The sequence below is a fragment of the Streptomyces aquilus genome, from assembly GCF_003955715.1.
In the GTDB taxonomy this organism is placed as follows: domain Bacteria; phylum Actinomycetota; class Actinomycetes; order Streptomycetales; family Streptomycetaceae; genus Streptomyces; species Streptomyces aquilus.
In genome coordinates this window covers 9,392,474-9,505,339 of record NZ_CP034463.1, presented here as the reverse complement: position 1 = coordinate 9,505,339, position 112,866 = coordinate 9,392,474, and the positions used below count along the sequence as shown (strand labels likewise).

The following is a 112,866-nucleotide window of genomic DNA, read 5'->3' as shown; positions in this document are numbered from 1 at the left end:
ACCTACGCGTATGCCGGCACCGACGGGACCTTGCAACTACGGGACGTGGCCACCGACGAGGTCCGGCACACCATCGACGCCGGCCCCGGCACGTCGAGCCGAGTGGCCTTCTCCCCCGACGGACGCACCCTCGCCGTCCCGGGCATCGGCGACACCGTGGGCCTGTGGGACACCGCCACCGGCACCCTGCGGTCCACCGTCACCGCAGGCCGTCATGGCCGCGGGCTCATGACCGTGGCCCTCGGCCCGGACAACCGGACCCTGATCACCAGCGGCAACCTCGACCCCACCGTCCGAGTCCACCGTCTGCCCGCCGACCGTCCGCGGACCACCCTCACCGGCCCGACCGGCACCGGCACTTCCCTCAGCGACCTGGCCTTCAGCCGGGACGGGCGCACGCTGGCGACCGTGCGCCCAGGCCCGCCGGGCCGCGGGGTCATCCAGCTCTGGAACGCCCGTACCGGCCACCCCCGATCCGTCCTGAGGCTCGACACCGACCCGGCACCGCACGGATGGCCCGAGCCGTTCGTGATGCCCCGCCCCGCCGCCGTGACGCTCGGCCCGACCGGCCAGGGCCTGGCCGCCCGGACGCTCCGCACCTCCGTCCGTGACCAGCGGATCGAAGTCCGGGACGTCGCGACCGGCCGCCTGCGCCACAGCCGGGTCCAAGGCGCCCTCGACGGGGCCGTCTTCGACCCTGACGGCACACGCCTCGCGCTCGTCGGCAGAGACGGTTCGGTGCGGATCTGGAGCCTTGCGACCGGCGCCCTCCGCGTCGCCCGTACCGGCCACGACGAGCCCGTCAGAGCGGTCGCCTTCACGTCCGACGGCCGCACCCTCGCCGTCGTACGCATCACAGCGGACGGCGATCAGATCACCCTGCACGACGCCGCGACCGGGCACCCCCGGCGCACCATCGACCCCGGCACCACAGCCGGACTGACCCTGACGTTCAGCCCCGACGGACACACGCTGGCCACCGCGAGCACCGGCAACGGGACCGTCAGGACCTGGGACACCCGCACCGGACGACTCCAGGACACCTTCCGTGTCAGTGCCGAGGTGTCCTCGCTCGCCTTCAGCCCCGACGGACACACCCTGGCCACCGGCAGCCCACGCGGAATCCAGTTGTGGGACCTCGCCACCCTCCAGCCCCGCACCACGCTGCCCGCCCGCAAGCCGACAACCCTGGAATTCAGCCCCGACGGACGCACGCTCGCCGTCGCCGACGGCGGCACCGCCGAGCTGTGGAACATCGACCTACCCGACCCCGACCAGGCGATCCGCACCATCTGCCAGGCCGACACCGACCCCCTCACCCCACGCGAACGATCGGCATACCTGCACGACCGGTCCACCGACACCGGCTGCCCCAGCACCGCGCAGTAGCCGGTCGGCATGAGCGGCGAGTGACGCACGCCACGCGCCCCCGTGCGTGCCGCTCCTGGAACACGCGCACCTCTCACGCTGTTGCACCGCACGGCAGGCAGGAGAGAGATCATGCACGGTGAGTACAAGGTTCCCGGCGGCAAGCTCGTCGTCGTGGACGTCGACGTCGAGGACGGCGTGCTGCGGCATCCCCAGGTCGCCGGCGACTTCTTCCTCGAACCCGACGAAGCCCTCGGCGCCGTGAACCGCGCCCTGGACGGCGCTCCGGCGGACACCGACGCCGCCGGGCTGGCGGCCCGCATCGACGACGCGCTCCCCGACGGGACGGTCATGTACGGGCTGACCTCGGAGGGTGTCGCCATCGCCGTACGACGAGCCCTCGCCCACGCCAGTGACTGGACCGACTACGACTGGCAACTCATCCACGACGGTCCTCAGAGCCCGGCGCTGCACATGGCGCTGGACGAGGTGATCACCTCCGAAGTCGCGGCCGGACGCCGCCCGCCGACGCTCAGGGTGTGGGAATGGGCAAGCCCCGCGGTGATCATCGGGAGCTTCCAGTCCCTGCGCAACGAGGTCGACCTGCAAGCCGCCGAGGAGCACGGCATGCAGGTGGTGCGCCGTATCTCCGGTGGCGGAGCGATGTTCGTCGAGCCGGGCAACACGATCACTTACTCGCTGTCGGTGCCCGAGGCACTGGTCCAAGGGCTGTCCTTCCAGGACAGCTACGCCTACCTCGACGACTGGGTCCTCGACGCCCTCGGCACCTTGGGCATCAAGGCGTGGTACCAGCCGCTCAACGACATCGCCACCGACCAGGGCAAGATCGCCGGCGCGGCGCAGAAGCGTCTCGTGGGGCCGGACGGCGGTCCGGGCGCCGTGCTGCACCACGTGACCATGGCCTACGACATCGACGCCGACAAGATGGTTCGCGTGCTGCGTACGGGGCGGGAGAAGCTGTCGGACAAGGGCACGAAGAGCGCGAACAAGCGGGTGGATCCGCTGCGACGACAGACTGGTCTGGCCCGGGCCGCCGTCATCGACGGGCTGGTCGACTCCTTCCGGGCACGGTACGGGCTCGGCGACGGCCGGGTGACGGACGCGGAGATGGCCAAGGCGCGCGAACTCATGCGTACCAAGTTCACCTCACCGGCTTGGACGGCACGCATCCCCTGACCGTCCCCAGGAGAAGCCTGCGTATTGCTTCTCCGGCGCTGTGCCCAACCTTTCCATCGTCATCGAATTCATTGCCGGTCGTCGACCGGTCACGCGAGTATCTGCTGGCGCTACCAGATGCGATAAGAGGGGGCCAGCAGTGGCGGCATTTCGGCGAACTCGCGGCACAGGTGGCCCCTTTGTCACGGTCGGTGTCGTGTGCGTTGCTTTGGCCGCCGTGGCGGGCGGTATTCACACGTTCACCGATTCCCCGCCGTCCTCCGCGACTGCTGCGGCCGGACACGAACCGCGTGAGCCGTCACCGCAGGAGTTGAGTCTTCTGCATGACGCCGGCCAGATCCTGCTGCGTGACTGCATGCAACGCAGGGGCTTCGAATACCGACCGGTCGAAGAGAACCCGGTTCCGGAGGCCCGGGAGTTTCCCTACGTGCTCAACGACGTGGCGTGGGCCCGGAAACACGGCTACGGCACGGACATACAGCACGAACTGTCCGAGCTGAGGAAAACGGATGTCAATCAGCGGTATTTCCGTGGACTGCCGGCCACGCGACGGGCAGCGGCTCTGACAGCGGCCAACGGTTCACGCCCCCTGACCGTGACGGCCAGGACCCCCGACGGCATGGTGTACCAACGCAGTCCCAAGGGCTGCCAGTCGGAGGCCGACGCGACGCTCTACGGAGACCTGGAGACATGGTTCCAGGCGAAAGTCACCGCGGACGCGCTCACGGAACTCCGCCGTGTCAGGGTCACCGAGGATCCGCGGTTCGCGAAGGCGGTCAAGCCCTGGTCCGCGTGCATGCGGGCCGCAGGTCACCCGGCCACGAGCCCGGCCGACCTGCGAGCGGCGACCGGTTCGCGCACGTCCCCTCTTCCCAGGAGCCAGGAGATCGCCCTGGCCGTCACCGAGGCGCGGTGCGCCCACACTTCAGGCTTGGCCAAGACCGCGAGGGACTTGGACCTGCAGTACGCCCACCGCCTTGACCGGCAATACCAGTCGGCCGTGCGTACCTACCGGGAACTGCAACTGAGCGCGCTCTCCCGTGCCCGCGATCTCACACGGAAGGCCGGCACGTCCTCATGAATCCGAAATCCGCAACGAGAGGAAAGACCATGGGAACAGTACGCACCACTCTGATCGGCGCGGCTCTCGCCGCCGTGACGGTGGCGGCCACACCGCTCACCGCCCAGGCATCCGAACCCGTTCCCGTGCCCTCGGCGCGCGCGGCCGCCGACGGTTATCTCCACGTCTACTACAACAGGGGCTACTCGGGGTGGTGCGACGACTGGTCGGGAGAGGCCCCGGACTGGGGCAGCTGCCGTAACCAGGTGAGCTCGCTCTGGAACAACGGCTATCCGGGCAACCTGGACGACATCTGGGTGTACTGGGGCCTGAATTACACCGGTGCGCGTCGGGGCGTCTACAACGGCGTAGGACTCAGCGACCTTCGCGAGTGGACCTTCGACGCGAACACGGGCCCGGGGTCAGGGGAATGGCTCAACGACAACATCTCCTCGCACCGGTGGACGAACCTGCCCTGAACCCGCCATTCTCCAGCCGGTATCGGCCACTCCCACAACCCTCGTGCCAGCATGAGGCTCCTACTTTTGCGGAACCATTTCCAGGCCCCTGACCAAGGCCTGCCTCGCATTTCGGGGGATGACATGCTGACGTTCCATTTCACGAGCGCGGACATCGCACGCGTACGGGTGGCGAGCAGACCGGATCCGATGTGGGAGCTGCTGCTCAGCCTGCATCTGGTCAGGGGCGACGACGGCGCGGTCGTCTTCGGCCCGTGGAAGAGACAGGTGCGGTCGCGGCTCTCCGCCGCCGTCCACATGCTCTTCGACCTCGCCCCGCCCCGGGGCTACTCGGCCGACTTCCTCACCCCGGCCCCCGGCGGGGACGGGCTGGAGGCGGGACTCGACGCCGTTCTGTCCACCCCGAGACGGGTGCTGCGCCGGGACGTCGGGTGGCTGGCCGCCGCTCAGCGTCCCGGCACCTGGACCCGTTCCCTGGCCGAGGGGGACCTGGCCACCCTGCGCCGCCTCGACCGGACCCTGCGCGACTACTTCGCCGTCGCGCTGCGGCCGCACTGGACCCGGGTGCGCACGGCCTTCGACCGAGACCGTGCGCTGCGGATGCGGGCCATGACGGACGGGGGCGTCGAGGGCATGCTGGCCACCCTGCACCCGGACCTGCGCTGGCTGCCCGGCCGGCTCACCATGACCAGCGCCTGCGACCGCGACATCCACCTCGACGGGCGGGGTCTGCTCCTGCTGCCGTCGTTCTTCTGCTGGCGCGCTCCGATCACCCTGCGCGATCCCGGTCTGCCCCCGGTCATAGTCCACCCGATAGCCCACGACCTGGGCTGGGCACAGCCGGACGCCGAACTGCTCCGCGACCCCCGGGAGGCCCTGCGCACCCTCCTGGGCCGGACCCGCGCCGATCTGCTCGCCGCCCTCACCACGGACGGTGGGTCGACGGGGGAGCTGGCCCAGCGGCTCGTCGTCTCCCCTGCCTCGGTGTCGCACCACACCGCCGCTCTGCGGGACTCCGGGCTGATCGTCACCCGGCGCCGCGGACCGGCCGTCCACCACAGCGCGACCCCGCTGGGGGAGGCGCTGGTGGACGGCCGCCGCGGCGTTCCACCGGTCCCGTCCGGATGAATGCGGCCCAGGTCAGGCGCCCAGGGTGAGCACTCCCGCGCCCTGCCCCGGAGCCCGGGTCCAACCCTGGATCCGCTGGGCGAGGCCGTGGAGCCGGGGATCACCGGGGCGTACGGCGATCTGGAAGTGCGCCGCATGCGGTCGGCGCAGGTGGCCGCCCCAGGCCAGCACTCCCCCGCACTCCTTGAGGATGTCGCGCACCACGGCCAGCTGGTGGGGGAACAGCACGCCGGTCGCGGCCAGGGGGTAGGCGGCCGGGCGTATCTCGACGGCCGTGCCGGAGGCGTAGTTGGTGGTGTGTCCTGTCAGCCCCGCCGCGGGGCGGTGCCCGGCGAGTTCGTGGCGGGCCACCTCCTCGACCTCGTAGTGGAAGCGGCGGATGACGTGCACGAGCACCGTGGAGACATCGCCCTCCAGCAGTGCGACAGAGGCCGGGGTGCCCGGGACCGGCAGGGTGTTGATGCCGGTGGTGGTGAGCGGCCATCCGTTGGTGCTGGTGGTTCGGGCCGCGGCCGAGGCGGGAGCGGCCGTCGGCAAGGAGATGCCGGCCGCCACCGCCCCCGCGAGTCCGGTGAGCAGCAGGGTCCGCCGGGGCAGGCCTCTGCCGCCCGGCGTGTCCGTGTCTCTGATCTGCATGCCGGTTCCCCCTTCAGCCGCGCAGGGCCGCGTTGTAGGTCTCGAAGATGCGGTAGAGGTCGCGAGCTCGACGCCCGTACTCGTCAGCGCCGTTGTACTGGGCCAGCACCGTGACGATGTCGGCGTCGGTGTAGCTCAGCCGGTCGGCGGTGATGCCGTTGATGGCAGCGGACCAGATGTGGATCAGCGGGACGGTGCTCACGTTGTAGTCGTCGTCGTTGCGCAGCTGGTCCCAGACCGCCCGGCGCGCCCGCCAGTCCTCCGTGTCCTGGATCGGGCCCGAGATCACGTCCGCGCGGATGCAGTGGTTACGGGCCCTGATCCCGGTCCTGCCGAAGATCTGGGCGACGCCCGTGCTGGAGTCGTCCCTGAACGTGGGCGGCTGCGGGGGCGGTGGCCCGATGGGGTTCTCCTCCCAGGCGGCCATCGCCTCCTTCCAGCTGTAGTAGTTGTCGACCAGGCCGTCCGCGAGCTCGTCCGAGTAGTCGGCCTGGTACTCCCAGAAGATCACGGCCTGCATGAGCGACTTGCGCATCCGGAAGGACCGGGCGAGACCCGTGATCAGTGCATCCATGTCGAGGACCTTGGTGGCGCACTCCTCGGCGCTGCGGAGCCGGTGCAGGTCGTCGTAGCCGTTGTCCACGATGTAGCGGACGAGATCCGTGGTCAGGGCACCCCGGCGGCTCATGTCGAAGGGCACGTCCAGCGCGGTGTCCGGCCCCCGGGGCGTGAACTGGGTCTGCCCGGTGTCGCGTCCGGAGGCGACATCCTTGTCGATCTCGATGAAGCCGGTACCCGAGCCCACGGTGATCGTCGCGATCTGGTCGAAGGCCCAGTCCTTCGGCAGCGGGAAACCCAGGTTGCCGCTGTAGCCGGTCGACATGTCCGACACGAAACTGGACACCGTCAGACCGGCCTTGGCGAGCCGGCTGCAGATGTTGCGGGGCGCGTAGACGCCGACGCGGTACTCGCTGCCGTAGGCGGCCATACGGCCCACCAGCCCGCGGAAGTGCGGGATGACCCGGCTGGTGATCTCCTCGTCGACGGCGTCGTAGTCGACGGAGAAGTAGATGGTGGTCCCGGCACGGAAGCCGTGCCCGCGCGCCGCCTCCAGGGCCGCCAGGGCGTCCGTGGCGCCCTGGCGCGCGTTGAAGTACTCCGGGTCGCCGCCGTTGGTCTGGTAGATCGGGAAGACCGAGAGGCCGCCCGCGACGATGGCGGCGAGTTCGCCGGGCTGGATCTTCTTGTTCTTCGGGTTCGTGACGTTCGCGTTGGTCAGGTACCGCCCGACCGTGGTGTATCCGGCGGCGCGCAGCGACTGGGCGCGAGCCGGGGTGATCTCGGTGATGCAGTCGGCCGCGGTGCCGGGCCGGCTCGGGTCGCCGGTGCTGACCAGCAGCGAGGCCCAGGTGCGGAAGTCCGCGGTGCCGGTGGTGGGCAGCAGTTGGGCGAAGCGCTGGAAGTCCACGACGGTACTGAGCAGCGACCCCGAGTAGAAGCCGTCGAACGCGACGTCCCAGCCGTTGAACCGCATCGCCGCCTGGAACAGGTGCACGAACTGCTTGGCGCTGTCGGCCGAACCGAGGCCGAGCATCGCCTGCGCTCTGATGCCGTCCTGAGTGCCGGGACCGAAACGCCCGTTGGCGACGTCGTCACTCATGCCGATCTCGTACTGGAGGGCGAAGACCAGCGCCTTCTGCACGTCCCGGGAGAAGTTCCCGTCGGCGGGGCAGATGAAGAACTCCCGCCGCTGGACGTACCGGCCGTTGAGCCACTGCTGGATCTGGCGCACCTGCTCGGTGCCGTTGCCGACCCGCACGTACGGGTCCATCGTGAGGAGCGCCTTGAAGACCTTCGGTTGCAGTCCGCTGCCCGGATAGGTCCCGCCCACGCCCATGTCGGCCTTGAGCCGGGCGACCGAGTCCGCGGTCCTGCCGTTGTAGGTGCCGTCGATGCCGCCGCCGTCGTAGCCCTTGCAGTACAGGCCCGCCTGGATGATCCGGTAGATGTTCTCGTGCCGGGTCCGGTCGTCGATCTGCGCCCCGTACCGGGACTGGAGCTGGCTCAGGGTCGTCGGGCCGAAGGAGTCCGACAGCGTGGTGATGCCCAGCTCGTACTGGAGCGCCCGGGTCAGGCCGTACATCACCGTCCAGCTGGTGCGCCCGTTCACCTCCACCTTCGGGATGCCCGGCACGTTGTAGGAGTTGATGAACTGCTGCGCGCGTTCCACCATCTCGTCGGCCATGTGCGCCTCTTCTCCGTGTGGTGGGGCGTCAGACCCAGTCCTGGTAGATGCCGCCGTTGCAGCGGGTGGTGCGGAATCCGCTGTCGTCGCTGTCGTCGATGCAGCGGTCGGTGTACTGGTTGCGGAAGGTGAGGCGCACCGAGTGGTGGCGGCTGACGTACCAGCTCACGTACTCGGAGCTGTCGCAGTACTGGGCGCTGAACCCGGCCGGGCCGTCGTAGACACAGCGTCCCGTGACCTTGTTCTGGAAGCGGCGCGTGCCGTCGTTGAAGACGTGGACGTCCCACTGCTGGTAGGGGCCGCTGTTGCAGGGGAACGTACGGAACCCGTATTCATAGCTGTCGTCCATGCAACGCTGCGTGCCGAGGCTCTGGAAGGTGTTCACGACCAGGACGGCGGTGCCGCCGTCCTGGGACTCCTGTACGGCCTCGGCGCTACCGGTCGTGGTGACCAGTGCGCCCGCGCAGAGCAGGGCCGCCGCCGCGGTTTTGAGTGACTTCATGTCATCCCCCGGATGCTGAGTGGTCGGACTCGCACGCCAAGACTGGAACCGGGGCCTCATGGTGACCAGACGTTTCAGCTATATCCGAAAGGAGGTTCGCGGTCGCCGGGTGCTCGGGGTTCCGTGAACCTTTCCGCCCTGGACGCCGACTCCCTGTGTGACGGACGGTGCGGGGTGAGGAGGTGCGGTGGGCGGCGACGCGTTGCTGGTGGTGCGCTGCCAGCTCGGGGAGCGGGAGGCGTTCCGCGAACTGGTGGCCAGGTGGCATCCGCCGCTGTGGCGCTATGTCCGGGGCATGGTCGGCTCCGCGCACCTCGCGGACGATCTCGCTCAGGAGGCGTGGGTCGCCGTGGTACGCGGCCTGCCACGGCTGCGGCAGCCGGAGCGGTTCGCCCCCTGGCTGTTCACCATCGCCCGGCGCACGGTCACCGACCATCTGCGGCACACGTACAGAACTCGGGAAACGGCCATGGAGGAAGCCGCCACCGTCGTCGCCGACGACGACCTCGACACCGTGCTCACCACGATGCAGATCGAGGCGGGTCTTGACGCTCTGCCGCCGCTGGAGCGCGAGGTACTGATCCTCCACCACCTGGAGGACCTGTCCCTGGCATCCTGCGCGCAGGTGCTCGGCGTGCCGACCGGCACGGTCAAGAGCAGGCTGCACCGCGCCCGGCGCCTGCTGCGCAACCACCTTGCCGAGAAGGGACACCAGCCATGACCGAGCACAACCGACCAGCGCGGCGGACGGTGCCCGAGCGACTCGAGCGTGCGCTGGCCGCGGAGGTGTCACTGCGGTCCCGGCTGCGCCATCTCGCCGTGGGCCTGGCCGGGGGATGCGGCGCGGCCGTCATCGCGGTGCTGTGGGCCACCGAGCCGCACGCACTGCCGACGCGGACCCGGGCGGCGTTCGCCGCGCTGATCGCCATCGGGCTGGCCTGGGCCGTCTTCGCCGCTTGGGTGCTGAGCAGACGCCGGCCGCTGTTCGCCCAGGACTGGGTGCTGTCCGCCCGGATCGCGCTGGCGGCGACCGTGATCACCACCCTGGGCGCGGTGGCGCTCGCCGCAGCCCGCGGCAGCACCGCCGACCTGGCGGCCACCGCCGCGGGCGGGGCCGCCCTGACCGCCACCGCCGTCCTGGTCCTGCTACGGGCACGACGCCGCCGACGTGAACTGGTGCGACTGCGGGACGCCTTCAGCGGGAGGTGACCGGGCCGAGCACATCCGAGACGTGCCACCGGCCGCAAGTCCCCCGTTGACCGCCTGAGTTAACGTCGATAACTTAACGGCCTCGACTCAGATGGGAGCAGCCCGTGCCCGCACTCGCAGCCGAAGACGTCTACGCGCTCGCGCCGTACGCCAAGACCCTCGGGGTCGTGTTCGACGAGATGACGCCGGCCGGCGTGCGGGCCACGCTGGCGCACGATCATTCGCTCTCCACGGTGGGCGGCGGCCTCCACGGAGGAGCGTTGATGGGACTCGCCGATGTGAGCGCCGCCGTGTGCGCCGCCCTCAACGGTCCGGTCGGCGCCGCGCCGGCCACCGTGGAGTCGACCACGCACTTTCTTCGGCCGGCGCACACCAGTGTGGTCGCGACAGCGCGCCCGCTGCGCGTGGGGCGCAACACCGTCATCGAGGTCGACGTGCATGACGCCGAAGGCGAACTGTGCGCCCGGGTGACCCAGGTGGTCACCGCCGTCAAACCGAGGACAGCCTGATGCCGCTCTCCTCTCGAAGCACCTTCCCATGACGGGCGCCCGTGTTCGCGCCGCCAAGGGCCAAGGAGGCCTGCTCCGGGAGCAGCTTCTCGACATCGCCGGTCAACTGCTCGACGACGGTGGTGGCGACGCGGTGACGATTCGCGCGGTGGCGACCAGCGCGGGAGTCACCCCGCCGGCCGTCTACCTCCACTTCGCCTCGAAGAGGGAACTCGTCCACGCCACGTGCCTGCGGGTGTGGAGTTCGCTGTTCATCGAACTGGAAGCCGTGTCCCAGGGGGTCCCGGATCCGGTGACCGCCCTCTACGAAACCTGCGTCGCCTACATCGCGTTCGGGCTTCGCCATCCCGCCCAGTACCGACTGGTGATGGACGGCGAGGCGACCGAGGCCAGCCGCCAGAACGAGGACGCGTGTTTCCGCTACTTCCGGGACAAGGTCGCGGCCTGCGCGGACGCCGGCGTGCCGGTGGAGAGCACCACCGAGACCGCCAGACTGCTGTGTTCCGGCGTACACGGCGCGGTCAGCCTCCTCATCCACCAGGACCGTGACGTGTGGCCACCGGACACCGCGCGCTATGCCGCCAGGGCGGCATCCGCGACCGTGCACGGCGCACTCCTCACCGCATCGCACGCGCCACACCCCTCGACGTCCACCGTGATCCGCTCGGGCTGAACCATCCAACGAGAAACGCTGCCCCTGGACCGCCCGCGGCACCCAACTCACCCAGGTGGCGAAGGAGTTCAGCGCCACGCACTCGGGAGGTGGGGCGTGGCGGGTGTCTGGGGTGGCATTGTGGCAGGATCCGCTGGCATGTTGTCTTTTCGTGCACCTGTTTGGTGGTCAACAGCCGTTCGGCGCCTGCTCGTTGTCCCCGTCACCCTGCTGGTGGCGGCGGGCGCCACCGGTGCCGCGCCGGCAGCGGCTCCCGACGCCGGCGCCGCGACGCCCGACCGGCTTCGCTACGACGTGTCCCTGCGCGGCGACGCCGACGGCTCCCACTGGGCGGGGCACCAGCGGGTGTCGTTCAGGAATGCCTCCGACCGGCCCCTGCGTGAGGTGTACATACGTCTGTGGGGCAACGGCGACGACAAGTGCGGCACACCGGGCAAGCCAAGCCCCGTCAAGGTGTCCGACATCCACGGTGGCACCGCGGGCCGCCTGAGCGTGAACTGCACGGCACTGCGCATCACCCTGCCCAAGCCCCTCGCGCACGGCGAACGGACGGCACTCTCCTTCGACGTGTCCGTCGCCGTGCCGCAGCGCAACGCCCGCTTCGGCCGCGAGGGCACGTTCCGGTTCCTCGGCAATGCGCTGCCGGTGCTCGCCGTGCACGATGCGAAGGGCTGGCACCTCGACCCCTACGTGTCGACGGGCGAGAGCTTCTACGCACTGGCGAGCGACTTCCGTGTGCGTATCGACCACCCGTCAGCCCTCAAGGTCCCGGCCACGGGTCGCACTTGGACGACCCGCGGCGAGCCCGGACGCACGGTCACGCACAGCATCGCGCACCAGGTGCGGGACTTCGCATGGGCAGCGGGCCCGTTCCGTACGGCGACGGACACCTCGCCCGGCGGCGTGCGCGTGAAGTCGTACTGGGCGCCGAACACACCCGCCGCGGGTGTGCGCATCAACCGCAAGGACGGCGTCGCCGCCGTCGACCGGTTCAGCAAGGAGTTCGGCCAGTATCCCTACGGCGAGATCGACTTCGTGATGACCAAGGACTTCGGCGGCGGCATGGAGTACCCCGGCCTGGTCATCCTCGGCACCACCGCGGAAGGCAGCGCCGTCACCCACGAGGTGGCCCACCAGTGGTGGTACGGCATCGTCGGCAACGACGAGTACGGCGCACCCTGGCTGGACGAGAGCTTCGCCCAGTACGCCAACTACCGCTTCTACGGCGTGAACACCCGCGACTGCTGGTCGGACGTCGGCTGGCCCAACCAGTCCAGCGCGCTCACCAACTCGATGGCGTACTGGAGCACGCATCCAGGCGAGTACCACCTCATCTACACGGCCGGCCCCTGCGCCCTGGCCGACCTGGAGCGCACCGTCGGAGCCGAACCGATGGCACGCCTCCTCAAGCGGTACGCCCACGACCACTGGTACGGCGTCTCCACCACCGCCGACTTCAAGAAGGCGGCGCAGTCCGTGACGGACAAGGACCTGACCGCCTTCTGGAAGCAGCACCGCATCCGGTGAATCAGAGGCTGAGCAGGGCCTCGGCGGAGAACGGGCGTAGTTCGCCCTCGCGGCCGTCACGGATCTTGGCCACCCACTCCGGGTCCGAGAGCAGCAGCCGGCCGACAGCCACGAGGTCGAACTCGTCCCGCTCCATGCGCTCCACCAGGCGGTCCAGGGAACCGTTCGCCGCGCCCTTGCCCTCGATGAGCGCGCTCAGGAACTCGCTGTCGTCGAGCCCGACCGAGCCGACGGCGACCGTCGGCAGGCCGGTCAGCTTCTTCACCCAGCCCGCCAGCGAGAGGTCCGAGCCCGGGAACTCCGGCAGCCAGAAGCGCCTGGTCGAGCAGTCGATGACGTCGACGCCCGCCTCGATCAGCGGGCCGAGCATCAGTTCCAGTTCGTCGGGGGTGGCCGCCAGCCGGGCGCCGAAGTCGCCGACGGTCCACTGGGAGATCCGCAGGAAGAGGGGGAAGTCATAGCCGACCGCGGCCCTGCACGCCGCCACCAGCTCGGCCGGGAAGCGGGTGCGGCCGCCGAGGTCACCGCCGTATCCGTCGGTGCGCGTGTTGGTCTCGGGACGGAGGAACTGGTCGATCAAGTAGCCGTGTCCGCCGTGCAGTTCGAGACCGTCGAAGCCCAGGCGCTGTGCGTCCGCGGCGGCCTGGGCGAACGCGGCGACCACCTCGGCGATGTCGGACTCGGAGAGCGTGCCGGGCCCGGCGGCGGGCACCTGCGGGTCGGGCACGTCGTCGCCCTTGCGTTCCAGGCCGGCGTGCCACAACTGCGGGATGATGCGGCCGCCTTCGGCGTGGACCGCTTCCACGACCCGGGCCCAGCCCGCGAGGGCGTCCTCGCCGTGGAAGCGCGGAACGGTGGCGGTGGGGGCGGCCGCGGGGTGGCCGACGACCGTGCCCTCGGTGACGATGAGGCCGACGCCGCCCCGGGCCCGGCGCGCGTAGTACTCGGCGACCTCGGGGCCGGGGACGCCGCCGGGCGAGAAGTTGCGCGTCATCGGCGCCATGACGACACGGTTGGGCAGGTGCAGCCCGCCCACCGAGAAGGGGCGGAACAGGGGGGCCACCGCAGGGACGGAAGCGGGCGTGGGGGCAGTCGTTCGGGGGGCGGAGGTGGTGGTACCGGGCATGAGGGCTCCCTCGGTTGCAGAGGTCGGACGTCAGCGGGGTGAGGTGGCGCGCACCGTCAGGGACTGGGGTCGTGAAAGGTGAGGTGGCGCGCTGGGCGGGCGGGCCAGGACGGCGGGCCAGGCCATGCCGTACGGACCCGCCGGGGATCCGCGCCGGAGGCACGGGCCGGTCGCTCCCCGGCGCGTTCTCACGCGGAGCGGCGCTCGGCGGTCCGCGCGGCCCGGGCGGTCTGGCGGTAGGCGTCGGCTGTCTCCCGGCGGGCCAGTTCCATCGCGCGTTCCAGGCTCGTTCGCGCGGGCAGGCCGAAGATGTCGACGATGGTGGCGAGGCGGTTCTCAAGGGTGCCGCCGACGACGTGGTACGGAATGCGCAGCTCGTCGAGCGTGTCGCGCAGCAGCTCGTCGGACATGCTCCGGAAGCGCTCGGAAACCGGGCGGTGCCCGTCGGCGACCAGGTCGAACTCCACCGGCAGATGGATGAAGACGTCGTAGGCCCGGCGAGCGTGGTCCTTCAGCACGGCGCCCAGGGCGTCGATCACCTCCTCGTAGAAGGCCGGCGCCGATCCGCCGGTCTCGTAGCCGTCGGTGGGATGGATCCCGGCGCGGACGCGCACCTTGCCGTAGACCCACTCGTGCAGGGAGGAGCCGTCGGAGACGAACCCGTCGGGGAGGTGGGACTCGTGCACGGTCCGCTCGGTGAACCGGTGGATGCCCAGCTGGATCAGTTCGGCGGCCGTGCACTCCTCCAGGCGTTTGCCCGGCAGCACGTCGGCCAGGATCTCGCGCATGGTCCGGGCGTGGGTGCGCGGTACCCCCGTGAGGTGGGCGAGGGCGATGGTCGTCGTGGTCTTGCCGGTGCTGTACGTACCGGAGACGGCCAGGCGCCGCATGGACGTACGGTTGCCTTCCGCGCGCTCCGGTGTGGGGGCTGTGGTCGTCATCGTGGTCCTCGGTCGGGTAGTCGGTGTGCCACGGAGTCGGGTAGTCGGTGTGCCACGGAGAACCCTCCGGTGATGCCGTGGAAGGCGTAGCCGAGGTCGCAGACCCGCCAGGTGTCGTCGGCGATGATCAGCAGGCGGGTGTCCTCGATGTGCGCGTGCACGGGGAAGGCGTGATCCACTGCCCGCAGCGGCATACGGGTGGACAGGGCTGCCTTGCGCAGCCAGAGGGTGCCGCTGTCACCGCGCTCGATGCCGTCGAGTTCGTACAGCAGGACCTGGGCGAGCTGGCCCGTCACGGTGATGGCGTCGAGCATGGACGCGCTGGGCAGGTAGGCGGACTCCAGTCCGGTGGGCCGCAGCCGGCTCTCGCCGGGCGCGGGTGTGATGCGGACGGTGGCGTCCACACGCCCCGCGTCCCGGTCGACGGTCAGACGGGTGACCCGCTGGTCGCGGTGGCGGAAGAGCTCGGCGAAGTACCGCCGGCACGGCTCGCCCAGGGCGTCCTCGGCGCTCGCGTGACGGGCTTCGGCACGGTCGGGCCGGTAACCGCCCGCCACTTCGTGCTGGATCTCGCACCGGACCTCCATCGAGCCGATCCGGACGTCCAGGCAGGAGGCCAGCAGGCCGTCGGCGACGCGCTCCGACTCTGCGGGGCGGAAGACGCCGTGCACGGGGATGTCGTCGAGGTCCTCTTGGGGATGGACGCCGGCGCGCAGGCGGACCGCGCGCAGCCACATGCGGGAGCGGGCACCCGCGTCGAGGCCGTAGGCGTGGCCGAGCAGGATCTCGGCGAGCTGCGCTCCCAGGGCGAGGCCGTCGACGCTGCTGAGGTGCGGGAGAAGCTCGCCGGTGCCCTTCGCGGACCAGTGGGCGGGGTACGTCACGGACGCGCGGGCGGTCGCCTCGGTGGAGTCGGGCCGGCGGGAGACCCGGATGGCCTCCAGCCGGTGCAGCACCCGACGGAAGCCGGCACCGAAGTAGCGGTGCTCGCCGGGCCCGAGATAGTCGTCGATGGCGGCGACGCTCAGCCGGGCCCCGGCCGGGCCCGTCACGGGCGCCTCGTGGGAACGGCATGGGCGGGCGGGCGGTTCGCCCAGGGGGCGGCCATCAGCCGGTGGAACATCTCGTGCGAGGAGAGCAGGTGCGTGGCCGCGGACGGGAGCACGGCTGTCGTGCGGTAGGGGTCGGCAGGCAGGAGCAGGGCCGTCGTGGGGTCGGGGTCCGCGGGCGGGAGGACGGCTGTCGTGCGGTAGGGGTCGGCAGGCAGGAGCAGGGCCGTCGAGCGGTCGGGGTCCACGGGCGGGAGCGCGGCTGTCGTGCGGTGCGGGCCCGCGGGTGGAGGCGGCGGGGTGGCGTGCCGGGCGGGGTGCGGGGTGGCGGGGTGCATCACGAGGCTCCTGTCGGGTCCGCGGGCGGGGTCACAGGCCGAGCAGACCGTCGAGGTGCCGGTCCCGGGAGAGCACCGCGCGGGCGATGCCGGCGTGGTCCGGCTGGTCCGGTGCGTCGAGCTGTGCCCACAGGTCGCGCAGCCGGAACCGGGCGGCCGTGCAGTGGACGTCGGTGAGCCGCTGGTGACCGTCCTGTTCGGCCGTGGCGAGGGCGGCCGCGGTGCCCAGCAGTTCGCGGGCGATGCGGCCGATCAGCAACAGCGGGTACTGCTGAGAACCTGATGGCCGCCCCTTCGCCGCGCGGGTGCCGATGTCATGGCAGGCGGCGGCGAAGCGGGCCAGGTCCTCGTGCAGGTCGTGCAGGTGACGGGCGTTGCGCGGGAAGAAGTTCTCGGTGGCCGGGAGCACGCCCGGTACGGCACCGTCACGGAAACCGCCGGCCGGCTCGGTGTCCGCGAGGTGCGCGAGCAGGGCCTGGGCCGCCTGGACGTCGATCAGGTCGTCCACGCCGCCCGCGGTGCGCAGCACCCTGATGTCCCGGTAGGCCCGCTCCAGCGGCACGGGCGGTGCCCCGCGCCGGCGTTTGGAGCGGTCGGTCTCCAGCCCTTCGCCACCCAGGAGGGAGACCGTACGGTCCACGACCCTGGTGGCCGCCTCGGTGCAGAAGTTGCGGGCGAGCATGCGCTCGAACCAGCGTTCGCCGGGGGCCGGGGCGCCGAGGCTCCAGCGGACCACGGCGTCCATGGCGCGTACGTCCGCCGCGTTGGCGGCGAGGGTGCGCTGGATGAGGTCGTACTCCCCCAGGCCGATGCCGTCGACGCGGCGGCGCGCGGTGAACTCCCTTGACCAGCGCAGGCAGTTGCGGGCGAGGGCGAGTGCGGGGGCCCCTTGGATGAGCAGCCGCGCGGTCAGGAGGGCCGAGGTCCGTTCCGGGGTGCGGCGGGGGTCGCCGTGGGCGACCGTGACCACATGGTCCCTGGGAATCGTGACTCCGTTCAGGCGCAGCCACCCGTTGGGCAGGCCCCGTACGCCCAGGCACTCCAGGCCGGCTCGGACCTCGAAGCCTGGGGTGCGGGTGTCCACGACGGCGAGGCCGACACAGGGGCCGTCCTCGTCGCGGACGGTCACGGTGACGCCCAGGAGGTCGGCGACGGGTCCGTTGCTGATGAACAGCTTGTCGCCGTTGAGGACGTACGCCGAGCCGTCGGGGGTGGGGGTGGCGGTCGTCCGCGGCCACTGGTTGCCCTGTCCGGCGGGCTCGGTGTCGGCGAAGCCGGAGATCATGCCCTCGCGGGTGCGGCGCCGGATCAGATCGCGCAGGGCGCCGTGCGGCAGCGTCGGCAGCAGCGAGGTGGCGACCCCGATGCCGTTGTGGACGGCGAGCAGGAAGCCGATCGCGACGGAGCGGGAGGCGACCGCCTCCACGGTCCGGAACAGCGCGTACGGCGTCAGCCCGAGCCCGCCGAGGTCCTCGCCCGCCGCGAGCCGGAAGGCGCCGAGGTCGCGCAGCCGCGCGATCACGAACGGCGGGATCTCACCCTCCCGGTCGACGGCGTCCGGGTCGACCTCGGTGTCGAGGAAGGCCAGGAGCCGTACCACCTCGGGCGGGTGTTCGACGTTCTCGGGTACGGACGGGTCGCGCCAGGCGTCCCAGGACGGGTCGCCGCCGGTGAGTGCGGTCAGGAAGCTCGCCGCGGGCTGCCGCGTGGGCTGCGCCGTCGGGCGCTGCGCGAAGACTTGGACGGTCATCTCATACCTCCCGGACCTGGCTCGCCGCGGCCTGGTCGGCGGAGCGGACGGTGTCGAGGAGCCGGTGCAGTCGCAGTCCGGTCTCGAAGTCGGGGACGGTGTGCGAGCCGCCGCGGATGTCGCGGGCCAGTGCGGCGTAGAGCTCCGCCACATTGCGTACGGCGGTGTCCGGCACGTCCACGGCGGTCCGGCAGTCCGGCGGCACCGCCACCTCCTGGCGGCCGTCGGTGGCGGCGCTCTTGTCCTCGTACAGGCGGATGTCGCTGATCTGGATGCCGTGTCCCGCGCCGGGCCCTTCGGAGACGAGGGTCAGGGTGCCACGGGTGCCGGAGAACTCCAGGCGGGTGCGGGCGTGCCCGGCCTTGCCGTCGTGGACGTGCACCGACACGGGCACGCCGGTGACCAGGAACCCGCCGATGACGAGGTGGTCGGCGCTGGTGACGCCGACGCTCTCGGCGGTGTCGGACACGGTCAGCCGGGGCTGCTGGACGGAGAGGGACGCCCAGAGCCTGCCGACGGATCCGCACAGGAACTCCAGCAGGTCCAGGGTGTGCCCGCCGGCGACCTCCAGGGTTCCGGCGCCGGCTCGCCGGTCGAGGGTGTAGACGGCGTCGGACGTGACGGTGCCGCCGGCTCCCTTGGCGCGGGTGGCGAAGACGTTGGCCGCGGTGACCCGGCCGATGGCGCCGGAGGTGAGCAGCCGGCGGGCGTGCCGGGCGGCGGGTGCGTGCCGCGCCTGGAGGCCGACGGCCGCGTGGACGCCTGCCCGCCGGGCGGCCTCGGCCATCACCTCGGCTTCCTTGGTGGTGCGGCCGAGCGGCCATTCGCAGTAGACGTGCTTGCCCGCTTCCAGGGCGGGCAGCACCAGGTCGGCGTGGTCCGGTGTCTTCACCGCGACGACCACCAGGTCCACCTCGGCGTGGCCGCTGAGGCGGGCCGGGTCGGTGAAGGCGTGGGCGGCTCCGTACTGTTCGGCGGCGCGGCGGGCGCTGCCGGCGCGGGTCGTGGCGACCGCCGTCAGCTCGTACTCCGGCAGCGCCGCGAGGGCCGGGAGATGGGCCGTCCTGGCCCAGCCCCGTTCGGTACCGGCGCCGATGACACCTACACGAATCGGTTCGGTCATGGTTCTTCCTCGTCTGGGGAGGGACGGGGGCGAGTGCGGGACGCACCGGGGCGGCCGTCGGCGGGGGAACCGGCCGGTTCCGCCCCGGTGCCGTGCGGGGGGGGCGTCAGGAGGACAGCGCGGCCAGTTCCTCGCCGAGGATGCGCACCGCGGTGGTGATCTGCTCCTCGGTGTGCTCGGAGGTGATGAAGAACCGCAGCCGGGCGAGGCGTTCCTCCACCGCCGGGTGCAGGATCGGGTTGGCGCTGACGCCGCGGGCGTAGAGGCGGTCGGCCAGGAGCAGGGCCTTCGCGGAGTCGCCGGTGATCGCGGGCACGACCGGGGTGCCCTCGCTGGTGCCCACGTCGACGCCGGCCTCGGCCGCGAGCCGCAGGAACAGGGCCGCGTTGTCGTGCAGCCGGGTGACGCGTTCGGGTTCCTCGCGGATCAGTCGGAGGGCGGTGAGAGCGGCGGCCGCGGACGCCGGCGGCAGGCCCGCGCTGAACACGAAGCCCGGCAGGGTGTACCGGAAGTGCTCGATGAGCTCGTGCCGTCCGGCGACGTAACCTCCGCAGCTGGCGAGCGACTTGGACAGGGTGCCCATCCACACGTCCACGTCGTCGGGGTTGACGCCGCTGAACTGGGCCATGCCGCCGCCGGTCTTGCCCATCACGCCGATGCTGTGGGCCTCGTCCACCATGAGCAGGGCGTCGTGCCGCTGCTTGACGGCGATGAGCGCGGGCAGGTCCGCGGTGTCGCCGTCCATGCTGTACACGCCCTCCACCACGATCAGCACCCTGCGGTAGCCGTCGCGCACATGGCTGAGGATGCGGTCGAGGGCCACCAGGTCGTTGTGCGGGAACGGCTGGCGGGCGGCGCCGGACTGACGGCACCCCTGGATGATGCTGTCGTGCGCGAGGGCGTCGTGCAGGATCAGGTCCTCGGGGCCCATCAGGTGTCCGATGACGGTGACGTTGGTGGCGTGCCCGCTGACCAGGCTCACCGCGTCCTGGGCGCCGACGAGTTCGGCGAGTCCCCGGTCGAGTTCCACGTGCAGCGGGCGGTTGCCGGACAGGATGCGGGCGGCGGACACCGAGGAGCCGTAGCGCTCGACGGCCTCCTGGACGGCCGTGGCGACCGCCGGGTGGCCGGACAGGCCGAGGTAGTTGTAGCTGGAGAAGGAGATCAGCTCGCGGTCGGCCACCCGCGTGGTGTCGCGGATGGTGCCCTCGTGCGGCAGGAAGTACGGGTTGACGACGCCGGAGGATTCGATGCTCCGCTTGCGCTCCAGCGAGGCGAGGACCTCGGGGAACACCCGGACGTCGGCGGCCGCGCTGCGGTCCTGCGCGCTGCGGGGCTGTTCGACGGGGGCCGGGGCGGTGGGTGCGGGGGCGGCGGATGCGGGGGCGGATGCGGGGGCGGCGAGCGCCGGCACCGTGACCGGCGGCGGGGCGGCGGTGGGGGGCGCCACCGCTGTCGCGCCGAGGCGGTCCCCGAGGGTGGTGACCAGGTCGCCGATCGTGGCGATGTCCATCATCTCGGCGGCCTTCACCTGCACCTGCGGCCACCTGCCGCGCAGCCGGGTGGCCAGCTCGGCCAGCATGATCGAGTCGAAGCCGAGGTCGGTGGCGAAGGCGTGCTCGGGCCGCAGGAAGTCCTCGGGGTAGGCGCTGACCTGGGATATCCCCGCGTACACGGCCGTCCGCACCTCGTCGGTCGCGACCTGGGCCGGTGCTGCCGCCGGTTCGAGGGCGGCGGCCTCGGGTAGCGCCTCCTGCGGATGCTCCTGGACGGAGGCGGTGATCGTCGGGGCGGCCGTGTACGGCAGTGTCTTGCCGGCCGGGTCGAAGGACTGCAACAGGGACACCTGGGCGTGCAGGAACTCGATGAGACCGCTCATCCTCGGCTCTCCGATCGGGGTGGTGGCGAGGGGGGAGGGAATGACCGTGCGCAGGCTCGGCTCGGGGGCGCGGGCGGCGGACGGCGTGGGGGTGGCCGTGGCGGCCGGGCGGGGGATCACGGTGCGGTGCTGGGGGCGGCCGGTGCCGGTGCGGACGGTGTACACCGCCGTGTGCAGCGGCGACGGCGGCAGGGACAGCAGGCGCCCCGTGTCGGCGGGGAACAGCGCCGCCGGGTCCAGCGGGGCCCCGGCCACGGCGAGCCGGCCGAGCGCGGTGAGGAAGGCGCGGCCGTCGTCGGACCGGTTCGTCGTCAGGGGTACGAGTTCCAGGTCCGCTCCTGCGGCGCTGCGCCGGGCCATCCGCAGGAGGGTGTCGCCGCCGTAGATCTGCACGAGGAAGCGGGCGCCGGTCGCGGCGACCGACCGGACCGCGTCGGTGAACCGTACGGGGGCGGTGTTGTGACGGGCCCACAGCTCCTTGATGTCCTGGGTTTCCCGGCATTCCTGACCGCTGACGCCGGAGATGAAGGTGCAGGCGGGCTCGGTCAGCGGCAGGCCCGCGATCGTCTCCGCCATCACCTCGTCGGCGGCCGCGACCAGGGGTGAGTGGAAGGCGTGCGACACCCGCAGCAGGACGGCGGCGACGCCCTGCTCGGCGCAGTGGGTGCGCAGCGCCTCCACGTTCTCGAGGCCGCCGCTGAAGACGAGTTGGCCCTCGTGGTTGTAGCAGGCGGGCCAGACGCCCTCGACGGCCAGGGCGAGGCGCTCGGCCTCGGCGGCGGGGGCCTGTACCGCGAGCATGGCACCGGTGCCGGACGGTACGGCGGCGGCCAGCGCCGCACCCCTGCGTGTCATGAACCTGACAGCATCGGGGGCGGTGAACGCCCCGGCCGCGACCGCGGCGGGGAACTCGCCGACGCTGTGGCCGACCGCGACATCGGGGCGAATACCGCAGGCGGCGAGCAGTTCGACGGTGGCGGCACCCGTGATGCCCAGGCCCGGCTGGCACATGTCGGTCACCATCAGGGCCGCCTGCGCGTCGCTGTCGTCGGCGTCGTGCGCCTCCCACAGCAGTCCGGGCAGCACGGCGGGCACCGTGTCCGACTCCTCGGCGGTCAGGGTGGCCAGTTCGGCGGCGCGACGGGCGGACGAGGGGAACCGCCGGACCAGGTCCGCCAGCATGCCGGGCCGCTGCGAGCCCTGCCCCGGGAAGGCGAAGGCGATCCGGCGCTCATCCGCCGGCAGTGGCTTCGCCGCCGCGTGGATGCCGGGGGCCAGTTCCCCGACGGCGCCGTCCGCCAGTCGCCGCGCGGCGAGCTGGAGCCGGTCGAGGAGTTCCTCACGGCTCGCGGCGACGAACGCGAGGCGAGCGGTGAGCAGTTCGCGCCGGGCCAGGGTGTGGGCCACCTCGGCGGGCGTGGCGTCCGGATCAGCGGCGACCGACCCGCGGATGTCCTCCGCGTGCCGGGCGAGGTCCGCCAGCGACCCGGCGGACAGCAGGAACAGCCAGGGCTCGTCGGGGAGTCGGCCGTCGCCCGGGTCCGGCTCGGCGGCCGGCGCGCCTTCCAGGACCGCGTGCACGTTGGTGCCGCCGAAGCCGAAGGAGCTGACACCCGCCCGACGCACGCCCTCGTGCGGCCACCGTTGCGCGGCGGTGGCCACCCGCAGCCCCGTGGACTCCAGGTCCAGGGCACCGTTGACCTGCATCTCCGCGGGCTGCGGCGGTACGACACCGTGGTGCACGGCGAGCGCGGCCTTCACCAGCCCCGCCGCGCCGGCCGCGGACAGCGTGTGCCCGATCAGCGCCTTGGAGGAGGAGACGTAGCACGGCTGCGTCGAGCCGGACTCCGCGCGCAGCAGCCCGATGGCCTCGATCTCGGTCCGGTCGCCGACCGGCGTGCCCGTGCCGTGCGCCTCCAGCAGGTCGATCTGCCCGGGGTCCGTCCCGGCGTCACGGTAGGCGGCGCGCAGCGCGGCGAGCTGGCCCTGCGCCTGCGGTGTCATCGGGCCGCCGCCCCGGCCGTCGTTGGCGGAGCCGACCCCGGTGACGACGGCGTAGATGCGGTCCCCGGCCGCCACGGCGTCCTCCACCGGGCGCAGCACCAGGAGGGCGCCTCCCTCGCCGAGCACGAAGCCGTCGGCGCGTTCGTCGAACGGCCGGCACACCCCGTGCCGGGACAGTGCGCCGGACCGGGCGAAGCCGACGAGGGGCGTCGGGGAGAGGCCGATGTACACCCCGCCCACGAGCGCGATGGAGCAGGCTCCCGAACGCAGGCTGCGCACCGCGGCGTCCAGGGCCACGAGCGCCGAGGAGCAGGCCGCGTCCAGCGAGATGGAGGGGCCGCCGAGGTCGAGGACCTCGCTGACCGTGCACGGGACCATGTTCGCCAGAGCCCCGGGGATGGTGAAGGAGTTCATGGGCATCAGCGAGGAATCGGTCGCCTCGTGCAGCCGCTCCAGCAGCTCCGGGTCGCTCTGCCCGTCGTGGAAGGAGCCGTCCGCGAGCAGGTTCGCGGTGATGCGGGAGACGCTGATGTCCCGGTGGTCGAGCGAGGTCACCCCGGCGAAGACGCCGGTACGGGACCGGTCGAAGCCGGTGCGCTCCCAGCCGGCGTCCTGAAGCGCCTCGCGCGCCAGGTCCACGAAGAGCTTGGCCTGCGGGTCCATCGTGCGGGCCCGGCGGGGCGGGATGCCGTAGTGGGCGGGGGCGAACCGTTCGACCTCGGGCAGGAACGCGACCTGGTCGGTGTAGACGCCGTGCGGCTCCCTGAAATCACCCGGCCGGTGGTAGGCGGAGTGGTCCCAGCGGCTCGCGGGGACCGCCGAGAACTGCGACTCGGCATTTACCAGCATTCTCCAGAACTCGCCGATATCGGCGGCCCCGGGAAATCGGCACGACATGCCGACGATAGCCATATCAGCCACGAACGCTACCTCGATCCGACCTCGATTGCGAAAATGGCTCGACGTCAGAAGAAGGAGGCGGCGGTAAAAGTAGGTGCGTCCGCCACTGACGTCGACAACGGAGAGCTTGGCGGCGGTTGCGGAGAGTGCGCAAGCGGCCTTCTCAACCAGTGGAAGAAAACCTGTGAGCGACTCGTGAACGGAATGAACAAAACCAGAAAGTCAGTTTGACTTGCTGTTTTCCGTTCAGTGAGAAAGCGGCCCCGAAACCATGAACAGATGGAGAAATTCACCTCCCTTCATACAGCCGCCCGGTTCCCTCGCGAGGACACGTGAGGGAACCGGGCGGTGTCTGGCGTCAGGCCTGTGCGCTGTCCCCCATGGGGCGCAGGCCCACCTGATGGGCGAGCGCGACGACCGCCTTCCCGAAGAGGGTGTCGCGGTCGTCGATGACCCGGTTGAACTGCCCGAAGACCTCGAAGCTGATCAGACCGAAGAGCTGCGCCCAGGCGGCGGCCAGGCGGGGCGCGACCGGGCCCGGCAGGGTGCGGTCCGGCTGGTCCAGCAGCTCGCGGATCTCGTCGGCGACGACCGAGTCGCAGTCCGCCGCCGGGAGGTCCGGCTCGGTGAGGACGCCGGCGTCGTGAGCGGCCTCCGCCACCCCGAGCAGGACCAGCGCGACCCGGGAGGCCGGGGCCACGGTGTCCTGCGGGGCGGCGTAGCCGGGCACGGGTGAGCCGTAGATCAGCGCGTACTCGTGCGGATGCTCGAGCGCCCAGGCGCGCACGGAGCGGCAGACGTCGACCCAGGCCCGCAGCGGGTCGGTGACGCCCGCGGCCGCGCAGGCTCTCTCGGCCGCCTGCCCGATGGCGTCATAGGCATCGACGATGAGGGCCGTGAGCAGATCGTCCCGGCTGGGGAAGTAGCGGTAGAGCGCCGACGAGACCATGCCCAGCTCACGGGCGACCGCGCGCAGCGAGAGCCGCGCCGCGCCCTCGGCGGCGAGCTGCTTGCGGGCCTCGCCCTTGATGGCGGCGGCCACCTCGGCGCGGACCCTCTCCTTGGCTCCTTGGATGACATCCATGACGACAGTCTGCCACCTGCGAGAGCACCGCCCAAGTATCGGAGCACTGCTCTCTTGATGAGAGCAGTGCTCTTGCACTGAAGCGGTGCTCGCTGTAAAACTACCCTCGACAAAGAGCAGTGCTCTCTGACCAGAGCACTTGTCACGCCAGTGTTTCCCCAGGTCAGTGGCGAGTCGAACGCAATCCGTCCGCAGATCCGCGGCAGTCGCTCCCCCGTCCCACTGCTCCGCCCCGCACCACCGCTCTCCCCGTTCCCCCCATCCAGCCCCGGCCGACTACTGGCAGGCCCGCGGGCACAGCTGAAGAAAGGACCTCAGCGTGATGGTCACTTCGGTGCCGTCCGGGAGCGACCGAAAGAAACGTCGCGGCCCCTGGTTCACCCTTCTCGCCGGACTCCTCCTCCTACTGGTCGCCGGCGCCGCGAGCGCCGGGGTGCTGGACCGTCTCAAGTCGGGTGGCTTCGACGACCCCGGCTCCGACTCCGTGGCCGCCGCCGAGGCGCTGGAACGCTCGTTCCCCGACAGCCAGCCCAACCTCGTCATCCTGGTCAAGGACCCCAAGGGCGGACCCGGCAGCACCGCGGCCCGCACCGAGGCCGAAACCATCGACAAGACGGTCTCCGGCACCGCCGGCACCAGGGTCGTCGCCTCCTACTTCGACAGCGGCGACAAGAGCCTGCGCTCGGGTGACGCGGCCCTGATCCTCGTCCGGGTCGACGGCGACGAGAACGAGAGCATGCGCACCGCCGACACGCTGCACGAGAAGCTGTCGGACCCGGACGGCGCCGTCTCGGTCTCCTTCGGCGGCATCACCGCCATCAACAACGACATGAACAAACAGGTCGAGAAGGACATCGTCGCCGCGGAAAGCATCGCCATCCCGATCACCCTGCTGCTGCTCGTGATCGTCTTCCGGGGTCTGATCGCCGCCCTGCTGCCCATGCTCCTGGCCGTGCTCACCATCGTCGGAGCGCTGGCGGCCGTCAACGTCGCCGCGCAGTTCACCGACGTCTCCGTGTTCGCCGTCAACCTGATCACAGCGCTGGGACTCGGCCTCTCCGTCGACTACAGCCTGCTGATCGTCACGCGCTACCGGGAGGAACGCGAGGCCGGCCGCGACAACGCCGACGCCCTGCGCGTCACCCGCGCGACCGCCGGCCGAACCGTGGCCGTCAGTGGTGCCGTGGTCGGAGCCGCCCTCGCCACGCTCCTCGTCTTCGACCAGTACTTCCTGCGCTCCTTCGCGCTGGCGGGCATCGCCGTGGTGCTGTGGGCCGTCCTCGGCTCGCTGTACCTGCTGCCGGCGTCCCTGGTCCTGCTCGGCGACCGGATCGACGCCCTCGGCCGCCGCCGGCGCACGCGGCGCGCCCCGGCCGCCGACACCTTCTGGGGCCGGATGGCCGGCCTCGCCTTCCGCCGTCCCATCCTGCTCGCCACCCCCGTGATCGCTCTGCTGCTGCTCATGGCGGTGCCCTTCGCCGGCGCCCAGTTCGGCGTACCGGACGAGCGGGTGCTGCCCACGGCCGCCGAGAGCCGCATGGTGACGGAAGCCGTGCGGGACGACTTCGGCGTCGGTGACGACCGCGCGCTGAACGTGGTCTCCGAGGCTTGGCAGGGGACCGACGCCGATCTCGCGCGCTACTCCGCGGACCTGTCCGAGACCGCCGCGGTCACCCGGGTCGTCAGCGCCGCCGGGGTGTTCCGCGACGGCTCCCGTCTGAGCCCGCTCGACCCGCGCACGGCCGCTTCCTTCCGGGACGGTGACGCGGTCCGCCTCCAGGTGCAGACGGACGTGGTCCCGTACTCCGAGCAGGGCGGCGACCTGGCCCGTGCCGTCCGAGCGGTCGATCCGCCCGGCGGCAGCAAGGTCCTGGTCGGCGGTCAGGCGGCCCAGCTGGTCGACATCACCCACTCCATCGCCGGCAAGCTGCCCCTGGCGATGGCCCTGATCAGCATCCTGAGCCTGCTGTTCCTGTTCCTGCTGACGGGCAGTGTGCTGATGCCCCTCAAGGCGCTGCTGTTCAACGGTCTGAGCCTCGTCGGCATCCTCGGCGTCGCGGTCTGGGTCTTCGTCGACGGCCATCTCTCCGGCCTGCTCGGCTTCACCCCGTCGCCGCTCGCCGTGTCGATGCCGGTCCTGGTGTTCTGCATCGCCTTCGGCCTGTCCATGGACTACGAGGTCTTCCTCGTCGCCCGCATCAAGGAACGCTACGACCGCACCGGCCGGCTGGAGAGTTCCGTACGGGAGGGACTCGGCGCCAGCGGCCCCGTCATCACGGCCGCCGCGGCCATCCTCGCGGTGTCCTTCTTCGCCATGCTCACCTCGGGCGTCTCCCTGATCAAGATGTACGGCATGGCCACCGGCCTCGCCATCGTGCTGGACGCGGTCCTGGTGCGCGGGGTGCTGGTGCCGGCCTTCATGCGGGCCGTCGGCCCCTACAACTGGTGGGCCCCGGCCCCCCTCAAGGCACTCCACCGCCGGTTCGGCATCAAGGAATCCGCCGAGGTGGAGCCCGCCCCGGCAGCGCCCCCGCACCTCACTTCCGCCACCGAGCCCCAGACGACGGGATCACGGCCGTGACCGAGACCGACAGCACCCCCACCTACCCCCTCGACCGCCTGCGCAGGGTCGCCGAGACGGCGGCCCGGGCAGCCAACGCCCACAACACCCAGCCCTGGGACCTGCGCTACCGCACCGATCATGTCGAGCTGGGCTGGCGCGCGGAGTACGCGCTGGGCCCCAGCGACCCCTCGCACCGCGACCTCCGGCTGTCGCTGGGCACCTACCTCGAGACCCTGCTGATCTGCGCCGCCGAGGCCGGGATGGCTTTACGCTTCGAGCCCGACTACGACGCCCGGACCGCCCGCGTGGGGCGGATCGTGCCCGGCGAATGGCTCGAGCCGAGCACCCGGTCGGTGGCCGACGTCGAGGCCCGCCGCGTGTGGCGGGGCGCCTGGACCTCGCAGCAGGTACCCGGGGCGGTGATCGACCGCTGCCTCAAGACCGCCGAGGAGGCCGGATTCCGGGTGGCCGTCGTCCCCACGGACGCCGCCCGGCCGCTCCTGGTCCGCGCCTACCACTGGTTCTTCGGCCACGCCGGGATCGCCCGGGAACTGCTGGCCTGGGCCAGGCTCTCCCCCCGCCACCCCGACTACCGGCGGGACGGCCTCAACGACGTGATGCTGGTCCTGAACAAGGCCGAGGCCGCCGCCATGCGGACGTTCTTCACCCCCGCGGTGTACCGGGCGCTGCGGCCGCTGGGGCTGGTCCGGCTGCTCACCACCCTGTCCTCCAGCGCGACCAGCGGCGACGGCATCGTCATGGTCGTCCTCGGCCAGGGCGACGATCCGGCCGGCGAGGTCGAGGCCGGGCGGCTGGTGACCCGGCTGTGGCTGGACCTGTTCCGGGACGGGATCTACGTCCATCCGCAGAGCCACGTCATCGACTGCCCCGGCACGGTCGGCGAACTGGCCCGGCTGTGCGGGGCCCGGGGCGGCGAGCGTCCCCTGGTCTTCTTCCGGGTCGGCTATCCCACCGTCGATCCCTCGGCACGCCCCCGCCACCCGCGCCGCGGGGAGGCGGCGACCACGGCCTCCTGAATTCCTTCCGTCCGCCCGGTCCGGCCGGCACCGGGCGGACGGAACGGGAATGCCCGTTGAATTCCCGTGGAATTCCCTTCGCGATGACCGAGAAAAGGGATCTGTCGAATGACCACACCACACGCCCCGCCGGACCGTTCCGTCGTCGAACGCACACTGGGTGTCCTCGGCGCCTTCGACACCGCCCACGCGAGTCTGACCGTCAGCCAGATCAGCAGCAGGTCGCACATACCCGTGGCCACGACCTACCGCATTGTCTCGAAACTCGTTTCCTGGGGGGCGCTGGAACGCGCGGAGGACAACAAGTACACGATCGGCCTTCGGCTGTGGGAGGTCTCCCAGCTGGCCCCCCGGCACGCCGGCCTCCGCGCGGCGGCCGTCCCCGCCATGTTCGACCTGCGCTCCACCACCCGCCGCGCCGTCCTGCTCTCCACACGGGACGGCACCGAGGGAATCTGCCTGGAGAGCGTCTCCGGCAACGCCCGGCCCCTGCACCGCTCGTGGTCCCGCGGGCACCGCTTCCCCCTGCACGCCACGGCCTGCGGCCGGGTCCTCCTCGCCGCCGCCGACACCACCGTCCAGGACGAGCTCTACGGCGGCGACCTGCGGAGGTACACGGAGCGCACCGTCCACGCCCCCGCCGTCCTGCGGGACCTCGTCGCGCACACCCGGCGCCAGGGATACGCCGTGTCCGACGGCGAGTTGCTGAACGGCGTGGTGGAGATCGCCGCACCGATCCACGGCGGCGACGGAGCCGTCCTGGGCGCCATCGGCCTGATCACCGTCGGTACGGCGTCCACCGCTGTCCCGGATGCCGTCGGTCCCCTGCTGGCGGCCGCCCGGCGTGTCTCCCGCTCCCTCTCCGACCTCCCCGCAGCCCCTGGCGACGCGGTGCCGTCCCCCCGCACGGCCCGGTCCCGCACCCCTCGCCCCCAGGGCGCCTGCGCCTAGCACCCGGCGGCCGGACTCCCGCACAGGCGGCCGCCGTTCGTCCCACCCACACCCCCGTCCCCACTCTCCCCCGGACACCGGCTTGCCGACAGCAACGCCGTCACGCTCACAAGGAGACGCACATGAACGCCGTACAGGAAGACATCCGCAGCGGTCTGGCCGACATCGTCAACGAGATCGCCGGGGTCCCGCCCGAGGAGGTGCTCCCCCACATGACCTTCGCCGACGATCTCGACGTCGACTCCCTGTCCATGGTCGAGGTCGTGGTCGCGGCGGAGGAGCGGTTCGGGGTGACCATCCCGGACGAGGCGGCCGGCCGCATGAAGACCGTGAGCGACGCCATCGACTACATCCTCGCCCACCACTGACGACCAGGGAGTCATCCTCATGCAACCGACTGATCGCAAGGTGGTCGTGACCGGCGTCGGAGCGACCACACCGCTGGGCGGTGACAGCCCCACCACCTGGCAGGGGCTCATGGCGGGCCGTTCCGCCGTACGGCTGCTGACACACGCCTGGGCCGCCGACACCCCGGTGAAGATAGGCGCGGAGATCGCGGTGGAACCCGCCGAGTGCCTGTCCAGGACCGAGGCCCGCAAGCTCGACCGCTCCGCCCAGTTCGCGCTGATCGCGGCGCGCGAGGCGTGGGCCGACGCGGGCTTCACCGCACCGGCGGGCATCGACACCTCGGTCAACCCCGACCGGCTCGGCGTGGTCGTCGCCTCCGCCATCGGCGGCGTGACCTCCCTGCTCCAGCAGTACGACATCCTCCGGGACCAGGGGGTGCGCAAGGTGTCTCCCCACACCATCCCGATGATGCTGCCCAACACGCAGGGCGCCAACGTCGGGCTCGCCCTCAACGCCCGGGCCGGGGTGCACTCGCCCGTCAGCGCGTGCGCCTCGGGCGCCGAGTCGGTCGGATACGCCATCGACATGATCCGCGCCGGCCGGGCCGACATCGTCGTGGCCGGCGGCACGGAGGCCGCGATCCACCCGCTGAACATGGCCGGCTTCGGCAACATGATGGCCATGTCCAAGCGCAACGACGATCCGGCCGCGGCCTCCCGGCCGTACGACTCGGCCCGCGACGGCTTCGTCATCGGCGAGGGCGCCGGTGTGGTCGTGCTGGAGTCGGCGGACCATGCCAGGCGGCGCGGCGCCCGCGTCTACGCCGAGGCAGTCGGCCAGGGGCTCTCCGCCGACAGCCACCACATCACCCAGCCCGAACCGACGGGCCGCGGCATCTCCGCCGCGCTCACCGCGCTGCTGGACTCCAGTGACCTCGCAGCGGGCGAGGTCGTGCATGTCAACGCGCACGCGACATCGACGCCCCGGGGCGATGTGGCCGAGGTGAAGGCCCTGCGCAAGGTTCTCGGCGACGCCATGGACCACGTGGCGGTGTCGGCCACGAAGTCCATGACCGGGCATCTCCTCGGCGGCGCCGGCGGTGTGGAGACCGTGGCAACCATCCTGGCCCTGCATCACCGGCTCGCTCCGCCGACCATCAACCTCGACGACCTCGACCCGGAGGTCGAGGCCGACATCGTGCGCGGCGTACCAAGGGCGCTGCCCGACGGGCCGATCGCCGCCCTCAACAATTCGTTCGGCTTCGGTGGTCACAACGTGGTGCTCGCCTTCCGCACGGTGTGATCCGCGGAAGCCGCCCGACACGTCTGTGTCGGGAGTGGCCGCCCGACGCACGCGAACGCCAGTGTCCCCAGAAGAGCGGACCTAGATCAACCACCCTTCCAGAGAGTGGAAAGCATCGGAATTCACGGGCGGCGCGACTCCGCCGCGAATTGAATACCGGTCACTTCACAACTCGTCGGTAACGACTCCCCAGGGCCATCGGTGATGTTTGCCGGTGGCCCGATGAGCGTGCCGGTGCTCCGCCGAAAAGCCCCCGGTGTCATTTTCACCCGGCGTATGAAGAACTTGGTGAAGTTCGTAACCTCGGTGAACCCCAGCTGACGGGCCACGGCGCCGATGGGCAGATCCGTGTGCGTCAGCAGGCGGCGCGCTTCCAGCGCCACCCGGGCATCGATGACGTTCTTGGTGGAGGTGCCGGCGACGGCATGGCACGCCCGGGACAGGGCACGGGTCGTGCAATTCAGCGCGGCGGCGTAGTCCTCCACCTGGCGGGTGGTGCGGTAGGAACCCTCCAGTTCCTTCCGGAACCGGACGAACAGCTCCCCCCAGGCGCTGTCGCCGACCGGGGCGAGCGGGGTTCCGTCCTCATGGGTCGTCCTGCATATCTGATAGACGTTCAGCAGCAAGACCGCCAGCAGGTGTTTGAGGACTTCCTCGCCCAACGCCCGTTCGGGTCGCCGGAATTCCTCCTGCATGAGGGACAGGATCCGTCCGAGCTCGGCCAGTTCAGGCTCGCCCAGCCGCCAGTGCGAGGGCCGCAGCACATCGTCGAGCAGCCCCAGGCGCGCAGTCATGCGCGGCGGAAACGCCTCGGTGAACATGATGAGTTCGCCCGCCAGATCATGCTGCGGAATGGCCTGGACCACCTGGTTCGGCCGGATCCACAGCAGGCTTCCGGGACGGCACTCGAAGCGCGTGGAGTCCAGCGAGAAAGTACCGGTCCCCTGGGTGACCAGCAGGAGCTGATGGAATTCCAACCGGTGCGGGGAGGCGAGGAACTCCCGGGGAACCCACCTCAGCAGTTCCTGGAAAGAGGTCACCGCGATACCGGATCCCGGTCGGCATACTGGCGAGTAGGGGACAACAGGGATCGGCAAGGAGTCGAAATCGACCATAGGACTTCCGGAATCAACCTTTCTCGCATCTCTTGAAGGTTTAATCATAGGGGTGGCCGCCCGTCGCCAGATCCCATCTGGCGTTCGCATGAGTCGAGTTCACTCGCCTTGTGCGCACACGAAAGGAACAAGACGGGATGACCATGCCTCATTCCGGCACGCCGGAGCGCTCGGTTGTCGACCGCGCCCTGAGCGTTCTCGGAGCGTTCGACCGGCAGAACCGCACTCTGACGTTGAGTGACCTCAGTCGGCGGTCGGGCCTCCCCCTTGCCACGGCACATCGCATCGTGAACAAGCTGCACAGCTGGGGAGCGCTGGAGAGAAACGCGGACGGCAGCTACAGCATCGGCTTAAGGCTCTGGGAGACCGGAACGCTGGCGCCCCGCTGCTCACCACTCGCCGAGGCGGCGCAGCCGTACCTGATGGAGCTGCACACCCGCACCTCGGCCGGGGCGTTCATCGTGATCCGCGACCGCGTCGAAGGGGTCTGCCTCTCGTTCGTGGTCAACGGGAGCGACACCCTGATGAGTTGGATCGAGTCCGGGGACCGCGTGCCCCTGCACGCCTGCGCCGCGGGACTGGTGCTGCTCGCCCATGCCGAGGAATCCGTACAGAACGAGGTCTGCGCCGGACCGCTGCGCGCGTACACCTCGGCGACGCCGAGCCAGGGCGGCGCGCTGCGGCAGACCCTCGCAAAGGTCAGACGCGAGGGCTACGCGGTCTCCCAGCGCACGCTCCAACCGGACATCAGCAGCCTGGCGTTCCCCGTGCGCTCCGCCGACGGGGCCGTGCTGGCAGCGGTTGCCGTGGTGGCCCCGGCGGCCGCGTTTCACCTGGCGAAGCTGCTCCCCCCGGTGTCCGCCACGGCCGACGCCGTGTCCCAGCACCTCCGTTCCTCCGGGTGACGGGCCGGGCACCAGGGCACGCGAGACCGGCCGGGCATCCGCGCTGCCCGGTCAGGGGCTGACGGACGCCGAGATCGACGACACGTCTTTCCCGGGCGCACGGGCCAGGTGCACGAAGGCCGGTGGCAGGTTGGGCCACACCACCGGGCCGCGTTCCACCGTGCCGAAGCGCTCGCGGAGTCCGGCCGCCCGGTGTCGGCCGGGCGGGGTCCACGCGGCGTGCAGACAGGCGAAGGTGGTAAACCGGCCGCTCGGCGCCGGCGCCGCCGCGACGGCGTCCAGCGTCCGGTTCCGCTCCGCCGCGGGCATCACCGTCCACGGCAGCCCGGACACCACCGCGTCCACCGGCCCACCCGCCATGTCCGCCGGCTCGGGGCCCTGTGGGCCGGGGCGAGCGGGTTTCTGGTGAAGGACGCGCTCGGCGAGGAGATCCTGGTGACCGTGCGCGCGGTGCTGCACGGGGACGTGATGATGGGGCCGTCGGTGATCCGGCGTCTGGTGGAGCGGTTCGTGCTGCCCGCCGCGTCCACCGTGCCCGACGAGCGCCTCGACCTGCTCACCGCCCGCGAGCGCGAGGTGCTCACGCTGGTCACCCGGGGACTGGGCAACCAGGAGATCGCCACCCGGCTGTTCCTGGGCGAGACGACCGTCAAGACCCATCTGGGCCGGATCCTGGGCAAGTTGGAGCTGCCGGATCGGGTGCACGCCGTCATCTTCGCGTACGAGAGCGGCCTGGTCCGGGTCGGCGGCTGACGTCGCTCACCGCCCGCCCGGGCGCACCAGACCGTGGTCGAAGGCGAACACCACCGCGTGGACGCGGTCGCGCAGCCCGAGTTTGTCCAGGACCCGGCCGACGTGTGTCTTCACGGTCGCCTCACCCACCTGGAGCCCTTCGGCGATCTCCGCGTTGGCGAGCCCGCACCCCAGCAAGGGCGCGGATGCCGTCGATCAGCCTTGGAAGGACCGGGGCGAGGGCGACATCTGGGACCGGCTCACGCCCGAGCGGCAACGCCGTGTCGACGAGCTGGAGGCGAACCCGCGCCTGTTGGCCTGGTCCCTTCCGGCGTACGCCGACCCGCGGGCCGCCCACGCACTGGTCCCGGACAGCGAACTCGACCCGCTCTGCGCCAGGTTGCTCGACATCGCCGCCTCGGCAGCCACCTGCCACCCCGACCGCCCCGTGACCGGCCTCCCCGCCTCCGTCCCCGGCCTCTACGCCAACCAACTCACCACCGCCGACCAGCTGCACGTCCCCGACCCACGCCCCGCCCCGCGACGTGTCCACGTCCCGGTCCTGGTGCTGCGCGGCGGCTGCGACCACAAGAACCCCGGGATCGCCCGGGAGTACGCCGACGTCCGGCGCGAGGCCGACCTGGCCCCCGTGCCCGGCGCCGGGCACCTCATCGACGCGGAAACAGCCGACGCTCTACCGGCAGGCCGTCACCCGTTTCCTCGACTGATCCCGGGCCGGTACCCGCCCTGCTCCGGGGACGTCTCGTCAGCCGGCCCGAAGACCGACCGCCAGCGTCAGCTCAAGGACCTGCTGGGGCGAGGCGAGATCCGGAAACAGCTCCCGCAGCTGCGACATGCGGTAGCGGACGGTCTGCGGGTGGACGAACAGCGCCGCCGCCACCTCCTCGCGCCTGCCCTGGTGCAGCAGCCATGCGCGCAGCGTCTCCTCCAGCCGTTCCGCGGTCGCGGCGGGCAAGGTCCGCAACGGTGCGAGGGCTCGGGCCCGCAGGTCCGCGAGCGCGTCCGCGTCGGCGCTCAGCACCAGCTCGGGCAGGTGGTCCTCGGTGTCGCGGATGTCGGCGGAGAGGGAGCGTGCGCGGGCGGCTCGTGCGTACGAGGCCGACGCGCGCGTCCAGGGCCGGGCCGGGCCGGCCACGGCGGCGCGGTCCGTCAGCTTCCGCAGGAGATGTGGTCGGTCGGCATCGGGGACGAGCAGCACACCGGTGGCGTCCGGCAGATCGTCCAGGACGAGAGTGCTCGGGTCGAGCGTGCGATGGGCAGGCCGGGCCTGGGCGGCGGGCAGCAGGACCGCGGTCAGCGACACGGGAGGCGGCCACCCGGCCCGCTGAGCGGAGGCCAGCAGCACGTCCGGGCTCGCGCCGGCGACAAGGTCGCGGGCCAACTGCTCCAGATGGCGTTCGTGGGCCCGGCCCCGGGCGGCCAGTTCGTCGGCGTGGCCCGCGGCGCTGGCGGCGGAGAGCTCGTCGATGTAGGCGAAGGTCAGCTCGGCGAACTTGGCGACCTCGGCAGCGGGCAGGCCCGCGGGTACGGCACCCGCCGCCAGGCCTCGCCAGGCCACGCGGGCGCCGACGCGATAGGCGCTGAGCAGGGCGTCCATGGAACGGCCGTCGCGCACTTCGCCCCGGCCCAGCTCGTAGGCCGCGTCACTGGCGTCGCCGCTGGTGGCGTTGCCGCTCGCGAGGTCCAGGTAGTGCCCCAGGGCGGTGCGGACGGCACGACGGATGGTGGCGCCCATGTGACCCGAAAGGGCGTTCGTGTACGGAGGAACCTCGTCGATGATCGCCTGAACGACCTCGTCGGCCGTGGTCTTCAACGCGGCCCGAAGGGCCGTGACCGTCGTCTCATCCAGAGCCAGCTCGCTGACCCGCTGGACCGCATGGCTCATGTTTTTATTCCCTACGAACAATCCCAACCACCAAATTCACGTCCTACGGTCAGGACTTTACGCCCTGAGACACAGCAAGCTGGGGTCATGACGAGTACAGCCCTGCGCAGCAGGGCGTGGAAACTGCTGGAAATGGTCACGACGCCACTGCTGCCGTCGGACTACCTCGACCTGGTCAGCCCGCTGCGCGCGGGCGCCGACCTGCGAGGGCGCATCGAGGCCGTGCACCCGGAGACGGGTGACGCCGCGACCATCGTGATCAGGCCGGGACGCGGCTGGCGCGGCCACACGGCCGGTCAGTACGTGCGGATCGGGATCGACGTCGACGGGGTCCGCCTGTGGCGTGCCTACTCCCTCACCTCGCCGACCAACCGCCCCGACGGCCGCGTCACCATCACCGTGAAGGCGATCCCGGACGGCAAGGTCAGCAACCACCTGGTCCGCAGAGCGAAGCCGGGCACACTGATCCAGCTCGACCAGGCGACCGGCGACTTCGTGCTGCCGCAGGCCAAGCCCGCCAAGGTGCTCTACCTGACGGCCGGCAGCGGCATCACGCCCGTGATGGGCATGCTGCGCGACACCGAGTTCGACGACGCCGTCATGATCCACTCCGCGCCGCAGCCGCAGGACGTGATCTTCCGCAGCGAACTGCACGACCTGGTCGCGGCCGAGAAGCTGCGCCTCACCGAGGTGCACACCGACATCCACGGCATGCTCGACATCGCCCGTCTCGACGAACTCGTCCCCGACTGGACCGAACGCGAGACCTGGGCCTGCGGGCCCGCGGGCCTGCTCGACGCCGCCGAGAAGCACTGGAGCGAGCACGGCGTACCGGAGCGTCTGCACACCGAACGCTTCCGCCCCAGCATCGTCGCCACCGGCGACGGCGGCGAGGTCACGTTCAGCACCACCGGCAGGACCGTCGACGCGGACGGCGCCACGCCGCTGCTGGACGTCGGCGAGGAGGCCGGCGTGCTCATGCCCTCCGGATGCCGCATGGGCATCTGCTTCGGCTGCGTCACACCGCTCAAGGCGGGCGCCGTCCGCGACCTGCGCACCGGCGAGATCACCGAAGCCGAGCCGGGCGTCCTCATCCAGACCTGTGTGTCCGCCGCCGCGGGCCCCTGCGACATCGAACGGTAGGAGCACTTTGACCGCCATCGACCCCACCGCCCACCTGACCGCGGAGCAGATCGAGGAGCTCGGCCGCGAGCTGGACGCGATCCGTGACGAGGTGATCGCCAGCCGCGGGGAGAAGGACGCCGCGTACATCCGCAAGGTCATCGGCGCGCAGCGCAAGCTGGAACTGGCCAGCAGGGCCGTGCTGCTGTTCTCGCTCTTCCCGCCCGCGTGGGTGATCGGCACCGCCGGCCTGTCCGTGGCGAAGATCATGGACAACATGGAGATCGGCCACAACATCCTGCACGGCCAGTGGGACTGGATGCGCGACCCGAAGATCCACTCCACCACCTGGGAGTGGGACCACGTCTCCCCCGCCGACCAGTGGAAGCACTCCCACAACGAGCTGCACCACACGTACACCAACGTGATCGGCAAGGACAACGACCTCGGCTACGGCATCATGCGCGTCGACGAGGACCAGAAGTGGCACCCCTTCCACCTCGGCCAGCCGCTGTGGAACTTCATCAACGCCTGCTTCTTCGAGTACGGCATCGCGGCGTACGACCTGGAGCTCGGCAAGAACCTGCACAAGCGCCGCCGCAACAACCCGGAGTTCCGCGCGCGGGCCAAGGCCGTGGGCCGCAAGATCCGCAAGCAGGTGCTCAAGGACTACGTGGTCCACCCGCTGCTGTCGGGCCCGTCGTTCCTCCCCACGCTCGCCGCCACGTTCACCGCGAACCTGGTCCGCAACATCTGGTCCCACTCGGTGATCATGTGCGGGCACTTCCCCGAGGGCGTCCAGGTCTTCGAGCGCCGGTCGATCAAGGGCGAGACGCGCGGCCAGTGGTACCTGCGCCAGATGATGGGCTCGGCGAACATCAGCGGCAGCAAGGCCATGCACTTCATGACCGGCAACCTCTCGCACCAGATCGAGCACCACCTGTTCCCGGACCTGCCGAGCAACCGGTACGCCGAGGTCGCGGTGAAGGTCCGCGCGCTGTTCGAGAAGTACGAGCTGGAGTACGTCACCGGCCCGCTGCCCAAGCAGGTGTTCTCCGCCTGGCGCAAGGTCGTCCGCCTCTCCCTGCCGAACAAGAAGCCCAAGGCCCCGGTCATCGTGCCGGAACGCGAGAAGGAACTCGTCGCGGCCTGATCGACCTCACGTCAGCAGAGAAGCAAGCCTGCTCCAGGCCTCCCGGGGGAGGGACTCCTCCCCCGGGAGGCTGCCTTCCACGATGTGGAGGGCCACATGATCCGCGCCCGCGGCGAGGTACTCGTCGATGCGGGCGCGGATCCGCGTCTCGTCGCCCCAGGCGTAGACCGCGTCGATGAGGCGGTCGCTGCCGCCGTTCGCCAGGTCGTCCTCCGTGAAGCCGTTGCGCAGGAAGTTGCCTGTGTAGTTGGGCAGGGTCAGGTAGACGGCGAGGTAGTCACGGGCCACGGCGCGGGCTCGGCCGGGGTCGGACTCCAGGACGACCTTCAACTCCGGTGCCAGCAGCGGGGCTTCGCCCAGGCGCTCCCGGGACATGGCCGTGTGGTCGGCGGTGACCAGGTACGGGACGGAGCCGGCGGCACGGTCCCGGGCGAGGTCGATGGTCTTCGGACCGAGGGCCGCGAGGAGGCGGCGGTCGGCGGGATGGCCCGCCTCGTCCAGCGCGTCCAAGTAGGACACCAGGGCCGAGTAGGGGCGCCGGTACCGCTCCGCGAACCTGGCGTGACTGACGCCGAGGCCCAGGGCGAAGCGGCCCGGGTGGGCCGAGTCCAGTGCGGCGAAGCTCGCGGCGGAGGCGGCGGGCTCGTGCTCCCAGATGCTCTGGATGCTGGTGCCGACCACGATCCGGGACGACGCCTCGATCAGCGGAGCGGCATCGCGGGCGGAACTGCTGCCGCCGAGCCAGAGCGCGCCATACCCCAGCTCCTCCAACTCCGCCGCGGCCTCTGCCAGTTCACCGCTGCGGGACGGGCCCGAGTCACGCAGGCCGCTGCTCCAGATGCCGTATCGTCCGACGGTTTCCTTCAGGCTGTCGGTCATGAGTGGCCTTTCCCTCCGGTCGGGGTGCGCTACGGCCGTACACCGACGACAACCGGAGGGTGCCGCCGGATCTTCCCCTCAGCCCCTGAGCCGTCCCGGATGGTTCACCAGGCGTCCCAGTGCAGTACCTCCTCCCTCGGGATGCGGCGGGCCGGGCGGAAGTCGGTGCCGAGGGTGAACGCCACGGGGATGAACGCCGCCTGCATGACGTCGTCGTAAGGAATCCCGAGGACACGGGCCGACTCCTTCTCGTGGACGAGGTTGCCGGTGGTCCAGCAACTGCCGAGCCCGCGGGCCCGGGCGGCGAGCATGAAGCTCCACACCGCCGGGAGGATGGACCCCCATGTCCCGGCCTGCCTCAGGACGGACGCGTTGTCGGTACGGCCCTCCACGCAGGGCACGACGATCGCCGGGACCTCGTGGATGTGCTGGTAGAGATGGGCGGCGCCGGAGTAGACCCGCTCCATGTGCGCCACGTCGGCTCGGCGCACGTCCCGTTCGGGGACGGGCTCGGAGACGCCCGGCGTGCGCACGCCGTCCCGCCACACGTCGGCCAGCGCGGCCCGCCGCTCCGGGTCGGTCACGATCACGAAGTGCCAGCGCTGGCGGTTGCGGCCGGTCGGGGCCTGGACCGCCAAGTCCACGCACTCCTCCAGCAGTTGGCGCGGCACGGGCCGGGTGAGGTCGAGGCGGTGCCGGACCGCCCGGGTGGTGGAGAGGAGTTCGTCGGAAGACAGGTCGAGAGTCATGTGTTGACCTTCGCGGGGTGCGTGGTGCGGCGACAACGCCGGACTTTCACTGAATGAAAACGCGGGGTGCGAAGTGGCCGAGAGCGTTGCCGGACGGGTCTTCTCGGTGCTGGACGCGTTCGTGGGGGCGCCGGACACCCTGCGTCTGACGGAGATCGCCCGCCGGACCGGGCTACCGGTGCCGACGGCACTGCGGATGGTGCGGGAGCTGGTCGCGTGGGGCGGGCTGGAGCGGGCGACCGACGGCTCCTATCGCCTGGGCACCCGCATCCGCGCCATCGGCGCCGCGGCCCCTTGTCCGCGCGGCCTGCTCGACATCTCACTCCCCGCCCTCCGCACGCTCACCTCCCGCACCGGCGGCCACGCGGACATCGCCGTCCCCTCCGACGGCACGGCCCTGTGCCTGGTCAGCGGCGACCGCCTGCCCCTGCACGCCACGTCGCCCGGCAAGATCCTCCTCGCCCACGGCCACGGCCCGCTGACGGCGCTGCGGCGCCACACCCGTCACACCGTGACCACCCCGGGCACCCTCGCCTCCCAACTGATCCGCATCAGAGAGACCGGCCTGGCCACGGCCCACGAAGAGTACGCACTGGGCGAACTCTCCTTCGCCGCACCGGTGTTGCGGAACGGCCTGGCCGTGGCAGCGGTCTTCGTCACCCTGCCCACCAGCGCCCCGTACGCCCGCGTCGACGGTGCCCTCCGCGAGGCGGCGCGCACCATTGGCCGGGGACTCGACGCCCCGGCGCGATAGCCGCCCCGGCCGCGCTCAGGTACTGGCCCGTTCGCTGCTGGGCTGGGAGCCCAGGGACATCGCCGACACGATCGTGGCCACGGCCGACACCCAACTCCGACAGGGCCTGCCCCTGCCCGCCGAATCACCTGCCCTCGGAGGCGTTCGGCCATGGGATTCCGGTTGAGCGGTGGTCAGCCCTGGTGGGACTGGAGCCACTGGTCGAGGGCGGCGAAGTCGTGGTCGGTGAGGCCGTAGCGCGGATCGACGTGGTGCAGGAGAGCTTGTCCCGGGTGGTGGGCGGTGATCCAGGCCCGGTCGCGGTCGGTCATCTCGTCGTCGATCCAGACGAAGGCTCGGCCGGCGGCCCAGTCCAGGAGTGGACGGGTCTTCCAGTGCAGTCCGTCCCTCGGGCCATCGTCGCTGGCGTCCGGCCAGTTCACGACGGGCAGACTCGGCAGGCCGAGCCAGGGTGCGATGCAGTCGTTCGCATCGTCCATCCAGGTCGTCGCCCACACCAGCTCGCAGGGAAGGGCGCGCAGCCGGGGCCCGTACTCCGGGTTGATCCTGGTGATGAGCGGGTGGGCTTCCACCTCAGAGGGTGCGCGGCCGCTGTCATGGCTCGGGTAGCCGTCGGGGAGTTCTTCCCGCGTCGCACCGAAGGGAACGAGAGGACCATCCACACCTTCCCGCGACTCGACGGTAGCGTGATCAGCATGGCTGCAGAGGGTGAAGTCCTGGTCGGTGGAATGGTGAACGTAGGCGCGGTCGTGCGTCACGGTTCCCTGGTGGAACGTCCGGCGCCGCGCACCGCGCGCGCCCTCCACGCCCACCTCCTCGCACTCGCGGAGCAGGGATTCGACGCTGCTCCTCGGCCCGTCCGGCTCACCGACGACGGCCGCGAGCAGCTGACCTTCATCCCCGGCGACGTCCCTCTCCCGCCGTTTCCGGACTGGGCGATGACCGAGGCCGCGTTGAGATCGGTGGGCAGCCTGCTGCGGCGTCTGCACGACGCGAGCGCGGCCCTCGCGGTGGACGTGTCCGCCGAGTGGCCGCGGTCTCTGGCCGACCCGGAGGGAGGGACGGTGCTGTGCCACAACGACGTGTGCCCGGAGAACGTCGTCTTCCGCGAGGGCCAGGCCACAGCCCTGATCGATTTCGATCTGGCGGCCCCCGGCCGGCCCGTGTGGGACGTCGCCATGACCGCCCGCTACTGGGTTCCGATGCTCGATCCCACCTCCGCGGCCGGCTTCTATCCGGCGGGACTGGATGCCCCGGCACGGCTGCGCATCCTCGCCGACGGCTACCGCCTCTCCCCGCAGGAGCGCGCTGAACTGCCCGGTGTCATCGAACAGGCGACCGCGTCCTGCCGGGCGTTCGTCGCCGGCCGGGTGGCCGACGGTGACCCCGGCTACGTCCAGGCGCTGTCCGAGCGTGGTGGCTGGCGGCGTTGGGACCGCGTTCAGGAGTGGCTGGTGGCTCAACGCGGGGTGTTCGCGGCCGCTCTGGTGCGGTGAGGGGCCTGGTAGGGGGCGTATACGGAGATCCCGGGTTCGTTGCGAGCGTCCGTCAGCCGTGCTTGGCTCGCCCGATGAACCTTCTGTTGACGGCGAGCGGCCTCAGTAACGAGACACTGCGCGATGCACTGCGGGACATGCTGGGCAAGCCGTTCGGATCGGCGAACGTCGTGTACGTCCCCACCGCATCGCTCGCCGAGCCGGGCGACCACAGCTGGTTCGTCGCGGACATGAACCGGCTGCACGGCCTGGGCTGGCGCGAGTTCGACGTCCTGGAACTCAACGGCCTGCCCCGGCAGTTGGTGCTCGACCGGCTGCTCAAGGCCGACGTCGTCTACGTCAGCGGCGGCAACCACTACCACCTCGCGCGCAGCATCACCGGCAACGGCCTGTCCGACGGCTTCCTCAAGGCGCTGGAGAGCCGGGTCTACGTGGGATTCAGCGCCGGATCAATGATCTTCAGCCGCCATCTCACCGGCCACTCCGCCGACGTCATCGGGGACACGGCGGACCTCCACGTGCTCGGCACCACGACCGTGGAGCCGCCGTTCGGGCTCTTCGACTGGTATCTCAAGCCGCACCTGTACTCACCGGACTTCCCCGAGCGGGACGACGCCTGGGCCGACCGCATCGCCGCACGCGCCGACTTCCCGATCTACTTCATCGACGACGCCACGGCCGTACGCATCAGGGACGGCGAGCTGGACGTCATCTCTGAAGGCCGGTGGCGGTTCCTTCCCTCAAAGAACAAAACCGCCACATCACTCCCGGCTGTCAACGGCGACAGCAAACGGGCGTCCGACAGGAGGACCCAGTGACATACGCGCAGCCGCTCACCCCCGAGGAGAAACTCGCCGAGGCGAAGCAGCAGTTGAGCCTTCCTCGTATCGTCGTGATCTGCGGCTCCACGCGTTTCATGACCGAGATGGCCGAGGCCGATCTGCGGGAGACCCAGGCCGGAAGGATCGTCGTCAAGCCGGGTTGTGACCTGAAGTCACCGCACGAGCTGTGGTCCGATCCTGTCGAGGCCGAGGCCCTGAAGGTGCGACTCGACGATCTGCACCGGGCGAAGATCCGGCTCGCCGACGAGGTGCTCGTGGTCGGCGACTACATCGGAGACAGCACCCGGGCCGAGATCGCCTACGCCCGGTCGCTGGGCAAGCCCGTGCGGTTCACGCACCCCGAAGTCGACCCCGCCACCTGACGTTCCTGGAGGATTCAGGGGCGCCGGTAGGGCGGGCTGCACAGCAGGTCCTGGAGATTGCCGTCATCGAGGCAGACGCGCACGGACGCGGCCCCGCCGGGGACGTCAGCCAGAACGTCGAAGCTGCTGAAGTCCTTGGTCGTGCCACAAGCCGTGTCGGAAGCATAGGAACCGGCAGAGCCCAATTTCGCACCGGCGGAGTCGTACGTGTACGCCCAGGTGCGTCGGCAGTACGCCGGGCCGGCCGCACTCACGGACTTGTGCGTCCCCACCACCGCGACCGAGCGGTTGTACCAGGTGATCGTGCCCTGCGTCCAGGTGTTCCCGACCGCGACACGCGCGTAAGCGGTGGTGGGGTAGGCGGAGGTCTGAGCCCCGGCGGCTGGAACGCCCAGCAGGGTGCCCGCGGTCAGCACGACGGTACCGAGCGCGGCGGCGAGACGAGTCTGCATGTGTTCTCCAGGATGGTGTGAGCTGGTTGCGGCTCCACATCCTGGAGGGGCCCGCCACCTGCGGCCCACCCCTTAAGTCACGGCTTAAAGGGGCACGGCGCGAAGGCGACACCTGCGGGGCTCACTCCTGCATCAGGGTGCCGGTCCGCAACAGGGCCAGGCCGAGCGGGGTGATGAAGTGCAGCACGGACCCGCCGCGGCGGCTGGTGGTGATGAGGTCCGTGTTGCGCAGCACGGTCGCGTGCTGACTGGCCGCCGCGGCCGTGACGTTGAGGCGGCGGGCCAGCTCGGTCGTCGTACAGCCTTCCGCCGCCACTTGCAGGGCGGCGGCGCGCGTGCGGCCGAGCAGGGACTCCAGGTTCCGGACGGTGGAGTCCTCGACTTCGCCCGGCCCGGTACCCGTCAGTGGCCGGCGCAGGGCCGGCACCGTCAGCCGGGGTGGCTGGGTGGTGTCGAGCGGGTCCCACAGCAAGCTCACCGGGAGTTTCGAGAAGACCGTGGGCGTGATGATCAGCCCTCTGCCCCGCAAGCGCACTTCGACCCGTCGCGGGTAGGGGGCTTCGAGCACTGGCGGACGCCAGCGGACCAGTGGTGCGCAAACGGAGCGCAGCAGCAGATCGACGCCTCCCTCCAACACGAGGTTCGCGCACCGGGTGGCCAGCCCGACCAGCTCGGACCGCCCTCGGTGCCAGTAGGGCTCCACGGTCAGGCGATGGCAGGCCCGCACGGCCTCGGCGAGCTCCCGCAGTGCGTCGCGGTCCCCCTCCGACACCCGCCTGGCCCAGGGCAGGTGTCGGGGATGGAAGTCGAGGCCTTCGACCTCGCGCCGCAGCCGGGACACCGGGGCGTGCAGCAGGTTGTCCACGGCGTGGTCCAGCGACGCCACATCACCCATCAGCGCCAGCAGATCAAGCCCGGGACCGCGCACCGGGACCAACGACGTCAGGGGACGCGTGTCCGCTCCCATCCGCCCCGCGACCGCCGCCCGCCACGACCGCAGGTGAGGAAGGTCCCGCTTGTCCCTCAGCAGCTCCAGGCTGTAGTAGATCTCCGCCGCGACACCGATCGTTGCGGCCACCCGCGTCCGTGCGAGGTCTTCCGCCGTGAAGTGAATACGTAACACCAACTGGCCCCCTGCCCCTGCCGTAGAGCACGTGATCGCCCCCTCAGCATGCCCCGACCGGGCACCCCCCAAGAGGCATGGTTGGGCCAGGACCACCTCAGACCGCGGAGCCGCTCATCCCGCAGATGGCCGACGCCGGCGTCACTCCTAGCGCACCAGCAGGTCGATCACGCCGGTCAGGTCCTCCTCCCCGCTGCCTTCGGCGAGACGCCGGCGCATCAACGCGAAGTAGGGGCTGAGCAGTTCCGGACTGACGCCCTGCTGTTCGGCGGTGCTCAGGAAGGTCGGCGTGCCGGCCACCTGCATGGCCAGGTTGGACACGACGCCCTGGGTGTAGTCGCCGCTGCGCAACCGGTCGGCGGTCTGATGAACCGCCGGGGCCATCGCGACCAGCCAGTCCGCGAGCAGGGGGGCGAGCGAGGCGGGGTCGATGTCCTCCTTGCGGATCAGCGCGAAGGCGTGCGCGGCCCCGGCGAACATGCCGTACATCGCGCTGAGCAGGGCCACGTCGTGCAGGGCGGCGAAGCCCGCGTCCTGGCCGACGTAGGTGGTGCCGGCCGGGACGCCCAAGGTCTTCTGGTGGCGCTCGAACACCTCCCGCGAACCGCTGTAGAAGACGTAGCCGCCGGCTTCCGGGGCGCCGATCATCGGGGGGACCGCCATGATTCCGCCGTCCAGGTAGCGGGCGCCCCGCGCGCGGGCCCACTCGGCGCGGGCGCGGGCCTGGGCCGGGGTGCTGGTGGTCAGGTTGACCAGGTCCCTGCCGGTCAGGTCGATGCCGGTCAGCGCCTCGCCGACCGAGTCGTCGTCCAGCAGACATACGACGATGAGGGGGTTCGCCGCGACCGCCTCAGCCGCACTGGCTGTGACGTGCGCGCCCTCGGCGGCGAGCACCGCGGCGCGGGCCGGGGTCCGGTTCCAGACGGTGAGCGGGTGGCCGGCGGCCAGCCAGGCGCGGGCGAGGGCGGTGCCCATCGCGCCGAGGCCCAGCAGGGTGACGGGGGTCTTCTCAGCGGTGTTCTGTGTCATGCGGATTAGGCTGGTCGCAGGCCCGGAGGTGATCAAGTACGCACTTCGCAGTGGGTGGTTACCCCGGGGTGAGTGAGCACCTCAGGAGGGTGGGGGCATGACGACGCTGAACCGGCCGTGCACATCACAGGGGCACGTCTGCGGGATCGACACCGCGATGGAGGTGATCGGCGGCAAGTGGAAGGTCCTGATCCTCTGGGCGCTGCACGAGCACCCCCGCCGACGCTTCGGTGAACTGCGCCGACTGGTCCCCGGGATCACCGAGAAGGTGCTGGCCTCTCACCTGCGCGAGATGGAGGCGGACGGTGTCGTACGCCGCGTCGCCTACGACGAGGTGCCGCCGCGGGTCGAGTACTCGCTGACCGAGGAGGGCACCCGCCTCAACGACGCGCTCCAGCCGCTGGCCGCATGGGGACGTGAGCGGTCGACGGCGCCGGGGAATGAACGCCGACCTTGATTGTTGAAAGTGGTATGAAAAAGATCGGGTTCCTGTCCTTCGGGCACTGGACACCATCGCCGCACTCTCAGACGCGCTCCGCCTCCGACGCCCTGCTCCAGGCGATCGACCTCGCGGTGGCCGCGGAGGAGCTGGGCGCCGACGGCGCGTACTTCCGTGTCCATCACTTCGCGCGGCAGTACGCCTCGCCGTTCCCGCTGCTCGCCGCCATCGGCGCGCGTACCAGCCGCATCGAGATCGGCACCGGCGTGATCGACATGCGCTACGAGAACCCGCTGTACATGGCCGAGGACGCGGGCGCCGCCGACCTGATCTCCGGCGGCCGGTTGCAGCTCGGCATCAGCCGGGGATCCCCGGAGCAGGTGATCGACGGCTGGCGGCACTTCGGGCACCTGCCGTCCGAGGGCGCCACCGACGCCGACATGGCACGCGCTCACACCGAGCGGCTCCTCGACGTGCTGCGGGGCGAGGGATTCGCGGAGCCCGACCCCAACCCGATGTTCTCCAACCCGCCGGGGCTGCTGCGCATCGAACCGCACTCCGAGGGCCTCCGGGACCGGATCTGGTGGGGGTCCGGCTCGAACGCCACCGCGGCATGGGCGGCCGGCCTCGGGATGAACCTGCAGAGCTCGACCCTCAAGTACGACGAGAGCGGCGAACCGCTGCACGTCCAGCAGCGCAAGCAGATCGAGGTCTATCGCGAGGCCTGGCGGGAGGCGGGGCACACCCGCGAGCCGCGGGTGTCGGTCAGCCGCAGCATCTTCGCGCTGGTCGACGACCGCGACCGCGCCTACTTCGGCCGTGAGGGCAACTCCAAGGACCAGATCGGCTACCTCGACGCCGACACCCGCGCGATCTTCGGCCGTTCCTACGCCGCCGAACCCGACGTCCTGGTCAAGCAGCTCGCCCAGGACGAGGCGGTCGCCGCCGCCGACACGCTGCTCCTCACCGTGCCGAACCAGCTGGGCGTCGCCTACAACGCCCATGTGATCGAGAGCATCCTGACCGAGGTCGCTCCGGCGCTGGGCTGGCGCTGAGCACGACCCACCGCCCACGACGCGTCCGGGCGGCCCCTGCGCGTGCAGGGGCCGCCCGGACGTCTCAGTGCTCGCAGAGGGAGAACTCCCGTTCGTAGAGCTGCTCGTTGTGCTCGTCGACGAAGAACTTGCGTTCCTGCATGAGCTGCTCGCGGTACTCCTTGGCCTGCTCCAGCGTCATGGTCGAGGAGTCGGACCACGGCTGCTGCGGGGGCACGTCGGAGGTCGAGACGATCTTGTGCGACGGGTCCACCAGGAAGAACGCGAGGATCTTGCGATGTCCGGGGCGGGTCGGGTCCGTGAGCCGGAAGGAACCGACGCGGTGCTGCAGGACGTTCGGGAAGGCCAGGCAGCGCCCCGCGGGCGTCGACGCCGAGCCCAGCAGCTGGTTCAGGGCGTCTTCGTCCTCCAGCCCGTAGACCTCTCGCATACCGTCGTCGTCGCTCTGCTCGTAGTGGGGGTCGTCGAGTGCCGCCCGGAAGCTCAGATGGCTGTCGGTGATGTTCTCGCTGTCCCAGTAGTAGATGCCGGTCGAGACGATCCGCTCGTTCAGCATCCCCTCGACATGCCAGGAGCCGCCGGGGTACTCGGGCTGGTCCGGGGTGAGGTGAATGGCGGCGACCTTGACGATGACCTGGAGGGAGCGGCCGCGCAGGTCGACGCGGCCCGACGCGTCGGGCATGGGGGGCGGGGTGAAGGCGGGGGCGTCCGGGACGACCGGACGGCGGTTCTCCCACCAGGTGTCGTGGGCTTCCGCCCATGCCTCGCGGGCTTCGGCGTACGCCTCGGCGTCACTGTAGGAGGACCTGTCCGGGTACTCCGGCTTCGAGTCGTACCAGCCGTACGGATCGGCCTCGATCCGCAGCGGTCGCGGATGGCGCAGGTCGGTCAGCACGTTCTCCCAGAGCGGGCGGAAGCGCGCGAACAAGTCCGGCAGCACGGCGAGCAGTTCGCGATGCGTCTCGGGGTGGACGTTGTTGACGTAGGACCGGAAGGCGACGGCGCCGTCCTCGCTGACGTCCACGTCCGTCGGAAGCCACTGGAACTTCTCCGAGAACTCGTACTTCGAGTAGCGGTCCGTCGGATTGTGCCAGGCCCGCTCGGGTTCACCGCTCACGCCTCTCACCAGGCAGAACAGCGAGGGGTGGACGATGTCCAGGACGAGGCCGTCGGATCCGGGATGCCAGTCCAGCTCCGCTTCGGGGACCTCTTCCAGGGGCCGCACCGCCTCACGCAGCCGCGCTCCGAGCTCGTCGTCGACGAGGGTGTCCGACTGCCACACCCCGTCGACGGCGGACACCTCTATGCCGGTGCGCGCGTCGCGCAGCGCGGCGTAGTGCCGCAGCTCGGCCAGCACGTAGGCGACCTGTGCTGCGGTGAGGCCCTGGGCGATCGCCTCCCGCGTCCACCTGGCGACGATGCCGGCGTCGTTCATCTTGTCGAACCACCGCGGCTTCGCCCGGATCTGCGCGCTGCACTCCATCATCGCCAGCTCCCGCAGTGTGCGAGGGGTCGCGAACCCTGTGGAACGGGAGGCTTGGAAGGGCAGCGGAAAAGCGGACAGCTCAGTCAACTCTCTGAATCTTCCCGGTAGATGAGTGGTGCCCGGAACGATACGGGAGGGGACTGACACCACTGGATGCGTACAGCGGGGTGACAGACAGGAATGTGATCGTGCTTTGCGGACAGGTGAACCGGGTTAACCGGAAACAGTCGGCAGGTGAGAAGCGATCTCGTTCATGGCCAGTACACCGGACTCGACAGCCGAAGCAGCGACCGAGAGAAGTGCGGCGGTCACGGGTCGGAGACACACGGCCCCGGCGGCACCAGGTGCACGCCGGGGGTTCCCTTCCGCGACCCTGCACGACAGCCGGGTCGACGCGCTGGACGGCCTGCGCACCCTCGCGGTCGCCCTGGTCCTCGTCTACCACGTCGACCGCACACTGGTCCCGGGCGGCTCGATCGCCGTCGACGTCTTCTTCACCATCAGCGGCTTCGTCATCACCCGCCAGCTGCTCGCCGAGTACTCCCGCACCGGCACCCTCGCCCTGCTCCCCTTCTACCGGCGCCGCTGGCTGCGCCTGGTCCCGGCGCTGCTGGCGGTCTGCGCGGCCTGTCTGGTGCTGGCGACGACGACCTCGCTGTGGGGCTTCGACGGCTCCTGGCAGGCGGTGGGCCTCGCGGTGACCTTCCTGACGAACGTCTTCAGGGCCGCGGACCCGGAGGCGTACATGGGCGGCCCTCTCGCCCACACCTGGTCGCTGGGCGTGGAGGAGCAGTTCTATCTGCTGTGGCCGCTCCTGCTGCTGGGTCTGCTGCGCCGCCTGCGGGCGCGCACGGTCCTGCTGTGCACCGCCGCCCTGTGCGTGCTGCCCTTCCTGTGGCGCTGCGTCCTGTGGCATCCGGACGCCGTCCACCGCATCTACAACGGCACCGACACCCGCGCCGACGAGCTGCTGGCCGGCGCCCTGGTCGCCGTGGTCCTGGCACGGTTGCGCCAGGACGACCCGCGGCTGGGCCCGCTGCGCGTCTGGGCCGGGCGGCTCGCCCTCCCCGCTCTCGCGGTGCTCGCGCTCGTGGCCTGGAAGGTGCCGGTGACCGGGAGCGCCGGCCTCTGGACCGTCCTTTGGTACACGGGCGGGATCCTCGCCGTGGCCGCGCTGTCGGCCACCCTGGTGGCGGGGCTGGAACTGCGGCCCGACGGGCTGCTGTCCCGTCTGCTGGGGTGCGCGCCGCTCGCCTGGACCGGCCGGAACCTCAGTTACGGCATCTATCTGTGGCACTACCCCGTCGTGCGGCTGCTGGCCTCCCTCGACGTCGAGGTCGGCCTGCTGACGGGCACGGTGGTGCTGACCATGGCGATGGCCCTGCTGTCGTACTACCTCGTCGAGCGCCCCTTCCTGCGCCGCGCGCGGCGGCACCGGACCTGACGGCCATGGGGACTTCGCGCATCCGGTGGCTGGGCCAAGTGCCTTGTCTCTAGGATGGATCGCCTCACGCACCGGTCGGCTCGGTGCGGTACGTGACGGGGGAGACGATGGAGTCCGGGAAGCGGTTGTCCACCAAGATCGACGCCACGGTTCCGACGGCCGCGCGCATGTACGACCACTATCTGGGCGGCAAGGACAACTACGCGGTCGACCGTGCCGCCTGCGAGGAACTGGACAAGGTGGTGCCCAGCACCCGGGCGCTGGCGCTGAACAACCGGAGTTTCCTGCAACGGGTGGTCGCGGTGCTGGCTCAGGAGTACGGCATCCGGCAGTTCCTGGACCACGGGTCCGGTCTGCCCACGCAGAACAACGTGCACCAGGTGGCGCAGCGCATCGACCCGACCTCGCGCGTGGTCTACGTGGACAACGACCCGATGGTGCTGGTGCACGGCCGCGCCCTGCTGGACCAGAACGACCGTACGGCCGTGATCCAGGCCGACATGCGCGACACCGACGTGATCTTCTCGCACCCCGACACTCAGCGGCTCATCGACTTCTCGCAGCCGGTGGGCGTGCTGTTCAACTCGGTGTTCCACTGCATCCCGGACAGCGACACGGACGGCCCTCTCGCCGTGGTGAAGCGGGTGACCGAGCGGCTCGCGCCCGGCAGTTGCCTGGTGATGTGCCAACTGGTCAGCGACGACCCGAAGGTGCGGGAGTTCGTCACCGACTTCATGGACAAGGCCACGCAGGGGCACTGGGGCCGGGTGCGTGAGGAGAAGGACGTCGCGCGGTGGTTCGAGGGGCTGGAGATCCTCGAACCCGGCCTGGTCGAGGTGTCCACCTGGCGACCTGACAACGAAGTGGCGCCGCGTCAACTCACCCAGGAGTGGATCGAGTTCGGTGGAGCCGGCCGCATCCGGTGAGGGTGCGGCACCGGCTCAGCCGCCCCCGTACCGCTGCTTGACGGTGTCGCGCAGCAGGCCGAGGGAGTCGCGCGGGCTGAGCGCGTCGTCGGCCAGTTGGTCCAGCGCCACGCGGTACTGCTCGGTCTCGTCGCGGTCCTCCAGGAACGTGGCGCTCTTGAGGTGCTCCAGGTAGACGATGTCGGGAAGGTCGAGACCGCCGAAGCGCAGGTAGGTGACCGGGATGGCCGGTGCGGAGGCGTTGGTCACGTCCAGGGGGACGACCTGGATGACGACGTGCGACTGCTCGGCCATCGTGACGAGATGTTCGAGTTGTTCGCGCATGATGTCGCGGCTGCCCATGACCCGCAGCAGCACCGACTCGTCGACGACGGCCCACAACTGCGGTGCGTCCGGCCGCCCGAGCAGCTCCGCACGCTTCGTGCGCAGCTCGACCCGGCGGTTCACCTCGCGGTCCGGGGCCGAGGGCAGGCCGCGCTGCACGACAGCGCGTGTGTACGCGGGTGTCTGGAGCAGTCCGGGGACGTACTGGATCTCGAACGTACGGATGGAATCGGCCGCTTCCTGCAAGCCGACGAGCCGGTCGAACCACTCCGGCATCAACCGTTTGTCGAAGCGCTGCCACCATCCGGGCTCACCGGCTCGCCGCAGCAGTTGCAGCAGGACGGACGCCTCGTACTCGTCGGTCTTGTACAGGTCCAGCAGCGCGCCGACGTCGGCCTCCGTGGGCGGCCGGCGGCCCTTGCCCGCCTCGATGCGGGACAGCTTCGTCGGGCTGAACCCCACGGCCCGCGCCGCCTGTTCCTGCGCCATGCCCGCGTCCTCGCGCAGGCCCGCCAGCTGCACGCCGACCAGCATCTTCAGCAGGGTCGGCGCGGGCTCGGCGCGATGCAGGTACGGCTCGAGCCGGGAGACGCGCGGTGAATCCGAGGGCATCCTGACTCCCCGTGGGCGGAGGGCAACAGCCCGCATTATCGCACTGGTTGGGCCCCGTGCGCATGTTCCGGGCCTGAGCCCGGTGCGGGCCGCGCCGATCGCCCTTCACACCAGGTCGTCGAACTCGCCGTCCTTCACACCGGCCAGGAAGGCCGCGACCTCGGCGGACGTGTACACCAGCGCGGGACCGTGCGGGTCCCGGGAGTTGCGTATCGCCACGCCTCCCTCGGCCAACGGCGCCACCTCGACGCAGTTGCCCTCGGCGTTGCTGTGCCGGCTCTTGGTCCAGCGGACGCCCAGTGAACTCGCTTGCACCCCGTTAGGCACTGACGGCACGGCAGTCTCCTCGCGCACGACTGGCTCGATCCAGACGCGCAATTTCTCGTGAAATTGCACGGACTGGCTTTCGAGGTGGATAATAACCCCGTCGCCAACACCCGTACTGGCGCCTGGTCCTGACGCCCTGACGCCACCTCAGGAGATGCCGTGTCGCAGCCCGCGCGCCCAGCACTCTGGTCTGGCCCGATCGGGGCCCCGGCACACCAGGCCGCACCCCCCTCCCCCGCATCGCGCCCCACGCGCCACACCGCCACCCTGCGCCTTCCCGGCAGCAACGAGGGATGCGCGCTGGCCCGCGAGTTCACCGATCGCGTGCTGGGCGAATGGGAGTTGGACGAGTGCCGGGACGACGCGCTGACCGTCGTCTCCGAACTCGCCGCCAACGCCGTGCTGCACGGCCGCAAGAGCGACACGCCCGGCGACGCCGACTGCGACGTATGGCTGCGGCTCACGCGTCGCGCGGCCCACCTGGTGTGTGCCGTGACCGACCAGGGCGCCGGACTGCCGCGGGCGGGGCACGCGCCGGACGCGTTCAGTGAACACGGCCGTGGCCTGTTGATCGTGGAAGCCCTGTCCCAGCACTGGGGCTGGACCCGCCACACCCCGTCACGCAAGACCGTCTGGGCCATGCTGGCCACAGGGGGCGCCTGACATGCCACCACTCACCGAGCACGTCAGCGGTGAGGAAGCAGTGCGGTTCCCGCAACAGACCACCACACTCCGCGACGTCGGTCTCGTGGCCTGGAGCGACATCGAGGACTCGACGGGGTCCGCCGCCGCGATCCCCTACCTGCTCGCCGCCATCGCCTCGGGCGAAGAGGCCGCCGCGCAGGACGCACTGGAGCGACTGCGGCATCGCATCTGCCGGTACGGCTTCGTCGTGGGACAGGCCACCGCCGTCACGGTCCCGTTCCTGTGGGACCTGGTACGCCGTCCGCAGACGACGTGCCGCGCACAGATCCTGCGCCTGCTGCGGAACATCGCCGACGCCCGGCAATGGGAGACCACGGCCGCCGCCTACCCGAAGCTGCGCCGCCACGGCCATCACGTCGAGTGGGAATCGGCCGCCCGCCGTGCCGTACGCGGCGGGCGCGGCGCCATCCCTGGCCTCCTGGCCGAGCGGGACGTCGAACTCGTGGACGCGACCAAGGCCCTGGCCTCCACGCTGGCCGACTGAAGCCCAGGGCGGCACAGGCGATGCGGGGCCGCCCGATGTCGAGAACTCCCCGACGGCTCCGTCCCTGGGGGGAAGACGACAACACCCCGGGAGGACAGTCATGCGAGCGAACGAGATCGCCGAGATTGTGCAGCTGCCGATCAGCCGAGAGCTGTTGGCGCGCGACGTGGTCCGGCTGGCGTACGTGGCCAAGGACGGCACGCCCAGGAACATCCCGATCGCCTTCACGTGGAACGGTTCCGAGATCGTCATGTGCACCACGAAGAACGCCCCGAAGCTGCCCGCCCTGCGCGAGAACCCGATGGTCGCCCTGACGATCGACACCGAGGTGCACCCACCCAAGATCCTTCTCATCCGCGGTCGCGCCGAACTGGACGTCGTCGACGGCATCCCGGACGAGTACCTCCAGATCAACGGCTCGTACGCGATGACACCCGAGCAGCGCGTCGCATGGGAGGCCGAGGTCCGCTCGCTCTACGACGGCATGGTCCGCATCGTGGTGACCCCGACCTGGGCGAAGCTGATCGACTTCGAGACGACGCTGCCGAGCGCGGTCGAGGAGCTGGTCCGGCGACGCGCCGAGCGTGAGCACGCCTGAACGCGGGGCTCGGATCCCCGCATGGGGTACCCCCTGGGGGGATACTCGCCGATGGCGGCAACTCCTCCGAGAGCGGTGGGTCCATGGATGCGATCTGGCACGCCCTGTCCATCGCCGGGTCGATGACCTGGGAAGTCACCTGGGCGTTGATCCTCGGCTTCACCCTGTCCGCCGTCGTGCAGGCGGTGGTCCGCCGCGCCACGGTCGTACGGTTGCTCGGCGACGACCGGCCCCGGACGCTCGCCCTGTCCGCGGGACTCGGGGCGGCCTCGTCCTCCTGCTCCTACGCGGCCGTGGCCCTGGCCCGCTCCCTGTTCCGCAAGGGCGCGGACTTCACCGCCGCCATGGCCTTCGAGATCGCCTCGACCAATCTGGTCATCGAACTGGGCATCATCATGGCGCTGTTGATGGGCTGGCAATTCACGGCGGCCGAGTTCGCCGGCGGCCCCATCATGATCGTCGTGCTCGCCGTCCTGTTCCGGCTCTTCCTGCGCGAGCGGCTGCTGCGCCAGGCCCGTGAGCAGGCCGAGCGCGGCGTGGCCGGCTCCATGGAGGGCCACGCGGCGATGGACATGTCCGTGCGGGGCGAGGGCGGTTTCACGCGCCGGCTGTTCTCGCGGGACGGCTTCACGTCCGTGTCTCACATCTTCGTCATGGAGTGGTCGGCGATCCTGCGGGACCTGGCGGCCGGGCTGCTGATCGCGGGGGCGATCGCGGCGTGGGTGCCGGACAGCTTCTGGCACACCTTCTTCCTGGCGGACCATCCCCTCGCCGCCAAGCTGGTCGGCCCGCTCGTGGGGCCGCTGGTGGCGATCGCGACGTTCGTCTGCTCGATCGGCAACGTGCCGCTGGCCGTGGTGCTGTGGAAGGGCGGCATCAGTTTCGGCGGGGTGATCGCCTTCATCTTCGCCGACCTGCTGATCCTGCCCATCCTGAACATCTACCGGAAGTACTACGGCGCCCGGACGGCCGCCTTCCTGCTGGTCACGTTCTTCGCCGCGATCGCCGTCGCCGGGTACGCAGTCGAGTTCGCCTTCGGCGGCCTGGGGCTGATCCCCGACCAGGCCGACGCCACGATCCCCGAGGAAGGGATCACCTGGAACTACACGACCTGGCTCAACATCGTGTTCCTGCTGCTGGCCGCCACCCTGCTCGTACGGTTCTGGCGCACGGGCGGTCCTGCGATGCTGCGGATGATGGGCGGGGCGCCGGAACAGCACGGATCGTCCGACGGACACATGACCGCGCACGAACACTGATCCCGCGGACCGCGGACCGCGGACGGCACGGTCGAGGCAGGGGCGGGCACGCACCGCGTCCGCCCCTGCCTCCCTTCCCGGACCGTGGGTCAGGCCACGGCAGGCCGGAGTCGAGGAGCCGGGGCGGCCAGACGTCCGGTGCGGTGCAGTCCGTACAGGGCGGCCGCGCAGGCGAGGCCGAGCGCCGTCAGCGAGAGCCACGGCAGCGCGGGCATGCCCGCCTCGCGGGCGGCATCGAGCGCGGCGCCGGTGAGTAGGTTGCCCAGGGTGATGCCGATGCCGCAGATCGTGTTGTACAGGCCGTAGTGCGTGGCCACGAGGCGGTCACCGGAGAGCCGGACGATGGTGTCCATCTCGAAGGGGTACGCGATCATCGTGCCGGCGGCCAGCAGCAGCGCGGTGAGGGTCGGCGGCAGGGCTGCCAGCAGCCACAGCCCGATGCCGGACGCCGGCACGGGAACGGCGGTGGCCGCCAGCAGCGGTACGAACGCGACGCCCATCACGGCCAGCCCCCGGGTGAGGGCCTGCCCCGGTTCGTACCGGGTCTTGCACCAGGCGGTCACCCGTGTCTGCCCGAGGATCGTGCCGAGTCCGGAGGCCGCGAAGAGCAGCGCCACCGCCGCCGTCCCGAACTCCCCCTCGCCACCGAGTCGGCGCACCTCCAGCGGCAGCGCGAGATAGACCTGGAAGGACAGCACGTAGGAGCCGATCATGGCGACCGAGAAGAGCAGGAACGGCCGGTTGGCCAGGATGCCGCGCCACTGGGTCAGCACGCCGTCGCCGCTCCCGCCCTGCCGGCCCGTGGTGTCCTCGGCGCGGCGGGCGGGCAGCGCACGGAGCTGTACGACGCTCAGCAGCGCGAAGATCCCGGCGGCGACCAGGCAGGTGACCCGGAAGTCCACTCCGGTCAGGACCATCCCGGCCAGCGGGCCCAACAGGATTCCGGCCTGGTAGAAGACGTTGAACAGGGCGAACGCCTCGACCCTGCGCTCCCCCGCGTCGGCGGCCAGGTACGCCCGGACCGCCGGGTTGAACAGGGCCCCGGCGAGCCCGGTGGCCGCGGAGGCGACGATCAGCGCGGTCAGTGAGTCGACCAGGCCGAGCATCGCGAAGCCGACGGTGCGCAGCACGCAGCCCGCCACGATCATCGGCTTGTACCCGAGGCGGTCCGCGAGGGTGCCGCCGACGAGGAACATGCCCTGCTGGCTGAAGTTGCGCACGCCCAGAACGAGTCCGACGACCCAGCCTGCCAGGCCGAGGGTGCCGGACAGGTGGGCGGCGAGATAGGGCATCAGCATGTAGAAGCCGAGGTTGATGGTGAACTGGTTGACCATCAGCAGCTGGACGCTGCGTTCGTACGTCCGGACCTGTGCGAGGGTGCCCTTCACCGGCTCTCCTCCCCCGCCTGGTCGCTCGGGTCCGCCGTGAGCGGGTCGGCCACGGTGGTGCAGCGGGTCCAGCGGGTGACCTCCTTCTCGTCCGCGCGGCCGATCACCTCGGGTTCGGGCGCGGGCGGCGAGTCGAGCAGCCCGTGGGCGGCGCAGTAGTCGTCGTCGAACACCGTGCCGAGGTAGCGCTGCGGTCCGTCGGGGAAGATCGCCGCGATCCGGGTCTGCGCGGGCAGGGTGCGGGCCAGCCATCCGGAGACCAGGGCGACCGCCCCCACGCTCCAGCCACCGGTCGCGTAGTGGGAGGTGGCCAGTTGGCGGCAGGTCCACACGGCCTCGGCAGGTGCCACCCAGTGGACCTCGTGGAAGACGTCGTAGGCGACGTTGCGGGGGTAGATGCTGGAGCCGAGGCCGCGCATCAGCCGCGGCCGGGCGGGCTGTCCGAAGATCGTGGAACCGATGGTGTCGACCCCGATCACCCTCACCTCGGGGTAGAGCTGCTTCAGCACGCGGGAGACTCCGGCGGAGTGTCCGCCGGTGCCCACGCTGCACACCAGGACGTCGATGTGGCCGAGTTCGGCGGCCAGTTCCAGGGCGAGCGGGGTGTAGGCGCTGGTGTTGTCGGGGTTGTTGTACTGGTCCGGGCACCATGCGCCGGGGTGCCGGTCCAGCAGGGACCGGACCCGTTCGCGGCGGGCCTGCTGCCAGCCGCCGGTGGGGTGCGGTTCCGCGACCACGTTGACCTCGGCGCCGTACGCGGTCAGCAGCCGGGTCATGGACAGCTCCAGACCGGGGTCGGTGACCAGGGTGACCGGGTGGCCGTAGACGAGGCCGGCCAGGGCGAGGCCCAGGCCGAGGGTGCCGCTGGTGGACTCGATGACCCGGGCGCCGGGCCGCAACTCGCCGCGGGCGCGGGCCCGTTCCACCATGTGCAGACCGGGCCGGTCCTTGATACCGCCGGGATTGAAGCCCTCCAGCTTGGCCCAGAAGCCGCGGTCCGCGGGAGTCAGCGGCTCGGAGACCCGCAGCAGCGGCGTGTCGCCCACGAGCGCCGACAGGGCGGACCGGTCGGGCGTGACGGTGGTGTGCGTCTGTGACTGCATCTCGTTCGCTCTCGCTCGATGAATACGCGTGCGTGCTCATCTCGCGCCGCGGGCCGGACGCCGGACGGGTGACCCGTCCGTGCGCGCGAAGCCGTGGCGCGGCAGCCGACACAGAACGGTCGGCCGCGGCCGAGAGGTCTAGATGCGCCACCGCGAGGTGCGAACGAGCGCTGTCCTGCCGGTACGTCTTCCGCGGCGGCGATAAGGCGTCGGGCCCGCGACCGGCCCCATGTGGGCGACGGACACGCCGACGAGTACGGCGGTCCCCACCTCGGCGGGTGCCTGCTGGGCCGCTTGAGCGGTCGCCAGGACGGCCGCGTCCAGGGCGCATTCCTCGTCGCCGTGGTGCCGATGAGGCCCGTGGGGCACCGCGCCGCCCGCGACCGACGCCGGGTACGACGTGGCGGTGACGCCGGGAGCCTCCCGCTCCTCCCCGCCGGACACACCGTGGACGAGGGCGCACAGGCCGATCACCGCCAGCAGCGCGGCACGCAGCAGGACGAGGAGTGGGTGCGGCCGACGCGGGTCGGTCGCGGCCGGGAGGGCAGGCGTGGGCGTAGGCGTACGGAAAGGTGACGGCACAGGTCCTCCATGCGGACGCCGCCTCTTCGGTCACGGCTGATGCAGCCGGCGACCGAAGGGAGCGTGACAGGCGTGGTGGTGGGGGCGGGGCGGAGCCGACGGCGGCGAAGCCGCGTCCACGGTCGTCGCGGACGGACGCGGACGCACGGGTCTGTCGACCGCCGCTCGAAACTCCGGCCTCTAGACCTGCTGCACCACGGTCGATCCCCGAGCGGCAGACGGCACGACGGCGAGCACTGGCCCCCCGAAGGCCCGCTGCGCCAAGTGCGTCCCGGAAACGGTGGATTCACCAACCGACACTGCAAAGAACGGGGGTGTCAGTACCGGTCCCTGCTGTGGCTGGCCGGATACGCAGTGCTCGTTCGGATGTGAGGAGCCGTGACCTTCACGCGGCTCACCTATCGCGGCGGACCGGGAAACGGACTGCTCGTCGGCCACGCCGACATTCGCGGCGACCGTGGCGGCCGCGGACTCTGTCACGCCGGTGACCAGGTGTCCTTCGGCGCTCTCGGCGTGGAGGCCATGGGTGAACACGATGCCGAACAGCAGCACGGCCAGGGCCGACACCCGCAGCAGCGGGCCCGCGGCGACGCGGACACGCGGCACACACAGGAGTGACCAGGCCGTAATCATGCCGTGATACTAGCGGCTCATGAGCCCGGGACCGCCAACTCCCGCGCCACAGCGCATCAACGCGCCACGACATGACCGATTTGCATCGGCGAGGCCTATGGCCGGCGGAGTTGACGACACCACGCACGTCCTGTGCTTGTGCTGCCGCCGTTGTCCTGGCGTGCCAGGATGCCGGAATCCGACCGCCGACCCGTCGATGGGCAGGAGCAGGCCATGATCAGCGGTGCGCATGTCATCGTCTACAGCCAGGACGCCGAGAAGGACCGTGCCTTCATCCGCGACGTCCTCGGGTTTCCCGGCGTCGACGCGGGCGGCGGGTGGCTCGTCTTCAAGCTGCCCCCGGCCGAGGTCGCCGTACACCCGACCGACGGCCCGCCCCGGCACGAGTTCTACCTGATGTGCGACGACCTCGACGCGCAGCTCGACGAGTTCCGCGCCCAGGGCGTCGAGGTCACCCGTCCGGTCAGCGAACAGCGCTGGGGCAGACTGACGGCGGTCCGGCTCCCGAGCGGCGCCGAACTTCCGCTGTACCAACCGCTGCACCCCGTCGCCCACAGCTTGTGACCGGGCTGCCGCCGAGCGCCATGGCCGAAATGGCACAGCCGGGTGCGTGTTCGATGCGTACCGTACGTACAATTTGGACCCGAACGGTAATCGTGAGGACCCGTGACCCGCAGGTCCGAAGGGAGCGTGCCCGTGCCCGGCCACCGATCCATCACCGAGGCCGAGAAGCTGGCGGAGGCCAAGCTCGGCGGTATCCCCATCCGGCATGACCAGATGGCCGTGGTCGCCAACATCTACCGCGCCGCCTCGGCGGTACGGCAGCACCTGGAGAACTCGGTGCTGCGCGGCGTCGACCTGACCTGGACCGCGTTCGTGGTGCTCTGGGTCGTCTGGATCTGGGGGGAGTCGGAGACCCGGCACGTGGCCGAGGAGGCCGGGATCTCCAAGGGGACGCTCACGGGAGTCGCCCGAACCCTGGAAGGGCGGGGCCTGATCCGGCGCGCGGACCATCCGAGCGACGGACGGCTGGTGCTGCTCAGTCTCACCGAGGAGGGGCAGCAACTCATGCAGCGCGTCTTCCCGGCGTTCAACGAGGAAGAGGCCTTCGTCACGGATCAACTCAGCGACGAGGAGTGCCGCACCGTCGCCGACGGGCTGCGCCGGGTGGTGCTCCAGGTGGAGAGCAGTGGAGAGGAGCGCCGGCAGGCCCTCCTCGGTGGCGCCGCCCCCGCGCCCCGCCGCAGCGGCCGCCGTCGCAAGGCCTGAGACATCCCGGTCACGTCACGTCTGCGCGCGATACGCCGCGAGCAGGCGCCGCAGCATCACGACGCCTTCCTCGGTGCGGGCCGGGGTGCCCGCCGTGACCTGGTGGAAGACCAGGCCGTCCAGGGCCGCGAAGACCGTCTCCGCCATCTCCTGCGGCACTTCGAAGCAGGCCAGGGCCGCGCGGACGGCGTCGCGGTAGGCGTCGTAGAGCGTCTCGACATGGTGCCGCAGTTCCGGTCTGCGGTTCGCTTCGAGTTTGAGCTCGTACTGGAACGCCTGTAGGTCGGGGTCGGCCGCGATGAAGTCGGCGAGGGTCGCGACGAAGTCCTCCAGCCTGCCGCTTGCCGGGACGAGCGAGGACGTCTCGATGCTCCGCTCGACGCACCACTGGAGTGCCTGCTCCAGCAGCGTGTCGAGGGAGCCGAAGTGGTGGGCGACGAGCCCGTGCGTGACGCCGGCCTCCGCGGCGACGGAACGGTATGTCAGTTTCCGCAGGCCGCCGTGGGCCACCACCCGGACCGCGGCGGCGAGCAGCGCCTCGCGTCCCTCGCCGTAGCCCGGCCGGGCGTCCTCCCCCGTCACGGCGGTCATCGGCCTCCTCCTCGTCTGCGGCCCATGCCCTCCAAACTATCCTATTGACAAGTTATCCAGATGGATAGATTCTCGCTGCATCGCGCTTCCCCTCTCCCCTGGAGCCCTCATGGCCGTCCCCGAAGGACTGAGCGCCACCCCGTTCTCACCCCGCTACGACGACCGCGTCGAGGAGTGGATCGACGTCTACGGCCATGCCGTGCCCCTGTTCCTCACGGACCCGGCCGAGGAGTACGAGGCGATCCGTACCTCCGCCGGCGCGCTGGACTACTCGATGCTCTACAAGTGGCACGTCGAGGGCGAGGGCGCGCTCGCCGCCGTCGACGCCGTCTTCTCGCGGAGCGTCCGCGGGCTCGGCGAGGGCCGTATCGCCTACGGCGTGGTCGTCGACACCGACGGCTTCATGATCGACGACGTGACCGTGGCCGTCCTCGCGCCCGGACATGTGGTCGTCACCGGCGGCAACCCGGCCACCTCGACATGCCTGACCGCACACGCCCCCGACGGCACCACGGTCACCGAGCGCCGCGACGAGTTCGCCGTACTGACCCTGCAAGGGCCGCGCAGCCGCGAGGTGCTCCAGCGGCTCACGCACGTCGACGTCTCCAACTCCGCCTTCCCCTACTACACGTTCGTCCGGGACGTCCTGGTCGCGGGCATCGGTGCGCAGGTCAGCCGGATCGGGTTCACCGCCGAACTCGGCTACGAGATCCAGGTGCCGCGCGAGCGGGCGCTGGACCTGTGGGACGCGGTCCTCGACGCGGGAGCCGACCTCGGAGTGCGGGCCGCCGGCGCGCTCGCCCTCCTGACCTGCCGCACCGAGGCCGGGATGATCATGGGTGAGCTGGAGTACGACCGCACCGTCACCCCGTTCGAATGCCGGATGGGCTGGGCGGTCGACTTCGACAAGGGCCCCTTCCAGGGCCGGGACGCGCTGCTGGCCACGAAGGGCACCGCGCCGGGGCGGGTGGTCAGCGTCGTCGTGGACACCGCACCCGAGGCGGCCGAGGGCGCACGGCTGGAGCTGGACGGACGGGACGTGGGCTACGTGACGATGGCCGTGGCCTCGCCCGTGCTCGACGGCGCCACTCTGGGGCTCGCCCGTGTGCACCGCGACGCGGTGAAGCCGGGGACCGCGCTGATCGCGGTCGCCGCCGACGGCTGCCAGGCCGACGCCACGGTGCGGCCCACCCCCGTGTACGACCCCGAGCGCACCCGCGTACGGGCCTGAGCCGGAAGGCACCGCAGCCATGCAGCGCTACATCCTGACCGTCACCTGCCCCGACCAGCCCGGCATCGTCCACGCCCTGTCCGGTGGCATCACCGGGGCCAAGGGCAACATCCTGGAGAGCGCCCAGTTCTCCGACCCCGGCACCGGCGTCTTCACCCTCCGCGTCTGCCTGGAGACCCCCGAGGCCGGCACCGAGCGGCTGCGGGACGAACTCGCCCTGCGGTTGGCCCGGTTCGACCCGGTGCTGACCCTACGGCCCGAGGAGCAGCGTCGCCGGGTGCTGCTGATGGTCTCCAAGTTCGATCACTGCCTCGTCGACCTGCTCTACCGCTGGGGACTCGGCGAACTGCCCGTCGACATCCCGCTGATCGTCTCCAACCACCCCGATCTGGCGCCCATAGCGGAGCGGTACGGCATCCCCTTCGTCCACCTCCCGGTCACCCGCGACACCAAGCCGCAGGCGGAGGCAGAGCTGCTGCGGCTCGTCGGCGAGCACCAGGTCGACTTCGTGGTGCTCGCCCGCTACATGCAGGTGCTCTCCGACGACCTCTGCCGCAGGCTGTCCGGCCGGGTCATCAACATCCACCACTCCTTCCTGCCGGGCTTCAAGGGCGCCAAGCCCTACCACCAGGCCCATGAGCGAGGCGTCAAACTCATCGGCGCCACCGCCCACTTCGTGACCGCCGACCTCGACGAGGGCCCGATCATCGAGCAGGACGTGGTCCGCGTGGGACATCGCCACACCGCGCCGGAACTGGTCGCCATCGGCCGGGACGTCGAGCGGCTCGTCCTGGCCCGCGCGGTCCGGCTGCACGCGGAGGACCGGGTCGTCCTCACCGGTTCCCGCACCGTCGTCTTCGCCTGACGCCCGTACCGAGAGGCCCTTACGACATGACCACCGCGACGCTGCTCGACGGCAAGGCCGCAGCGGCCGACATCAAACGTGAACTCGCCCGGCGGGTGGAGGTGTTGAAGAGGCACGGCGTCTCCCCCGGGCTGGGCACCATCCTGGTCGGGGACGACCCGGCCAGCCGCTCCTACATCGGCGGCAAGCACCGCGACTGCGCCCAGGTCGGCATCGCGTCGATCCGGGTGGAACTGCCCGCCACCGCCACGCAGGCCGACGTCGAGGCGGCCGTGCTCCGGCTCAACGCCGACCCGGCCTGCACCGGCTTCATCGTCCAACTGCCGCTGCCGGCCCACATCGACACCCACGCGGTGCTGGAGCTCGTCGACCCCGACAAGGACGCCGACGGGCTGCACCCGGCGAATCTGGGCCGGCTGGTGCTGGGCATCCCGGGGGCGCTGCCCTGCACCCCGCGCGGCATCATCGATCTGCTGCGGCGCCATCAAGTGCCCATCACCGGGCGGCAGTTCTGTGTCATCGGCTGCGGGATCACCGTGGGCCGCCCGCTCGGCCTGATGCTGACCCGCGCCACCGAGCACGCCACCGTGACCCTCTGCCACGAGGCCACCCAGGACACCGCGGCCCACGCCCGTGTCGCCGACGTGGTCGTGGCGGCGGCCGGGGTGGCGCATCTGGTCCGAGCCGACTGGATCAAGCCCGGCGCCACCGTGCTGTCCGTCGGCATCACCCGGACCGTGGAGGGTGTTCTCGGCGATGTCCATCCGGACGTGGACCAGGTCGCCGGCTCACTCGCCCCGCCCGTCGGCGGTGTCGGCCCCATGACGAGGGCGATGCTGCTGACCAACGTCGTCGAGGCGGCCGAGCGCGGCTGAGACGCCCGAGAACCTACGGACGGGTCCAGTGTGTAGAGCGCTCCACCGTCCCCGTCGTGCCCTCACGGCCAAGGCGTCACCTGCCCGTCGATCGCCGAGAAGACGGGGTGGGCCTCCGCCGCGCGCCCCGCGCGCACGAAGGCGTAGGCGAGCAGCCCCAGGTCGGCGACGGCGGCGGCGTGGCGGATACGGCCGGCAACCGGCCAGTGGGACGCGGGTCGTCGACGGCAGGCATGCCGCCGGGGCGTCCGGGCGGTATGACCGCGCTGGTCTCTCGTCGAGGAAGTCCCGAAGAGCGCTGTGGCTTCTCTGCTCCTCGGGCGAGAGACAGCCCAGAGCGTAGAGACAGCCCAGAGCGTGGAGATGCGCATCCCGGTGCCCCGGGTCGCGCGCGCGGATCTCGGCCCACACCGGCCGGACTTCGGCGATCGGTCGCCCCAGCAGCCGCACCGCCGCCGACGCGCCCACCCAAGGTGCCGGCTCCGCCGGGCGGGTCCGGGCCGCGGCCCGGACCGCGGCATGGGCCAGGGCCAGGGCTTCCCATGGATCGGCGGCCGGTTCGGCCCATGCGTCCAGGACGAACGTGTCCGGATCGCGGTCTACGCTCCCGCCGGTGCCGGGCCGGCGAGGGCGCGACGTGCGCGAGAGCGCCGACCCGATGGGCGGCGGCGGTCCCAGTCGTCCGTCTCCGGTCGCGCGCAGGAGCCGCTCCACCTGGGCGATGGCGAGGTCGCGCGGTCCGATGCCCCGGCCGTGGCCACGCTCTTCAGCACCCGGCCCAGCGGAGCGTCGTCCAGTTCCGGTGCGAGGCAGGGGGCTTGACGCCCGCGGCCGAAGAGAGCCTTGTCCTCGTCTCAGCTTCTGTCGTGGGCGGCCTGGACGAGCGCGTCGAACAGGGCCTGGTGGGCGGGGTCTTCGTGGGCGGTGTCCTCCGGGTGCCACTGGACGGCCGTGAACCAGCCCTGGGCACCTGGCAGTTCGAGTCCCTCCACCGTGCCGTCGGCCGCCCGCGCGGTGACCGCGAGGCCCACTCCGACGCGGTCGACGCGCTGGTGGTGGTAGCAGGACGCCTCGATCTTCTCCTGCCCGGTGGCCTGTTCCAGGAGTGTGCCCCGCTGGATGGCCACGGGGTGGATGACGTGCCGGTGGGCGCGCTCGGGGCCGCCCATGTCCTGTTCCAGGGTGCCGCCGAGGGCGACGTTGACGACCTGGAGTCCGCGGCAGATCGCGAGCAGGGGCAGGCCCGAGTCGAGGGCTGCGCGGGCGACTTCGAGGTCGAAGTCGTCCTGGACGTCGTCGACGTCGTAGACGGTGTCGTGGGTGTCGGTGGCGCCGTAGCGGTGCGGGGCGAGGTCGCCGCCACCGGGGAGCAGGACGCCGTCGAAGCGGGCGAGGCGTTCGGCCACGTCCCTGGAGGCGGGGTGGATGCTCGCCGGTTCTCCGCCGGCGCGCCAGACGGCCTCGATCAGGGCACGGGCGTTGACTTCGGCGGCGTACCGCAGCGCTGAGGTGGACGTCGCGAAACGGGCGGGGATCGCGATCAGGGGGCGGGTCACAGCTGGATCCAGGTGGTCTTCAGTTCGGTGTACTTCTCGAGGGCGTGGGCGGACTTGTCGCGGCCGTTGCCGGACTGCTTCATGCCGCCGAAGGGGACGGTGAGGTCGCCCTCCTCGTAGCAGTTGACCCAGACGGTGCCGGCCTTGAGGGCACGGGAGACCTGGTGGGCGGTGGACAGGTCGGAGGTCCACAGACCGGCGGCGAGGCCGTACTCGGTGGCGTTGGCGAGCCGTACCGCCTCGTCCAGATCGTCGAAGGTGAGGACGGACAGGACCGGGCCGAAGATCTCCTCCCGGGCCAGCCGCATGCCGGGGTCCACCTGGTCGAAGACGGTGGGGCGCAGGAAGCTGCCGCCCGTCTCGGCGAGGGTGCGGCCGCCGCCGGCGCGCAGCCGGGCTCCTTCGTCGAGGCCGGTGCCGATATGGCCGAGGACGCGTTCGAGGTGGTTCGCGCCGACCATCGCGCCCATCTCGGTGGCCGGGTCGAGCGGGTCGCCGACCCGCAGTGCGCGGGCCCGCCCGACGATCGCCTCGGTGACCCGGTCGGCGATCGAGGAGTGCACCAGCAGCCGGGAGGGCGCGGTGCACATCTCGCCCTGGTTGAAGAAGATGCCCCAGGCGGCGGTGGCGGCTGCCTGCTCCAGGTCCGGGGCGTCGGGGAGGATGATGTTGGGTGACTTGCCGCCGAGTTCGAGCCAGACCCGCTTGAGGTTGGAGTCGGCGGAGTAGCGCAGGAAGTGCCGGCCGACGGCGGTCGAGCCGGTGAAGGCGAGGACGTCCACGTCGGGATGGAGTCCCAACGCCCGCCCGGCGACGGGGCCTTCGCCGTTGACGACGTTGAGGACGCCGGGCGGCAGTCCGGCCTCGGTGGCGATCCGGGCGAGCAGCAGCGCGGACAGCGGGGAGTTCTCCGAGGGCTTCAGTACGACGGTGCAGCCCGCGGCGAGCGCCGGCGCGAGCTTCCAACTCGCCAGCGTCAGCGGGAAGTTCCACGGGACGACGGCGCCGACGACACCTGCCGGTTCCCGGGTGACCAGGGCGAGGGCGTCGGGGGCGGTGTGGGGTGACTCGTCGGTGAGTTTGTCGGCGAGCTGGCCGTAGAAGCGGAACGTGTTGATCGCGGCGCGCAGTTCGATGCCGTAGGCGTCCGTGATGGGCTTGCCCATCTCCAGGGTGACGGTCAGGGCCAGTTCCTCGCGGTGCCGCTCCAGGAGGTCGGCGATCCGCAGCAGGGCACGGCCGCGGTCGGCGGGCGCCAGGCGCGGCCAGGGGCCGGTGTCGAAGGCGCGGCGCGCGGCGGCGACCGCGAGATCGACCTCCGCCTCGCCCGCGTCGGCGACCTGGGCCAGGGTCTGGCCGTCGCGCGGGGACACGACGGCGAACGCGGCTCCGCCGCCGGCTTCGTCCGCGCCGTCGATGTGGTGGCGCGTGGGGAGGTCGACTTCCTTGGCGCGGCGCAGGAGTTCTTCGTGGGTGGCGTTGAGCACGATGCCCCGTCTCCGATTCGTTGGTCTCGTGCCGTACGGCACGGAGGCCGATGCGGCCGGGAGCCGTCCCGGCCGCATCGGTGGACAGTCAGCCGGCGGTCCGGGTGCGCGTCAGCCGGGCGGCGGCGACGCCGAGGAGCAGGACCGCCGGGACGGTGAGCTCCAGCCAGAGAGCCGTGGTGCGGTCGCCGCCGATGAGGGTGGTGAAGTTGGCGACGATGAGCCAGATGGCGCCGGCTATGCCGAGCGCGCCCAGGGTGGGGGCGACGAGGGTGTTCCAGGGCCGGGTGTCGGCGCGCGAGCGGCGGAAGAAGGCGACGACCGACACCGACGTCAGGAAGTACAGCAGCATGACGCCGAGGACCGCGACCCCGCTGAACCAGGAGAAGAGGGTCAGCACGGGGTCCTTGCCCAGGATCGCGAAGGGCAGCACCAGCACCGCGGCGATGAGGGTCTGCACGATCCCGGCCGCCCAGGGCGAGTGCCGCCGGTTGAGGGCGGTCAGTCCGTGCGGCAGCAGCCGCTCGCGGCCGAGGGAGAACAGGTAGCGGTTGGCGGAGTTGTGGAAGGCGAGGATGCCGGCGAAGAGGGAGGTGGCCAGCAGGATCGGCAGGACGTCGTCCGCCCAGCCGCCGAACAGGTCGGCGATCGGCGCGAAGACGAAGGAGGTGGCGTCCCCGCTTCCCAGTGCCTTGCCCGCCTCGCCCGTGACCCGGGACGCACCGTGCGCGGAGACCAGCATCCAGGAGGTGAAGGCGAAGAAGCCGGTGACCACGGCGACCGCCAGGTAGGTGGCCCGGGGGACGGTCTTGCGGGGCTCGCGGGCTTCCTCGCCGTAGATGGCGGTGGCCTCGAAGCCGAACATCGACGCCACGGCGAACATCAGCGCCACGCCCGGAGCGCCGCTCAGCGCGGCGGACGGCGAGAAGCTGTCCGTGAAGCCGAGGCCTTCGGGTCCGCCGCCCTTGACCAGGGTCACGAGGGCGAAGGCGATCAGGATGCTGAACTCGGCCAGCACGAAGACGGCGAGGATCCTGGCGCCCATCTCGATGCCCGACGCGCCGAGCACCTGGATGACCACCATGGTGCCAAGGGTCCAGATCCACCACGCCACATGGACGTCGGTGTAGTGCTCGACCAGGCCGCTGACCGTGGCGCCGTACAGCCCGTACATGGCGGCCTGGACGGCACAGTAGGCGAACAGGGCGATCCCGGCGCTGCCGGAGCCGGTCGTGCGGCCGAGCCCCTTGCCGATGTAGGTGTAGAAGGCCCCGGCGTCCACGACATGGCGGCCCATGGCGACGAACCCGACGGAGAACAGCAGCACGATGATGCCCGCCGCGAGGTAGGCGGCCGGGACGCCGGCGCCGTTGCCGATGGCCACCGCGATCGGTACGGCCCCGGCGATGCCGGTGAGCGGCGCCTGGGCGGAGAGGACGAAGAAGAGGATGCCGAGGACGCCGAGCGAGTCGGGCTTGAGCCTGCCTGTCATGGAGGGGTCGTGAGCGGTCTGGGTGGCGACCGCTGTCTGACTGTCCACTCGAATCACCTGCCGGGGACGGGGAGGGGCGGGAAATTGTTTTAGGCCAAACGAGTTGCCTCATGGTGGGCCGGAACTATCCGTTTGGCAAGGGGGTGAGGGGAGATCCTTTTCCGACCCCGCCGCTACTCGTGGACGGTGATGGCCTGGAGCGGGCAGACGTCGGCGGCCTCGTGGAGTTCCTCGGCGTTCGCGTCGTCCACGTCGGCGGTGTAGACGCCGGTCGTCCGCTGCCGCAGGGTGAGCCGTCCGGCGTCGTCGAGCGCGAAGAGATCGGGGGCGGCGTAGACGCACTGTCCGTGGTCCTGGCACTTGCCGAGGTCGACTTCGATCTTCATGGTGGTTCCTGTCTCCCGAAGGGGTCGGGGTCAGCGAAAACGGACGGGGAGGTGGGTGACGGTGCGCAGGAACTCGGTGTGGGCGTAGGCGGGTTCACCGGCCGACTCGACGCCGGAGAAGCGGTTCACGAGAGAGCTGAAGACGACGTCGGCTTCGGCGCGGGCCAGGACCTGGCCGGCGCAGCCGTGCATGCCGGAGCCGAAGGCGAGGTGCTGACCGGCGGCGGCCGGGCGGGTGTGGTCGAAGGTGTCGGGTTCTGCGAACACCGCGGGGTCCCGGTTGGCGGAGGCGATGAGCAGGGCCAGGACCTCGCCGGCGGGGACGGTCGTGTCCCCGATGACGATGTCCTGCGTGGTCAGGCGAACCACCATCGACTCGGGTGTGTCGATGCGCAGGATCTCGTTGATGATGCCGGGGCGCGCCTCCGGCTCGTCCCGGTAGGCGGCGAACAGGTCGGGCCGCTGGGTCATCAGCCAGATGCCGTGGTTGATGAGGTGCTTGACGTCGAGGTGACCGACGGCGAAGAAGAGGAAGATCGTGTAGATGACCTCGTCCTCGGTCATCCTGCCCTCGTCCTGCGCGGCGATGAAGGCGTCGATCATGCCCTCGCCCGGGTGCGCGCGCTTGTCGGCGAGCAGTCCGCGGATGTGGCCGGCGAACCACTCCAGGGCCTCGGCGCTGCCCCTGGCCTCCTGGTCGTCGCCTCCGGGGCCGAGGCTCAGGCCGATCTCGTACGTCTTGCGCTGGACGGCGAGCATGTCGGACGGCTCGATGCCGAAGATGTGGCAGATGCTGTCGAAGGTGCACTTCAGGGCGAGGCCGTCCGCGACGTCCAGGGTGCCGTCGCCTTGCTCGACCTCGTCGAGGACGGCCTCGACGGAGGCCCGCATGACCTTGGACCACTCCTCGACCGCCTTGGGCGTGAACCAGCGGTTGGTGATCCGGCGCAGCCGCGTGTGGTCGGGGGCGTCCTTGCCCAGCATGGTGTGGTGGAGGGGGTCGGCGACCCCGAAGTCGAGCCGCTGCACGCTCAGGGTGGGGTTGCGGATCAGCCGGGCGACGTCCTCGTAGCGGGAGACGACGTACAGCCCGAGGGGGTGCCGGTAGACCGGATGCTCCTCGCGCAGTCGCGCGTAGTACGGGTACGGGTCCGCACGGAAGCCCGGGTCGCGGAAGGGCAGCAGATCCTCGGTGACGGTCATGGCGGGGCACTCCTCGGATCGGGCGCGAGGCAGAAGAAGAGAGGGGCGGGCGAGACGTCGCCCTGCACCGCGAGAATTATCCAGCCGGATAGTTTCGTCAAGAGGTCGCACCCGATTCGCGGCCGCGTCATCAACTCTTTACTCGTTCGGAAACAAACGAGCCCCCGCCGCGAAGCGACGGGGACCCTGTCCGACCTGGCGCTTTGGCCTGGTCAGGGCGGCTACTCCGCGTCGCCGCGTGGCCGGGTCAGCAGCGCTCGGAGTTCCTTCAGCGCGGCTTCGGTGACCTCCGGCTCGCCCAGGACCAGCTGGTGCAGGACGAGGCCCTCCAGCGCCGCGAACACGAGCCGGGTCATGGCGGGTGAGGCGTCCTCGGGCAGGATGCGGGACAGTTCGCGCTCGGTGGCGTCGAAGTACTGGCCGTACAACGCGCGGATCTGAGGCAGCAGTTCCGGGCGGCGGCGCGACTCCAGCAGCAGCTCGTACTGGAACGCCTGGACGTCCGGGTCCGCCGTGACCATCTCCGAGAGCCCCGCCGAGAAGTCCGCGACCTTGCCGGTGCCCGGTTCGAGCGCGCTGGTGCTCAGCGAGGTGCGGATGGTGTGGGCGAGGGTCTCCTCGATCAGGGCGTCCCGCGAGCCGAAGTGGTGCACCACGAGCCCGTGGGTGACCCCGGCCTCCTCCGCGACGGCGCGATAGGTGAGCTTGCGCAGCCCACCCTGGGCGACCACCCGCACCGCCGCTTTGAGCAGAGCCTCGCGGCCGGTCCCGTAGTCCACACGCTTACGCGGCTTGGCCTGTGCTTTCTCGGAGGAATCGCTCATGGGCGCGACCCTACCCGCATGCGGAGTGCGGCAAGGAGGCGTGGACGGCCACCGTACGGCGCGTTTTCGCGCGCCGCGCCGGGGGACCGTCCCGGCGACGCCCGCCGCTTCAGCGCCTGGGCGGGCGGATGCCGCGGAACTCCCAGTCGCCGCCGAGCGCGGTGGACAGCACCTCCTCCGACTCGGTGGGCTGGGCGCCGACGTCGGTACGGATCGCGGTCGGGCCGGTGACGATGTGGTTGGTGAGGCGGCCCAGGCCCTCGACCTCGACCTCGACGACGTCACCGGGCCGCACGGGGCGGGAGTTGGCGGGCGTGCCGGAGAGCAGGACGTCGCCAGGGTGGAGGGTGATGGTGCGGGCGATGTCGGCGACGAGGTAGTGCATGTCCCACTGCATCTCGTCGGTCGAACCGTCCTGCGCCACCTGTCCGTTGACGTATGTGCGCAGGCTCTTGCCGCGGAAGTCCCAGTCGGTGACCAGTCCGGGGCCGAGCGGGCACAGCGTGTCCGAGCCCTTGACGCGGAGCATCGAACCGGCGTCCGTGTCGCGGAAGTCGTGCAGTCCGTAGTCGTTGGCGATGGTGTAGCCGACGATGTACTCCGCCGCCTCGGCCGGGGAGATGTTCCGCGCGGTCCTCCCGATGACGATGGCGACCTCGCCCTCGTAGTTGAGCCACTTGCAGCCCTCGGGCCGGACGATCGCGCCCTTGTGGGAGTTGAGGGCGGACGTCGGCTTGTGGAAGTACGTGGGCGTGTCGGGCAGTTCGATGCCGAACTCCTCCACACGGCTGCGGTGGTTGAGGTGCACGGCGACGACCTTGGACGGGACCACGGGAGGCAGGTGCTGTGCGTCCTCGACCTTGACGCGACGGCCGTCACCGGCGACGAGTTCGTCCCCGTCGACGGTGACCTGGACGGCGGCGCCGTCGAGGAGGATACGGCGGTACTCGGGCATGACAGGGGCTCCTGAAGAGGACTAGATACGGCTGTGAGGGGTGCGCGGGGTGGGCAGGCCGGTGCCGGTCCAGCCGTCGGCCGGGCGGTCGAACCAGAGGTGCACCTGGCCGGTGCCGATCGAGTTCTCGTACTCCCCGTACTGGCGGGCCCTGGCGACGCAGGCCTGTTCGCCGAGGGCGCCGGCCATCATCAGGTAGTGGAAGAACTTCGCCTCGGGCTTGAACTTCCAGAACTCGTCCATGGTGTCGAGGACCTTGTCGTGGCGGCCCTCCTTGAACCAAGAGATCCGCTCGCGGTCGGCCTCGCGGGCCTCGGGCGTGAAGATGTGCACCGGGTCGCTGGCTTCGTGGTCGCGCAGTTCGCGCAACGGCCAGAAGGAGTGCGAGAGGGCACCGGAGGCGATCAGCAGGACCCGGCGGCCGGGGGTGGCGGCGATGCCGTCGGCGAGCGCGCGGCCCAGGCGCAGATGGTCCTCCATGTCACCGGTCTGACAGACGCCGATGGTCACCCACCGCTTGTCGGGCAGACCCTCGCCGAGGAACTTCCAGAGGTTGATGGTGGCGTAGTAGATCGGCAGGTGGTCGTCGTCGATCGCGGTGATCCAGGTGCCGTGCCGGTCCGCGAACTTCTCGATGTTGTGGGCGAGTTCGGGGTCGCCCGGGAAGTCGTACGGCATCCTGCACATGCCGCGCGGCAGCTCCTCGGAAGTGAACAGGCCCGCCCGGCGCTGCTGTGCGGTGACGACGAACTCGACGGTGGTCGCCCAGTGGGAGTCGAGGACGACGACGGTGTCGTAGTCGTCCCGCTCGAACACCTCCCGGCGCAGCCGGCGGAGGCCGGTGACGAGGGTGATCTCCTTGCCCTCGTTCAGTTCCCGGCGCTCTTCCTCGGGGAGCACGATGGTGGGGACGTGGGCGAGCAGGCCCGCCCCGACGATCTCACCCATGGTCCTTCCATCCCTTCGGGGCGGTGACGGTGTTCTTCAGGTCGCAGTAGAAGTCGAAGCTCCAGGTGCCGCCCTCGCGTCCGACGCCGGAGTGGCGGGAGCCGCCGAAGGGGGCCTGGAGGTCGCGTACGAAGAAGCAGTTGACCCAGACGGTGCCCGCGACGAGTCGTGCGGTGACGCGTGCGGCGCGCTCGTGGTCGCCGGTGGCGAGGGTGGCGGCGAGGCCGAAGCGGGTGTCGTTGGCGAGGCGGACGGCCTCGTCCTCGGTGGTGAAGGTCTGGAGCGTCAGGACGGGACCGAACACCTCCTCCTGGACGATCTCGGAGTCCTGGGCGACCTCCGTCAGCAGGGTCGGCGCGTAGTACTGGCCGTCCTTGCGCCGGCCGCCGATGACCGCCCGCGCCCCGGCCGCCACGGCCCGCCGCACGAAGCCGTCGATCTTCTCCAGCTGGCGGGGGTGGACGGTGGGGCCGATGTCGGTGGCCTCGTCTCGCGGGTCGCCCTGCTTCAATGTGCTCGCCTTGTCGACGAAGCGCCTGGTGAACTCCTCCGCGACCGACTCCTCCACGAGGAGGCGGGTGGCGGCGAGGCAGACCTGTCCGGCGTTGTCGTACTGCTCCACCGCGAGGTCGACCGCGAGGTCCAGATCCGCGTCGGCGAACACCAACAGGGGGGACTTGCCGCCGAGTTCGAGGCTCAGCGGGGTGAGGTTCGCGGCGGCGGAGGCGGCGATCCGCCGGGCGGTCGGCACCGAGCCCGTGAAGCTGATGCGGCGCACGTCCGGGTGCGAGGTGAGGGCGTCGCCGATCTCGGAGCCATAGCCCTGGACGACGTTGAGCACACCGGCGGGCAGTCCGGCCTCGGCGGCGATGTCGGCGAGGAGCGAGGCGGTCAGCGGGGACCACTCGGCGGGCTTGAGGACCACCGTGTTCCCGGCGGCCAGCGCCGGGGCCACCTTCCAGGTCGCCAGCATCAGCGGCGCGTTCCACGGGGTGATGAGGACCGACGGCCCCGCCGGGTCCCAGCTGACGTGGTTGGTGTGGCCGCGGGTCTCGAAGTCCTCGTGGTCCAGCTTCAGCAGCCAGTCCGCGAAGAAGCGGAAGTTGTGCGCGACGCGCGGCATGACACCGCGCCGGTGCGAGCGCAGCAGGGCGCCGTTGTCGGTGGTCTCGACGACGGCGAGTTCTTCGAGCCGCTTCTCGACGCCGTCGGCGACGGCGTGCAGGATGCGGGCGCGCTCGGCGCGCGGGGTGGCGGCCCAGGCGGGGAAGGCGGCCTTGGCGGCGGCGACGGCGGCCGCGGCCTCCGTGGCCGTACCGCGGGAGATCTCGCCGATGACGCTGCCGTCGATCGGTGAGACGTCGGTGAACGTCTCGCCGGAGGCGACGCGTTCGCCGCCGATCCAGTGCCGGGTGTCGACGGAGACCCCGGCGACGGTGAGGGTGTGGTCGGTCATGTCCGGTCTCCAGGTCTTCTCGGGGTGGGGGTCACTCGGCGCCGGACATGCCGGACTCCAGCAGACGTCCGCCGTCCCAGACGACGCCGACCTGCCGGTAGTAGGCGGCGATCGGCTCGCGGATCTCCAGCCGGGCCAGTTCCTCGGTGGGGGCCTCGAACAGCTCCAGCTCGGCGTCACCGCGCCACGCCTGTCCGGCCTCGAAGGACGCCGCGCCGGACTCGATCAGCTCGTCGAGCGCGAGTCCCTTGCCCTTCTCGATCGAGGGCAGCCAGCGGTGGTGGGCCATCGGGTGGCCGTTGACGAACCCGTTGGTCTCCGACGGCTCGCGCAGGGTCACGACCGTCTGGGCCAGGCGCCGGTCGGCCGCGGCGAGCGTCGCTCCGAAGCGGGCCCCGGCCTCGATGCGCGGGGCGGGCCCGTAGGGGTGCGGGCGCGTCTGGTGGATCGAGCCGAGCTTCTTCGGATAACCCTGGTGCAGGCCCCGCGCGATGGCGAAGTCCTTGTCGACCCAGATGTAGACGCACCGCGAGTAGGTCTGCCCCCGGTACTGGCAGCGGACGACCGCGAAGGCCTCCTTGTACTGGGAGAGCACCGGGTCGAGCAGCTCGCCGCCGTCGGCCGAGCAGGACTGCCAGTCGGCCCAGATCAACGCCACGGCGCCCGGGTCCTCGTCGGCCAACTCCAGAGGTTCGGGCAGGAGTTCGCGGACGCGTGCGGGGTCGGTGCGGTACTCGACGGTGAGCAGGTCACCGGAGTAGCGCCAGGGCGGGGAGGGGATCAGGGAGGCGGCGCCGGTCGCCGTCTTGGGGTGGAGGAATCCGCGAACGGTCATGATCAGGGGGCTCCTTGAGCAGTGAGGGCGGGCTGCTTGAGCAGTTCGGCGCGATAGCGGGCGGCACTGGACGCGGCGGCGGGTCCGCCCAGGGCGACGACGCCCACCAGGCGGCCGGCGCTGTGGTAACCGGCGACGACATCGCCGCCGAGGTCACCGTCGAGCACCCGGACGTCGTCCCTGCCGAGCGCGGGTGCGCCGAAGGACTGGAGGCGGAACTCGTGCTGGTCGCTCCAGAAGGTGGGCAGCGGGGCGAACGGCGCGAAGTCGCTCTCGCCGCCGGTGAGATGGGCGACGAGTGCCTTCGCCGCGTGTTTCGCGGTGTCGGTGGGGATGCACCAGTGCTCGACGCGGCGGGGGACGCCGTCGTAGCGGGCGTTGGGGAAGCGGGCGACGTCGCCGACCGCGACGACCTCCGGACGGCCACCGACGCGCAGCAGTTCGTCGGTGAGGACGCCGTCGGTGAGGTCGAGGCCGTTGCCGTCCAGCCACTCGACGTTGGACAGGGAGCCGACCGACTCCACGACGACGTCGGCCGGCAGTACCGTCCCGTCGGACAGCACGACCCCGGTGACCTGGTCCTCGCCCTCGAAGCCGGTCACGCCGGTGCCGAGCACGAAGCGCACTCCGCGCTCTTCGTGCCGCTTGAGCAGCGCGCGGCCCAGCTGCTCGCCGAGCGGGCCGACCATGGGCAGCGGCAGCGGGTCGACGACGGTGACCTCGGTGACGCCGAGTCCCACGGCGGTGGCGGCGACCTCGCAGCCGATGAAGCCCGCGCCGACCACGACGACGCGGGCGCCGGGCCGGGTCAGGGCCGCGCGCAGTCCTTGGGCGTCGTCGAGGGTGCGCACGGTGTGGCGGCCGGTGCGCGGGCCGGGGCAGTTCAGGCGCCGGGGGCGCATGCCGGTGGCGACGACGAGTCCGTCGTACGAGAGCGCCTCGCCGTCGTCGAGTTCGACGACGCGCTCGCAGAGGCGGGAGGCGACGGCCTTGGTGCCGAGGCGCCATTCGACGTCGGAGACGCTGGCGCGGGGGCGGAAGGCCAGTGACTCGAAGGGGGCTTTGCCGGCCAGGACCTCCTTGGAGAGGGGAGGCCGGTTGTAGGGCATGTGCGGCTCGTCGCCGATCAGTGTGATCGCGCCGGTCCAGCCGGCCGCGCGCAGTTGCTCGGCGGCGCGGAGGCCGGCCATCGAGGCGCCGGCGACCACGATGCGTGCGCTCATGGTCAGGCCTCGATCCGGATGGCCTGGAGCGGGCAGACGTCGGCGGCTTCCTCGACCTCGTCGAGCAGCGCGTCGTCGGGGTCGCTGACGTAGGCCAGGCGGCCGTTGTCGTCGAGGTGGAAGACGTCGGGGGCGGCGAAGACGCACTGTCCGTGGTCCTGGCACTTGTTCATGTCGACGACGACCTTCATGGCCGGTCCTCCAGGGAGTGGGGGCGTCGGGCGGGGAGGGGGAAGAAGAGGGCCCGGCCGTGGACGACCGGGCCCCCGGCCCAGGGTTCGGAGTTCCGGGACCCTGACTCATTTGGCTTCAAACAAAGTAGGCACGCTCCTCCCCCTGGTCAATACCTATCCATGCGGATAATTTTTTGGGGACACCCTCTTGCGGGGCCATGAAGCCGGCCATACCGTTTGGCACCAAACAACACCCCCAGCGCCCGAGGAGCCATCGGTGAGCGCATCCACCACACCGGACATCCGTCAGCACATGGAGCGGCTCGCCGCCGAGGGGATCGACGTGGTCCGGGTGACCTATCCCGACCTGATCGGCACCGAACGGGCCCGGGACGTCCTCCTGGACCACCTGCCCGCCGCCTGCGAGCACGGGCTCGCCTTCTGTCGCGCCGTCTACCACACCAGCCCGCAGGGCGACGTGGTCCCGGTCGCGGGCGGGCTCGACGCCGGGCTGCCCGACATCGCCGTACGACCGGATCTCGGCACGCTCGTCGCACTGCCGTGGGAGCCGGGCGTGGCCGCCTGCCTCGGCGAGGTCATCGACCCCGCGACCGGCGCACCCGCCCCGGAATCACCCCGTGACCTGCTGCGTGCGGTCCTCGCCCGCTGCCAGGACCAGGGACTGCGGCCGGTCGTCGGACCCGAGCTGGAGTACTTCCTGTGCGAGACGGACCCCGCGAGCGGCGGCTGGCGCCGGTACGCGCGTGATGCCGGTGTCGTCTACACCGCCGGGCTGCGCGCCGACCCCGACAACCACCTCCTGCGCACTCTGCGCCTGCTGCGGGACCTGCGCATCGGCACCCTCAGCGGCAACCACGAGTTCGACGGCGGACAGTTCGAGATCAACCTGACGCACAGCGAAGCCCTTTCGGCGGCCGACCGCGCGTTCCGCTTCAAGGCGGCGGTCAAGGAACTCGCCCGCAGGGAAGGACGGCTGGCCACCTTCATGGCCAAGCCGTTCAACGACGCCGGCGGCTCCGGCTTCCACCTCCATCTGTCCTGCGAGGACGAGGACGGCCGCAACGCCTTCGACGACCCCGCGGGGACGTACGGCCTCTCGGCCACCGCCCGGCACGCCATCGCGGGCATCCTCGCCCACGCCCCGGCCCTCGCCGCGCTCGCCAACCCGACCGTCAACTCCTACCGGCGCTTCGGCCCCGACACCCTGGCCCCGTGGCTGATCGACTGGGGCCTGGACAACCGCAGCGCCATGGTCCGCATCCCGCCCGAGCGCGGCTCGGGAGCCCGACTCGAACTGCGGCTCGGCGACGCCAGCGCCAACCCCTACCTGCTCATCGCCGCCACCCTCGCCGCCGCCCTGCTCGGCATCCAGGCCGGCGCGGAGCCTCCCGCGCCACTGGAGGGATACGGCTACGACACCGCCAAGGCGGCCCTGCTGCCGATGAACCTGTCCGCCGCGCTGGACGCCCTGGAGGCGGACAGCGACCTGACCGAACTCCTCGGCAAGGACTTCACCGCCTCCTACCTCTCCTACAAGCGCAACGAGGTCGAACGCTTCGGACGGCACGTCACCGACTGGGAGTTCACCGAGTACGCCCACCACCTCTGAGCCACCCAGGACTTCCCGCCGTACGCCCGATGGAGACCACCACCATGAACAGCCCCGCCCTTCCCGTCACCCCCACCGACGCCGACGAACTCCGCGCCCGCCTCCAGGAACCCCTGCCGCTGGCGCACGTCAACCTGGCCGACCTCGACAACTTCGCCGACGGGGTCACCCCGTGGCGGATGTTCCACACCCTGCGCCACGAGGACCCGGTGCACTGGCAGCCGGAGGAGGTGCCCAACTCCGGCTTCTGGTCGGTGACCCGGCACGCCGACATCGCCCGCGTCGACCGGGACGCCGAGACCTTCACCTCCACCCGGTTCGTGAACCTGGAGGAGGTCGACGACGACCAGATCAAGAAGCGGGCCTCCATCCTGGAGCTGGACGGCGTCCGCCACCGCGCCCTGCGCAGCGTCATCCAGCGCCAGTTCGGCGCGAACGTCATCAACAGCTACACGGACTTCCTGCGCGGCCTGACCGCGAAGACCCTCGACGCGGCGCTCGCCAAGGGGACCTTCGACTTCGTCGCCGACGTCTCCGCGGACTTCCCCATCAACGTCCTCGCCCGCCTCCTCGACGTCCCGCCGGAGGACAACCAGCAGCTCATCGACTGGGGCAACCGGATCATCGGCAACACCGACCCCGACTACGCGGACGTGCTGCTGCACAGCGCGGAGAGCGAGCAGTACCGCGACCTGCCCTTCCGCTCCCCCGCCTCCCTCGAAGTCTTCGAGTACGGCCGGGAGTTGGCGCGGCAGCGGCGCGGCGGCGCCGGCACGGACCTGGTGTCGAAGCTGGTCAACACCACCCCGCGCGACGGCGTCCCGCTCTCGCCGCAGGACTTCGACAACTACTTCCTGCTCCTGGTCGTCGCCGGCAACGAGACCACGCGGCACACCATCACCCACTCGATGCTGGCACTGCTGCAACACCCCGAGCAGCTCGCGAGGTTGCAGGAGGACCCGTCCCTCATCCCGACCGCGGTCGAGGAGTTCCTGCGCTGGGCCTCCCCCGTCTACCACTTCCGCCGCACCGCCACCCGTGACGTCGAACTCGGCGGCAAGAAGGTCAAGGAGGGCGACAAGGTCGTCATGTGGTACGCCTCCGGCAACCGCGACGAGGAGGTCTTCGGCAACCCCTACGACTTCGACGTGGCCCGGCAGAACAACGACCACGTCACCTTCGGCAAGGGCAGCCCCCACCTGTGCCTGGGCAACCTGCTGGCCCGCACCGAGATCCGCATCATGTTCGAGGAGCTCATCCCCCGGCTCGCCGACATCCGGCTCGTCGGAGACGTACCGCGGGTGCGCTCCAACTTCGTCAACGGCATCAAGAAGCTGCCGGTGGAGGTCACGCTCGCCTGACGGGTGCGGCGGTCCTGGTGGTGGCTCGGAACCCTGCGTACAGGTCCGCGCCGGCCACCCTTCGCGCTCGGTGCGCCGTCACGCGTCGACCGCCTCGCGCCGGCCGGCCGGCTGGGCCGACGCGGCGACGCGGGCCGCGCGGTCCGGCATGGTGAAGGCGAAGAGCGCGGCGACCGCGGAGACGGCCGCGAGCACCAGGTAGGCGTGCTGGAAGGCGGAGACGGGCGGATGGGCGTCGGCGCCCGTGCCGACCGCGGTGGCCGAGGCCAGTACGACGGTCACCACGGCGGGCGCGGCGGCGTTGGCGGCCTGCCGTACGACGGTGTTGAGGGTCGAGGCGTGCGAGACGTCGGCCTTCGCTATGGCGGTGAACGAGGCGACCGTGGTCGGCATGAACACCCCGCCCATCGCCGCGCCGAGCAGGAACATCAACCCCCGGAACGCCCACAGCGAGGACTCCGCGTCCAGCCGGGAGAAGGCGACCAGCACCATCGCCACCCCGAGCAGCCCGCAGCCCGCGATACGGCGCGGACCGACCCGCGCGTAGAGCGGGCCGACGAGCTGGACGGTGAGCAGGACGCCGAGAGCCTCGGCGAAGGTGGCGGAACCGGACTCCCAGGCGCTCAGCCCCAGGCCCTCCTGGAGGAAGAGCGGGCCGAGGAACATCGCCCCCATGAAGCCGATGAAGCCGATGAACGCGGTGATGTTGGTGTCGCGGAAGAGCCGGTCGGCGAAGAGACGGACCCGCAGGGCCGGTTCGGGCACCCGCAGTTCGGCCACCACGGCCGCCGTCAGCAGGACCCCGCCGCCGATCAGCCCGGCCAGCACCGGCGGGCTCCCCCAGCCCATCTCGGCACCTTCGCTCACTCCGAACATCAGCCCCGCGGTGCCGAACGCGGTGAGCACCAGGCCCGGCACGTCGAGACGGCCGGGGACGTGGTCCCGGTGCCGGTCCAGGAAGAGCAGTCCGAAGGCCAGGACCGCGACGCCGATCGGGAGGTTGGCGTAGAACACCCAGCGCCACGACATGTGGTCGACGAGCCAGCCCGCCCCCATCGGAGCCAGGGCGGGCGCCACCTGCTGCGGGATGATCATGTAGCGGGAGACCTTGACCTGCTCGGACAGGCTGAAGGTGCGGTAGAGCAAGGCGGCGGTGACCGGCAGCAGAATGCCGGCCGCCAGTCCCTGGAGGGCGCGCCAGGCGACGAGTTCGCCGAGCGACCCGGCCGCGCCGCAGAGTCCCGAGGCGAGGGTGAAGACGGCGAACGAGACGAGCACCGTGCTCCGGCCGCCGAAGCGGTCCCCGAGCCACGCCGAGACGGGGACGGCCAGGCCGACACAGACGGGGTAGACCACGACGACGGCATCGAGGCCCGCGGTGGCGAGCCCGAAGTCCCGTCCGATGGAGGGCAGGGCGACCGTGGTCCCGGCTCCGTCCACGATGGACATGAACGCGGTGACGACACAGACGACGGGGACGACGATGCGCTGGTTGAGGCGTACGGACACATACTGAGCATACTCAGTTTGAGTAACCTCAGTGTTTCTTGGAGCCCTTCCACCGCACCGGGACGGCCGGTCGGCCGACGGCCCGCCGCCCGCATGCGATAGGAACGGACACGCGGCGCACAGCAGTTGTGGCCCGAGAAGACAAGCCGACGACGACAGGAGCGCCACGGTGAGGGACGTACCGGGCAGCAGCGATCCATTGATCGACGAGATGTTCGCCACCACCCACCGGCTGCGGACCTACGTCGACGGACGGCTGGCCGAGAAGGGCACCTCCGTGGCGCGGCTGCGTGCCCTGCGCTTCCTCGCGCACACCGCCGAACCCATGCGGATGCGCGACCTCAGCGACCTGATGGGCATCGCCGCCCGCACCGCGACCAGCCTGGTGGACGCCCTGGAACGGGACGGCCTCGTGGCCCGGCTGCCCCACCCCACCGACCGTCGCGCCCACCTGCTCGCTCTCACCGACGCGGGCCGCTCCCGCCACCAGGAGGCGGAGGACCTGGACCGAGAGGCCCTGAGCACGGCCACCGGCGCCCTCACCGCCGAGGACCGCGCCACCCTGCGCACGCTCCTCGGCCGCATCCGCGACACGGTCGACGCCGCCCCGAAACACCCCCAGGCCGCACAGCGGTCGGAGTAAGAGTCAGCCGCCCGGGACCTCCGCCGTGGTGTGTGATGCCGGTCGGTTCAGGAGCGTACGTCCACGTAGTCGCCGGCCGCCTTGGCGGGCCCCGTGGTCGTCGAGCCGGCGAAGTTCCAGCGCCAGTAGCCGTCCTTGACCGCCTTGACGGTGGTGCGCAGGGTGCCCGTGCTGCTGGTGTTGACCGTGGCCACCGTGGTGTAGGTGCTGCTGCCCTTGGGGCGGAACTGCAGTTTCACCGCTCGGCCCGCGTAGCCCGCATACCTGTAGGTGTCCCAGTTGGCCCGCACCAGTTTGCCGGTGACGGTGATCCGCGCGCCCTTCGCCACCGGTTCCGGGGCGGCGTCGACGGTCAGCCGCGCGGCGCGCTTGAGGGCGAACGACCCCGCGCCGGGGGCGAAGACGGAGTCGCCGTCGACCGCGTCGACCAAGGCGTCCACCGACCAGGTGCCCGCGTTGGCGTTGGCCAGGTCCACCGGGTCGTCGCTGCCGGGGGCCGGGTGGGCGTTGACCGTGAACGTCGTCGTGCACGACGTGGCGCTCTCGCAGAACGCGTCGGTGGTGTAGAAGCCTCCGTGAGGTCCCTTCAGGTCCACGTCGGCGAAGGACAGCCCGGAGTCGTCCGATCCGCTGACCGTGACCGGGAACAGCACGTCGCGGGTGATCCCCACGATGACGTCATGCCCGGAGTTGACCACGGCGCCGCTGACCACGGGGGTGGTGACCGGGGTGTCAGGCACGGCGTCAGCCGCAGTCCCCGCCCCCACCAGCACGACGGCGACGGCACCCACCACCGCACCGCGCCTCGCCCTACGGGCCGGTGAGGAGGCCTCACGCCGGTCGGTCTGTCTGTGGCCCATCATCGCGACGTATCGGCTCATCGAATCCTCCAGCGGAAGGCAGGGCTGTATCGCCTCGTACGACCACCGAACCGGCCCGATCGTTGCCCTTTCTCGCCCTACCAGAGGGTGCTCGGTCCAGCGATCACCCAGCCGGCGTCGACAGGCTTGACCCAGAAGCCCAACGCCACCTCGATCACCTGAGCGCGGTGGGTGATCTCGACGTAGACATGGCTGCCGGTGTCGCTCCAGTGGAAGTCCGCGAGACCGAGTTCGCCGAGCCAGGACCGATCCTGCTCCCACTCGTCGGCAGCAGCGCTTCCGCTCTCCTCGTCGCCGTCGGCCGTCACGTCGACGGCCGCGGCCCACAGCGACTTGATCACATGACGGACCGGGCTGTGATCGATGAGCTGCTCGGCCTCGTGGATCCTCCCGGTTCGGAGCAGGCTGAAGTAGCGGCGAACGACGGCTTCGACGTCCGTCTCGGCAGGGCGCTCCGTCCAGATCCTCACCGCGCGATCATACGAACACGCAGGTGAGCAGGGGTGGTTCGAGTCGTCGAACCCGGCGCTCCTCCCCTCCCCGCGGCCAAGCGCGGTGCAAGAGGCATCATTTGTCGTACAGGACAGCAGGAGGAGCGGCAGCGTGACCGACACCAGCGACACCCGACCCGCAGACGGTGCGGCGCCAGAGGCTCGGCCGAGCCCGGTGCTCCGTCTGGTGCGCTACCTCCCCCTGATCGCCCCCGTCCTGCTGTGGGCCGTGCCCTGCGGGGTGCTGCTGTACTCCGGCCAGCACTGGCCGCTGCCCGTCACGCTGGTCGGCACCCTCCTGTTCGCCCTCGGGCTGATCGGTATGCCGATCGCGATGATGCGTGGCCACGGCCGGCGCCAGCAGGACCGGGCGGCGATCATCGGTGACAGCCTCCTGGGCGGCAGCTGGGTCCTGTTCACCTGGTCCGTTCTGCTCGGCGTGCTGCTGCGAGCGGCCCTGACCGTGGCCGGTGTCGGGGACGGAGAGGGTCGGGCCCGTATCGTCACCTGGGCCGTCCTCGGTGTGGCCGCCGCACTGCTCGCCTGGGGCTACTACGAGGCCCGGCGCGTCCCCCGTGTACGCGAACTCGACGTTCGACTCCCGCGCCTGGGAGCCGGGCTCGACGGCACCCGTGTCGCCCTCATCACCGACACCCACTACGGGCCCCTCGACCGCGCCCGCTGGTCGGAACGGGTCTGTGAGGTGGTGAACACCCTGGAGGCCGACCTGGTCTGCCACACGGGCGACATCGCGGACGGTACGGCCGAACGCCGCCGCGCCCAAGCCGCCCCGCTCGGCACCGTGAAGGCCACCCGGGCCCGGGTGTACGTCACCGGCAACCACGAGTACTACAGCGAGGCCCAGGGCTGGGTCGACCTGATGGACGAGCTGGGCTGGGAGCCACTGCGCAACCGCCACCTGCTGCTCGAACGGGGCGGCGACACCCTCGTGGTCGCCGGTGTGGACGACGTCACGGCCGAATCCTCCGGTCTGGCCGGGCACCGCGCCCATCTCGCCGGAGCGCTGGACGGCGCCGACCCCGATCTCCCGGTGCTGCTCCTGGCCCACCAGCCCAAGTTCATCGACCGGGCCGCCGCCGCCGGCGTCGACCTCCAGCTCTCCGGGCACACCCACGGCGGTCAGATCTGGCCCTTCCACCACCTGGTCCGTATCGACCAGCCCGCTCTCGCCGGCCTCACCCGGCACGGCTCTCGCACCCTCCTCTACACCAGCCGCGGCACCGGCTTCTGGGGCCCGCCCTTCCGCGTCTTCGCGCCCAGCGAGATCACCCTGCTGGTGCTGCGCTCCGCCCCGTAGGACGTCGTCGAGGGCCAGGCACGGTCGCCGACCGACGAGGTACTGGCGGCCGGGTCCGGCCCACCTGGATTCCGGCCGCACCCGTGAACCCTTGGGTGGATCCACACCACGACCTGCATCGCGGACGGCGGCGCGGCGCCCACCTCGCCTACGCCGACGCCTCGTGACCGTCCCGTCCCCGCGGCCTACCTCGGCCGGAGTGCCTCCCCGCGGGACGGTGGCAGCAGCGATCCGTGACGCGGCCGGGCGGCCCGCTCCCCCGCTTCGCTGAGCAGCTGACGCAGCGCCGCCGTCCCCCGCGGGTCGGGCAGCGTGGGGTCCAGTGCTTCCAGGGCGCGACGGGCCCGCCGGGCAGCGCGTCGGGGGCGGCCGTCGTGGTGGTCGAGGAGGGCCTGGGCATGGCGGGCGAGCATGATGGCCCAGGCGTCGGTGCGCACGCTCGGGTGGGTCAGGGCGCGGCGCGCGCTGTGCCGGGCGTCGTCCGGTGCGCTGCGGAGCTGCGCCACGGCGAGGGCGGCAAGGCTGACGGCGGGTGTGGGGCCGCCCGGCGCCAGGGCCGGGATGGTGTCGGCGGCCTGCCGGAAGTGCGCGGCGGCCGAGTGGACGTCGTGGTGGCGGCACGCCAGCACCCCGTGGACGTAGGCGACGCGTCCGACGGTGGCGTCGTCGCCGGCCAGTACGGCGGCCCGCCAGGCGCGCGCGAGCAGTTCGCCGGCGCGCCGCGGATCACGGTCCGCGCACATCCACGCCGCGAGCCACCACCCTTCGCGGCGCACGGGGCTGTCGGCGGGGGCAGGCAGGGACAGCAGGCGCAGCAGCGCCCGGCGGCCCTCCTCGACATGGCCGTAGACCATCCACCAGAACCAGAGACCGACCATCGTCTCCACGGCCCACTCCACATGCTCCTGCCGGGCGACCGCGTGGCGGATCGCCGCCTGGATGTCGGCCTGCCGTTCGCGTACGAGTTCGACGGCCTGGCGCTGGCAGCCCGTGCTCCAGAGGTTCTCGGCCACGGCGGCGGTACGCCGGCAGTGGAGCATGCGGCGTTCCGCGGCCACCCGGAACTCCTTTGTCCCGGTGAGCTGTTCGAAGCCGAAGTCGCGGGGCGCCCGTCGCATCCGGTAGCGCGGCATGCTGATGCCGCCGGGGCCGTCCAGGCGCTCCAGAATCCCGGAGGACACCAGCCGGGCCACGCAGAAGGGCACCTGTTCCGCCGCCACGCCGCCGCCGGCGCACACGAAGACGGCCGTCTCCTCGGTGAACGGGCCCTGGAGGACGCCGACGCGTCGCCACACGGCGCGTACGTCCTCCTCGCACAGCAGGTACTCGGCCGCCATCGCCTCCCGCAGCGAGCGGTGGCGCGGCACACTGCGGCCGTCGGCGCTCAGTCGGCACTGGTTGTGCGTGACCAGGCGGGGGAGATCGGCCGGCGCGTGCGCGCCGAGCTGCTGTGCGGCCAGTTCGACGGCGAGCGGGACTCCCTCCAGCACCGAGCACACCTCCTCGATGGCTCGCAGGTCCGACTCCGTCGGCCGGAAGTCCGCGACCGCCAGCCGCGCACGGTCCAGGAACAGCTCCATCGCGGCGGACGGACGGCCCGTATCCCGTGGCGAGCGGCAGTCGAGGGGCGCCAGGCGGAAGACCCGTTCCTCGCCCACGCCCAGCTCGCGGCGGCACGCGACCAGAACGCGCAGCGTCGGCAGGGCCATCAGCAGCCGCTGCACCAGCCCCGCGCACTCCAACCGCACCGGGTCCACATCGTCCAGGACCAGCAGCGTCGGCAGCGCGGGCAGATCCGCGACCGCCGCGAAGAGGTCCGTGCGTGACGCCGGCCTGCCCGTCAGCTCCTCTACGACGCGCCGGCCCAGGCCTCCGGGCACGGCGGGCCCGCGTCCGGTCCAGCGCACGCGGACCACCCGCTGCCAAGGGCCGACGCCCACGGCAGCCCGGCACAACCGGCTCTTTCCCACACCGGCCAGGCCGGTCACGCTGACCATCCGGTGCCCCGCCATGGCCGCCCGCAACGCGGCGAGGTCCTTGTCCCGACCGACCAAGGTGCCGCTCTCGGAATCGCCGGGCGTGACGAGCCCGCCCGGGCCACCGACAGATGTCCGCACTTTCGAATCTCCCCGTAACGCTCTGCGAATGCCATGAACACGAGCACGGCAGCACGGGCCCACCAAGAGAAGAACCGTCACTGCACCCTGCCACGGCCACTCCAACGCGTCCTGGATGCGCCGGGTAGCGCGGAGAAGCGCCGATTCACACCCCCCAACGAACGATCGAACACCCTTGCTTTCAATGCCCCCCAAGGCGGGTGTTCCGTACTACGCACCGAGGGCCGGTCACGCACTGAGGCGGATGGTTATCAGGCACGAATTCGGTCCTTTCACTGGAACGAGTGAGGCGGTTGGACGCCGGACAGGCCGAACGGCAGCATGGCCGCCGTCGGCCGCCCGGTCGCCATGTCCTCGGTGCCTCGTCGCACCTCATCTCGGGAGTAGTCAGTGCTCAAGGGTTTCCGTTCGTTCCTGCTGCGCGGCAACGTCGTCGATCTGGCGGTCGGCATCGTCATCGGTGCCGCGTTCACCGCGGTCGTCACCGGATTCGTCACCGCGTTCCTCACGCCGCTGATCGGTGTGGCGACCGGCGCGGTCGGTGACTTCAGCAAGCAGGAATTCACCGTCGCCGGGACCGCTTTCCCCTACGGGGCCTTCCTGAACGCCCTGATCAGTTTCCTGCTGGTCGCCGCCGTGATCTATTTCGCGGTCGTGCTCCCCGTGGGCCGGCTCCAGGAGCGCTTCAACCCGGTCAAGGACCAGCCCGTCGCCAAGGTCGACTGCCCGGACTGCCTGAGCACCGTGCCCGCGGCGGCGGTCCGCTGCGCGTTCTGCACCGCCGAACTCGCCGGCCGCCCCGGGTTCCCCGCGCAGGCGACCGCCTCCGTCGGCTGACGCCACCCGAGCAGGCCGGGGGCACCGACCGCAGTACCCGTATCTCCTCCTTGAGGAGGAGACGGGCGAGCTGCCTTGGTGCCCTCGTATCAAGCGCAAGTGCGGACAGCCGCACGATGCCCGGACACCCCCGGTCCGGCCAGGCTGGTGACACATCCCGAACCAGACCTGGAGACCCGTTTCCGTGGCTACCTTGCTCTACCGGCTGGGCCGAACCGCCTTCCGGCGCCGCTGGCTCGTGACCCTGTTGTGGGCGCTGATCCTCGGCGCCGTCGGCCTCGGTGCCGCCAAGGCGCCGGCCGCCTCCGACAGCGGCACGTCCTTCATGCCCGGCATCGAGGCGCAGAAGGCCTTCGACCTGATCGGCGAGCGCTTCCCGGGCTCGTCCGCGAACGGGGCGAACGCGCGGATCGTGTTCGTCGCCCCCGACGGTGAGAAGGTGACGGCCGCCGACCACCGGGCCGCCGTCGACGCCTTCGTCAAGAAGGCCGCCGCCGCACCCGAGGTCTCCGGCGCCGTCGACCCGTTCGCCGCGAAGGCGGTGAGCAAGGACGGCTCCACCGCGTACGCGACCGTCACCTACAAGGTCGAGGCCGACGACCTCACCGACGCCGACAAGGCCGTGCTGGAGAAGGCCGTCGACCAGGCCCGCGCCTTGGGACTCACGGTCGAGGTAGGCGGCACCGCGCTCGCCGAGCAGCCGGCGGCGGGCGGCTCCTCCGAGGCGATCGGCATCGTGCTGGCCGCGGTCGTCCTGCTCATCACCTTCGGCTCCCTGGCAGCGGCCGGGCTCCCGTTGCTGACCGCCGTCATCGGCGTCGGGATCAGCATGGCGGGCATCCTGGCGCTGGGCAGCGTCTTCGGGCTGTCCATGACCACGGGCACCCTCGCCTCGATGCTCGGACTCGCGGTCGGCATCGACTATGCCCTGTTCGTGGTCTCGCGGTACCGGGAGGAGCGCGCGAACGGGCACGACCCGCGTGAGGCGGCGGGTCTGGCCGTCGGCACGGCCGGCTCCGCCGTCGTCTTCGCCGGACTCACCGTGGTCATCGCGCTCGCGGGTCTGTCCGTGGTCGGTGTGCCGATGCTGACGAAGATGGGCCTGTGCGCGGCGGGCGCGGTGATCGTCGCCGTGCTGATCGCCCTCACCCTGGTCCCGGCCCTGCTCGGCATGTGGCCCCGTGCCGTGCTCTCCCGCGCCACCCGCAGGCGCGGCCGTGCCACCGCGGCGGCGGACAACGGCGGTACGCGCTGGGCCCGCTTCGTGCTGCGCCGCCCGGTCGCCGTGCTGGTGACGTCCGTCGTGGGCCTGGGCGCCCTGGCCCTGCCCGTCACCCAGCTGGACATGGGGATGCCGGGCGCCGAGTCGAAGCCGGTCTCCTCCACCGAGCGGCGCGCCTACGACGCGCTCGCGCACGGCTTCGGCGCGGGCTTCAACGGCCCCCTGACGATCGTGGTCGACGCCCACGGTGCGGACGACCCCAAAGCGGCCGCCGCCTCGATCGCCGAGAAGATCGGTGCCACGCACGGGGTGGTGTCCGTCTCGCCCGCACGGTTCAACCCGGCGGGCGACACGGCCCTGTTCTCCGCGGTCCCGGCCACCGGGCCGAACGACGAGAAGACCCAGGACCTCGTCCACACCATCCGCGCGGAACGCGCCGCTCTGGAGCGGGAGACGGGCGCGACGTTCAAGGTCACCGGCAGCACCGCGATGGACATCGACGTCGCCCAGGCCCTCCAGAACGCCCTCGTGCCCTATCTGGCCGTCATCATCGGGCTGGCCCTGGTGCTGCTGCTCGTCGTCTTCCGTTCCGTGCTCGTCCCCGTGAAGGCCGCCTTCGGGTTCCTGCTGAGCGTGCTAGCCGCCCTCGGCTCGGTGGTCGCCGTCTTCCAGTGGGGCTGGGGCGCGGGGCTGCTCGGCGTGGAGCAGCCGGGCCCGATCATGAGCCTGATGCCGATCTTCCTGGTGGGCATCGTCTTCGGCCTCGCCATGGACTACGAGGTCTTCCTCGTCGCCCGGATGCGGGAGGCCTACGTCCACGGCGACCGGGCGCCCCAGGCGGTCGTCACCGGCTTCCGGCACAGCGCCCGGGTCGTCAGCGCCGCGGCCGTCATCATGATCGCGGTCTTCTCCGGGTTCGTCGGCGCCGCCGAGTCGATGATCAAGACGATCGGTTTCGGACTCGCCGTCGCGGTGCTGTTCGACGCGTTCGTCGTCCGCATGGCGCTCGTGCCCGCGGTGCTGGCCCTGCTGGGCGACAAGGCGTGGTGGCTGCCGAAGTGGCTCGACCGGCTGCTTCCCCACGTCGACGTCGAGGGCAGCGGCCTCGCCAGGACGCGCCCCCAGGCCGCCGGCGAGCAGGCCGTGTCGCCGGACCCGGTCCGCGTCTGAGCGGTACGACCGAGGCCGCGGCACCCACCCCCGGGGCGTCGCGGCCCACCGTATGTGAGCATGACCTTCTCCCCCCTCCTCGGAGTGCGATGAACACAAGCTGGCAGCGCTGGGCAGCGGCCCGCCCCCAAGCCGCCGAGGCGGGGGCGCTGGCGCTGGCCGCCGCGGCCACGATCAGCGGTGTCCTGGTCACCCGCGGGATCATGGCCACTCCACCCCTCTGGCCGGCCCTCACGCTGGCCGTCGTCGCCTGTGCCGCACTCCACTGGCGACGCGCCCGGCCGCTGCCGGTGCTGGCCGTCACCCTGCTGTGCGCCATGGGCATCGGCGCGCTCGGCTATCTGCTGACGCCGCTTCTGATGGGTCCGCTGCTGGCCGCGCAGTACTCCCTGAGCGTGCACGCTCCGCGCCGCACCACCTGGAACAGCGCCCTGGCCGCCGCCCTCGGCATGGTGGCCACCGGGCTGTTCTTCCCGCCGTTCCACAGCTCGCCCGTCCTCTCCATCGTCAACCCGACGGCCTGGGTGCTGCTGGCCGCGGCCTTCGGCAGCTACGTCCGGGTACGCCGCGAGTACGCCGCCGCCCGCGCCGAACACGCCGCCCGGGAGCGGGAGGAGGAGGCCAGGCACCGGGTGTTCCAGGAACGGATGCGCATCGCCCGGGAGTTGCACGACGTGGTCGCCCATCACCTGACCCTCGCCGACGCCCAGGCCTCGACCGCCGCCCATCTCGCAGCGACCCACCCCGACCAGGCGCTGGCCATCATCGGCAAGCTGCCCCAGACCACCTCCGCCGCCCTGCACGAGCTCAAGGCCACGGTCGGGCTGCTGCGCCAGGACACCGACCACGGCGACGACCTCACCCCGGCGCCCGGCCTGCGCGACCTGCCCGAGCTCGTCGACGCGTGCGCGGCGGCCGGCCTGACGGTGACCGTCGGCGTCGAGGGACAGGCCCGCCGGCTCACCCCGGTGCTCGACCTGACGGCGTACCGGATCGTCCAGGAAGCCCTCACCAACGTCAGCAAACACGCCGCCACCCCGGCCGCGCGCGTCCGCCTCGCCTACGCCCCGCACCGGCTGACCCTGAGCGTCACCAACGACGCGGCCCCCGGCGGCCCGCCGGACATCACGGGAGGGTTCGGCCTGATCACGATGCGCGAGCGGGCCACCGCCGCGGGCGGCACCTTCCACGCGGGCCGCCGCCCCCAGGGCGGCTTCGAGGTCGCCTGCACCCTCCCGCTCGACGACCGCGACGAAGATCTCGGGGAAGACCTCCGGGAAACCCTCGAGGAACTCCGTCAAGGCAGCCACGCGACCCGTCCCCCTGAAAGTCCTGCCCTATGACCATCCGAGTCCTGCTCGCCGACGACCAGGCGCTGCTGCGCGCCACCTTCCGCATCCTCATCGACTCCGCCGAGGACCTGACCGTCGTCGCCGAGGCCGCCGACGGTCAGGAGGCCGTCGACCTGGTGGCCGAGCACCGCCCCGACGTGGTGCTCATGGACCTCCGGATGCCGAACCTCGACGGAGTGTCCGCCACCGCCGCCATCTGCGCCCGCCCGGAACTGTCAGGGACCCACATCCTCGTCCTCACCACCTTCGAGAACGACGAGAACGTCGCCAAGGCCCTGCGGGCCGGCGCGAGCGGCTTCCTCGGCAAGGGCGTCAGCCCCGACGTCCTGCTGGCCGGCATCCGCACGGTCGCGGCCGGCGAGGCCCTCCTGTCGCCCACCGCCACCCAAGCCCTCATCGCCCGGTTCCTGGCCACGCCCGACACCGACGGCTTCCTCACCTTCCCCGACGCCGTCCAGGCCCTCACCGACCGCGAGCGCGAGGTCGTGGCCCTGGCCGCCCACGGCAAGTCCAACTCCGAGATCGCCGACCGGCTGGTGGTGAGCCCGCTGACCGTACGCAGCCACATCCATCGGGCCATGACCAAGCTGGACGCGCGCGACCGCGCCCAACTGGTCGTCATCGCCTACCAGAGCGGCCTGGTGAGGCCACGCCCACACACCTGACCGGGGTGCCAGGAGCTAGGACGCCTCGATGCCGCACCGGTGCGCGAGTTCGTCGGCGCTGATGCCGTACGTCTCCCGGATGCGTACGCCGTCGGGGCCGACGTCGAAGACACCGTGGTCGGTGTAGACGCGGCTGACGCAGCCGACGCCGGTCAGCGGATAGGTGCACCGCGGTACGAGCTTGGACTCGCCGGTGCGGGTGAACAGGGTCATCATCACGTACACGTCCTTGGCGCCGATGGCGAGGTCCATGGCGCCGCCGACGGCGGGGATGTCATCGGGTCTTCCCGTGGTCCAGTTGGCCAGGTCACCGTTGAAGGCGACCTGGTAGGCGCCGAGGACACAGACGTCGAGATGTCCGCCGCGCATCATGGCGAAGGAGTCGGCGTGGTGGAAGTACGCCGCTCCCGGCAGTTCGGTCACCGGGACCTTGCCGGCGTTGGTCAGGTCGGGGTCGATCGCGTCGCCCTCGGCCTTGGGGCCCATGTTGAGCATGCCGTTCTCGGTGTGCAGCACCACCCCGGAGTCGGCCGGCAGATGGTCGGCGATCTTGGTGGGCTGTCCGATGCCGAGGTTGACGAAGGACCCGGCCGGGATGTCGCGGGCGATGACGGCGGCCAGCTCGTCCATCGAGAGACGGTGGTCGGTGTGCGCGGTGCTCATCGTGCCCCCTGGACGGTGTAGTGACGGGCCGCCACCTGGACGATGCGGTCGACGTAGATGGACGGGGTGACGACGGCCTCGGGGTCGAGCTCGCCGGCCTCGACGACCTGCTCGACCTGGACGATGGTCGTCGTGGCTGCGGTGGCCATGACCGGTCCGAAGTTGCGGGCGGTCTTGCGGTAGACGAGGTTGCCCAGCGTGTCCGCGACATGGGCGCCGATCAACGCGTAGTCGCCCTTGATCGGGTACTCCAGCAGATACGTGCGGCCGTCGATCTCCCGCACCTCCTTGCCCTCGGCGAGCGGTGTGCCGACCGCGGTCGGGCAGTAGAACGCGCCGATACCGGCCCCGGCCGCGCGCATCCGCTCGGCGAGGTTGCCCTGCGGCACCACCTCCAACTCGATCTTCCCGGCGCGGTAGAGGTCGTCGAAGACCCAGGAGTCGGCCTGGCGCGGAAAGGAACACAGCACCTTGCGCACCCGGCCGGCGGCCAGCAGTGCGGCCAGTCCGACGTCGCCGTTGCCGGCGTTGTTGGACACTATCGTCAGGTCCTTCGCGCCCTGCCGGATGAGCGCGTCGATCAGGTCGAACGGCATCCCGGCCAGGCCGAATCCGCCGACGAGGACGGTGGAGCCGTCCTCGATCCCGGCGACCGCGGCGTCCGCGCTCTCGACGATCTCCGCCCGGCTCATCGGCCCTCCCCCGTGGCAGCGCAGTTCTCCAGTACGACGGCCAGGCCCTGGCCGACTCCGATGCAGATGGCGGCGACGCCGTAGCGCTGCCCCGTCTCGCGCAGCACCTTGGCCAGCGTGGCGAGGATGCGGCCGCCCGAGGCACCCAGCGGGTGGCCGATGGCGATGGCGCCGCCCCTCTGGTTGACGATCGCGGGGTCGATCTTCCACGCGTCGAGGCAGGCGAGGGACTGCACGGCGAAGGCCTCGTTGAGCTCGACCGCGCCCACCTGGTCCCAGCCGATCCCGGCCCGGGCCAGCGCACGGTTGGCGGCCTCGACCGGGGCGTAGCCGAAGGCCTGCGGCTCCAGGGCCATGACGCCGCGGCCGGCGATGCGGGCGATCGGGTCGGTCCCGATCGTGGCCGCCGCCTGCTCGCTGCCCAACAGCACGGCGGAGGCACCGTCGTTGAGCGGGCTGGCGTTGCCCGCGGTGATGGTGCCGCCCTGCTCCGGGGTACGGAAGACCGGCTTGAGCCCGGCGAGCGTCTCGGGCGTGGAGCCGGCGCGGATGCCCTCGTCGCGGGTCAGGTCCACGCCGTCGACCGGCACGACGAGGTCGTCGTAGAAGCCGGACTCCCAGGCGGCGTGGGCGAGTTGGTGGGAGCGGGCGGCGAACTCGTCCTGCCGTGCACGGGAGATGTCGAAGCGCTCCCGGAGCTGTTCGTTGGCCTCGCCGAGGCTGACCGTCCACTCCTTCGGCATGCGCGGGTTGACCAGCCGCCAGCCGAGCGTGGTGGAGACCGCGGTGACATCGCCGACCGGGAACGGCTTCGCCTGCTTGGGCAGCACCCAGGGCGCCCGCGTCATCGATTCGACACCACCGGTCAGCACCACCTCGGCGTCGCCGGACTCGATCGTGCGGCTGGCCGTCATCGCCGCGTCGAGGCTGGAGCCGCAGAGCCGGTTGACCGTGGTACCGGGCACGCTGACCGGGAGCCCGGCGAGCAGTGCCGCCATGCGGCCGACGTTGCGGTTCTCCTCGCCGGCGCCGTTGGCGTTGCCCCAGACCACGTCGTCGATCGCGGCGGGGTCGAGGTGCGGCACCTTGGCGAGCGTCGAGGTGATCGCGGCGGCGGCGAGGTCGTCGGGGCGGACGCCGGCCAGCGCGCCGTTGAAGCGGCCGAACGGCGTCCGGGTCGCGGCGTAGAGGAATGCGCTCATGGCTACGACGCTAGTCCCCCTGCTAGATATCCTGAAGTATGTATATCCGAGTCGATTGATATGGACGACATATGGATCTGCGGCACCTCAGGTACTTCGTCGCGGTGGCCGAGGAGCGTCACTTCGGCCGTGCCGCCGAGCGGCTGCACATGGCGCAGCCGCCGCTGTCCCAGCAGATCCGCCAGCTGGAGGCGGAACTGGGCGTCGAGCTGCTGCACCGCACCACCCGCCGCGTCGACGTCACGGAGGCGGGCCGCGCCTACCTGGAGCGGGCGCGCGCGATCCTCGCCGAGGTCGACGAGGCCGCCCAGCACGCACGCCGGGTCGCCGCCGGGTCGGTGGGGCACCTCGCGATCGGGTGCGTGGGGTCGGCGACGTACAGCCTGCTGCCGGCGCTCTCCCGACGGCTCACGGAGGACCTCCCGGGCGTCGACTTCTCCTTCCGCGGCGAGATGCTCGCCCCCGACCAGGTCGAGGCGCTGCGCACCGGCGCGATCGACGTCGCGCTGCTGCGCCCGCCGGCCGCCGACCTGTCCCTCACGGTGCACACCCTGCGCCGGGACCGGCTCGTGGTCGCCGTGCCGGTCGGGCACCGGCTCGCCGGGCGCAAGCGGCTGCGTGTCGCGGACCTCGCCGGCGCCGACCTGATCGTGCACTCGGCCGACCGCCGGTCGGTGATGTACGACGTCGTGCTGGGCCTGCTGCGGGACGCCGGCGTCGAGCCGCACATCCGGCACGAGGTCGGCGAGACCTCGACGCTCATCACGCTGGTGGCCGGCGGTCTCGGCGTCGCCGTCGTCCCCGAGCCCGTGACCGCGCTGACGCTCGACGGCGTGGCCTATCTGCCGCTGGCCGGGGCCGGCGCCCGCGTGGAACTGGCCGTCGCCCACCGCGCCGACCGCGCCGAACCGCATCTGGCGCGGACGGTGGGGATCATCCGGTCGGCGTTCTGAAGCGCCGTACGACGCCGGGCCGGAGGCTCAGGTGGTCAAGGTACGGCCGAGAAGGGGCAGCAGCCGGTCCCAGTGGAGCCGCAGCGCGTCGGCGTCGAAGGCGTCGGTGTCGGACATGGTGAAGCCGTGGACGGTGCCGGGGTAGATCTCGGAGGTGTAGGTGACACCTGCCGCGTCCAGGGCCTTGTTGAGGTCACCGAGGGCCTCGGGCGGCAAGTCGCTCTCGGCATGGCCGAAGTGGACCTCGGCGGTGAGCTCGGCCAGGCTGTCCGGTCCGTCGGCTCCCACGGGAGCGTGGAACGCGGCGAGAGCGCCGACCTGACCCGGGTGGGCCGCGGCGGTGCGTGTCGCCAGCAGGCCGCCGATGCAGTAGCCGGTCACCGCGACCGGTCCGGCGCCGACCTCGGGCTGAGCGGTGAGGAACCTCAGGTAGGCGTTCGCGTCGCTCAGGGCGCGTTCCTTGGTGTGCGCCTCGATCAGGGGCATCAACTGGGCGAAGACCGCGGGCCGGGCCGCTTCTCCGATGTGCTCGGGGAGGTCGATCACCGGTGCCGGGCCGTGCCGGTAGAAGGGGTTGGGCACGAGCACGTAGTAGCCGTGTGCGGCCAGTTGACGGGCCATGTCCCGCAGCACGGGCCGGATGCCGAAGCCGTCCGGGTACATCAGCACCCCGGGGTGCTGCGCGCCGTGGTCGGGGCGGGCGGCGAAGGCATCGGCCTGGCCGTCCGCGGTGGGAATGCGCAGCGTTGTGACGGTCATGAACTCTCCTGTCGTGGTTGATGTGTCGAGCGTGTGATCAACACGACGGAGGAGGAGCCCGCGCGGCGGCGCGATATCCCCGTTCGAACAGCGGGCCCACACCGGCCCGTTCGGCGCTCAGAACAGCACCGGGTCACCTGTCCGTGCGTGGCGCGATGCCGTCCCGGTAGTCATGTCCGCAACCTATCCCAGCGGGCGGAGCACCGCCAACGCCCCTCTCAGGCCGCGTACCAGGGCAGGGATCATCACCGCCGCGGCGAGGAGGTGGAGCCCGACGAGGGTGATGGCGGTCGTGGTGTCGGCCCCGGAGATCAGGGGCGGGACCGACGAGATCACCGTCAGCGACAGCGCCGTCCACACGGATCGCTGGGCGGGGCGGGTGCTCCAGCGAAGGAGCGCCATGGCTGTCGCGACGCCCACGACCGAGAAGAAGCCGGTCACCACGGCGAACCCGGGCAACGGGATCGTCTCGCCGCCATCGGGGACCTCGAAGTCCACGCCGCCGGCCTGGGCCAGCCCCGCGGTGACGGTGGTGGCCGCCATCGCCGCGAGTGCGGCCAGGCAGCCGGTCGCGGCGAGCCGGCGGAACGGGTGGGCGTTGCCGGTCCGGTCGGATGCCGGGTCCGCGACGACGCCGACTTCGTTCATGCCGCTCATGATGGTGCTCCCTCGGCCCGCAGGCGCTCCGGCAGCCCGAGCCGTGGGAACCGGTCGTCGTGGAAGGTGATGATCTCGGCGATCGACCCGTCGATGACACGCAGGACGTCGATCGTCAGCGGCAGGTAGGCGCCCTCCCGCTCGTGCCAGAGGTAGAAGGCGACGGCGGGCTGCCGGTTCACGGCCGTGAGAACGGTACGCAGGCCCTTCATGCCCTCGAAGCCGCTGGTGACCCAGTCGTTCACCACCGCGTCCCGGCCGACGCACAGGCCCGGCGTGGGCGGCATCGAGCAGCGGACGTCGTCGCGCAGCAGTACGGCGAGCGCCGGGACGTCGGTGACCACGCTGGCCTCGGTGTAGCGGCGCACCAGCTCCCGCGTGACGGCGTCCTCCTGCCCGCCGGTCCAGTCCTGCCGCTCGGCGGGCAGGTGCTCGCGCATGCCGGCGCGGGCCCGTTGCAGCGCGCTGTTCACGGAGTTGACCGAGTCCCCGAGGGCCTCCGCGACGTCTCTCGCCGACCAGCCGAGCACGTCCCGCAGGATCAGCACGGCCCGCGGACGCGGCGCGAGGTGCTGGACAGCGACCAGGTACGCGAGCTCGATCGTCTCGCGCGCGACGACGACGGCCTCGGGCTCGTCCGCGTCAGCCGCGGGCAGCTCGTCGAGCAGTCGGTCGGGGTAGGGCTGCAGCCACGGCACCTCGCCTCCGGTCGCGGGCTCCGGGCGGCGTTTGGCGAGCAGGTCCAGGCAGGTACGGGTGGCGATCCGGTACAGCCAGGCCCGGAACGTCGACCGTCCCTGGAAGGTCTCCCGGCGTCGCCAGGCCCGCAGGAACGTCTCCTGCACGGCGTCCTCGGCGTCCTCGAACGACCCGAGCATCCGGTAGCAGTGCACATGCAGCTCCCGCCGATGCCGCTCCGCCAGCCCCGAGAACGCCGGCTCGTCGGCCTCACCCAGCCCGCTCCCGCTCGGCTCGTCCAGCCGCGTGTCCGCGCTCATCACATCGTCCTTCCGCCTCGTCGAGCCCCGTCGTAGGTATGACGGATGCGGGCGCGACAACTCATCACCGCGGTCGGCGGCGGGCCGAATCCACCGAGTGGGTTTTCGGCACGGCGGCCTGAAGGGAGGGCCCGCCCGTACAGCCGGCGGCCGGGTGGGGTCAGCAGTCGAAGACGGACCAGCAGATGTCGTTGCGCAACCGCTGGTCGTCGAGGACCAGTTCGCGGATCGTCTCCGGGAGCTGGTCACGCTGCCACTGGCATTCGCGTCGTCCCGCCGCCTCGCTCTCGGCTTTCGGCGCGGCGGCACGTACGGCTTTGATCGCGTAGGCGGCCGCGCCGAGTTCGTGCGCGGCGACGTGGGCGACGACCGCGGCCTGGCCGGCGGCGTAAGCGGCGTGCCGTGCCGCTCCCCGCAGGTCGCGGGCGGCGCCCATGGCATGGCCGCCCGCCGCCCGGGCCTCCATCATCTTGACCTCGCCGCGCGTCCAGGCGCGGGCGTGCTCGATGGCCTGACGCGGACGCGGGTCCTCGGGCCGAGCCGTCTCGAAGAGGTGGAGGACGTGCTCCGCGCAGGCTGCCGCCCAGAGGGCGAGGAGATGGTGATCGGCGTCGGTGAGGGTGCCGCCGCGGCGGAGCGTCACGAAGCGGGGGTCCCTGACCTTCGGGAGGATCACGGTTGGTCTTCCTTCCTGCCGGCTTGCGTCTCGTCCACGAGGTCGCGTACCAGCGACCATGCCCGTCCCGGTGCCGGCCGTGAAACCGGGACAGGGGTGAGAGCGGCGAGGTTCGCGGCTTGATCATGTACGACTCGGTTGCCGCTGGGCGCCGTTCGGCCTGGTGGGAGGCCGGTAGGGGGCGTAGCGGTCCGGAAAGAGTGGCGCGATGTCGCTCTTGGGTCGATAAACCGCATTCGAATGATTGTCACCGCTTCGAAGGAAGCAGCTGGCTTCTCCGGGCGATGCGGCGCAACCGGTCGTTACGGTCCTGCGGGTGGATGGATCACCGCCGCCGTCCCGTCCCGTTGCCGCACACTCCCCGACTCCCGGCCGGCGTACAGCTGTGCGCCGGCCGCCCGGCCACGCAAGGAGCAGCCCACCCCGATGACCGTGGACAGCAGCCCGGAGACCGAGGCCGCACCAGCCGCGCCGCAGCAGTCCCTGAGCACCGCCGCCGCACGCAACCTCACCACCACCACGAAGTCCGCCCCGCAGATGCAGGAGATCACCTCCCGCTGGCTGCTGCGGATGCTCCCCTGGGTCGAGACCAAGGGCGGCGCCTACCGGGTCAACCGCCGGTTGCGCCATACCGTCGGCGACGGTCGCATCGAGTTCGTGCAGGAGGGGGCCGCGGTCCGGGTGATCCCCCGTGAACTCGGTGAACTGGCCCTGCTGCGGGGCTTCGAGGACCTGGACGTCCTCACCGCGCTCGCCGACCGCTGCGCACAGCGCGACTTCGTCGCCGGCGAGGTCATCGTCTCGCGCGGCAGCCCGGCCGACCGCATCCATCTGATCGCCCACGGGCGGATCAGCCAGTCCGGTGAGGGCCAGTACGGCGGGGAGATCGCCCTCGGGGTCCTCGCCGACGGTGCCCACTTCGGTGAGAACGCCCTCCTCGACGCGGACGCCCGCCACGACTGCACGGCCACCGCCGAGACCTCCGGCACCCTCCTCACCCTGTCCCGCGCCGACTTCGCCGCCGTACGGGACTCCGCTCCCGGTCTCCAGGCCCATGTCGCCGAGTTCGACTCCGGCACCCGGCGACCGCAGAACAAACACGGCGAGGCCGAGATCGCCCTGTCGGCCGGTCATGTCGGCGAGGTCGACGTGCCGAACACCTTCGTGGACTACGAGTTGCAGCCCCGGGAGTACGAACTCTCCGTCGCGCAGACCGTCCTGAGAATCCACACCCGGGTGGCCGACCTCTACAACGGGCCGATGAACCAGACCGAGGAGCAACTCCGGCTGACCATCGAGGCGTTGCGTGAGCGCCAGGAACACGAGCTCATCAACAACCGTGAGTTCGGACTGCTCCACAACGCCGACTTCAAGCAGCGCATCCAGACCCACTCCGGTCCGCCCACCCCGGACGACATGGACGATCTGCTCTGCCGCCGTCGCGGCACCAAGTTCTTCCTCGCCCATCCCAGGACGATCGCCGCCATCGGCCGCGGCTTCAACGCCTACGGGCTCTACCCGGACCACGTCGATGTCGGCGGACAGTCCGTGCCGGCCTGGCGCGGGGTTCCGATCCTGCCCTGCAACAAGATCCCGATCAGCAAGGAGCAGACCAGCTCCATCATCGCCCTGCGCACCGGCGAGAAGAACCAAGGGGTCATCGGCCTGTGGCAGACCGGACTGCCGGACGAGGTCGAGCCGGGGCTCTCGGCGCGCTTCATGGGCATCAACGAGCAGGCGGTCATGTCCTATCTCGTCAGCACGTACTACTCCGCCGCGGTGCTCGTGCCCGACGCGCTCGGCGTCATGGAGAACGTGCAGATCGCCCGCGGTCGCGACTGACGCCCCCGGCGCGCTGTACGAGCCCGTCCCCGACACCACGACAAGGAGTAGTGGATGCCCGAATCCGGGCCCCCTGGACCGTCCATCCCCGGGCAGCGGTCGCTGCCTTCCGGCGCCGCGCCGGAGGTACCCACGCCGGCCGTCCCCGGTCTTCCGATCACCGCGGCTGCCTTCGGACTTGAGGCCGTACTGCATCCGACGACCGCTCCCCCGCCGCCGGTCACCGGCACGCCGCCCGCCACGCCTGCCGAACCCGTCTTTCAGCGGGTCCTGGGCGGGCCCACCGGCCTGGGCACCAACTCGCTGTCACTGGCGGGCAGTTCAACCGGTACGGCTCCGTCACCGCCGGTCGCCGTCGCGGAATCGGCCGCTCCACCCCTGCCGGAGGCTGCTCCGGAGGCCGTACCCGAGTCCGCGTCGGGGGTCGAGCGGGTCCTGGGCGGACCCACCGGCCTGGGCACGGCCTCGCTGTCCCTCGCCCGCACCGCGCATCGGCCGCCGCCGGAATCCGTCCCGGCGCCCCCGGCCCCCGCGCCACCCGCCGAAGGACAGGCCGTACCCGGCCTCTACCACCACCCGATCCCGGAACCCGACCCGCTGCGCGTCGAGGAGGTGAGCCGGCGGATCAAGCGCTGGGCCGAGGACGAGGTCCAGCTCTATCCCGAGGAGTGGGAGGGGCAGTTCGACGGCTTCTCGGTCGGCCGGTACATGGTCGGCTGCCATCCCGACGCCCCCACGGTCGACCACCTCATGATCGCCACCCGGCTGATGGTCGCGGAGAACGCGGTGGACGACTGCTACTGCGAGGACCACGGCGGCTCACCCGTCGGCCTCGGCGGCCGTCTCCTGCTGGCCCACACCGCGCTCGACCCGCTCCACACCACCCCGGAGTACGCGCCGGCCTGGCTGGAGTCGCTCGGCTCGGACCCGCCGCGGCGCGCCTATCGCAGTGCCATGGACTACTTCACCGCCATGGCCTCGCCCTCCCAGGTCGACCGCTACCGCCACGACATGGCCCGGCTGCACCTGGGTTACCTGGCCGAGGCCGCCTGGGCCGAGACCGATCATGTCCCGGAGGTGTGGGAGTACCTGGCCATGCGCCAGTTCAACAACTTCCGCCCCTGCCCCACCATCACCGACACCATCGGAGGCTACGAGCTACCAGCCGACCTGCACGCCCGGCCGGAGATGCAGCGCGTCATCGCCCTGGCCGGCAACGCGACCACGATCGTCAACGACCTGTACTCGTACACCAAGGAACTCGCCGGCCCCGGCCGGCACCTGAACCTGCCCGTCGTGATCGCCGAACGGGAGAAGCTCTCGGAGCGCGACGCCTATCTCAAGGCGGTCGAGGTCCACAACGACCTCATGCACGCCTTCGAGGCGGCGGCGGCCGAACTGGCCGCGGCCTGCCCGCTGCCCCCCGTGGTGCGCTTCCTCAAGGGCGTGGCCACCTGGGTCGACGGCAACCACGACTGGCATCGCACCAACACCTTCCGCTACAGCCTGCCCGCTTTCTGGTAAGGAACGGACACTCAGTGACCACAGAAATCACCCCCACCGTCTCTGCGACGATCCCGGCCCCCGCGACCCCCTACCAGGGGGACATCGCTCGGTACTGGAACAACGAGGCGAGGCCGGTGAACCTGCGCCTCGGTGACGTGGACGGGCTCTACCACCACCACTACGGCATCGGCGCCGTCAACCACGAAGCCCTCGGCGACCCGGAACACAGCGAGTACGAGAAGAAGCTCATCGCCGAGCTGCACCGACTGGAGTCCGCCCAGGCCGAGTTCCTCCTCGACCACCTCGGCCCCGTCACCGCCGACGACACCCTCGTCGACGCCGGCTGCGGACGCGGCGGCTCCATGGTCATGGCCCACCAGCGCTTCGGCTGCAAGGTCGAGGGCGTCACGCTGTCCGCCACCCAGGCCGAGTTCGGCAACGGGCGGGCACGGGACCTGCGGATCCAAGGCCATGTGCGCTCCCGGGTGTGCAACATGCTCGACACCCCCTTCGAGAAGGGCAGCGTCACCGCGTCGTGGAACAACGAGTCGACCATGTACGTCGACCTGCACGACCTGTTCGCCGAGCACTCCCGCTTCCTGAAGGTGGGCGGCCGGTACGTGACCATCACCGGCTGCTGGAACCCCCGCTACGGCCAGCCGTCGAAGTGGGTCTCCCAGATCAACGCCCACTTCGAGTGCAACATCCATTCGCGGCGTGAGTATCTGCGGGCCATGGCCGACAACCGGCTCGTGCCGCAGACCGTGATCGACCTGACCCCGGACACCCTGCCCTACTGGGAGCTGCGGGCGACGTCCTCGCTGGTCACCGGGATCGAGGAGGCGTTCATCGAGTCGTACCGGGACGGTTCCTTCCAGTACGTGCTGATCGCGGCCGACCGCGTCTGACAGTCGTCATGATCACCGGCCGGCTCGTGGCGCTCGCGTCCCGCGCCGGCCGGTGGCGGGGTGTTGTCAGTGGCGGCGTGCAAGATGATCCGCATGACGACACCAGCTGCACAGATCGTGGATGCCGCCGCCTACGCACAGGCGGTCGAGGACGCGGTGAAGGCCGCGGCCGCCTACTACGAGGGCGGCACCTCACCCCTGGACGACGACACCTACGACCGGCTGGTGCGCGGCATCGCGCAGTGGGAGGACGCCCACCCCGAGCAGGTGCTCCCCGACTCCCCCACGGGCAAGGTCGCCGGCGGCGCGGTGGAGGGGGACGTCCCGCACACGGTGCCGATGCTCAGTCTCGACAACGTCTTCTCCGCCGAGGAGTTCACCACCTGGGCCGCCTCGCTGGCGCGCCGTATCGGCCATGACGTCACCCGTTTCAGCAGCGAGCCGAAGCTCGACGGGCTGGCGATCGCCGCCCGCTACACCCACGGCCGTCTGAGACAGCTGATCACCCGCGGGGACGGCACGGCCGGGGAGGATGTCAGCCATGCGATCGGCACCATCGAGGGCCTGCCCGACACCCTGTCCGAGCCGGTCACCGTGGAGGTCCGCGGCGAGGTCCTGATGACGACGGCCCAGTTCGAGCACGCCAACGAGGTGCGCACACAGCACGGCGGTCAGCCGTTCGCCAATCCGCGCAACACCGCGGCCGGCACCCTGCGCGCCAAGGACCGTGCCTACACCGTGCCGATGACGTTCTTCGGCTACGGGCTGCTCCCGCTGCCCGGCACCGACACCGCTCTCGCCGACCGGCTCGGCGAGAGCGCGCACAGCGACCTGATGGCACAGGCCGCCGCGTGGGGGGTGAACACCACCGCGTCGACCGCCGTGCCCGGTACCACCGCCGACGGCGTCGAGGAGGTCCTGGCCCGGGTCGAGGAGATCGCCGCGCTGCGCGCCGAGCTGCCGTTCGGGATCGACGGCGTCGTCATCAAGGCCGACCTGGCCGCCGACCAGCAGGCCGCCGGTTCCGGCAGCCGTGCCCCGCGGTGGGCGATCGCCTACAAGCTGCCGGCCGTGGAGAAGATCACGCGGCTGCTGGAGGTGGAGTGGAACGTGGGCCGCACCGGCATCATCGCCCCGCGCGCGGTCCTGGAACCGGTCGAGATCGACGGCTCCACCATCACCTACGCCACCCTGCACAACCCGGCCGACATCACCCGGCGCGACCTGCGCCTGGGCGACCACGTCATGGTCTATCGGGCCGGCGATGTCATCCCCCGCGTCGAAGCCCCCGTCGCCCATCTGCGCACCGGCGACGAGCAGCCCATCGTCTTCCCCGAGGTGTGCCCGCGCTGCGGGTCGGACATCGACACCAGCGAGCAGCGCTGGCGCTGCACCAACGGCCGCAACTGCCACCTGGTCGCCTCCCTGTCCTACGCCGCGGGCCGCGACCAGCTCGACATCGAGGGCCTGGGACACACCCGGGTCGTCCAGCTCGTCGACGCCGGTCTGGTCGCCGATCTCGCCGATCTGTTCACCCTCACCCGTGAGCAGCTCCTGGCCCTGGAGCGGATGGGCGAGACCAGCACCGACAACCTGCTGGCCGCGCTGGCCGCGGCCAAGGGCCAGCCGTTGTCCCGGGTGCTGTGCGCGCTCGGGGTGCGGGGCACCGGCCGGTCGATGTCCCGGCGGATCGCCCGGCACTTCGCGACCATGGACCACATCCGGGCCGCCGACGCCGAGGCGATGCAGCAGGTGGAGGGCATCGGCACGGAGAAGGCGCCGTCCATCGTCGCCGAACTCGCCGAACTGGCCCCGCTCATCGACAAGCTCGTCGCGGTCGGGGTCAACATGACCGAACCCGGCGCGACGCCGCCGCCCGCGGCGGACGCCGACCCTGCCGAAGCGCCCGAGGACGCCGCGGCCGCGGACCTGCCGCTGGCGGGGATGACCGTCGTCGTCACCGGCTCGATGTCCGGCGCTCTCGAGAAGCTCTCCCGCAACCAGATGAACGAGCTCATCGAACGTGCGGGCGGCCGCTCCTCCTCCAGCGTCTCCAAGAAGACGACCCTGGTGGTCGCCGGTGAGGGCGCCGGCTCCAAGCGCGCCAAGGCCGAGGACCTCGGCGTCCGGCTGGCGGAGCCGGACGAGTTCGCCGCACTCGTCGCCGACTTCCTGCCCTGATCCGCACGGCTCGGGTCGTCGCCGGCATCCCCTTCGCGGGCTCGGCGAAGGCGCTCAGGGCCGGGCGAGTTTGGCGGCCACGGCGTCCAGGACCCAGTCCAGGCCGGCCTCGAAGGATTCCTCGGCGTCCACGTGCGTGGCCTCGTGCACGGCCTTGGACAGCGCCGGGAAGCGTCCCGTGGCCAGCATCCTCGTCACGTGCGGGCCGTTGGCGCGCTGCCAGTCGCTCTTGGACAGGCCCGTGGCGCGCTCGGCCCGCAGGTTCGCCACCTCACGTCTGATCGCACCGGTGGTGTAGGCGCTCACCGTCTCCGCGGCGCGCAGGACAGTGTCGATGTCGGCGAGGCCGTGCAGGGCCGCCAGTCTGGCCTCGGTCACGGCGAGGCCGTTCGGGCCGAGGGTCGGACGGCCGCCGAGCAGGTCGGCCAGCCATTCGTGGCGGAGCACGGTCTGCCGGGTGCGGTGGGCGAGGACGCGCAGCGTCTCCCGCCAGTCACCGGGCGGCGCTTCGGGGAGGATCTCGGCCTGGACCTCGTCCACCATCAGGTCGAACAGCTCTTCCTTGGTGGCGATGTAGCCGTACAGCCGCATCGGTCCGGCCTTCAGCCGGGCGGCGACCTTGCGCAGCGACACCTCGTCCAGTCCGCCCTCGTCGGCCAGCGCGACGGCGGCGGCGACGATCCGCTCCCGGTCGAGCGGCACGGGGCGCGTCGGCGGCTCCGGCCGGTCCCACACAGTCATGGCCACATCGTACTGTTGCGATGCAGTGTATCGGGGCAATACAGTGTATCGACATGAGGCATCGTATCGCCGTGGTCGGAGCCGGTCCCGCCGGTCTCACGTTCGCCCGTGTCCTGCACCGCCATGGCCACTCCGTCACCGTCCTCGAGCGCGATCCCGCCCCCGATGCCCGCCCTCCGGGCGGCACGCTGGACCTGCACGCGGGGTTGGGGCAGCTCGCCCTGGACAAGGCGGGGCTGCTGGCGGAGTTCCGGACGCTGTCCCGCCCCGAGGGGCAGGCCATGCGCATCCTGGACACGGACGGGACCGCCCTGCGCGACTGGCGCCCCCGTCCGGGCGACGAGGCCAACCCGGAGATCGACCGGGGGCAGCTCCGCGACCTGCTGCTCGGCCCGCTCGACGTCCAGTGGGGTCGGGGCGTGGCAGAGGTGGCACCCAAGGCCGACGACGGCGTGCTCGTCGGCTTCGAGGACGGGCGGCAGGAGGTGTACGACCTGGTGATCGGCGCGGACGGCGCCTGGTCACGGGTCCGTCCGGCCGTCTCGTCGGTGACACCGCACTACACGGGGGTCACCGCGGTGGAGACCTCCCTCGACGACATCGACGCCCGGCATCCCGACCTGGCCCGGCTGGTCGGTGACGGCTCACTGGCCGTGTACGGGGTGAACCGAGGTCTCGTCGCCCAGCGCAACAGCGGTGGCCACGTCAAGGTGTACGCCCAGTTCCGGGTGCCGCTGGACTGGCACAGGGACCTGGACCTGTCCGACGTCGAGTCCGTCAGGTCGAGCCTCCTGGCGCTGTTCGACGGCTGGGCCGCTCCCGTCCTCGACCTTCTGCGCCGCGGCGGTGTTTTCGCCCCTCGCCCGCTGTACGTCCTGCCCGTGTCCCATACCTGGACTCACGTGCCCGGGGTGACGCTCCTGGGGGACGCCGCCCACCTGATGCCGCCTTTGGGGGCGGGCGCGAACCTCGCGATGCTGGAGGGCGCCGAACTCGCCGAGGCCATCGCCGCCCAGCCGGAAGACCTGGACACCGTCGTCCGCGCCTTCGAGGAACAGATGTGGGCGCGAGCGGGCCGGTGGGCGAGGATGACGGCGGCCGGCCTGGAACGCCTCGTGAGCCCCGACCCCGCCCAGGCCCTCGCCCTCTTCGACGAGGTCCAGCCGTCCTGACGTGTTGCCGGGCGGGCTGCCGGGCCGAGGTCGGTCAGGCGCGGTCGTGGAGCGTGACCTGGTAACCGTCGGGGTCGGCGAACGTGAAGGTCCGGCCGAAGGGGCCGTCGATCGGCGCGGAGACGATGGTGTGGCCGTCGGCGGCGAGCGCGTCGTGGGCGGCCTGGACGTCGGTGGCGTGGAGCCAGATCGCGACACCGATGCCGGGCTGGGCGACGGAGGCGAGATCAGTGCCGGGAAGGACGTCACGGAGGGCGAACGCGATCGGCTTGGTCTCGAACACGACGGCGTGCGGAGGTCCGGCCGGTGAGCGGACGAGGCCCAGGTACCGCTCGTAGAACGCCTGGGAGGCGTCGAGGTCGCGCACTTGGAGCGAGATGAAGTCGGGACCGGTGGCGGGCATGGTGACGCTCCTTCGTTACGTGTCAGTTTTCTGACACGCAGCACGGTATGTCAGAATACTGACATGGGTCAAGAAGGGGTCGGCATCGACCTGGAGACGTCACTGGGCTACCTGCTCAAGGAAGCGTCGAGCGCTCTGCGCACGGCGATGGAGGAAGTGCTGCGACCGCTCGGCATGAGCGTGACGCACTACTCCTGCCTCGAACTGCTGGCGCAGCGACCGGGCTTGTCGAACTCCGAACTCGCGCGGGGCGCGTTCGTGACCCGGCAGACGATGAACGTGCTGCTCCAGGCCCTGGAACGGGACGGCTACGTGACCAGGCCCGCGGAGGCACCCGTCGGGAAGGCGCTGCCCACACGGCTCACACCGAGCGGCCTACGAAGCCTCGAGAAGGCGAGCGCAGCCGTCCGTTCCGTCGAGGCCAGAATGCTGGCCGGGCTGAGCGAGAGCGAACAGGCGGACGCGTTCCGGCTCCTCCAGGGCATGGTCCGTTCCCTGCGCGACGCCCACGAGGGCGCCTAGCGGATCAGGAGCCGAAGCCCCGCGCGGTTTCGTACGCTGGCGGACATGCGGATGCGTCCCACCCTTCACTGGACCCCTCCCTCCGACCTGCCGCCGGGCACCACTGATCTGCGGCCGGTGGTCGAGGCGGTACGCGCCGGTGGTGTCCTCGTACTGAGTGGGGCGGGCATCTCCACGGAGTCGGGCATCCCCGCCTACCGGGGCGAGGGCGGAAGTCTCAGCCGGCACACCCCGATGACCTACCAGGACTTCACCTCCAGCCCGCGCGCCCGGCAGCGGTACTGGGCGCGCAGCCATCTCGGGTGGCGCACGTTCGGGCGCGCGCTGCCCAACGCCGGTCACCGGGCCGTGGCCGCGTTCGCGCGGCACGGGGTGCTCTCGGGTGTGATCACGCAGAACGTCGACGGTCTGCACCAGGCCGCCGGCACTCAGGGCGTCGTGGATCTGCACGGGCGACTGGACCGGGTCGTGTGTCTGTCGTGCGGAGCGACCAGTCCGCGCCGCGACCTCGCCGTACGGCTGGAGGCGGCCAACGCCGGATTCGCGCCGACGGTCGCGGAGATCAACCCCGACGGTGACGCCGATCTCACCGATGAGCAGGTCGGTGACTTCCGGGTCGTACCCTGCGCGGAATGCGACGGCGTGCTCAAACCGGACGTGGTGTTCTTCGGTGAGCCGGTGCCGGTCCACCGGATCGAGCACTGCCGGCGGCTGGTCGGTGAGGCGTCCTCGCTGCTGGTGCTGGGCTCCTCGTTGACGGTGATGTCGGGGCTCAGATTCGTCCGCCAGGCGGCCCAGGCCGACAAGCGGGTGTTCATCATCAACCGGGATCCGACGCGGGGCGACCCGTTCGCCGTCACCCGCGTCGCGCTCCCTCTCGGGACCGCCCTCACGACGGTCGCCGACCAGCTGGACATCCCCGTGGACGGGCAGCCTGCGGCGTAGGAGGACGCCGAGCGCGGGGCGCCCTGGTGAGGGCGCCCCGCTGGTGTGTTGGCGTCGTCAGTCGGTCAGTCCTCCGGGGTCAGGGCGACCTCGGCGCTGCCCGAGAGGGACGGCAGGCCCGCCGGGGGTGTGTCCGTGTAGGTGGCGTTGAAGACCGCCTTCAGGTTGTCCGAGCCGGAGTGACCGCCGTCCACGAACGTCTTGAAGGAGCCGGAGCAGCCGTTGCTGGTGGACAGCGGGTGGCCGTGGGTGTCGTGGCCGAGGATGAAGGAGACGCTGACCTTGGCGCAGTCCACGGGCTGGTCGTCGGTGACGGTGACCTGCCAGGTGACCGTGTCACCCCAGTGGAACGGCGTGCCGCCGTGCGGAGCCGGGTCGGTGGTGAGCGAGACGACCGGGGCCTTGTTGCCGACCACGACCGGAACCGAGGCGGAGGCCGAGCGGCCGGTGCTGTCGGTGACGTTCAGCGTGGCGTCGTAGACCCCGTTCTTGTCGAAGGTGTGCGTCGGGTTGGCCTCCCTGGAGTCCACGGTGCCGTCGGCGTCGAAGTCCCAGGCGTAGCGCAGGGCGTCGCCGTCGGCGTCCTTGGTGCCGGCGCTGGAGAACTTGACCGTCAGCGGGCTGGTGCCGTTGACGACGTCGGCCGCGACCTTGGGCTCCGGGGTGCGGTTGCCCCGGACGAAGTCGATGCGGGAGAGCTGGGCCTCGGGCAGCTCCGCGAAGTAGCCGGTGCCGTACTCCAGGACGTACAGCGCCCCGTCGGGGCCGAACTCGGCGTCGATCGGGCCGTCCGTGGTGATCCCGGGGATCGCGTCCTCGATCTTCTGGACCTCGTTGTTCTTGCCGAGGGTCAGGGCCTTCATCTGGTCGCGGGTCCACTCGTAGAAGAGCGGCTTGCCGTCGAAGTACTGGGGCCAGCGGTTGGCGGCCTTGTTGTGCTTGTCGTAGCGGTACGCCGGGCCGCCCATCGGGCCGATGCCGCCGGTGCCGAGTTCGGGGAACTCCGCGGAGGCGCCGTAGCCGTAGACGATCTCCGCGTTCTCGACCGGGGGCAGCACGCTGCGGCCGGTGTTGTGGCGGGAGTCGTTGAGCGGCTTGGCGCAGTTGAAGGCGCCGCTGGAGGTCTGGGTGGCGAAGTCGTAGTCCTGGTAGGGCATGTCCCGGGTCACGCAGAACGGCCAGCCGTAGTTGGCGGGGCGGTCGATGACCATCCAGCGTCCGTGGCCGGCGGGGCCGCGGCCGGGGTTGGCGGTGTTGGCGTCGGGTGAGTAGTCGGCGACGTAGACCTCACCGGTCTTGTCGTCCACGCCGAAGCGGAAGGGGTTGCGCAGGCCCATGGCGTAGATCTCGGGCCGGGTCTTCGCGGTGCCCGGCGCGAAGAGGTTGCCGTCGGGTATCGCGTAGCCGCCGTGGCGCTTGACCTTGATGCGCAGGACCTTGCCGCGCAGGTCGTTGGTGTTGCCCGCGGTGCGGCGCGCGTCGTAGGCGGGGTTGCGGTCGGGGCGGTCGTCGAGCGGGGCGTAGCCGTCGGAGGAGAACGGGTTGGAGTCGTCGCCGGTCGACAGGAACAGGTTGCCCTTGTGGTCGAAGTCGATCTTGCCGCCGACGTGGCAGCAGATGCCGCGGTCGGCGGGCACGTCGAGGATCTTCTGCTCGGTGTTGTAGTCGAGCTTGTTGCCGACGAGCTTGAACCGCGAGAGCCGGGTGACGCCCTTGTACTTGGCGAAGTCCGCGGCCGTGCCGAACTGCGGTGCGTCGCCCTCGTTGACGCCCGGTGTGGCGGGGTCGTCCATGGGGGTGTCGAGGCGCGGCGAGTAGTAGAGGTAGACCCAGTGGTTCTTGGCGAAGCCGGGGTCGACGGCGATGCCCTGCACGCCCTCCTCGTCGTGCTGGTAGAGCCCGGCGGGGCTCTTCTTCATGTCGGCGGCAAGGAAGTTGACGCCGCTCTTGGGGTCGTGGATGCGGACCTCGCCGGTGCGTGCCGTGTGCAGCACCCGCCGGTCGGGCAGGACGGCCAGGGCCATGGGCTCGCCCGGACGGTCGTTGAGGGTGACCTTCTGGAAGTCCGACGAAGTCGGCGGTGTGGGGTCCGACGGGTGGGCCTGGGCCGCGGGAAGAGGCAGCAGCCCGACGGCTCCGGCCAACGCGGCCGCCCCGACGAGGGTGACGATCCGTCTGTTACGCACTCAGAACTCCTTTGGTCTGAACAGTGGGTGACATGGCGTCAGTTGCAGGCACGCAGAGCCGCGAGGTTGTCGTAGCCGATCTTGGCGAAGTCCAGGGACTGGCCCGGCACGGTCGTGCTCGGTGCGTTGTCCTGCTCGACCATCGGGTTGTGGTAGTTCTTCGCGCCCACCCGGGTGAAGAACCTGCGGTAGTCGATGTCGCCCGTGCCGAAGGGCACCATGTCGTAGCCCAGGCCGCTCTGGAGGTTCACGACGCCGTCCTTGGCGTGGAAGAGCGGGAAGCGGTTGGTGTTGCGGACCACGAGCGCGGCCGGGTCGAACACGTCCTCGCGCTGTGAGCCGTCGTGGGCGGTGTACGTGTGGAACTTGTACTGGGCCACGTGTGCCCAGAACACGTCCAGCTCCAGGTACACGTTCTTGCGGTCCGTCACCTTCAGGAAGTACTCCAGCTTCCGGATGCCGGAGCTGCGGGTCGGCTTGCCCTGGGCGTCGAGCGGGCCGCCGTCGAGGAGGAAGTCGTAGGCCGCGTCGTGGTTGTGGGTGTAGAGCTTGATGCCCTCGCCGCGGGCGATGGCGCCCAGGGTGTTCCACTTCTCCGCGGCCACGTCCCAGTCCGCGCGGTAGGGGGTGTTGGTGGGGTCGGCGCCGGTCCCCATGTGCTCCATGCCGAGGATGTTGGCGATCTCCAGGAAACGCTTGAACGTGTCGAGGTCGGACGAGGTCAGCGGCCAGGACGGCGGGATGTAGCCGTGGCTGCCCTGCGCCCGCAGGCCGTACTCGTCGAGCCAGGAGCGCATGAGCTTCGCGCCCGCCACCGTGCCCAGGTCGGCGCCGCCCGGCGCGTTGGCGTGCTGGCCGTAGCCCGCGAACTCCACCTGGCGGTAGCCGAATCGGGACAGCTGCCGGAACACCTCGCGGAAACCGGAGGGCAGGTCGGAGGCGAGCGGGTCGCGGCCGACGGCGTCACGGACGGTGTAGAGGATGATGCCGCGCTTGTGCGGGGGCACCAGAGCGGAACGTCCCCGGTCGCCTGCGGCGGCTTCCGATCTGTCCTGCGCGAGCGCGGGCGAGGCGCCGAAGACCGGGGCGGCGATCGCCACGGCGGCGGTGGCGGTGCAGGTGCTGAGGAAGCGGCGGCGGCTGACGCCGAGCGTGCGGCGCAGGGCGTCGCCGGTGACGGCTTCGTCGTTGAACGCGGTCACAGGGGTCTCACTTTCGTTGTCGCGATGCTGCGGGTGCCTGCCGGACGCCGTCTCGCAAGAGGACCGGCGAGCGGCAGGAGGTGGCCGCTGGGCGGCCGAACACTGCGCGCGGGGGGTGGAGTTCAGAACGAGCGGACCTTCGTCGTCGCTCGTGAGGGGACGCGGCCGTGGGCTGCTGCCGCGCGGGGATGACGGATCAAGAAGCGTTTCGCAGCCGGTCGGCGAACGACAGCAGCGCGGTGAACTGCTCCGTCAGCCCGGACGGACCCGCGTCGGGGTCCTTGAAGTAGAAGCCCAGCTCCGGGAGGGGGCCGGACAGGCCCGCCTCGTGGGCGCGGGCGACCAGCCGGGCCAGGTCCAGCACGAGCGGAGCGGCCAGGGCCGAGTCGCAGCCCTGCCAGATGGTCTGGAGGATCATGCGCGAGCCGAGGAAGCCCTCGAAGGCCACGTGGTCCCAGGCGGTCTTCCAGTCGCCGAGCACGGGGACGTCGTCGATGTGCACCTCGCCCTGCGGGGTGTGCCCGAGGGTGTCGGCCAGGACGCGTTCCTTGCCGGCGTTCTTCGCCGCGGCCGCGCCCGGGTCGGCCAGCGCCGCCCCGTCGCCGCCGCCCAGCAGGTTGGTGCCGGACCAGGCCCTGACGTGCAGGGCGCGTTGGACGAACATCGGGGCGAGCGCGGCCCGCAGCAGCGTCTGGCCGGTCTTGCCGTCGCGTCCCGCGTGGGGAAGTCCGGCGGCCGCGGCGGCTTCGGTCAGGGCCGGGGTGCGCAGCCCGGTGGACGGCGTGAAGTTGACGTAGGGGCAGCCGGCGCGCACGGCGGCGGCCGCGTAGAGGGAGCTGGCCGGCAGGCGTACGGCGTCCGGTGCGGGCAGCGGCTCCGTGGAGGAGACGTTGACCACGACCACGCGGGCCAGTGCGTGGCGCTCGCGGAACGAGGTGAGGTCGGCGGCGAAGTCGGCGATGAGCTCCTCGTCGCCGCGCGGGTCGTCCGGGAGCGGGCCGCCGATGCGTATCGCCTCGTCGGCGGCGCGGAGTTCGGCGCGTACGGCGGGGGCGAGTCCGTGCGGCAGGACGCCTGCCTCGGTGAGTTGTTCGGCCCGCTTGGGCAGCGGGCAGTGGGTGGTGTCGTGCCCGCCGAAGACGAGCGTGGAAAGGGGCGGCAGACCGGTGCCGTCGAACGGC

At 71.2% G+C, this 112,866-nt stretch carries 108 protein-coding genes and 1 pseudogene (2 of these 109 only partly in view); 52 read left to right on the top strand and 57 right to left on the bottom strand.

Annotated elements, in window-relative coordinates:
* From EJC51_RS43565 to EJC51_RS43545, 5 genes are all read left to right on the top strand, one after another.
* On the top strand, positions 1-1,389 hold the end of the coding sequence (locus EJC51_RS43565) for an nSTAND1 domain-containing NTPase (RefSeq protein WP_126276170.1). 2,346 nt of this gene lie to the left of the window's left edge; the window shows 1,389 of its 3,735 coding nt (coding positions 2,347-3,735); the start codon falls outside the window, past its left edge; its stop codon occupies positions 1,387-1,389.
* Between the two features lie 111 nt (positions 1,390-1,500).
* A complete protein-coding gene (gene lplAB / locus EJC51_RS43560) occupies positions 1,501-2,565 on the top strand; it encodes a lipoate-protein ligase LplAB (RefSeq protein ID WP_126276169.1) in 1,065 nt (354 codons plus the stop codon).
* A 139-nt stretch (positions 2,566-2,704) separates the two neighbouring features.
* Positions 2,705-3,646, top strand: coding sequence for a hypothetical protein (locus EJC51_RS43555; RefSeq protein ID WP_208870784.1), 942 nt, complete (start codon positions 2,705-2,707; stop codon positions 3,644-3,646).
* A gap of 29 nt (positions 3,647-3,675) precedes the next feature.
* Positions 3,676-4,104, top strand: a complete 429-nt coding sequence (locus EJC51_RS43550) for a hypothetical protein (RefSeq protein ID WP_126276168.1) — start codon at positions 3,676-3,678, stop codon at positions 4,102-4,104.
* Between the two features lie 123 nt (positions 4,105-4,227).
* Complete coding sequence (locus tag EJC51_RS43545) at positions 4,228-5,232, top strand: winged helix-turn-helix domain-containing protein (RefSeq protein ID WP_126276167.1); 1,005 nt, start codon at positions 4,228-4,230, stop codon at positions 5,230-5,232.
* Positions 5,233-5,244: 12 nt separating this feature from the next.
* Here the strand turns inward: EJC51_RS43545 and EJC51_RS43540 are convergent, their stop codons facing one another.
* From EJC51_RS43540 to EJC51_RS43530, 3 genes are read right to left on the bottom strand one after another with little or no spacing between them, the layout of a single operon-like run.
* Complete coding sequence (locus EJC51_RS43540) at positions 5,245-5,868, bottom strand: hypothetical protein (protein WP_126276166.1); 624 nt, start codon at positions 5,866-5,868, stop codon at positions 5,245-5,247.
* 13 nt (positions 5,869-5,881) lie between these two features.
* On the bottom strand, positions 5,882-8,113 hold the full coding sequence (locus EJC51_RS43535; RefSeq protein WP_126276165.1) for a glycoside hydrolase domain-containing protein: 2,232 nt from the start codon (positions 8,111-8,113) through the stop codon (positions 5,882-5,884).
* Positions 8,114-8,141: 28 nt separating this feature from the next.
* A complete protein-coding gene (locus EJC51_RS43530) occupies positions 8,142-8,615 on the bottom strand; it encodes an RICIN domain-containing protein (protein WP_126276164.1) in 474 nt (157 codons plus the stop codon).
* 187 nt (positions 8,616-8,802) lie between these two features.
* Here EJC51_RS43530 and EJC51_RS43525 point away from each other — a divergent pair, with 187 nt between their 5' ends.
* From EJC51_RS43525 to EJC51_RS43505, 5 genes are all read left to right on the top strand, one after another.
* A complete protein-coding gene (locus tag EJC51_RS43525; protein WP_126276163.1) occupies positions 8,803-9,336 on the top strand; it encodes an RNA polymerase sigma factor in 534 nt (177 codons plus the stop codon).
* The gene (locus EJC51_RS43520; protein ID WP_126276162.1) at positions 9,333-9,824 is read left to right on the top strand and encodes a transmembrane transport protein; all 492 of its coding nucleotides are present in this window, start codon (positions 9,333-9,335) and stop codon (positions 9,822-9,824) included. Before EJC51_RS43525 ends, EJC51_RS43520 begins: the two co-directional genes overlap by 4 nt.
* A gap of 104 nt (positions 9,825-9,928) precedes the next feature.
* A complete protein-coding gene (locus EJC51_RS43515) occupies positions 9,929-10,333 on the top strand; it encodes a PaaI family thioesterase (RefSeq protein WP_126276161.1) in 405 nt (134 codons plus the stop codon).
* A gap of 28 nt (positions 10,334-10,361) precedes the next feature.
* Complete coding sequence (locus EJC51_RS43510; RefSeq protein WP_126276160.1) at positions 10,362-11,006, top strand: TetR/AcrR family transcriptional regulator; 645 nt, start codon at positions 10,362-10,364, stop codon at positions 11,004-11,006.
* A 138-nt stretch (positions 11,007-11,144) separates the two neighbouring features.
* Positions 11,145-12,533: a M1 family metallopeptidase gene (locus EJC51_RS43505; RefSeq protein ID WP_126276159.1), complete on the top strand. Its 1,389-nt coding sequence runs from the start codon at positions 11,145-11,147 to the stop codon at positions 12,531-12,533.
* Position 12,534: 1 nt separating this feature from the next.
* Here the strand turns inward: EJC51_RS43505 and EJC51_RS43500 are convergent, their stop codons facing one another.
* From EJC51_RS43500 to EJC51_RS43465, 8 genes are all read right to left on the bottom strand, one after another.
* Positions 12,535-13,659 carry an NADH:flavin oxidoreductase gene (locus EJC51_RS43500; protein ID WP_126276158.1) on the bottom strand — a complete coding sequence of 375 codons (1,125 nt, stop codon included), beginning with the start codon at positions 13,657-13,659 and terminating at the stop codon, positions 12,535-12,537.
* A 188-nt stretch (positions 13,660-13,847) separates the two neighbouring features.
* Entirely contained in the window at positions 13,848-14,600 is a 753-nt protein-coding gene (locus EJC51_RS43495) for an AAA family ATPase (protein ID WP_244363149.1), read from the bottom strand.
* Positions 14,597-15,652, bottom strand: coding sequence for an AvrD family protein (locus EJC51_RS43490; protein WP_126276157.1), 1,056 nt, complete (start codon positions 15,650-15,652; stop codon positions 14,597-14,599). The genes EJC51_RS43495 and EJC51_RS43490 overlap by 4 nt, the downstream gene beginning before the upstream one ends.
* On the bottom strand, positions 15,649-15,987 hold the full coding sequence (locus EJC51_RS43485) for a hypothetical protein (RefSeq protein ID WP_126276156.1): 339 nt from the start codon (positions 15,985-15,987) through the stop codon (positions 15,649-15,651). Before EJC51_RS43485 ends, EJC51_RS43490 begins: the two co-directional genes overlap by 4 nt.
* A 31-nt stretch (positions 15,988-16,018) precedes the next feature.
* Positions 16,019-17,737, bottom strand: a complete 1,719-nt coding sequence (locus EJC51_RS43480; protein ID WP_126276155.1) for an acyl-CoA dehydrogenase family protein — start codon at positions 17,735-17,737, stop codon at positions 16,019-16,021.
* A 1-nt stretch (position 17,738) separates the two neighbouring features.
* Positions 17,739-18,860, bottom strand: a complete 1,122-nt coding sequence (locus EJC51_RS43475) for a Gfo/Idh/MocA family protein (RefSeq protein WP_126276154.1) — start codon at positions 18,858-18,860, stop codon at positions 17,739-17,741.
* Between the two features lie 106 nt (positions 18,861-18,966).
* Complete coding sequence (locus EJC51_RS43470; RefSeq protein WP_279631448.1) at positions 18,967-23,655, bottom strand: type I polyketide synthase; 4,689 nt, start codon at positions 23,653-23,655, stop codon at positions 18,967-18,969.
* A gap of 346 nt (positions 23,656-24,001) precedes the next feature.
* Positions 24,002-24,727, bottom strand: a complete 726-nt coding sequence (locus EJC51_RS43465; RefSeq protein WP_126276153.1) for a TetR/AcrR family transcriptional regulator — start codon at positions 24,725-24,727, stop codon at positions 24,002-24,004.
* Between the two features lie 322 nt (positions 24,728-25,049).
* Between EJC51_RS43465 and EJC51_RS43460 the strand changes: the two genes are divergently transcribed.
* The 5 genes from EJC51_RS43460 (at position 25,050) to EJC51_RS43440 (ending at position 30,928) form a co-directional block, all read left to right on the top strand.
* Positions 25,050-27,308 (top strand): MMPL family transporter, encoded by a 2,259-nt coding sequence (locus EJC51_RS43460; RefSeq protein WP_126277371.1) that lies wholly within the window; start codon positions 25,050-25,052, stop codon positions 27,306-27,308.
* The gene (locus EJC51_RS43455; protein ID WP_126276152.1) at positions 27,305-28,327 is read left to right on the top strand and encodes a hypothetical protein; all 1,023 of its coding nucleotides are present in this window, start codon (positions 27,305-27,307) and stop codon (positions 28,325-28,327) included. Before EJC51_RS43460 ends, EJC51_RS43455 begins: the two co-directional genes overlap by 4 nt.
* Before the next feature lie 108 nt (positions 28,328-28,435).
* On the top strand, positions 28,436-29,278 hold the full coding sequence (locus EJC51_RS43450; RefSeq protein ID WP_126276151.1) for an IclR family transcriptional regulator: 843 nt from the start codon (positions 28,436-28,438) through the stop codon (positions 29,276-29,278).
* Positions 29,279-29,400: 122 nt separating this feature from the next.
* Positions 29,401-29,646, top strand: coding sequence for an acyl carrier protein (locus EJC51_RS43445; protein ID WP_126276150.1), 246 nt, complete (start codon positions 29,401-29,403; stop codon positions 29,644-29,646).
* A 19-nt stretch (positions 29,647-29,665) separates the two neighbouring features.
* Positions 29,666-30,928, top strand: a complete 1,263-nt coding sequence (locus tag EJC51_RS43440; protein ID WP_126276149.1) for a beta-ketoacyl-[acyl-carrier-protein] synthase family protein — start codon at positions 29,666-29,668, stop codon at positions 30,926-30,928.
* A gap of 122 nt (positions 30,929-31,050) precedes the next feature.
* On the opposite strand, the gene EJC51_RS43435 is transcribed toward EJC51_RS43440, so the two are convergent.
* Positions 31,051-31,968, bottom strand: coding sequence for an AraC family transcriptional regulator (locus EJC51_RS43435; protein WP_244363146.1), 918 nt, complete (start codon positions 31,966-31,968; stop codon positions 31,051-31,053).
* A gap of 212 nt (positions 31,969-32,180) precedes the next feature.
* On the opposite strand from EJC51_RS43435, the gene EJC51_RS43430 reads away from it, so the two are divergent.
* Positions 32,181-32,948: an IclR family transcriptional regulator gene (locus EJC51_RS43430; protein ID WP_126276147.1), complete on the top strand. Its 768-nt coding sequence runs from the start codon at positions 32,181-32,183 to the stop codon at positions 32,946-32,948.
* Positions 32,949-32,999: 51 nt separating this feature from the next.
* Here EJC51_RS43430 and EJC51_RS48025 read toward each other — a convergent pair whose 3' ends face one another.
* A complete protein-coding gene (locus EJC51_RS48025; protein ID WP_166682782.1) occupies positions 33,000-33,293 on the bottom strand; it encodes a hypothetical protein in 294 nt (97 codons plus the stop codon).
* A 60-nt stretch (positions 33,294-33,353) separates the two neighbouring features.
* On the opposite strand from EJC51_RS48025, the gene EJC51_RS43425 reads away from it, so the two are divergent.
* Entirely contained in the window at positions 33,354-33,701 is a 348-nt protein-coding gene (locus EJC51_RS43425; protein ID WP_244363143.1) for a response regulator transcription factor, read from the top strand.
* Between the two features lie 6 nt (positions 33,702-33,707).
* On the opposite strand, the pseudogene EJC51_RS49295 reads toward EJC51_RS43425, so the two are convergent.
* Positions 33,708-33,878 (bottom strand): annotated as a pseudogene (locus tag EJC51_RS49295) (response regulator transcription factor); the annotation flags it as partial.
* 568 nt (positions 33,879-34,446) lie between these two features.
* Entirely contained in the window at positions 34,447-35,586 is a 1,140-nt protein-coding gene (locus EJC51_RS43415; RefSeq protein WP_126276145.1) for a PucR family transcriptional regulator, read from the bottom strand.
* A gap of 87 nt (positions 35,587-35,673) precedes the next feature.
* On the opposite strand from EJC51_RS43415, the gene EJC51_RS43410 reads away from it, so the two are divergent.
* Together EJC51_RS43410 and EJC51_RS43405 are read left to right on the top strand one after the other, a co-directional pair.
* Positions 35,674-36,729, top strand: a complete 1,056-nt coding sequence (locus tag EJC51_RS43410) for a ferredoxin reductase (RefSeq protein WP_126276144.1) — start codon at positions 35,674-35,676, stop codon at positions 36,727-36,729.
* A gap of 7 nt (positions 36,730-36,736) precedes the next feature.
* A complete protein-coding gene (locus tag EJC51_RS43405; protein WP_059190901.1) occupies positions 36,737-37,861 on the top strand; it encodes a fatty acid desaturase family protein in 1,125 nt (374 codons plus the stop codon).
* A 6-nt stretch (positions 37,862-37,867) separates the two neighbouring features.
* Here EJC51_RS43405 and EJC51_RS43400 read toward each other — a convergent pair whose 3' ends face one another.
* On the bottom strand, positions 37,868-38,740 hold the full coding sequence (locus tag EJC51_RS43400; RefSeq protein WP_126276143.1) for an LLM class F420-dependent oxidoreductase: 873 nt from the start codon (positions 38,738-38,740) through the stop codon (positions 37,868-37,870).
* 104 nt (positions 38,741-38,844) lie between these two features.
* The gene (locus tag EJC51_RS43395) at positions 38,845-39,489 is read right to left on the bottom strand and encodes a nitroreductase family protein (protein WP_126276142.1); all 645 of its coding nucleotides are present in this window, start codon (positions 39,487-39,489) and stop codon (positions 38,845-38,847) included.
* A gap of 73 nt (positions 39,490-39,562) precedes the next feature.
* Between EJC51_RS43395 and EJC51_RS43390 the strand changes: the two genes are divergently transcribed.
* Positions 39,563-40,243 carry an IclR family transcriptional regulator gene (locus EJC51_RS43390; protein WP_126276141.1) on the top strand — a complete coding sequence of 227 codons (681 nt, stop codon included), beginning with the start codon at positions 39,563-39,565 and terminating at the stop codon, positions 40,241-40,243.
* A gap of 173 nt (positions 40,244-40,416) precedes the next feature.
* Here EJC51_RS43390 and EJC51_RS43380 read toward each other — a convergent pair whose 3' ends face one another.
* On the bottom strand, positions 40,417-40,905 hold the full coding sequence (locus EJC51_RS43380; protein ID WP_126276139.1) for an HAD domain-containing protein: 489 nt from the start codon (positions 40,903-40,905) through the stop codon (positions 40,417-40,419).
* Between the two features lie 33 nt (positions 40,906-40,938).
* On the opposite strand from EJC51_RS43380, the gene EJC51_RS43375 reads away from it, so the two are divergent.
* The 3 genes from EJC51_RS43375 to EJC51_RS43365 all read left to right on the top strand — a co-directional run bounded on the left by EJC51_RS43375 (position 40,939) and on the right by EJC51_RS43365 (position 42,943).
* Positions 40,939-41,739 carry a phosphotransferase gene (locus EJC51_RS43375; protein ID WP_126276138.1) on the top strand — a complete coding sequence of 267 codons (801 nt, stop codon included), beginning with the start codon at positions 40,939-40,941 and terminating at the stop codon, positions 41,737-41,739.
* A gap of 74 nt (positions 41,740-41,813) precedes the next feature.
* Positions 41,814-42,557 carry a Type 1 glutamine amidotransferase-like domain-containing protein gene (locus EJC51_RS43370; RefSeq protein WP_126276137.1) on the top strand — a complete coding sequence of 248 codons (744 nt, stop codon included), beginning with the start codon at positions 41,814-41,816 and terminating at the stop codon, positions 42,555-42,557.
* A complete protein-coding gene (locus EJC51_RS43365) occupies positions 42,554-42,943 on the top strand; it encodes a TIR domain-containing protein (protein WP_165951083.1) in 390 nt (129 codons plus the stop codon). The genes EJC51_RS43370 and EJC51_RS43365 overlap by 4 nt, the downstream gene beginning before the upstream one ends.
* Before the next feature lie 14 nt (positions 42,944-42,957).
* Here EJC51_RS43365 and EJC51_RS43360 read toward each other — a convergent pair whose 3' ends face one another.
* The 3 genes from EJC51_RS43360 to EJC51_RS43350 form a co-directional block, all read right to left on the bottom strand.
* Positions 42,958-43,395: a hypothetical protein gene (locus EJC51_RS43360; RefSeq protein WP_126276136.1), complete on the bottom strand. Its 438-nt coding sequence runs from the start codon at positions 43,393-43,395 to the stop codon at positions 42,958-42,960.
* Positions 43,396-43,516: 121 nt separating this feature from the next.
* Complete coding sequence (locus EJC51_RS43355) at positions 43,517-44,473, bottom strand: ArsR/SmtB family transcription factor (RefSeq protein WP_244363138.1); 957 nt, start codon at positions 44,471-44,473, stop codon at positions 43,517-43,519.
* 192 nt (positions 44,474-44,665) lie between these two features.
* A complete protein-coding gene (locus EJC51_RS43350; RefSeq protein ID WP_126276135.1) occupies positions 44,666-45,547 on the bottom strand; it encodes an NAD(P)-dependent oxidoreductase in 882 nt (293 codons plus the stop codon).
* A gap of 97 nt (positions 45,548-45,644) precedes the next feature.
* Here EJC51_RS43350 and EJC51_RS43345 point away from each other — a divergent pair, with 97 nt between their 5' ends.
* On the top strand, positions 45,645-46,004 hold the full coding sequence (locus tag EJC51_RS43345) for a winged helix-turn-helix transcriptional regulator (protein WP_126276134.1): 360 nt from the start codon (positions 45,645-45,647) through the stop codon (positions 46,002-46,004).
* A 14-nt stretch (positions 46,005-46,018) separates the two neighbouring features.
* Positions 46,019-47,041, top strand: coding sequence for an LLM class flavin-dependent oxidoreductase (locus EJC51_RS43340; protein ID WP_126276133.1), 1,023 nt, complete (start codon positions 46,019-46,021; stop codon positions 47,039-47,041).
* 64 nt (positions 47,042-47,105) lie between these two features.
* Here the strand turns inward: EJC51_RS43340 and EJC51_RS43335 are convergent, their stop codons facing one another.
* Entirely contained in the window at positions 47,106-48,656 is a 1,551-nt protein-coding gene (locus EJC51_RS43335) for a DUF4246 domain-containing protein (protein ID WP_483025187.1), read from the bottom strand.
* Positions 48,657-48,780: 124 nt separating this feature from the next.
* Here EJC51_RS43335 and EJC51_RS43330 point away from each other — a divergent pair, with 124 nt between their 5' ends.
* Positions 48,781-49,971 carry an acyltransferase family protein gene (locus EJC51_RS43330; protein WP_126276131.1) on the top strand — a complete coding sequence of 397 codons (1,191 nt, stop codon included), beginning with the start codon at positions 48,781-48,783 and terminating at the stop codon, positions 49,969-49,971.
* 107 nt (positions 49,972-50,078) lie between these two features.
* Positions 50,079-50,897 carry an SAM-dependent methyltransferase gene (locus EJC51_RS43325; RefSeq protein WP_126276130.1) on the top strand — a complete coding sequence of 273 codons (819 nt, stop codon included), beginning with the start codon at positions 50,079-50,081 and terminating at the stop codon, positions 50,895-50,897.
* Positions 50,898-50,912: 15 nt separating this feature from the next.
* On the opposite strand, the gene EJC51_RS43320 is transcribed toward EJC51_RS43325, so the two are convergent.
* Both EJC51_RS43320 and EJC51_RS43315 read right to left on the bottom strand, forming a co-directional pair.
* On the bottom strand, positions 50,913-51,833 hold the full coding sequence (locus EJC51_RS43320; RefSeq protein WP_126276129.1) for a helix-turn-helix domain-containing protein: 921 nt from the start codon (positions 51,831-51,833) through the stop codon (positions 50,913-50,915).
* Between the two features lie 105 nt (positions 51,834-51,938).
* On the bottom strand, positions 51,939-52,169 hold the full coding sequence (locus tag EJC51_RS43315) for a DUF397 domain-containing protein (protein WP_059190914.1): 231 nt from the start codon (positions 52,167-52,169) through the stop codon (positions 51,939-51,941).
* A gap of 150 nt (positions 52,170-52,319) precedes the next feature.
* Between EJC51_RS43315 and EJC51_RS43310 the strand changes: the two genes are divergently transcribed.
* The 4 genes from EJC51_RS43310 to EJC51_RS43295 all read left to right on the top strand — a co-directional run bounded on the left by EJC51_RS43310 (position 52,320) and on the right by EJC51_RS43295 (position 55,206).
* A complete protein-coding gene (locus EJC51_RS43310) occupies positions 52,320-52,823 on the top strand; it encodes an ATP-binding protein (protein ID WP_244363135.1) in 504 nt (167 codons plus the stop codon).
* Position 52,824: 1 nt separating this feature from the next.
* On the top strand, positions 52,825-53,349 hold the full coding sequence (locus EJC51_RS43305) for a hypothetical protein (protein ID WP_244363133.1): 525 nt from the start codon (positions 52,825-52,827) through the stop codon (positions 53,347-53,349).
* Between the two features lie 100 nt (positions 53,350-53,449).
* Positions 53,450-53,947 carry a pyridoxamine 5'-phosphate oxidase family protein gene (locus EJC51_RS43300; protein ID WP_126276128.1) on the top strand — a complete coding sequence of 166 codons (498 nt, stop codon included), beginning with the start codon at positions 53,450-53,452 and terminating at the stop codon, positions 53,945-53,947.
* An 83-nt stretch (positions 53,948-54,030) separates the two neighbouring features.
* A complete protein-coding gene (locus EJC51_RS43295; protein ID WP_126276127.1) occupies positions 54,031-55,206 on the top strand; it encodes a permease in 1,176 nt (391 codons plus the stop codon).
* Between the two features lie 89 nt (positions 55,207-55,295).
* Here EJC51_RS43295 and EJC51_RS43290 read toward each other — a convergent pair whose 3' ends face one another.
* The 4 genes from EJC51_RS43290 to EJC51_RS43275 all read right to left on the bottom strand — a co-directional run bounded on the left by EJC51_RS43290 (position 55,296) and on the right by EJC51_RS43275 (position 58,912).
* Positions 55,296-56,594 carry an MFS transporter gene (locus EJC51_RS43290; protein ID WP_126276126.1) on the bottom strand — a complete coding sequence of 433 codons (1,299 nt, stop codon included), beginning with the start codon at positions 56,592-56,594 and terminating at the stop codon, positions 55,296-55,298.
* A complete protein-coding gene (locus EJC51_RS43285) occupies positions 56,591-57,697 on the bottom strand; it encodes a PLP-dependent cysteine synthase family protein (RefSeq protein WP_126276125.1) in 1,107 nt (368 codons plus the stop codon). The genes EJC51_RS43290 and EJC51_RS43285 overlap by 4 nt, the downstream gene beginning before the upstream one ends.
* Positions 57,698-57,835: 138 nt before the next feature.
* A complete protein-coding gene (locus EJC51_RS43280; protein ID WP_244363130.1) occupies positions 57,836-58,279 on the bottom strand; it encodes a hypothetical protein in 444 nt (147 codons plus the stop codon).
* A 180-nt stretch (positions 58,280-58,459) separates the two neighbouring features.
* On the bottom strand, positions 58,460-58,912 hold the full coding sequence (locus tag EJC51_RS43275; RefSeq protein WP_126276124.1) for a hypothetical protein: 453 nt from the start codon (positions 58,910-58,912) through the stop codon (positions 58,460-58,462).
* Between the two features lie 213 nt (positions 58,913-59,125).
* Here EJC51_RS43275 and EJC51_RS43270 point away from each other — a divergent pair, with 213 nt between their 5' ends.
* Both EJC51_RS43270 and EJC51_RS43265 read left to right on the top strand, forming a co-directional pair.
* On the top strand, positions 59,126-59,476 hold the full coding sequence (locus tag EJC51_RS43270) for a VOC family protein (RefSeq protein WP_126276123.1): 351 nt from the start codon (positions 59,126-59,128) through the stop codon (positions 59,474-59,476).
* A gap of 132 nt (positions 59,477-59,608) precedes the next feature.
* Positions 59,609-60,181 carry a MarR family winged helix-turn-helix transcriptional regulator gene (locus EJC51_RS43265; RefSeq protein WP_126276122.1) on the top strand — a complete coding sequence of 191 codons (573 nt, stop codon included), beginning with the start codon at positions 59,609-59,611 and terminating at the stop codon, positions 60,179-60,181.
* Positions 60,182-60,196: 15 nt separating this feature from the next.
* Here the strand turns inward: EJC51_RS43265 and EJC51_RS43260 are convergent, their stop codons facing one another.
* On the bottom strand, positions 60,197-60,772 hold the full coding sequence (locus EJC51_RS43260) for a TetR/AcrR family transcriptional regulator (RefSeq protein ID WP_126276121.1): 576 nt from the start codon (positions 60,770-60,772) through the stop codon (positions 60,197-60,199).
* 109 nt (positions 60,773-60,881) lie between these two features.
* Here EJC51_RS43260 and EJC51_RS43255 point away from each other — a divergent pair, with 109 nt between their 5' ends.
* From EJC51_RS43255 to EJC51_RS43245, 3 genes are read left to right on the top strand one after another with little or no spacing between them, the layout of a single operon-like run.
* Positions 60,882-62,003, top strand: coding sequence for an aminomethyl transferase family protein (locus tag EJC51_RS43255; RefSeq protein WP_126276120.1), 1,122 nt, complete (start codon positions 60,882-60,884; stop codon positions 62,001-62,003).
* A 19-nt stretch (positions 62,004-62,022) separates the two neighbouring features.
* Positions 62,023-62,868 carry a formyltetrahydrofolate deformylase gene (gene purU, locus EJC51_RS43250; RefSeq protein WP_126276119.1) on the top strand — a complete coding sequence of 282 codons (846 nt, stop codon included), beginning with the start codon at positions 62,023-62,025 and terminating at the stop codon, positions 62,866-62,868.
* A 26-nt stretch (positions 62,869-62,894) separates the two neighbouring features.
* Complete coding sequence (locus EJC51_RS43245; protein WP_126276118.1) at positions 62,895-63,743, top strand: bifunctional methylenetetrahydrofolate dehydrogenase/methenyltetrahydrofolate cyclohydrolase; 849 nt, start codon at positions 62,895-62,897, stop codon at positions 63,741-63,743.
* A gap of 854 nt (positions 63,744-64,597) precedes the next feature.
* Here EJC51_RS43245 and EJC51_RS43240 read toward each other — a convergent pair.
* The 12 genes from EJC51_RS43240 to EJC51_RS43185 form a co-directional block, all read right to left on the bottom strand.
* A complete protein-coding gene (locus tag EJC51_RS43240) occupies positions 64,598-65,299 on the bottom strand; it encodes a gamma-glutamyl-gamma-aminobutyrate hydrolase family protein (protein ID WP_126276117.1) in 702 nt (233 codons plus the stop codon).
* Positions 65,296-66,786: an aldehyde dehydrogenase gene (locus EJC51_RS43235; protein WP_126276116.1), complete on the bottom strand. Its 1,491-nt coding sequence runs from the start codon at positions 66,784-66,786 to the stop codon at positions 65,296-65,298. The genes EJC51_RS43240 and EJC51_RS43235 overlap by 4 nt, the downstream gene beginning before the upstream one ends.
* Before the next feature lie 88 nt (positions 66,787-66,874).
* Positions 66,875-68,326: an APC family permease gene (locus tag EJC51_RS43230; RefSeq protein ID WP_126276115.1), complete on the bottom strand. Its 1,452-nt coding sequence runs from the start codon at positions 68,324-68,326 to the stop codon at positions 66,875-66,877.
* A gap of 125 nt (positions 68,327-68,451) precedes the next feature.
* A complete protein-coding gene (locus EJC51_RS43225) occupies positions 68,452-68,664 on the bottom strand; it encodes a ferredoxin (protein ID WP_126276114.1) in 213 nt (70 codons plus the stop codon).
* A 30-nt stretch (positions 68,665-68,694) separates the two neighbouring features.
* Entirely contained in the window at positions 68,695-69,867 is a 1,173-nt protein-coding gene (locus EJC51_RS43220) for a cytochrome P450 (RefSeq protein ID WP_126276113.1), read from the bottom strand.
* Between the two features lie 221 nt (positions 69,868-70,088).
* Positions 70,089-70,691 carry a TetR/AcrR family transcriptional regulator gene (locus EJC51_RS43215; RefSeq protein WP_126276112.1) on the bottom strand — a complete coding sequence of 201 codons (603 nt, stop codon included), beginning with the start codon at positions 70,689-70,691 and terminating at the stop codon, positions 70,089-70,091.
* A gap of 109 nt (positions 70,692-70,800) precedes the next feature.
* Positions 70,801-71,646, bottom strand: a complete 846-nt coding sequence (locus tag EJC51_RS43210; protein ID WP_126276111.1) for a fumarylacetoacetate hydrolase family protein — start codon at positions 71,644-71,646, stop codon at positions 70,801-70,803.
* Between the two features lie 21 nt (positions 71,647-71,667).
* On the bottom strand, positions 71,668-72,594 hold the full coding sequence (locus EJC51_RS43205; protein WP_126276110.1) for a 3,4-dihydroxyphenylacetate 2,3-dioxygenase: 927 nt from the start codon (positions 72,592-72,594) through the stop codon (positions 71,668-71,670).
* Positions 72,587-74,050, bottom strand: a complete 1,464-nt coding sequence (locus EJC51_RS43200; RefSeq protein ID WP_126276109.1) for an aldehyde dehydrogenase — start codon at positions 74,048-74,050, stop codon at positions 72,587-72,589. Before EJC51_RS43200 ends, EJC51_RS43205 begins: the two co-directional genes overlap by 8 nt.
* Positions 74,051-74,081: 31 nt before the next feature.
* A complete protein-coding gene (locus EJC51_RS43195) occupies positions 74,082-74,888 on the bottom strand; it encodes an acetoacetate decarboxylase family protein (RefSeq protein ID WP_126276108.1) in 807 nt (268 codons plus the stop codon).
* Positions 74,888-76,108: an NAD(P)/FAD-dependent oxidoreductase gene (locus EJC51_RS43190; protein ID WP_126276107.1), complete on the bottom strand. Its 1,221-nt coding sequence runs from the start codon at positions 76,106-76,108 to the stop codon at positions 74,888-74,890. Before EJC51_RS43190 ends, EJC51_RS43195 begins: the two co-directional genes overlap by 1 nt.
* Before the next feature lie 2 nt (positions 76,109-76,110).
* The gene (locus EJC51_RS43185) at positions 76,111-76,299 is read right to left on the bottom strand and encodes a ferredoxin (RefSeq protein ID WP_126276106.1); all 189 of its coding nucleotides are present in this window, start codon (positions 76,297-76,299) and stop codon (positions 76,111-76,113) included.
* Positions 76,300-76,558: 259 nt separating this feature from the next.
* Here EJC51_RS43185 and EJC51_RS43180 point away from each other — a divergent pair, with 259 nt between their 5' ends.
* Both EJC51_RS43180 and EJC51_RS43175 read left to right on the top strand, forming a co-directional pair.
* Positions 76,559-77,911, top strand: coding sequence for a glutamine synthetase family protein (locus EJC51_RS43180; RefSeq protein ID WP_126276105.1), 1,353 nt, complete (start codon positions 76,559-76,561; stop codon positions 77,909-77,911).
* A 44-nt stretch (positions 77,912-77,955) separates the two neighbouring features.
* Complete coding sequence (locus EJC51_RS43175; RefSeq protein WP_126276104.1) at positions 77,956-79,272, top strand: cytochrome P450; 1,317 nt, start codon at positions 77,956-77,958, stop codon at positions 79,270-79,272.
* A gap of 78 nt (positions 79,273-79,350) precedes the next feature.
* Here the strand turns inward: EJC51_RS43175 and EJC51_RS43170 are convergent, their stop codons facing one another.
* Positions 79,351-80,781, bottom strand: coding sequence for a DHA2 family efflux MFS transporter permease subunit (locus EJC51_RS43170; protein WP_244363127.1), 1,431 nt, complete (start codon positions 80,779-80,781; stop codon positions 79,351-79,353).
* Positions 80,782-80,950: 169 nt separating this feature from the next.
* Here EJC51_RS43170 and EJC51_RS43165 point away from each other — a divergent pair, with 169 nt between their 5' ends.
* Positions 80,951-81,424: a MarR family winged helix-turn-helix transcriptional regulator gene (locus EJC51_RS43165; protein ID WP_341870709.1), complete on the top strand. Its 474-nt coding sequence runs from the start codon at positions 80,951-80,953 to the stop codon at positions 81,422-81,424.
* A gap of 47 nt (positions 81,425-81,471) precedes the next feature.
* On the opposite strand, the gene EJC51_RS43160 is transcribed toward EJC51_RS43165, so the two are convergent.
* Together EJC51_RS43160 and EJC51_RS43155 are read right to left on the bottom strand one after the other, a co-directional pair.
* A complete protein-coding gene (locus EJC51_RS43160; protein WP_244363122.1) occupies positions 81,472-82,305 on the bottom strand; it encodes a calcium-binding protein in 834 nt (277 codons plus the stop codon).
* A 77-nt stretch (positions 82,306-82,382) separates the two neighbouring features.
* Positions 82,383-82,775, bottom strand: a complete 393-nt coding sequence (locus EJC51_RS43155) for a hypothetical protein (RefSeq protein WP_126276103.1) — start codon at positions 82,773-82,775, stop codon at positions 82,383-82,385.
* A gap of 133 nt (positions 82,776-82,908) precedes the next feature.
* Between EJC51_RS43155 and EJC51_RS43150 the strand changes: the two genes are divergently transcribed.
* Positions 82,909-84,114, top strand: a complete 1,206-nt coding sequence (locus EJC51_RS43150) for a metallophosphoesterase (RefSeq protein ID WP_126276102.1) — start codon at positions 82,909-82,911, stop codon at positions 84,112-84,114.
* A 185-nt stretch (positions 84,115-84,299) separates the two neighbouring features.
* Here EJC51_RS43150 and EJC51_RS43145 read toward each other — a convergent pair whose 3' ends face one another.
* Positions 84,300-86,231, bottom strand: coding sequence for an ATP-binding protein (locus tag EJC51_RS43145; RefSeq protein ID WP_126276101.1), 1,932 nt, complete (start codon positions 86,229-86,231; stop codon positions 84,300-84,302).
* Between the two features lie 390 nt (positions 86,232-86,621).
* Here EJC51_RS43145 and mscL point away from each other — a divergent pair, with 390 nt between their 5' ends.
* From mscL to EJC51_RS43125, 4 genes are all read left to right on the top strand, one after another.
* Positions 86,622-87,068, top strand: coding sequence for a large conductance mechanosensitive channel protein MscL (gene mscL / locus EJC51_RS43140; RefSeq protein WP_059190926.1), 447 nt, complete (start codon positions 86,622-86,624; stop codon positions 87,066-87,068).
* 184 nt (positions 87,069-87,252) lie between these two features.
* Positions 87,253-89,460 (top strand): MMPL family transporter, encoded by a 2,208-nt coding sequence (locus EJC51_RS43135; protein ID WP_126276100.1) that lies wholly within the window; start codon positions 87,253-87,255, stop codon positions 89,458-89,460.
* Between the two features lie 89 nt (positions 89,461-89,549).
* Positions 89,550-90,803: a sensor histidine kinase gene (locus EJC51_RS43130; protein WP_126276099.1), complete on the top strand. Its 1,254-nt coding sequence runs from the start codon at positions 89,550-89,552 to the stop codon at positions 90,801-90,803.
* Positions 90,800-91,477, top strand: a complete 678-nt coding sequence (locus EJC51_RS43125; RefSeq protein ID WP_126276098.1) for a response regulator — start codon at positions 90,800-90,802, stop codon at positions 91,475-91,477. The genes EJC51_RS43130 and EJC51_RS43125 overlap by 4 nt, the downstream gene beginning before the upstream one ends.
* 15 nt (positions 91,478-91,492) lie before the next feature.
* On the opposite strand, the gene EJC51_RS43120 is transcribed toward EJC51_RS43125, so the two are convergent.
* From EJC51_RS43120 to EJC51_RS43110, 3 genes are read right to left on the bottom strand one after another with little or no spacing between them, the layout of a single operon-like run.
* Positions 91,493-92,140, bottom strand: a complete 648-nt coding sequence (locus EJC51_RS43120) for a 3-oxoacid CoA-transferase subunit B (protein ID WP_126276097.1) — start codon at positions 92,138-92,140, stop codon at positions 91,493-91,495.
* The gene (locus tag EJC51_RS43115) at positions 92,137-92,832 is read right to left on the bottom strand and encodes a 3-oxoacid CoA-transferase subunit A (protein WP_126276096.1); all 696 of its coding nucleotides are present in this window, start codon (positions 92,830-92,832) and stop codon (positions 92,137-92,139) included. Before EJC51_RS43115 ends, EJC51_RS43120 begins: the two co-directional genes overlap by 4 nt.
* Positions 92,829-94,034, bottom strand: a complete 1,206-nt coding sequence (locus tag EJC51_RS43110) for a thiolase family protein (RefSeq protein ID WP_126276095.1) — start codon at positions 94,032-94,034, stop codon at positions 92,829-92,831. Before EJC51_RS43110 ends, EJC51_RS43115 begins: the two co-directional genes overlap by 4 nt.
* 71 nt (positions 94,035-94,105) lie before the next feature.
* On the opposite strand from EJC51_RS43110, the gene EJC51_RS43105 reads away from it, so the two are divergent.
* A complete protein-coding gene (locus tag EJC51_RS43105) occupies positions 94,106-94,987 on the top strand; it encodes a LysR substrate-binding domain-containing protein (RefSeq protein WP_126276094.1) in 882 nt (293 codons plus the stop codon).
* Positions 94,988-95,014: 27 nt separating this feature from the next.
* On the opposite strand, the gene EJC51_RS43100 is transcribed toward EJC51_RS43105, so the two are convergent.
* From EJC51_RS43100 to EJC51_RS43085, 4 genes are all read right to left on the bottom strand, one after another.
* Positions 95,015-95,746, bottom strand: coding sequence for a dienelactone hydrolase family protein (locus EJC51_RS43100; protein WP_126276093.1), 732 nt, complete (start codon positions 95,744-95,746; stop codon positions 95,015-95,017).
* 183 nt (positions 95,747-95,929) lie between these two features.
* On the bottom strand, positions 95,930-96,403 hold the full coding sequence (locus tag EJC51_RS43095; RefSeq protein WP_126276092.1) for a DUF6069 family protein: 474 nt from the start codon (positions 96,401-96,403) through the stop codon (positions 95,930-95,932).
* On the bottom strand, positions 96,400-97,401 hold the full coding sequence (locus EJC51_RS43090; RefSeq protein WP_126276091.1) for an RNA polymerase subunit sigma-70: 1,002 nt from the start codon (positions 97,399-97,401) through the stop codon (positions 96,400-96,402). The genes EJC51_RS43095 and EJC51_RS43090 overlap by 4 nt, the downstream gene beginning before the upstream one ends.
* A gap of 160 nt (positions 97,402-97,561) precedes the next feature.
* A complete protein-coding gene (locus EJC51_RS43085) occupies positions 97,562-98,077 on the bottom strand; it encodes a putative immunity protein (protein WP_126276090.1) in 516 nt (171 codons plus the stop codon).
* A gap of 426 nt (positions 98,078-98,503) precedes the next feature.
* Here EJC51_RS43085 and EJC51_RS43080 point away from each other — a divergent pair, with 426 nt between their 5' ends.
* The 4 genes from EJC51_RS43080 to ligA all read left to right on the top strand — a co-directional run bounded on the left by EJC51_RS43080 (position 98,504) and on the right by ligA (position 104,514).
* Positions 98,504-99,919, top strand: coding sequence for a family 2B encapsulin nanocompartment shell protein (locus tag EJC51_RS43080; protein WP_126276089.1), 1,416 nt, complete (start codon positions 98,504-98,506; stop codon positions 99,917-99,919).
* Positions 99,920-99,973: 54 nt separating this feature from the next.
* A complete protein-coding gene (locus EJC51_RS43075; protein WP_126276088.1) occupies positions 99,974-101,443 on the top strand; it encodes a family 2 encapsulin nanocompartment cargo protein terpene cyclase in 1,470 nt (489 codons plus the stop codon).
* 14 nt (positions 101,444-101,457) lie between these two features.
* Positions 101,458-102,333, top strand: coding sequence for a geranyl diphosphate 2-C-methyltransferase (locus EJC51_RS43070; protein ID WP_126276087.1), 876 nt, complete (start codon positions 101,458-101,460; stop codon positions 102,331-102,333).
* Between the two features lie 93 nt (positions 102,334-102,426).
* Entirely contained in the window at positions 102,427-104,514 is a 2,088-nt protein-coding gene (gene ligA / locus EJC51_RS43065; RefSeq protein WP_166682961.1) for an NAD-dependent DNA ligase LigA, read from the top strand.
* Between the two features lie 54 nt (positions 104,515-104,568).
* On the opposite strand, the gene EJC51_RS43060 is transcribed toward ligA, so the two are convergent.
* The gene (locus tag EJC51_RS43060) at positions 104,569-105,255 is read right to left on the bottom strand and encodes a TetR/AcrR family transcriptional regulator (protein ID WP_126276086.1); all 687 of its coding nucleotides are present in this window, start codon (positions 105,253-105,255) and stop codon (positions 104,569-104,571) included.
* Between the two features lie 53 nt (positions 105,256-105,308).
* On the opposite strand from EJC51_RS43060, the gene EJC51_RS43055 reads away from it, so the two are divergent.
* The gene (locus tag EJC51_RS43055) at positions 105,309-106,427 is read left to right on the top strand and encodes an FAD-dependent oxidoreductase (protein WP_126276085.1); all 1,119 of its coding nucleotides are present in this window, start codon (positions 105,309-105,311) and stop codon (positions 106,425-106,427) included.
* A 34-nt stretch (positions 106,428-106,461) separates the two neighbouring features.
* On the opposite strand, the gene EJC51_RS43050 is transcribed toward EJC51_RS43055, so the two are convergent.
* Positions 106,462-106,830 carry a VOC family protein gene (locus EJC51_RS43050; protein ID WP_126276084.1) on the bottom strand — a complete coding sequence of 123 codons (369 nt, stop codon included), beginning with the start codon at positions 106,828-106,830 and terminating at the stop codon, positions 106,462-106,464.
* Positions 106,831-106,893: 63 nt separating this feature from the next.
* Between EJC51_RS43050 and EJC51_RS43045 the strand changes: the two genes are divergently transcribed.
* Complete coding sequence (locus tag EJC51_RS43045; RefSeq protein WP_126276083.1) at positions 106,894-107,352, top strand: MarR family winged helix-turn-helix transcriptional regulator; 459 nt, start codon at positions 106,894-106,896, stop codon at positions 107,350-107,352.
* Positions 107,353-107,397: 45 nt separating this feature from the next.
* The gene (locus tag EJC51_RS43040) at positions 107,398-108,297 is read left to right on the top strand and encodes an NAD-dependent protein deacetylase (protein WP_126276082.1); all 900 of its coding nucleotides are present in this window, start codon (positions 107,398-107,400) and stop codon (positions 108,295-108,297) included.
* 65 nt (positions 108,298-108,362) lie between these two features.
* Here the strand turns inward: EJC51_RS43040 and EJC51_RS43035 are convergent, their stop codons facing one another.
* The 3 genes from EJC51_RS43035 to EJC51_RS43025 form a co-directional block, all read right to left on the bottom strand.
* Entirely contained in the window at positions 108,363-110,483 is a 2,121-nt protein-coding gene (locus EJC51_RS43035; RefSeq protein WP_126276081.1) for a PQQ-dependent sugar dehydrogenase, read from the bottom strand.
* A gap of 38 nt (positions 110,484-110,521) precedes the next feature.
* Complete coding sequence (locus EJC51_RS43030) at positions 110,522-111,685, bottom strand: sugar phosphate isomerase/epimerase family protein (protein WP_126276080.1); 1,164 nt, start codon at positions 111,683-111,685, stop codon at positions 110,522-110,524.
* Between the two features lie 196 nt (positions 111,686-111,881).
* On the bottom strand, positions 111,882-112,866 hold the 3' portion of the coding sequence (locus tag EJC51_RS43025; protein ID WP_126276079.1) for an inositol-3-phosphate synthase. Its footprint extends 167 nt past the window's final position; only the last 985 of its 1,152 coding nucleotides appear in the window; the start codon falls outside the window, past its right edge; the stop codon is at positions 111,882-111,884.

What these genes read in the sequence shown, in the direction of transcription:
- EJC51_RS43480 (WP_126276155.1), bottom strand. Translation starts at nt 17,737, where the DNA reads ATGACCGTCCAAGTCTTCGCGCAGCGCCCGACGGCGCAGCCCACGCGG.
- EJC51_RS43285 (WP_126276125.1), bottom strand. Translation starts at nt 57,697, where the DNA reads ATGCAGTCACAGACGCACACCACCGTCACGCCCGACCGGTCCGCCCTG.
- EJC51_RS43530 (WP_126276164.1), bottom strand. Translation starts at nt 8,615, where the DNA reads ATGAAGTCACTCAAAACCGCGGCGGCGGCCCTGCTCTGCGCGGGCGCA.
- EJC51_RS43075 (WP_126276088.1), top strand. Translation starts at nt 99,974, where the DNA reads ATGCCCGAATCCGGGCCCCCTGGACCGTCCATCCCCGGGCAGCGGTCG.
- EJC51_RS43470 (WP_279631448.1), bottom strand. Translation starts at nt 23,655, where the DNA reads ATGGCTATCGTCGGCATGTCGTGCCGATTTCCCGGGGCCGCCGATATC.
- EJC51_RS43360 (WP_126276136.1), bottom strand. Translation starts at nt 43,395, where the DNA reads ATGCAGACTCGTCTCGCCGCCGCGCTCGGTACCGTCGTGCTGACCGCG.
- EJC51_RS43500 (WP_126276158.1), bottom strand. Translation starts at nt 13,659, where the DNA reads ATGCCCGGTACCACCACCTCCGCCCCCCGAACGACTGCCCCCACGCCC.
- EJC51_RS43545 (WP_126276167.1), top strand. Translation starts at nt 4,228, where the DNA reads ATGCTGACGTTCCATTTCACGAGCGCGGACATCGCACGCGTACGGGTG.
- EJC51_RS43105 (WP_126276094.1), top strand. Translation starts at nt 94,106, where the DNA reads ATGGATCTGCGGCACCTCAGGTACTTCGTCGCGGTGGCCGAGGAGCGT.
- EJC51_RS43225 (WP_126276114.1), bottom strand. Translation starts at nt 68,664, where the DNA reads ATGAAGATCGAAGTCGACCTCGGCAAGTGCCAGGACCACGGACAGTGC.
- EJC51_RS43370 (WP_126276137.1), top strand. Translation starts at nt 41,814, where the DNA reads ATGAACCTTCTGTTGACGGCGAGCGGCCTCAGTAACGAGACACTGCGC.
- EJC51_RS43260 (WP_126276121.1), bottom strand. Translation starts at nt 60,772, where the DNA reads ATGACCGCCGTGACGGGGGAGGACGCCCGGCCGGGCTACGGCGAGGGA.
- EJC51_RS43345 (WP_126276134.1), top strand. Translation starts at nt 45,645, where the DNA reads ATGACGACGCTGAACCGGCCGTGCACATCACAGGGGCACGTCTGCGGG.
- EJC51_RS43450 (WP_126276151.1), top strand. Translation starts at nt 28,436, where the DNA reads ATGACCACACCACACGCCCCGCCGGACCGTTCCGTCGTCGAACGCACA.
- EJC51_RS43190 (WP_126276107.1), bottom strand. Translation starts at nt 76,108, where the DNA reads ATGAGCGCACGCATCGTGGTCGCCGGCGCCTCGATGGCCGGCCTCCGC.
- EJC51_RS43430 (WP_126276147.1), top strand. Translation starts at nt 32,181, where the DNA reads ATGACCATGCCTCATTCCGGCACGCCGGAGCGCTCGGTTGTCGACCGC.
- EJC51_RS43415 (WP_126276145.1), bottom strand. Translation starts at nt 35,586, where the DNA reads ATGAGCCATGCGGTCCAGCGGGTCAGCGAGCTGGCTCTGGATGAGACG.
- EJC51_RS43300 (WP_126276128.1), top strand. Translation starts at nt 53,450, where the DNA reads ATGCGAGCGAACGAGATCGCCGAGATTGTGCAGCTGCCGATCAGCCGA.
- EJC51_RS43095 (WP_126276092.1), bottom strand. Translation starts at nt 96,403, where the DNA reads ATGAGCGGCATGAACGAAGTCGGCGTCGTCGCGGACCCGGCATCCGAC.
- EJC51_RS43535 (WP_126276165.1), bottom strand. Translation starts at nt 8,113, where the DNA reads ATGGCCGACGAGATGGTGGAACGCGCGCAGCAGTTCATCAACTCCTAC.
- EJC51_RS43270 (WP_126276123.1), top strand. Translation starts at nt 59,126, where the DNA reads ATGATCAGCGGTGCGCATGTCATCGTCTACAGCCAGGACGCCGAGAAG.
- EJC51_RS43045 (WP_126276083.1), top strand. Translation starts at nt 106,894, where the DNA reads ATGGGTCAAGAAGGGGTCGGCATCGACCTGGAGACGTCACTGGGCTAC.
- ligA (WP_166682961.1), top strand. Translation starts at nt 102,427, where the DNA reads ATGACGACACCAGCTGCACAGATCGTGGATGCCGCCGCCTACGCACAG.
- EJC51_RS43375 (WP_126276138.1), top strand. Translation starts at nt 40,939, where the DNA reads ATGGCTGCAGAGGGTGAAGTCCTGGTCGGTGGAATGGTGAACGTAGGC.
- EJC51_RS43445 (WP_126276150.1), top strand. Translation starts at nt 29,401, where the DNA reads ATGAACGCCGTACAGGAAGACATCCGCAGCGGTCTGGCCGACATCGTC.
- lplAB (WP_126276169.1), top strand. Translation starts at nt 1,501, where the DNA reads ATGCACGGTGAGTACAAGGTTCCCGGCGGCAAGCTCGTCGTCGTGGAC.
- EJC51_RS43330 (WP_126276131.1), top strand. Translation starts at nt 48,781, where the DNA reads ATGGCCAGTACACCGGACTCGACAGCCGAAGCAGCGACCGAGAGAAGT.
- EJC51_RS43220 (WP_126276113.1), bottom strand. Translation starts at nt 69,867, where the DNA reads ATGACCGTCACCGAGGATCTGCTGCCCTTCCGCGACCCGGGCTTCCGT.
- EJC51_RS43200 (WP_126276109.1), bottom strand. Translation starts at nt 74,050, where the DNA reads ATGACCGACCACACCCTCACCGTCGCCGGGGTCTCCGTCGACACCCGG.
- EJC51_RS43410 (WP_126276144.1), top strand. Translation starts at nt 35,674, where the DNA reads ATGACGAGTACAGCCCTGCGCAGCAGGGCGTGGAAACTGCTGGAAATG.
- EJC51_RS43120 (WP_126276097.1), bottom strand. Translation starts at nt 92,140, where the DNA reads ATGAGCACCGCGCACACCGACCACCGTCTCTCGATGGACGAGCTGGCC.
- EJC51_RS43520 (WP_126276162.1), top strand. Translation starts at nt 9,333, where the DNA reads ATGACCGAGCACAACCGACCAGCGCGGCGGACGGTGCCCGAGCGACTC.
- EJC51_RS43175 (WP_126276104.1), top strand. Translation starts at nt 77,956, where the DNA reads ATGAACAGCCCCGCCCTTCCCGTCACCCCCACCGACGCCGACGAACTC.
- EJC51_RS43205 (WP_126276110.1), bottom strand. Translation starts at nt 72,594, where the DNA reads ATGGGTGAGATCGTCGGGGCGGGCCTGCTCGCCCACGTCCCCACCATC.
- EJC51_RS43090 (WP_126276091.1), bottom strand. Translation starts at nt 97,401, where the DNA reads ATGAGCGCGGACACGCGGCTGGACGAGCCGAGCGGGAGCGGGCTGGGT.
- EJC51_RS43505 (WP_126276159.1), top strand. Translation starts at nt 11,145, where the DNA reads ATGTTGTCTTTTCGTGCACCTGTTTGGTGGTCAACAGCCGTTCGGCGC.
- EJC51_RS43295 (WP_126276127.1), top strand. Translation starts at nt 54,031, where the DNA reads ATGGATGCGATCTGGCACGCCCTGTCCATCGCCGGGTCGATGACCTGG.
- EJC51_RS43050 (WP_126276084.1), bottom strand. Translation starts at nt 106,830, where the DNA reads ATGCCCGCCACCGGTCCCGACTTCATCTCGCTCCAAGTGCGCGACCTC.
- EJC51_RS43485 (WP_126276156.1), bottom strand. Translation starts at nt 15,987, where the DNA reads ATGCACCCCGCCACCCCGCACCCCGCCCGGCACGCCACCCCGCCGCCT.
- EJC51_RS43055 (WP_126276085.1), top strand. Translation starts at nt 105,309, where the DNA reads ATGAGGCATCGTATCGCCGTGGTCGGAGCCGGTCCCGCCGGTCTCACG.
- EJC51_RS43465 (WP_126276153.1), bottom strand. Translation starts at nt 24,727, where the DNA reads ATGGATGTCATCCAAGGAGCCAAGGAGAGGGTCCGCGCCGAGGTGGCC.
- EJC51_RS43495 (WP_244363149.1), bottom strand. Translation starts at nt 14,600, where the DNA reads ATGACGACCACAGCCCCCACACCGGAGCGCGCGGAAGGCAACCGTACG.
- EJC51_RS43040 (WP_126276082.1), top strand. Translation starts at nt 107,398, where the DNA reads ATGCGGATGCGTCCCACCCTTCACTGGACCCCTCCCTCCGACCTGCCG.
- EJC51_RS43440 (WP_126276149.1), top strand. Translation starts at nt 29,666, where the DNA reads ATGCAACCGACTGATCGCAAGGTGGTCGTGACCGGCGTCGGAGCGACC.
- EJC51_RS43255 (WP_126276120.1), top strand. Translation starts at nt 60,882, where the DNA reads ATGGCCGTCCCCGAAGGACTGAGCGCCACCCCGTTCTCACCCCGCTAC.
- EJC51_RS43395 (WP_126276142.1), bottom strand. Translation starts at nt 39,489, where the DNA reads ATGACTCTCGACCTGTCTTCCGACGAACTCCTCTCCACCACCCGGGCG.
- EJC51_RS43115 (WP_126276096.1), bottom strand. Translation starts at nt 92,832, where the DNA reads ATGAGCCGGGCGGAGATCGTCGAGAGCGCGGACGCCGCGGTCGCCGGG.
- EJC51_RS43550 (WP_126276168.1), top strand. Translation starts at nt 3,676, where the DNA reads ATGGGAACAGTACGCACCACTCTGATCGGCGCGGCTCTCGCCGCCGTG.
- EJC51_RS43110 (WP_126276095.1), bottom strand. Translation starts at nt 94,034, where the DNA reads ATGAGCGCATTCCTCTACGCCGCGACCCGGACGCCGTTCGGCCGCTTC.
- EJC51_RS43350 (WP_126276135.1), bottom strand. Translation starts at nt 45,547, where the DNA reads ATGACACAGAACACCGCTGAGAAGACCCCCGTCACCCTGCTGGGCCTC.
- purU (WP_126276119.1), top strand. Translation starts at nt 62,023, where the DNA reads ATGCAGCGCTACATCCTGACCGTCACCTGCCCCGACCAGCCCGGCATC.
- EJC51_RS43130 (WP_126276099.1), top strand. Translation starts at nt 89,550, where the DNA reads ATGAACACAAGCTGGCAGCGCTGGGCAGCGGCCCGCCCCCAAGCCGCC.
- EJC51_RS43460 (WP_126277371.1), top strand. Translation starts at nt 25,050, where the DNA reads ATGGTCACTTCGGTGCCGTCCGGGAGCGACCGAAAGAAACGTCGCGGC.
- EJC51_RS43210 (WP_126276111.1), bottom strand. Translation starts at nt 71,646, where the DNA reads ATGCCCGAGTACCGCCGTATCCTCCTCGACGGCGCCGCCGTCCAGGTC.
- EJC51_RS43305 (WP_244363133.1), top strand. Translation starts at nt 52,825, where the DNA reads ATGCCACCACTCACCGAGCACGTCAGCGGTGAGGAAGCAGTGCGGTTC.
- EJC51_RS43185 (WP_126276106.1), bottom strand. Translation starts at nt 76,299, where the DNA reads ATGAAGGTCGTCGTCGACATGAACAAGTGCCAGGACCACGGACAGTGC.
- EJC51_RS43100 (WP_126276093.1), bottom strand. Translation starts at nt 95,746, where the DNA reads ATGACCGTCACAACGCTGCGCATTCCCACCGCGGACGGCCAGGCCGAT.
- EJC51_RS43125 (WP_126276098.1), top strand. Translation starts at nt 90,800, where the DNA reads ATGACCATCCGAGTCCTGCTCGCCGACGACCAGGCGCTGCTGCGCGCC.
- EJC51_RS43080 (WP_126276089.1), top strand. Translation starts at nt 98,504, where the DNA reads ATGACCGTGGACAGCAGCCCGGAGACCGAGGCCGCACCAGCCGCGCCG.
- EJC51_RS43400 (WP_126276143.1), bottom strand. Translation starts at nt 38,740, where the DNA reads ATGACCGACAGCCTGAAGGAAACCGTCGGACGATACGGCATCTGGAGC.
- EJC51_RS43320 (WP_126276129.1), bottom strand. Translation starts at nt 51,833, where the DNA reads ATGCCCTCGGATTCACCGCGCGTCTCCCGGCTCGAGCCGTACCTGCAT.
- EJC51_RS43475 (WP_126276154.1), bottom strand. Translation starts at nt 18,860, where the DNA reads ATGACCGAACCGATTCGTGTAGGTGTCATCGGCGCCGGTACCGAACGG.
- EJC51_RS43160 (WP_244363122.1), bottom strand. Translation starts at nt 82,305, where the DNA reads ATGAGCCGATACGTCGCGATGATGGGCCACAGACAGACCGACCGGCGT.
- EJC51_RS43060 (WP_126276086.1), bottom strand. Translation starts at nt 105,255, where the DNA reads ATGACTGTGTGGGACCGGCCGGAGCCGCCGACGCGCCCCGTGCCGCTC.
- EJC51_RS43540 (WP_126276166.1), bottom strand. Translation starts at nt 5,868, where the DNA reads ATGCAGATCAGAGACACGGACACGCCGGGCGGCAGAGGCCTGCCCCGG.
- EJC51_RS43215 (WP_126276112.1), bottom strand. Translation starts at nt 70,691, where the DNA reads ATGAGCGATTCCTCCGAGAAAGCACAGGCCAAGCCGCGTAAGCGTGTG.
- EJC51_RS43245 (WP_126276118.1), top strand. Translation starts at nt 62,895, where the DNA reads ATGACCACCGCGACGCTGCTCGACGGCAAGGCCGCAGCGGCCGACATC.
- EJC51_RS43275 (WP_126276124.1), bottom strand. Translation starts at nt 58,912, where the DNA reads ATGATTACGGCCTGGTCACTCCTGTGTGTGCCGCGTGTCCGCGTCGCC.
- EJC51_RS43510 (WP_126276160.1), top strand. Translation starts at nt 10,362, where the DNA reads ATGACGGGCGCCCGTGTTCGCGCCGCCAAGGGCCAAGGAGGCCTGCTC.
- EJC51_RS43325 (WP_126276130.1), top strand. Translation starts at nt 50,079, where the DNA reads ATGGAGTCCGGGAAGCGGTTGTCCACCAAGATCGACGCCACGGTTCCG.
- EJC51_RS43340 (WP_126276133.1), top strand. Translation starts at nt 46,019, where the DNA reads ATGAAAAAGATCGGGTTCCTGTCCTTCGGGCACTGGACACCATCGCCG.